The sequence below is a fragment of the Plantactinospora sp. WMMB334 genome, assembly GCF_049179095.1.
Taxonomy (GTDB): Bacteria; Actinomycetota; Actinomycetes; order Mycobacteriales; family Micromonosporaceae; genus Plantactinospora.
On sequence record NZ_JBMHME010000002.1, the window covers coordinates 57,496 to 171,685 of the forward strand.

The window sequence follows — 114,190 nt, forward strand, 5'->3', positions numbered from 1 at the left end:
GCCATCCGCGGATCGGGCTCGACGCCGAGTACCGTGCAGCCAGCGGCCAGAAACTGGCGGGCTTCGATGCCGGTGCCGCAGCCGACGTCGAGGACGTCGATGCCGGGACTGGCGGTCGTGATCCGCGTGATCATGGCGTCGGGGTACGGCGGCCGGTTCCGGTCGTACCGTTCCGGGTCGATCCCGAACGACTCCGCCATCCGACGGTGCAGGTGCGGTTCCGGCGTGGGTGATGGCGGTATAGTGACCACGTGCCCACTCTAGTGGGCGCTCGCCCACTCGGGCAATCAGTCGGGGAAGGGATGCCGTTGCCGACCGGTGTAGCGCTGCAAGACCCACGCCGACAACTCTTCGACGCCGCCGCGCGGGTGCTGGTCCGGGACGGCGTCACCGGCCTGACCAGTCGAGCGGTCACCGCGGAGGCGGAGGTCGCCAAGGGGGTCCTGCATCGCCATTTCGCTGACTTCGATGCCTTTCTCGCCGAACTGGTGCTGGACCGCATTGCTGGAATCGAGGCTCAGGCTGCCGCCCTGCAAGACGCGGCCGGGACCGGTAGCGTCGCCGACAACCTGACCCGTGCCCTGATGACGCTCTTCGAGCCGGTCATGGTGGCGATCGTGGTCCTCGTGATCGCCCGTGACGAGCTACGCGCGCGGCTGCGCACGGCCGGCACCGCCCGGTTTCCGCTCGTCGGCGAGGGAGCGGCCATGATCGCCGGCTACCTGAGGGCCGAGCGCGACCAGGGCCGGATCGCGCCCGACGCCGACGTCGACACGCTCGCGCCCACCCTGATCGGCGCCACGCACCTGCTGTTCACCGAACGGAACGACAGCCCGCCCCAGCCTGCCGCCGTCCACAATGTCGTGGCCACGGTGCTGGCCAGCGCCACGCGAGCACCGTGATCCCACAACCGAACCTGACGGCCGAGGATCAGCTCATCGGCATGTGCGCCAGCGGCAGTGACGAGCGCATCGCGGCAGATGAGGATGCCGGAGGCGATCGGAAATTACGCAGTCCCAGGCGAAGAGCACCCGCTCGCCGACCAGGGTGATGCGCGAGTTGGGTCACGGCCTTCGCGGGATGGTTGACGCTCTCGGTGACTCTGGATCCATGACTCAAGTGGTCCTCGCATTCCTTTCGGTGACTGGCGCGTTGGTCGGTGTGACGCTGGGTTCGCTGCTCAACGCGCGGGTGCAGCGCGCCTCCTGGGAGCATCAGGAGAGCACAATGTCGATACGGGATCGGCGCGCGACGTACGCCGCGTTCGTCGCCGCCTGCCGGGAGTGGCGGGCGACGGTACTGGACTCGGACGTACCAATCCTCCTGGCGTCTTCGGTCTCCCGCCAACCGCACGCCGACGGCGGCCAGGCGCGCACCCAGGTTGTCCGGTACCGAGCCGAAATCGGCCTGATCGCGCACACCACGGCCACGGTCCATGCCGCTGCCGCTCTCATGCTCGCGGTGGGACAACTTTCCGAGGTGAGGGCCGCTTACGGGGCCGGGCAGGTTCCCGAGCCCTTCATTCAGGCATGTCGAGACGCAGAACGCGAGTTCAACCGGGTCGCTCGTGCCGAGCTAGGCGGCCCGGAGATCGATCTGGAGACCCCCACCGGTCTCCCGCCGGCCGCTCTCCCCCCGGCCACCGCGCCCGGGGAGCACGAATAGGCGATGTGACCGCAGCGGTGTTCATGATGTGTCACACAACCGGCGGGACGGCGACAGCGACCCGATACATCCCTGTCGGCGGCATGTCAGTGTGTTTGAACCGCGGGTTTCGTCTGGGTCACGACAGGGAGCCTTCGATCCTGGTCTGGTCAGGGCCGGAAGCTGGCCCGGTACTCCGTCGGCGTGCGGCCCGTCAGCTCCCTGAATGCGGCGTTGAACGCCGACAGCGAGGTGTAGCCGACCATAAATGCAATCTTGGTTACCGGGGTGTCACCCGCAGCGAGTTCCTCGATCGCACCCAAGACCCGCATTCGGCGCAGGACCGCCCGCCAGGTCATGCCGGTCTCCTCCTCAAAGCGCCGCGCCAGCGACCGCGGCGCGAGGCCAACTTCGTCTGCCACGTCTTCGAAGCGGACCTCACCGCCGAGCCGCTGCTCGGTCAGCTCAAGGGCCCGGCGCAGTTCCGGTGATCGCCCCGCCGGCACGACGACCGGGCTCGGCTGCTGGGCGAGCCGCCAGGTCACCGCAGCGAGCGCGGCGAACAGCGTCTCCGCGTACGCCGTGAGGGGTTCGTCGCACTCGCCCCACGTGCCGCACTCGGTCAGCAGCGCGCGTGCCAGCGGGTTGAGGTCGAATACGGTCAAGGATGCTGGCGGGGCCGGAGTGAATCCGGTATCGAACAGGACCGACGCAGTCGTGACCGGCCGCGGGACGCTCACCCGGATCGGCCGGCCCGCCTCGATCAGGGCGGCCCGCGCCGGCGGCAGCAACCACACCTGCCCCTGCGCCTCCAGCCGGAGAGTCCCGGCGGAGGCGCAGAGCAGGTAGTGGCGGTCCACACACAGGTCGCGAGCGGACTCCGGCGCGAACGTACGGACAAAGCTGTACGCCCTGCGGGTCATCGACGGCCTCGCACAAGCCGGTCCTAGAAGTCCGTCGCGAAGCCGGTCAGGTCACCGTCTCCAGCAAGTCGGCGCGAAAGCGCCGGCTCACCGGCGCTCCGATCATAAGCGGCCGAATCACCTCGCCGAGTCGCGCGAAGGAGTCCGACCTCAGGTAGCCGGCGAACGAAGCCTCGTCGTCCCACTCATGAACCACGGCGACTGCAGTGTCGTCCTCACGCGCGGCGTAGACCCGGAAAGCGAGGTTGCCCGGCATGGCGCGTACCCGATTACGCTCCCCGTCGAGGTGGGCGAGGGCAGCGGGCCGATCGGCGGCAGCAGTCCTGAAGTCGAGGATCGCGATGAACACGAGGACCTCCCGAATAAGGCGGCGACGGCCGCAGATGGATGGCCCGATCCTCCGGCAGCACGCACCCAGCCCGCCTCTGCCAGCCGGACGCGTTCACGCTCCCAGCGGACACGCCCGCTCTTCACCTGAAGATCCAGACAACCGCCACAGCAGCCAAACGCCCTCACTTGGGCATGATCGGATGCGACTGGCCCGCCGTACGCCATCACCCTCTGTGACCCATGCATGGCCAAACGCCGCGCGTGCTCCGCGGCTACTTATCTAATTGGATCTACGACCCGTGCCCGGCCAGGCTGGGTCGAGGTAGCCGGTGGGATCGCTCTCTTCGCGGCTGTCCACCCGGATCCAGGGTGTGACTCTCATCTGGCATGCGCCCGCCGGCTAGGTGCTTGAGATGGCCACGAGGGGTACAGCCGTGTTGCAGCCCGGTGCAGGAGTTCAGCATTCGTCCCTTGCCAGGCGCGCGAACTCGTCGAGGGAGATGCTCTTCTGTACCTCTTCGTTGGTCTCGATGGTGGTGATCAGGATCGATCCGGGTTGCAGGCCGGACAGTTCAGGGAGCCGGAAGGTCACCGAGTGGGAGGTGAAGCTGTTGTTGCTGGTGACTCCGCGTATTTGGAAGACTGCGTGCGGGTCAGGGGTCGGTTCGGGTGGGAAGCCCGTCAGGTGCACGGTGGCTGGTGAGGTCGCGTTGCGCTGCACGTCGTACCGCCACTCCGGCCAGTTCGCGGACGGCGTCGGCCCGGACGGGGAGGGCGAGGCCGGGTCTTTTTCGGCACGGAGACGTACAACGTCCGGCGGCTGGTCCGCGCACCAGGCCAGAGCCGCGAGCGGCCGGCCGTCAGTGTCCACGGTTAGGCCGGTGATGGCTTTGATCTCGGGTGTGCAGGAGGTCAGTCCGGTCAGGAGCAGCAGGGCGGTGGTCAGCGAAGCGGTGGTCCGCTGCGCGGTCGTCGGCGCTTGAACGGCCATGCTCCGACGGTCGCAGGATTGTGTTGATCTACGACCACGGTCCGGTCTCGGGTCTATGACGGCTTCCGGCTGGGTGGCGCGCATTCCTTGGGGCTATGCCCGGATGCTCGGCCCGGCACGGTTGGTGTCCCAGGAGCGCCGGCCACCGGACATGATGGTCCCAGCCTGGGCAGCGCGCATCGAGAGCGGCATGAGGGTGCGTCAGACAACGTCTTCGAATGACACCTCTCCGGGGCGCCAGCACATCCAACGCCTGTCTTCGAAGCCGTCCAACAAGGCGATCTCCGGTCCGGGGAGAACATCTTCGATGTCGGGATGCAACACGATCGCCCCTTTGTCGAACTCGATCCTGAGGCCACGGCCTGTCTGTTCCAGGGTCGCAACAACATGGCCCGGAATGAACGCTCGCAGGGCGTCGGCGTAGCCCACCTGGCTGGGAGTGATCAGGCCCGTCTGCATCTCCACAACCGGCAACACATCGCAGTTGAGGACCGGCATGTCCTCCGTCGGACCATCGAAGCGCAGCTGAACATAGTCCATGACGAACTGGACCGAGAAGAGACGGAACCCGACGAGCCGACCCAACAACTCGTTCGGAACGTACGCACTATGTTCCGATGACATGCCGTCATAGTGCCCGAGCACTGTCCCGCACCGGGTTTGATGGAGACATCGAAACCTGGGAGGAACTCCAGCGATGCCCGCACCGAAGAAGTACAACGATGAGCTGCGTGAGCGTGCGACCCGGTTGGCGGTCGAGGCCCGTCGGGATCCCGCCAGTGCGGTAGGGGCGATCCGGCGGATCGCCGGCCAGCTCGGGGTGCATCCCGAGGCGTTGCGTGGGTGGGTGAAGAAGGCCGAGACCGACGCCGGTGACCGTCCGGGCGTCACCAGCAGCGACGCGGAACGCCTGGCCGCGTTGGAGCGGGAGAATCGTGAGCTGCGGCGGGCGAACCAGATCCTGCGCTCCGCGGCGTCTTTCTTCGCGGCCGAGTTGGACCGGCCGTCGCGATGAAGGTCGCGTTCGTCGACTCGCAGAAGGTCGAACACGGTGTCCAGCCGGTCCTGCGGGCGCTGCAAGGCACGCCAGCCGAGATCGCACCGTCGACCTACTACGCCGCCAGGACCCGCCCCGCCTCGGCCCGATCGAGGCGCGATGAGGAGTTGACCGCGCTGATCGAGCAGATTCACGCGGTCAACTACGGCGTCTACGGGGCTCGCAAGATCTGGCACGAGCTGCGCCGCCAAGGCGTCGAAGTGGCCCGGTGCACCGTCGAGCGGCTGATGCGCGAATCGGGACTGCGCGGGCTGTTGCGCGACAAGTCACCGCGTACGACCCGGCCCACCGCCGAGACCGGACGCCCTGCTGACCTGGTCAAACGTGACTTCACCGCCGTGCGGCCAAACCAGCTGTGGGTCGCCGACCTGACCTACGTGCGCACCAGCGTGGGCTGGGTGTACGCCGCGTTCGTCCTCGACGTGTACTCGCGCATGATCGTCGGCTGGCAGGTCTCCACCAGCCTCTACACGGATCTGGCGCTCGACGCGTTGAAGATGGCGATCTGGCGCCGCGAACACCAGGGCGCCGACCTGCGCAAACTGGTCCACCACTCGGACCGGGGAGTCCAGTATCGAGCGATTCGCTACAGCCAACGCCTCGCCGAGGCCGGCGCCGTCGCCTCGGTCGGGTCCAAGGGCGACTCCTACGACAACGCGATGGCCGAGGCGTTCAACTCCCTGTACAAGGCCGAACTCGTCCGCAACCGAGGTCCGTGGCGCGGACTCGACGACCTGGAGATGGCCACCGTCGAGTACATCGACTGGTACAACAACCGCCGGCTCCACGGCGAACTCGGACACGCCCCACCCGCCGAACACGAAACGCTACACGCAATGACCCAACCGGTCACCACACCCCTGAAAACCAGCTAACCAACTCTCCACCAAACCCGGGGCTTGACACACCGGCCGGCGAACATCCTCATTTCGGCATGGGCGCGTATCGGTACCTGCTCGCGCCGGGCGATCAGGTCACGGCGCCCGCGTAGGCTCGGGCGGACGGCTGCTCTTGACGGCGACGTCGAGTCCGACTGGCGTGCCGGACAGCATGCGCAGGACCTCGGTGGCGCGGGCCTCGTCGGTGCGGACGTCGTTGGGTCGCATTTCGGGAGTGTTCATCGGAACGATGCTAGGCGTACCCGCCGGTCCTGTCGGTGCTGCTGGGACCGGGGGGTCCTGGCCGCATGATTCGGCAGTACGGCGATCGACGGCTACGGCTAGTGATGAACCGCCAAGCAGACCGCGCATCGTCTGCGGCAGATCCGGACACCGAAAGGCTCACGAGGTCGTCTCTGAAGGACGATTCTGAGCAGTGCCGACGGGGGGATACCTGCTCGATCCAGGCGAGATGCGAGGCTGAGCATGTGATATACCCGCTCGCGCGCCGCATCTATGACACTTGCCATCTGACCGGACGGTTCCGCCTTCGATCGGGGCAGGTCAGCGAAGAGTACTTCGACAAGTACCTGTTCGAAGGGCAGCCGGATCTGTTGCGCGAGGTTGCCGAAGCGATGGTGGCCTTGCTGCCGGAGTGCGACGTGCTGGCCGGGATGGAGATGGGCGGTATCCCGCTTGCCACGGTGATGTCACAGCTGACGGGGCTACCCACAGTCTTCGTTCGTAAGCAAGAAAACCATGGCCCCTGGCGGGGCCACCCACAGGTGGGTGAAACTCGGTCGGCGGTGTCGCTCGCCGTCGCCGGTTGGGCTTGGTGCCCTCGCGGTGCCTGAAAGCAAGAATGGTGCGGGAGTCCGTCCCTGGTACCCCAGGTTGTTGCCCCCTGTGCACGTGTCTCAGTGTCATGAGTCTATGACGGGCTCTGCGAGCGACATCGCCCCTGGCTGGTGATCGGGACGGAGGCGTGTCGTTTGGACGTGTTGTACACGCATGTCGCGGGGATCGATGTGCATAAGAAGCAGGTCACAGTGACGGTGCGGACCCCGGATCCGCGGCGGCCGGCGCTGCGGCGGGAGAAGACCCGCACGTTCCGCACGTTTTACGCGGATTTGCTGGCGATGGGAGCGTGGCTGGCCGAGTGCGGGGTGACCCGGGCGGCGATGGAGTCGACTGGCGCGTACTGGTGGCCGGTGTACGCCGCGTTACGGGAAGCCGGCGGGCCGGACCTGACGATCGACGTGGTCAACGCGGCGCACGTCAAAGCGGTCCCGGGCCGCAAGACCGATGTCAAGGACGCGCAATGGCTGGCCCGGCTGTTGGAGGTCGGCCTGCTACGGGGCAGTTTCCTGCCGCCGGACGACATCCGCGAGATCCGGGACCTGACCCGGTATCAGACGAAGCTGACCGAGGAACGCTCCCGGGAGAAGCAGCGGCTGCTCAAGGTCCTGGAGGCGGCCGGGATCAAGCTGGACGTGGTCGCCTCCGATACGTTCGGCGTGTCCGGCCGGGCGATGCTGGACGCCCTCGTTGCCGGCGAGCGTGACCCGCAGGTCCTCGCCGGGTTGGCGCGTGGGGTGTTGCGGAACAAGACCGAGGACCTGCGGCTGGCGTTGGCCGGCCGGTTCACCGCCCATCACGGGCAGATGATCGGGTTCCACCTAGCCCGGCTCGACCACCTCGACCAGATGATCGACCAGGTCAAAGAGAAGATCGGCCACCCCGGGGCCCCGGGCACCAGCCGCCGGGCGGCGACCGAACCCGCCGGGCTGCTCGCCCCGTTCGCCGCGCAGATCCGGCTGCTGACCAGCATCCCCGGGATCAGCGACCGGGTCGCGGCGGTGATCGTCAGCGAGATCGGCGTGGACATGAGCCGGTTCCCGTCCGCGAAGCATCTGGCCGCGTGGGCCGGGCTCGCCCCGGGCAACAACGAGTCCGCCGGCCGGCGCCACCGGGCCCGGCACCGCAAAGGCAACACGCACGTCCAGTCGATCCTCATCGAGGCTGCCCTGTCCGCCTCCCGCACGCGGACCCGGCTCGGGGCCCGGTTTCACCGGCTGCACCGCCGCTTCGGTGGCAAGGCGAACAAGACCGCCGCCAAGAAGGCCGGATTCGCCGTCGCGCACACCCTCATCAAGGTCATCTGGACCGTGCTGGCCACTGGAAAGCCCTACACCGATCTCGGCCACGACTACTACACCCGCCGCGTCAACCCCGAGACCCACACCCGCCGACTGATCGCCCAACTCGAGGCCCTGTCCGGCAAGAAGATCGTCCTCGTCGACCACGACAACGGCCCGTACGACGACGACAGCCTCGGCAGCCACCACGACGGCGAGGCCGCCGCCTGAAACGGCCTACCAGCAGCACCCGCACACAAGCGGTGGGAAGAGCGCCGACAAGGCCGTTCTCCGGCAAAAGGTCAGACCACAAGGGCCGACAACGTGGTCGCTCTCCCCACCAACGACCCAGCTTGCCGCACCCCGGCCACCCACGGCAAGCACCTCACCATGCTCGGAAACCATCATGTCCCGGCTCCGCCGGGACGCTGCCGCGCACGTGCTCAAGGTTCGAGTTTCGTCTCAGCCAAGGAGTACGGCACCAACAAGGCCGCCGAGGGCGGCCCCGTGAACGGTCGGCGGGTCGTAGTGATCGAGGACGTCGTGACGACCGGAGGTGCCCTACTGAGGTCGTGCGGGCAGCTACGGTCCATCGGCGCCCAGGTGGAGACGGTGGTCTGTGCCATCGACCGTGAGCAGGGCGGTCGTGCGAGCTTGGCGGTCGAGGCGCTACAACTTCGCGCCGCTCTCACCCGCCGCGAACTAGAAGCTTCCCTGACGGCGTGACAGCTCTGGTGCCGCTCGACCAGCGGCAAATCAGTGCACCTGATCTTGGATAGGAATCGCTGGCGGGGATTTGGCGCGGCTGCCCTGTGCTTGTCGTGCAGGTGGGTCGTGGTGGGCGCTGCGGCGTCGTGGCGTATGACGAGAGCTTGGGTTTTGGCGGGCTGTGAGCAGGCCGTGACGACGGCGACGATGGCCTGTTTCGTCTTGCCGACGCCGTCACACGCGTTAGCTGGCTAGCTTTTCGCAGAGTGTCCAGATGGCGTCGCGGTTGCGTTGGTCGAGGACTGCGGTAGGCCATGGGGTGCGCTGGCATTTGCTGTTGACGTAGGTGCTGTGTAGGTCGGCGGCGTGAGGGCTCGATGCCAGGTAGATGCTGGAGCGGGAGGCTTTGACCAGGGCGCGTTGTCCGTAGAGGACCGGCATCAGCAGCCGTAGCAGCGGCACGATCGGGCGTGCTGCGGGTGGGTACGTGTCGACGGTGAGGCCCTGGTTCATCGACGTGTACGCGTGTCCGGGATACGCCACGTTGAGGTTTACTCCGCTGCCGCGCAGGCGCTCGGCGAATGTGTAGCTCATCGCCATCAGCGCCAGCTTCGTCTGGTTGTAGAACGACAGCCCGACGTACGATCGCTCGCCTTGCAGGTTGTCCAGGTCGATCCGGCCGCGTGGGACGCCGCCGGTGATGTTGATGACCCGGGCCGTTGTCACGCGGGACAACGCCGGCAGCAACCGGTGGATCAAGATATACGGCGCGAGCACGTTCGCGGCGAAGGTGGTCTCGACGCCGTCCTCGGTCAGTTCCCGCCTCGCCATGGTCACGCCCGCGTTGTTGATCAGTACGTCGAGGGTCCCAAGACGGTCCTCCACCTGGTCGGCCAAGTGGTGCAGGTCCCGTTGGCGCGTCATGTCCGCGGTCAGCGAGTCCACCTGGTCGTTGCCGGTGTCGCGGCGCAGTTCCTTGACGGCGTTCCGCGCCCGATCGGGGTCGCGTCCGACCACCAGGACTCGGGCGCCGAGGCGGGCCAGCCCTCGGGCGGTCTGCTTGCCGATTCCGCCGGTGCTGCCGGTCACCAGGACCGTCTTGCCACGCAGTGGTTCTGTCATGGCGGCCACTATACGACACCGAGTGACATATTCGTCATCTGATGTCGTGAAGTAGACTTCGGTGCGTGACTGGGTTGCGGGAGCGTACGCGGCGGGCGGTGCGGGCCGACCTCGCTGACGTAGCGCTGCGGCTGTTCGCCGAACAGGGCTTCGACCAGACCACCGTCGACGAGATTGCCCAAGCGGCTGGGCTCACCAAGCGGAGCTTCTTTCGCTACTTCCCGGCCAAGGAGGACGCGGTCTTCGGCGGTGTCGACGTCACCGGCGAGCAGGTCGTCGACGACATCCGCGCCCGTCCGGGCGACGAGGACCCGTGGCACTCGCTGCACCAGGTGCTGCGCCGGTGGCAGCAGCAAATCCACGCGTCCGAGCAGGCGCTGGCGAGCCTCCGCCTGATCGAGTCGACACCGTCACTGCGCGCACGCCTGCACGAGAAACGCGCGCACTGGCGGCAGCAGGTCAGCGACGCGCTGCGCGACCGGCCCGACGCGGGACTCGAAGCGTTCACCGCGGACCTGCTGACGAACGCCGCCACCGCTGCCCTGGACACTGTCTCGCATGAGTGGCTGCGCTCCGGCGGCACCGCCGACCGAGCAGCGTTGCTGGACCGCGCCTTCACCCTCATACGACCGGCGCTGCCGGCCCGTTGACGCGTGAGTCATCGAGACACACCTCGGCGATGAGATCGAGCAGGCACTGCGGCCGTGGACTGCCTCCGTTCGGCGCTGATCCAGCTGTGGTCATCTCCGCGGCCAGGCAGTTGCGCCTTGCACGATCGGATGTTCGTAGTTGGCCTGTGCTGCGGCCGGCAGGATTCTGGTCTGCGGGCGGGCGTTGCGGCAGGGAGAGTCAGGTAGCCGATGGGTTCCGTGGCCAGGCGTCGACGAACCGCTCCAAGAGTTCGGCGAGCGTGCGCGATTCCTCTGGGGTGAACTCGGCGAGGGCCTCGGCCACGCCTCGTCGACGCCGCTCATGGATGCCGGCGACGAGCTCTTTGCCAAGTGCGGTGAGGCGGATCAGGACGTACCGCGAGTCGCCCGGCGCCGGCTCCCGCTCGATGTACCCCTCAACGGTCAACTCTGTGGTCAGCCGGCTGGCGCGCGGCCGGTCCACCCCGATCGCATCGGCGACTTCCGAGATCGACAGGGCCGTACGGCAGCCGTCGAGGGCATCGAGGTAGCGATAGCGGGCGGCGTTCGTGGCAGATGCCGCTGCGGGATCGCCCTGCGCGGCCCGACGCTGGAGGCGGCGTGCCTGGTGATCCCGTCGGATCCGGACGAGGGCCATGGCGATGACCTCATCTGGTCCGCGCTCCTCCGCCGTCATGTCGACCAGGCTACAACAGTTGTAACTTGACAACTTAATTGCCGTTCCTGTTGCATCGGTTGCATGAATACAACTGATGGCGGGCGTCGCCAACCCCCGATCGGCTACGCCCTGCGCAAGCTCGACCGCCTGATCGAGGAACGGTTCGAACGCACTATCGGCAAGCGTGGCGTCACCCGCCGCCAATGGCAGCTGCTGAACGCCCTCGTCGACGGCGGCTACTCCTCGGCGGCACTCAACGATACGTTGGCGCCATTCCTCGACCGGGCGGCCGGTGAGTCCGTCCAGCAGCACATCGACCCGCTGATGCAGCAAGGACTCGTTCACCACGACGGCGACGCCTTCACCCTCACCGACGCCGGACGCGGCCTTCTCCGAAGCCTGGCGACCGATGTTCAGGCCCTACGCGAGCTCACCGCCGCCGGCCTCGACGAGCGGCAGTACGAACAAACGGTCGCCAACCTCCAGACCATGATCCACAATTTGGAGGGCGCGCGATGAGCGAGCCGGACCAGTCCTGAGCCGTCCACTCATCGGCCGTTCAGGGAGCCGGCCGGCGCCGAGGCCGCCAGGAAGCGTGACGGCTCCGGTCGGTGGCGGCGGGCGCGGACGAGGGCTGGGGCGAAAGGGGCGTCAGCCTGCCGCGCCAGCGGCGGCTGCCGCCGCTGCTGATCGCGCGACCGTCATCGATGATCCTCTGGATCGCGTTTGCCGCCCATACCGATCGGCGGAATTCGGCGAAGCGGTTGCGTACCTGCATGGGCGGTAGATCCGGCACGATGTGCTGTTCCCAGTTCAGTGCGCTGACCAGGCCGCACAGCGCGGCTGTCCGCGCATCAACGCGGTCCGGTCGGGTCGCAGCAGAGCGAATCTGTTGGCGGGCCTCGGTCTTGGCTGATGGTTCCGAGCCGTCCTGCGTGGGATAGCGGGTACGGGGCACCACCTTCAACACCCTGTCGGTCTCGCGCCGGAGTGTGGCTGCGTCGATGAGTTGGCTCAGCACGGCCGAGCGCACGTCCTTGGTGAGCCGAATGATCCATTCTCTGGGCGCGCGGGCCCGGCGGTCGTGTTGCAGGTGGTGGAGTGCGGAGTCTGTCAGCGGGACACCGGTGGGGGTCGGATTTGTGACCACGACGTCTTTTCCGACAACGTCGATGCGCTCCGCCAGGGCCAGGTCCGTGAGCAGCGCGCCGGCCAGGCCGTAGTCGAGGTTCGCGTCGGTGCCTCTGGCCACTCCGTCGTTGTCGTAGGCGAGCAACGCGATCAGCTCGGCAAGGGACATGCTGGCCATGATTGAACGGTAGCCGGCGAGTGCTGGGGGGCCGAGGATCCACTGCCTTCGGCAGCTCGGCGGGCGGGTGGGCCGGCTGCCGCCCGCCGAGCGGTTGCTCAACGGTGGCTTTCCATCATGGACCTGAGCGCGTCGAGCGTGGACTGGTGCGGCTGGTCGATGACGGCCTTCGACTCGTCCACGAGGCTGGTCAGGCGGGCCGTCTCGGCGTCGGTCAGGTGCTTGGCGACGTCGGTTGCGGCGATGTTGACGCGCAGGTGGTCGGGGTTGCTCGTGCCGGGGATGACGACCATGGCGGGGGAACGGCGCAGCAGCCAGGCCAGCGCGACCTGGGCTGGCGTGGCACCGAGGCGCTCCGCGGGGCCGACCAGCTCGTCGTAGCCGGTGAGTCGTCCGGATGCGAGGGGGTGGTAGGGGACGAAGATGATGCCCTGTGCCTCGCAGTCGGCGAGGACCTGGACGCCGCTGCGGTCGAGCAGGTTGAAGCGGTTCTGCACGGCGGCGATCGGTGTCATCTTCTGTGCGCGGGCCAGCATCTCCGGCGATGCGCCGGAGAGCCCGATGCGGCGGATGAGCCCCTGGTCACGTAGCTCGACGAGCACGCCGAGTGAGTCCTCCAGCGGCACCTCGCTGCGCGATGCCGCATAGTCGCCGGCGAGCCGCAGGTACGTCAGCTCGCTCACGTCCGTACCCAGGTCGGCCAGCGCCTCGTGGACCTGCTGGCGGACCGTGTCCGGATGGTCGGTGACGATCCACGACCCGTCCGGGCCGCGCCCGGCGCCGACCTTGTTGCCGACGATCACCCCCTCCGGGAACGGCCGCAGCGCCTCCGCGATCAGCCGGTTCACCGTACGCGGCCCGTACGCGTTCGCGGTGTCGAAGAACGTGACTCCCAACTCGACCGCCAGGCGCAGCGTCCGCCGCGCCGATTCCGGGTCGTCCGGCGGCCCCCATACGTTCGGCCCGGCGAGCTGCATGGCGCCATATCCGACACGATTCACTGCTACCCCCTTTGTATCACTGCTACGGCGTTTTGCGTAGCGGTGCGCGTCTCATTGATACGCCAAATGCCGTAGCATTGCAACCGTGGACGACGCGAAGACCCGTACTCGACGGCAGATCATCGAGGTGGCGGCGGGCATCCTGGAACGGGAGGGTGTGCAGGCCGTCTCCACCCGCTCGGTCGCCGCGGCGGCCGGCATCCGCGCCGCCTCCCTCTACCAACTCTTCGGCGACAAGGATGGTCTCCTCGCGGCCCTGGCCATCCATGCCTTCGACCTGTACCTCGCCGAAAAACACACTCTGGCGCGCTCCGGCGACCCGGTCGACGACATGCGCCGCGGCTGGGACATGCACGTCGACTTCGGTCTGCGCCACCCCGCCCTCTACCTGCTGATGTTCGGCCCCGACCGCCCCGGCCGCCGCCCTCCCGCCGCCGACCAGGCACACGACCTGCTGCTGACGTTTCTCGACCGCATCGCCTCGGCCGGCCGCCTCCGGGTCCCACCCGACCTCGCCGCCCAGCTCGCGGTGGCGGCCGTCACCGGTGTGACCCTGTCGCTGATCGGCGCGCCCGCGGAGAAGCGCGACCCGGAAATCTCAACGAAGATGCGCGATACCCTCATCGGCTCCCTGACCAGCGATCCGCCCTCGGCAACGGACTCCGGCCTCGCCTCCCGGGCCCTCGCCCTCGACGCCGCCCTCACCACCGCAGGCGAGGCCACTCTCCCGCTCCGCTCGACCGAGATCGCCCTCCTGCGCGACTGGCTCCGCCAGCTTGCCCGCTGACCCGGAAGCTTGTGCGGGCATGTCAGGTCTGTCGAGTTTCGGTAACCGAGCTGAGATGGCTACCTGCGTCCGGTACGGGGTCGGCCGTCGAAGGTGATCTCGAAGGCGTACGGGCCGCTCTCCAGCGGATGGCCCGGCGTCTGCGTCCGGTGCCCGTGGGGTCCGGGGCCATCACCGCCAGGTACACGCACGTGAGCGCGGCCCCTTCGTGGGGGAAGTGGCGACGGGCGCGGACCGCCTTGCGGATACGGGTGTTGACGCTCTCGATCGCGTCCGGTGGGGCCCCGCGATCGTGCGGATCTCACCGGCCCACAGCCCGAGGAAGTCCCGGTGGTCAGCGGTCTCGGTGCGGATGCCGTTGCGGGAGTTCCCGCTGCGTCGGCGGCCGGGTCGTGCCGGTCGTAGCCGAGGTGGTCGGTGATCCCGCCCTCCGGGCCCCGCCTCATGGGCGCATGATGCGTGGTGCGCCGAGGTCCCGATTGTCGATGTGGACATCGGCCCGATGCTGTGGATGGCACACGTCGAAGTAGATGCGTTGGGCATCTGTGTAGCGACGAACGCCGGGGTGCTCCGGGTCGGGCGGTGTCCCGTCGCGCGCCGCCATGCGCCGTGCTGTCTCAGCGAAGGGCACGTCCAGGAAGACCGTCAGGTCCCAGGCCGTGACCAGCTCGTCGCGGTGTAGGAAGAGCCCGTCGACGACGAGTACGGCGGCGGGCGGCGCCACGAGCGGTTCCGGGTCCAGCGGGGTGTCGGTGGCGAGGTCGAGCGCGGCCTTCCGGTAGAGCCGGGTTCCGCCGGGGCCGAGGGGATCGAGGACGTCGGCGCGGAATCTCGGATAGTCGAAGGCGTGCCGCCAGAATCCTTCCGGCGATTCCCGTCCCTGCTGATATCGGACCGCGCGAGGATTGTGGAAGCTGTCGAGGGAGATTCGGACGACGGAGCGGCCGGACGCGCGAAGTTCGGTGGCGAGTTCGTCTGCGAACGTGCTCTTCCCGGATCCGTCCGGCCCATCGATCCCCACACGTGTGCAGAGGTCGTCGCGGGGACCGGGTAGGAGGCCGGTTACCCGGCGGATGACCTCGCGCCGTTCGGCTGAAGTGATCATCCGACGAGCGTTTCATGCTGACGCATCGGCCGCTTCACGCCGTTTCGGGTGGTGTGGCGGCGAACAGCTGTGCGACCAGTTGGCGGCGGCTGCGCACGGAGGTCTTGGCGAAGATGGCCTTCAGGTGGTCCTGGACCCTCAGGTTGGTCAGCGAGAGGATGCGGGCGATGTCGCTGGTGCTCCTGCCGCGGACCACGTGCAGGGCCACCTCCATTTCCCGGGGCGTCAGGCCGTAACCGATGAGTGCGATGGGCACGACTTCCGCCGGCGACGCGACGGTGGCGACGACGCATATCTCGGCCGCCCGCATGAACGCCGCGCATCCCCAGCGCCCACCCTGGGCGTCGAAGTTCGCCCGCAGCTCGTCGCCGAACCCGGCGGGCAGGAGCTGTTCCCGGTAGCGGATGCTCTGGGCGACGTGCCCCTGGGTGGCGTGGCTCAGGGCGTCCGCCGACTGGCCGCTGCCTCGGATCTTGGCGAACGTCGCCACGTCGTCGCAGCCGAACTCGAGTTGCGCCGCCTGGGCGAACCCGCGTGGGTCCAGTCCGTCAGGACGGCCTGCCGGGCCGTCGACAGGATCCCATGTTGCGCGGTGCCCTGCCGAGCGGGCAGGGACCAGCCGGCTGCTGCGTCGGCAACCATCCCAGAACTATGGGTGTCCGGTCCGCCACGCGGGGCAGAGACAGCAGCACGTCGATCCGCTCCGCCGCCTCCGACCGGCCGACGATCTGGGCGCCGAGCAGCCGCCCGCGTCCGCCGTCAATCGCGTCGCGTGCTGATCGTGGCAGGGCTAGCCTGGCGCCGTGAGGTCAGGGGACGGCCCTCAGGGCAGAGGTGTCGAGCTGGTGGTCCGGCACGAACAGGCCGGAGATCACGAGGCCGTGCGGGACGTTCACACGCAGGCGTTCGGCGACGGCGGACGAGTCCCCGCACTCGTCGACGCGCTGCGCACCGCTCAGGCGTCCCCGGCGCCGTTGTCGCTGGTCGCTGTCGTCGGTGACCGGGTGGTCGGCCATGTGATGCTCAGTGCCTGCCGGTTGGACGCCCCGCCCCGGCTCGTGGACGTGCTGTCGCTGTCGCCCCTGGGGGTGCTGCCGGAGTTCCAGCGCCAGGGAATCGGCACTCGACTGGTGGCACACGCCCTCGCGGAAGCCGACAGTCGGGGCATTCCGCTGGTGTTCCTGGAGGGCTCACCGCACTACTACGGTAAGCGCGGCTTCACCGACGCCACCATGTCGGGCTTTCGTCCGCCCACACTGCGCTACCCGCCCGGCGCCTTCCAGGTCGCCAGGCTGTCCACCTACGAGGAATGGATGACGGGCACCTTCGTGTACTCCGACGTCTTCTGGGCCCTGGACTGCGTGGGCCTGCGAAGCGACGGTCTCGAAGCGGTCGCGACCTGACGCATGTTATGTCCCGGCGCCGCGTACGGCGGGGCGTAGCCGAGGTCGAGGCCGGCCATCTCGGCCACGGTCATCTTTGTTCCTGAGCGCCACGGCCAGCACGTCGATCCGCTTCGCCGCCTCCGACCGGCCGGCGATCCGGGCGCCGGGCAGCCGCCCGCTGCGCCGCTCGGCGATCAGCTTCACCGTCAGCGGTTTGGCGCCGGGGTGCCTTGTGAGCTGGGGAGATAGGCTTGCTGAAGGTCCGATGATCCCCTTGGTCGGCGGGCCGCAGCACGCGGCCGACCAGTTCACGCAGGCCGGCCTCGGGGTCGCCGACCGGCCGGCCACGCAGATGTTCCACGAGGTCGCTACGGACAGCGGCGATCAGCGCGTGGGCCAGGAACTCCGCCTGCGGCCCGGCGCCGGTCGCCGTGACACGGGCGGTGAGCGCCGCGTGCAGCTCGTCGTAGCTCTCGCTGCGGTACGGGCTGCCGTATCCGGCGCGCTCGAGCGCGAGGCTGAGCACCCGGTGGCGCTGTTTGAACCGCCAGACCCGGAGCAGGATGTCGAGCACCTGATCGGCCGGGTTTCCGTCGTGCGGCTCGTTGCCGAAGTCGGCCGACCACTGTCGGTCGTGCAGGGCCCGGATCAGCCCGATCCGGTCACCGAACCCCCGGAACAGGGTTCCCTTGCCCACACCGGCGGTTGCGGCGATGGCATCCATCGACACCTCCTCGGGGTCGCTGGCGCCGTCGAACAGCGCCTGCGCGGCGGCCAGCACGGCCTCGCGGTTGCGCGCCTTGTCGGAACGCATCCTCCAGACCTCCCTTCAAAACGGACCAGCGGTCCGCTAAGGTGAATCCGGACCGACAGTCAGCTTAGAGAGGTCGTATCTGTGCCCACACACCCGACGCCGGCGGAGGTCTTCGACCGCGCCGTGCGGCAACTGCTCGCCAAGGACATGAACGCCTTCACCGACCTGTACGCCGAGGACGCGGTCATGGAGTTCCCGTTCGCGCCGCCCGGCCGGCCAGGTCGTCTCGACGGCCGCGAGGCGGTGCGCGCCTACCTCGCCGACTATCCCGATCATCTCGACGTGCACCGGGTCCACGACGTCGAGTTGCACGAGACGACCGATCCTGCGGTACTGGTCGCCGAGTTCGTCGCCAGCGGCACGGTCGTCGCGACCGGCGCCGACTACTCGGCACGCTACATCGCGGTGCTCACCATCGCAGACGGCCTGATCCGGCACTACCGCGACTACTGGAATCCGCTCGCCCTGGCCGAGGTCCCGGTTGGACGGGGTACGACCGCATGACCGTGCTGATCATCGGCGCGAGCGGTAACACCGGTGGCCGGCTGGCCCGGCAGTTGGCCGAGCGCGGCATCCCGGTCCGCCGGGCCGGTCGCGCCGCCACCGACGTCCGCTTCGACTGGACCGAGACGAGCACATTCGAGCCGGCCGTACGCGGCGTACGCGCCGTCTATCTCGTCTCTCCGATCGGAGTGCTCGACCCGGAGCCCGTCGTACTGCCGTTCCTCGCTGCCGCGCAGCGGGCCGGAGTGGCCCGAATCGTGCTGCTGAGCTCGTCTGCCGTCCCGGTAGGCGGCCCCGGGCCGGGCCGGCTCGGAGCGTTGCTGCCGAGCTATGTGCCGGAGTGGACCGTTTTGCGACCGACCTGGTTTGCCAGCAACTTCACCGGCCGCCACATGCATGCCCGCTCGGCCCGCGAGACCGGCGAGATCGTGAGCGCCACCGGCGCCGGCCGGGTGCCGTTCATCGACCCCGAGGACATCGCGACGGTGGCCCGGCATGCGCTCACCGACGCGGAGGCGTCCGGTCGGGCGCCGGTGCTGACCGGCCCGGAGCCGCTGAGTTTCGACGAGGTCGCGGCCTCCCTCAGCGTCCATCTGTGCCGCACGGTCCGGCATCGGCAGGTCGACGCCGCGGAACTGGCTCGCCGCCACCGGACGGACGGTCTGCCAGCGGAGTTCGCCGACCTGCTGGCCGGGATGGACGCCGCGATCGCCGCCGGGGCCGAGGACCGCACGACGACCGCCGTACAGGACATCACCGGGCGACCGCCACGCCACTTCGCGGACTTCCTGGCCGACTCGACCCCGTGCGTCGTCCATTGAGGTGGTCTGAGCCGAAGGAGCCTGCATGGTCCGCTCAGCGGATCGCGTCGACCGCCTTGCGGGCCGCCACCAGCACCGGGTCCCAGACCGGGGCGTACGGCGGGGCGTAGCCGAGGTCGAGGCCGGCCATCTCGTCCACGGTCATCTTGTTCCACAGCGCCACGGCCAGCACGTCGATCCGCTTCGCCGCCTCCGACCGGCCGACGATCTGGGCGCCGAGCAGCCGCCCGCTGCGCCGCTCGGCGATCAGCTTCACCGTCATCGGCTTGGCGCCGGGGAAGTAGCCGGCCCGGTTCGTCGACTCCACCCGGACGCTGACGAACTCGAAACCGGCCGCCGTCGCCTCGACCTCGCGCAGGCCGGTCCGCCCCACCTCCAGGTCGCAGACCCGGGTCACGGCGGTGCCGACCACGCCGGCGAAGGTGGCGTACCCGCCGCCGATGTTGATCCCGGCGACCCGGCCCTGCTTGTTGGCGTGGGTGCCGAGCGGCACGTACACCGGCTGGCCGGAGATCCGCTGCACCGACTCGACGCAGTCGCCCGCCGCCCAGACCCCCGGCACGTCCACCACCCGCATCCGCAGGTCCACCCGGATCGCGCCGGTGGGGCCGAGCGGCAGCCCGGCCTCTTCGGCGAGCGCGGTGTTGGGGCGTACCCCGAGGCCCAGCACCACCACGTCGGCCGGAAGGGTCCCCTCCTCGGTGACCACGGCGGTGACCCGGCCGTCCCGGGTCTCCAGCCCGGTGACGGTGATCCCGCTCCGCACGTCCAGCCCGAGGCCGCGGAGCGCCTGCCGGACCAGCGCGCCCATGTCGGGGTCCACCGTGGACATCGGCTCCGGGCTCCGCTCCACCAGGGTCACCGAGAGCCCGCGCTGGATCAGCGCCTCGGCCATCTCGACGCCGATGTAGCCGCCGCCGATCACCACCGCCCGGCGCGGCGCCGGCCCGCGCTCCAGCCAGTCGAGCAGGGCGGCGCCGTCGTCCAGGGTCTGCACGCCGAAGACACCGGCGGCGTCCGTCCGGGCCCAGGCCGGGGTGATCGGCACCGCCCCGGCCGCGTAGACGAGTTGGTCGAAGCCCTCCCGGACCTCGCGCCCGCCGTGCGCATGGTCCCGGGCCAGCACCTCCCGTCGCTCCAGGTCGATCCCGACCACCTCGTGCCGGAGCCGGACGTCGATCTGGAACTCCTCCCGGAACGTGGCCGGGTTCCGGATCACCAGTTGGTCGACGTCGTCGACGAGCCCACCGACCCAGTACGGGATGCCGCAGGCCGAGTACGAGGTGAAGTTTCCCCGCTCGAACGCCACGATCTCCAGGTCGGCGGCGTCCCGGCGCTGTCGCGCCTGCGACGCGGCGGACATCCCCGCCGCGTCGCCGCCGATCACCACCAGCCGTTCAGCCATGGCCGGCGGTGCCCCGGGTACGCCGGACCAGGTCGTCCAGCACGTCGGAGATCTCGTGCCGCTTGGCGTACGCGGCCCGTTGCCGGGCGGCGCCGGTGCCGTGCGCCTGCAACCGGCTCAGCAGCGCGGTGACCAGCGGCAGGTCGCCGTGGCGTTCGAGAGAGGGGCGGAGCCGGGTGAAGAGCCGGCGCATCAGGTGCCAGGCGGGGCGGAGCCCGCCACCGGCCAGGTCCACGGCCATGCCCTCCAGCCCGTCGTGCGCGGCCCGCCAGTGCGCCGCCACCAGCATGTGGTGCGGCACCCGGGGTGCCGGCCGCCCGGCCGCGATGTCGGCAAGTGCGGTGTCGACCAGGGCCCGGACCAGTGCCGCGATCAGGATCGTGTCGTCCAGGCCGGGGCAGACGTCGCCGATCCGGATCTCCACCGTCGGATACTTCGAGGAGAGCCGGGCGTACCAGTAGAGCATGCCCTCGTCGAGCATCACGCCGGTGCCGATCAGCTCGTCGACCAGCCCCTCGTAGTGTGTGTGCGACTCCAGCCAGGGAGTCGGGGCCACCGAGGGCCAGCGCTCCCAGAGCACCGAGCGCCAGCTCGCGTACCCGGTGTCCCGGCCGGCGTAGAACGGCGAGTTCGCGGTGGCGGCGTGCAGGATCGGCAGCATCGGGCGGAGGTGGTTGAGCACCTGCACCGCGATCTCCGGGTCCGGCACCCCGACGTGCACGTGCATGCCGTTGACGCCCGGCGACGGGACCAGCAGCCCGAACCGCTCGATCATCCGGTGGAACCGGGGGTTGTCCACCACCGGCGGCACCGGGCCGTCGACCGGGCCGGTGCCGGCCGCCACCAGCCGTACGCCGGCCGCCTCGGCCGCGTCGGCCAGCCCGGTACGCAGCAGCCCGAGCGAGTGCCGGAGCGCCCTCAGCTCCAGGCCGGGCGGGGTACCGATCTCGATCTGGCTGGTCTGGAACTCGTGCTGCACCTGCCCGCGCAGCTCGTCCGGTACCTCGGCGAACACCGCCTCCACGGCAGGTGTCGCCGCACCGGTCACCGGGTCGACGAGCAGGAACTCCTCTTCCACACCGACCGTGAGCTGATCCAGCCCGGCATCCGGGACAACCGGTCTCGTCGGCGCGGCCAGTCCGCTGACCATCACCCTCACCGCCCGTTCTTCTCGAATCCACGCCACGCTCGGCGCCATGCTGGGCTGATTACCCATTGTTCGGATAGCCGGAAACGCCTGCCCCCCAATCGTGCCAGCGGTGCGGATTCCGGTCGGGCTGTTACCCGTTCGGGTGCACACGCTCCGTGCCGGTGAGCCGCTCCGTGCCGGTGAGCTCGCAGACGAGCCGGTGCATGCGCCCGGGGACAACCGGCCCGGGCGCCGGAGACGCGTCCTTGCCCGCGTCGGCTAGCCTGTGCCCGTGCCGGGGACACTGCGCGGGGCCACCTCCGGCCGGGCGCGTCCGCTCGGCCGGGAGGCCGTGCCGGGCTGGTCGGCGGCGCCACCGGGCTGGCTGGGGGTGCTGGGCCGGCTGGCGGTGCCGCTGGGTTGGCTGGCGTACGCGCTGATCCAGCTTGGCACGCCGACCGGCCCGCTCGTCGAGTCGCTGGCCGGCGCCGCGGTGCTCGCCGCCGCGTCCCTGATCGCGATCGCCCTCGCCGGCCGGTTGCCGGCCGGCCCGGACGCCGCCGTCGACCGGACACGCCGGAGCGCGACGTTCCGGCAGCGGTCCCGCCGGCTCCGCACGCCCCGCCAGCTCGACCCGGACGCCGCCGGCCGGCCCCGCCCGCGCGCACCGTCGGTGCACCCCTCGGCCGGTTAGCGGCGGCTCCACCCTCCGCCGCTGTCGCGGCCGATTCCGCTCGCACCACCACGCCCGTACGCCCGTTCCGCGCGCAGCGGCCGGTTGCGGCGTCGGGTCCTCCGCCCGGACGGGAGCCGATTCCCGTCCCGGCGTTCCGGAATCGAGCCGAGGGGTTCTCCATGCTTGCCTTCGCACCACTCGTCGGCGCCGTCGGCGCCGCCGCACACGTTGTCGCGCTGCTTGCCGGCGCGCTGCAACCGGTGGTCGGCGCCGGCGCCACCGCCGCCGCGATCATGTTGTTCACCGTCGTCGTCCGACTGGCGATCTCGCCGCTGAGCTGGCTCCAGATCCGGGGGGAGCGGCGCCGGGCCGCCCTCGCGCCCCGGATCCGGGAACTGCAGCGGCGCTACCGGGACCAGCCGGTCCGGCTCCGGACCGAGCTGGTCGCGGCGCACCGGGAGGCCGGAGTCTCGCCCTGGGCCAGCCTCCTGCCGGGGGTCGCCCAGGCGCCCTTCTTTCTCCTGATGTACCGGCTCTTCACCGTGCCGACGGACGCGGACGCGGGCGCCAACGCGGACGGGGATGCGAACGGGGGCCGGGACGCGAACGCGGACGCGGGCGGGGACGCGGGTGCAGTGGCGGACGGGGGCGGGGACGCGGGTGCGGGTGCAGTGGCGGACGCGGGCGGGGACGCGGGTGCAGTGGCGGACGGGGGCGGGGACGCGGGTGCGGGTGCAGTGGCGGACGGGGGCGCGGGCGCAGTGGCGGGCGGGGTGGCCGATGCCGGCGGGCTGCTCGCCGAGCGGCTGTTCGGGGTGCCGCTCGGCCACCACCTCGGCGACGGACTGGCCGGATCGGCCGGATTGGTCTTCGGCGTACTGCTCGGCCTGCTGGTGCTCCTGGCCTGGTGGTCCTCCCGGCGGATGCGTCGGGCGGCGGCGGGCGGGGCGGCGACGGACAGGGCGGCGGCGGGCGGGTCGGTCGGCGGGACGGCGGCGGGTGGCGCCGAGGTGCCCGGCGCGGCGGTGGTGGCCAGGCTGCTGCCGCTGCTGCCGTACGGGACCGTGCTGGTGGCGCTCTTCGTGCCGCTGGCCGCGGTGCTCTACCTGGTCACCACGACGGCCTGGACGGGGCTGGAGCAGGTGGTGCTGCGGCGGGGTCGGGCATCGACAGATGTTGACACCGAGAAGTCCGGCACGTAGAACTCGTCTTGAGAGCGCTCTCTCGGCTCCCCGTCCCCTGTGGAGAGGCCCAAACATGATCACCATCAGGATCGACCGGCCGGCCCTTGCCGGCCGGGTCACCAGGCGGCGGCTCGCGCTGCTGGTGGCCGCCTTCACCGCCTTCGCCACGGTCTTCGCCACCGTGACCGTGACCGCCCGCGCCGCCATCCCGCCGCCCGCGAGCGGCTGGAGCCTGGTCTGGGGCGACGACTTCACCGGTGCGGCCAACACCCTCCCCTCGTCGGCAAACTGGATCATCGACACCGGCACCAGCTATCCCGGCGGCCCGCCGAACTGGGGCACCGGGGAGATCCAGACCTACACCAACAGCACGGCCAACGTCAGTCACGACGGAAACGGCAACCTGCGGATCACCCCGCTGCGTACCTCCTCCGGCGGCTGGACGTCGGCCCGGATCGAGACCGTACGCACCAACTTCAAGCCGCCGGCGGGTGGCGTACTGGCGATCGAGGGCCGGATCCAGATGCCGAACGTGACCGGCGCGGCGGCGGCCGGCTACTGGCCGGCGTTCTGGGCCCTCGGCGCGCCCTACCGGGGGAACTACCAGAACTGGCCGGGGATCGGCGAGTTCGACGTGATGGAGAACGTCAACGGGATCAACTCGGTCTGGGGTGTGCTGCACTGCGGCGTCGCGCCCGGCGGCCCGTGCGACGAGTTCAACGGCATCGGCGCGCAGCGGGCCTGTCCCGGCTCGACCTGCCAGTCGGCGTTCCACACCTACCGGTTCGAGTGGGACGCCTCGGTCAGCCCGCAGCAACTGCGCTGGTACGTCGACGGCCAGCAGTACCACACCGTCAGCCAGACCCAGGTCGGCTCGTACTGGTCGCAGATGACCAGCCACGCCGGCTACTTCCTGCTGCTTAACGTGGCGATGGGCGGCTCGTTCCCGAACGGGGTGGCCGGCGGCACCACCCCGACCTCCGCCACCGTCTCCGGCCGGCCGATGGTGGTCGACTACGTGGCGGTGTGGAGCCGGGGCGGTGGCGGCAACCCGACCAACCCCCCGACGACCCCGCCGCCGCCGGGCGGCACGGTCAGTGCGTACTCGACGATCCAGGGCGAGGCGTTCAACGCGCAGCAGGGGGTCGGGGTCGAGGCGTGCAGCGAGGGCGGCCAGAACATCGCCTGGCTCGCCAACGGTGACTGGGCGCGCTACGACCGGGTGGACTTCGGGTCGACGCCGCCCCGGGACTTCGTCGCCCGGGTCGCCTCCGGTGCCGGCGGCGGGGTGAGCGGTCTGGTGCAGGTCCGGGTGGACAGCCCCACCGGCCCGGTGCTCGGCAGCTTCGCGGTGGGCAACACCGGCGGCTGGCAGAGCTGGCAGTCGATCCCCGGCAACGTCTCGTCGGTGACCGGCGTCCGCACCGTCTACCTCACCTTCAACAGCGGCCAGCCGGCGGACTTCGTCAACCTCAACTGGTTCACGTTCCGCCGCTGACGCGTGCTGGCACGTTAGGAAGGGCCCCCGCTACAACAGAAAACGATAAGCGGGGGCCCTTCCTTACACCCCTTGCGGAAATAGTTAAGCTTGTTAATAATTGCGGCGGGAGGACCACATGAGACGTCGCAGAAGCCTTGTCCTGTCCGTGGTCGCCGGCCTGGTGGCGGCCGTCGGCATTGCCTGGGGAGCGCTGCCCGCGTACGCCGCCGGGCCGACCGCCACCTTCGTGAAGACCTCCGACTGGGGCTCGGGCTGGGAGGGGAAGTACACCATCACCAACGGTGGGACCAGCACGATCAACGGCTGGTCCGTCGCCTTCGACCTGCCCGCCGGCACCACGGTCGGCAGCTACTGGGACGCCCTGCTGACCTCCTCGGGCCAGCGGCACACCTTCACGAACCGCTCCTGGAACGGCACTGTCGCGCCGGGTGCCTCGGTGTCGTTCGGCTTCATCGGCGTCGGCTCCGGCAGCCCCACCAACTGCACCCTGAACGGCGCGGCCTGCGGCGGCGGCAGCACCCCGACCACCCCGCCGACCACCCGCCCGCCGACCACCCCTCCCCCCACCACCCCGCCGCCGACCAACCCGCCCACCTCCGGGCTGCCGAAGCACTTCCTGACCGGCTACTGGCACAACTTCGACAACGCCGCCGTCGAGCTGCGGCTGCGGGACGTGCCCGCCGAGTACGACGTGGTCGCGGTCGCCTTCGCCGAGGCCACCGGCACGCCCGGCGCGGTCACCTTCGGCATCGACCCCGGGCTCTCGGCCTCGGTCGGCGGCTACACCAACGCCGACTTCGCCGCCGACGTGCGCACGCTGCACTCCCGGGGCAAGAAGGTGGTCATCTCGGTCGGCGGCGAGACCGGCCGGGTCGCCGTCAACGACGCCGCCTCCGCGACCAACTTCAGCAACAGCGTCCACAACCTGATCCAGCAGTACGGCTTCGACGGCGTCGACATCGACCTGGAGAACGGGCTCAACCCGACGTACATGGCCCAGGCGCTGCGCTCGCTGCGCAGCCGGGTCGGCTCAGGGCTGATCATCACGATGGCGCCGCAGACCATCGACATGCAGTCGCCGTCGGTCTCGTACTTCAAGCTGGCGCTCGACATCCGGGACATCCTCACCGTCGTGCACACCCAGTTCTACAACTCCGGCTCGATGCTCGGCTGCGACCAGGCGTTCGCGTACTCGCAGGGCACCGTCAACTTCATGACCGCGCTCGCCTGCCTGCAACTCGAAGCCGGGCTCCGGCCCGACCAGGTGGCGCTCGGGCTGCCCGCCGGACCGGGGGCGGCCGGTGGGGGCGTCGTCGCGCCGAGCCTGGTCAACCAGGCGCTGGACTGCCTGGCGAGGGGGACCAGCTGTGGCAGCTTCCGGCCGCCGCGCACCTACCCCGGCATCCGGGGCGCGATGACCTGGTCGATCAACTGGGACGTCAGCAACGGCAACACCTTTGCCCGCACCGTCCGGCCACACCTGAACACGCTGCCCTGAGGGCGGGACCTGCGCCGGCCGGTCAGCGGGTGCTGGCCGGCCGGCGCCGTGCCGAGCGGCGGCGCAGCTTCTTCACCATCCAGAGGACGACCATCGCCACGAATATCACGAGCAGGGCGTAGTCGAAGTAGCCGGCGTACCGGTCGACCTCCTGCCACGAGGAGCCGACCCCGTAGCCGAGGCCGACGAAGATCGCGTTCCAGACGCCGCTGCCCAGCGTGGTAAGCGCCAGGAACCGGCCCACCGGCATCCGGTCGGCGCCGGCCGGGATCGAGACGAGGCTGCGGACCACCGGGATCATCCGGCCGAAGAGCACCGCCCAGGAGCCGTACCGTTCGAACCAGCGATCGGCCCGCTCCAGGTCGTCGAGGTCCAGCAGGGGGATGCGGTCCAGCCAGCGTTTCAGCCGGTCCTCGCCGAGCGTCGCGCCGAGCCAGTAGAGCAGCAGCGCGCCGAGGACAGAGCCGGCGGTGGCGGAGAGCGCCACCAGGACGACGTTCATCCGTCCCTCGCCGGAGAGGTAGCCGGCCATCGCCAGCACCAACTCGCTCGGCATCGGCGGCACGATGTTCTCCAGCAGGACCAGCAGCCCCACCCCGGGGACACCCATCGCGTCGATCACGCCGGCTATCCAGCCGGTCAACCCACCGAGTTGCGTCGGGTCCACGTCCTCGGCGAGGGCCACGGCGCACCCACTCCTTCGTCGGGTCGGCTGTCGGCTCACCTGGAGCCGGGAACTGTCGGCTCACCTGAAGTCCGGGAAGCGATCTTCGTACCCGCGAACGGCTCCTGTTACACCCGCCGGCCGAGGATCCGGGACATCGACCGGTTTGCCGGGGAGGCTGGCCGGAAAAGAGTTTCCGGTATGACAGACCGGTGGTACGCGGAGGCGGTCGTCTACTGCCTCGACATCGACACGTACGCCGACTCGGACGGTGACGGGATCGGCGACATCAACGGCCTGATCGGGCGGCTCGACTATCTGGCCCGGCTCGGGGTGACCTGCCTCTGGCTGCACCCGATCCATCCGTCGCCGCACCGGGACGACGGATACGACGCGACCGACTTCTACGGCGTCGACCCACGGCTCGGCACCCTCGGCGACTTCGCCGAGCTGCTGCACCAGGCGGCCGACCGGGGAATCCGGGTCATCATCGACCTGGTCGTCAACCACACCTCCGACGAGCACCCGTGGTTCCAGTCCGCCCGTTCGTCGCCGGACTCGCCGTACCGGAACTGGTACGTCTGGTCGGAGCAGGAGCCGCCGGACCGGCGCCAGGGCATGGTCTTCCCGGGCGAGCAGAAGGAGACCTGGAGCTACGACCGGACGGCGAAGGGCTGGTACTACCACCGGTTCTACCGGTTCCAGCCGGACCTGAACTACGCCAACCCGGAGGTCCGGGCCGAGATCAAGAGGATCATGTCGTTCTGGCTCCGGCTCGGCGTCGCCGGGTTCCGGATCGACGCGGCGCCGTTCATCATCGAGATGACCGAGCCGGGGAACCCGAACTCGCCCAAGGACTTCGAGTTCCTGACCGAGCTGCGCCAGCACGCCCAGTGGCGCCGGTCGGACGCGCTGCTGCTGGCCGAGGCGAACGTGCCTCCGGAGCAGCTCCCGCAGTTCTTCGGCGACTCCGGCGGCTCCGCGAACCGGCTGCACATGCTCTTCGACTTCATGCTCAACGGCCGGCTGATGCTGGCGCTCGCCCGGCAGGACCCGGAGCCGATCATCGAGGCGCTGCGGGACACCCCGGCGCTGCCGCCCGGCGGGCAGTGGGCCACCTTCCTGCGCAACCACGACGAGATCGACCTCTCCCGGCTCACCGCCGACCAGCGCGCCGACGTGTACCGGCAGTTCGGTCCCGAGGAGCACATGCGGATCTACGACCGGGGCATCCGGCGGCGGCTGGCGCCGATGCTCGGCAACGACCGGCGCCGGATCGAGCTGGCGTACTCGCTCCAGTTCACGCTGCGCGGCACGCCGGTGCTGCGCTACGGCGAGGAGATCGGGATGGGCGAGGACCTGTCCCTGCCCGGCCGGACGGCGATCCGTACCCCGATGCAGTGGTCGCCGAAGCGGAATGCCGGCTTCTCCACGGCGGAGAGCGAGAAGCTGGTGCTGCCTGTCATCGACGGCGGCGAGTACGACTACCGCCGGGTCAACGTCAGCGCACAGCGCCACGACGGCAGGTCGTTGCTGGCCTGGTTCGAGCGGATGGTCCGTACGCTGCGCGAGGCGCCGGAGATCGGCTCCGGCTCCTGCACGCACATCGACCAGAAGCTGCCGCCGGGCGTGCTCGCGCACCGGGCGGACGGGGCGAGCGGCACGATGCTATTCCTGCACAACCTCGGCACCGAGCCGGCCACCGTCGACCTCGGGTCCCTCTACGCCGAGGCGGACATGCCGGACGACGTCCTGAGCGACCAGGAGTACGCCCCGGTCGGCAGGCTCGACGCGCTGGAGCTGGCCGGCTACGGCTACCGCTGGATCCGGCTCTGCCGGGACGAGGCGTTCGGCTGAGGCCGGGTTGCCCCCGGGCGGCGGGTGCGGCGGAGCCAGAGCAGGCCGAGCACCGGCAGCACCAGCGGGACGTAGCCGTAGCCGCCGCCGAAGTCCGACCAGACGGTGTCGTCGGGAAAGAGCGCCGGGTCCAGCAGGCTCAGCGCCCCGACGCTCAGCACCCCGGCGAGCTCGACGGTGCAGCAGACCAGTGCGGTACGCCGGCCGAACCGGTCGCCCCGGGCCAGCCCGACCGTGGCGACGATGTAGATCACGGCGGCGAGCGCGGAGAGCAGGTACGCCACCGGCGCCTCGTCGAACCTGGTGGCGATCTGGTAACCGGCCCGGGAGGTGGCCGCGATCGCGAAGAGGATGTAGACGGCGATCAGCGCCCGGCCGGGGCCGCTGTTGATCCGGCGGGTCCCGGTGCCGGCGTCCGCCTCCGCCCCGGGCATCGTGGGCGTCCCGGGCGCCCGGGACGTGGGCGTCGTGGGCGTGCCGGGCGTTGTGGGCGTGCCGGGGGTCGGCGTCGTCGGGTCAGGCACCGGGGAGCTGCCAGGTCTGTTGCAGGCGCAGCACGACGACGGGGATCACCAGGCAGACGACGGTGACGATCACCGAACCCCAGCGGGTCGGCTCCATCCGGGCCAGCACCCCGGCCAGTGGCGGCAGAAAGACCAGCGTGACCAGGTAACCGGCGAAGGTGCCGGCCTCGGCGGGCTGCTCGCCGCCGGTCCAGGCGACCACGGCGGTGGCGGCGAGCGCGAGCAGGACCAACTCCAGCACGGCCAGGCCGGCGAGGTGGGAGACGTCCGGCGGCCGGTTGCGCAGCGTCGCCACCAGGCCCCAGCCCGCGAGTACGAGCGACAGCACGATCGACGCCGCGACGAGAAGGTCGTTCATCGGCCGGCCCGGGTGCGGATGCCGGTGCGAGACGGCAGCACGGCGGCACGGGACCGGTATCGACTCACCCGCGCAGTCTACTAATCCCCGTAGTAGCGCAGTCGGCCGCCCCGCGGCCCGGTGCGCTGCAGATCTTGACGACTTGTTGCACCTGGAGAGGCTGTCGGGAAATCTGGGGGCCTTCGGTGAAGGGCATGGGGCGTGGCGGGGTCGGGGTCTGGTCTGGGCCGATGGTGGTTGCGGTCGTGTCTGTCCTGGCCTGCGTGGCGTCGGCCGGGTTGGGCTGGGTGCCTTCGTTGTGCTGGTCTGTCAGGTCGGTTCGTTGCGTTGGGCTGATCGGTCGGTGTTGGTCGCGGGCGGGCGGCCGCGGGCCGGGTCGCGGGTGTGGCGGTGCAGTGTGAGCAGGTTGCTGGTGGCGTTGATGAGCTTCCACTCGTTGTCGGCCGCGGGCTTGCCGCGGCGTTGGAATGCGGTGATCCCGCGGTTGTGTTTCGTGTCGCCGAAGACGGGTTCGATGGTGGGAGCGCGTTGGGCGTAGCTTTCCGCGCCGGTTTGGGTTCGTAGTCGGTGGCGCATCCGGTCGGCTGGGCTGGCGTCGGGTGGTGGCTCATCGGTGGCGTAGCCGTTGGCGCGTAGCTCGGTCAGCATCACGCGGTTCTTGCCGGGGGCGATGACGCGGTCGGGCCCGGGGGCGGTGAGGTTGTCGTCGGACCAGTAGCCGGCGTCGAGGGCGAACAGGTCGATCGTGCCCAGGCCGGCGCGGTCGGCGTTGACAACGGCGGTATCCATCATCGGGATGGCCAGGCGCACGTCGTTGGCGTCCTGGCTGACTGCGGCGGCGAGGACGAGACGTCGTCCGTGTTGCACCCGCACGGAGGCGGCCTGGCAGTTGTAGCCCTGGGTCCAGCCTCGCTGGGTCCTGAGCATCCGGCTGTCCGGGTCGGTGGCATTGCCGCGACGTGCGGCACTGGGCAGGTGTTCAACAGAGCACCCAGGCCGCACCGCGAGCGCGGTGCCGGGGGGTTCGGGTGTTGGCGTGGTGTCGGGGGGTTCGGGTGTTGGCGTGGTGTCGGGGGGTTCGGGTGTTGGCGTGGTGTCGGCTTGGCCCTGGGCAGCGGCGAGGTCGGCTTCGGCCTGGGCGATGAGGGCGTCGTAGTCGGGTCGGGAGCCGGGTAGGCGCCGGCCGGCGGCCTGTTCCTTGGCTACGCGCTGGTCCCGGCGCTGGGTGAGTTGGTCGAGCTTGCGTTGTGCGGTGGCGATCTTGTCTGCTCGGCGGGGCCGCCCGGTCGGGGTGGGGCCGTGCTCGTCGGCGTCGTGCTCGGCCCGGGCCTGGTCGATCTGGCGCAGGGTTTCTTTCAGCCGGGCCAACCGGTCCAGACGTCGACGCAGCTCGGCGGGCAGCTCGTCGCCGCGGTTGTCCGGACCGTACAGGCTGTCCTGGTGGGCGTCGGTGGCGGCGGCCTGCGCCAGCATCGACTCCACCTCCGCGGACAACCGCTCGTACTCGCGTTGCAGCGCCTCGCGTTCGCGGGTCTTGCCCAGCCCGGCCGACGCGGCGATCTTTGTCCCGTCCACCGCCACCACGCCGACCTGGCGCAGCCCGGCCTTGGCGCACAGCAGCAGCACCTCGGTGAACAACTTCTTGATCGCTTCCTCATGGTTGGCCCGGAACGCCGCGATCGTGCTGTGGTCGACCACCCGGTTACCGGTGACCACCCGAAAGCCCAGGTCCCGCACGCACAACGCCTCGATCCGGCGACTGGAGCGCTGACCCAGGCAGTACGCGTAGACCAGCAGTGTCAGCAGCATGTCCGGGTCGTACCCGGCCCGCCCGGCGCTGCCCAGACGGGACCGGGCGTGAAACGCTGTCGTATCCATCGCCGCGACCGCGTCGATCAGGAACCACGCGAGATCATCCTCGGGGATGAACTCCTGCACGCTCGGCGGCAGCAGAAACGGCTGGCTACGATCCACCGGCAGATAGCGCTTAGCCACACCCCATACTACAACAAACATCAATCACTATACATATTCTGGACATCAATTTCCCGACAGCCTCTGGAACGACGAAAAGTCGTCAAGATCTGGACGTGGACGGAGGTCGATCGAGGGGTGCGAGTGAGGGGGGCGGGGAATGGGGGGCGGTCGGGGGCTGTCTCGGAGCCCGCCATCCCCACCGGCCACTTTCATGATATCGGCGAGGCAACCCGGTCGCGTCGGCACGAATGATGATTTCTCAGCGCTGAACCGTACATATGCTCGCCCGAGTCGCGCTGCACGCACCGGGGGGAAGCACGTGTCCGACGCCAGAACTCAGGAGATCGCTGCCGAGCAGCGGCTCGTCGACCGGGTCTACGCACGGCTCGACGTGCTGCGGGAGCAGGCGAACGCGCTCGCCAGCGAGGGGCACCGGCGGGCGGCGGCCGGCCCGGTCGCCGGGTTGGTGGAGCGGGACGCGATGGCGCACCGGGCCGCCACGCGACTGCGGACGCTCGACGCCGAGGCGGAGGGGCTCGTCTTCGGCCGGCTCGACTTCGACGACGGCGAGACGTATCACATCGGGCGGCTGGGCGTCCGCAACGGACTGGAGCCGCTGCTCGTCGACTGGCGGGCGCCGGCCGCCGCGCCGTTCTACCGGGCCACCCCGGGAGAGCCGCTCGGTGTGGTGCGCCGCCGGGTCATCATCTGCCGGGGGCCGCGGGTCGTCGACCTCGACGACGACGTGCTCACCCCGGAGAACGCGGGCGACCTGCGGGTGCTCGGCGAGGGTGCGCTGCTGGCCGCGCTGCGACGCTCCCGTGGCGCGCACATGCGCGACATCGTCACCACCATCCAACGCGAGCAGGACGAGGCCATCCGGGCGCCCGCCCGGGGTGTCACCCTGATCACCGGCGGGCCGGGGACCGGCAAGACCCAGGTGGCGCTGCACCGGGCGGCGTACCTGCTCTACACCGACCGGGGCCGGTTCACCGACGGCCGCATCCTGGTGGTCGGCCCGTCGACGATCTTCACCAGCTACATCGGCCGGGTGCTGCCCTCCCTCGGCGAGGAGAGCGTGCACCTGCGCGCCCTCGGCGAGCTCGTGGACGGGGTGACCGCCACCCGTCGGGACCGGGCGGAGCTCGCCCGGATCAAGGGTGACGAGCGCATCCGGGAGGTGCTGGCCGAGCTGATCTGGCAGACCCCGCCGACGGCGCCGGACCGGCTGCGGCTCGTCTACGCGGGGCAGGTGCTCACCGTCGACGGCGCCGACCTGCCGGCGGCCCGCCGTGCCGTACGCGCCCGCTGCGAGGCGGCCGGCACGCCGCCGAACGCCGCCCGTCCGGACGCCGCCGCGATCCTGCTGGACGCCCTCTGGAGCCGGGTGGCGGGCGGGCATCTCGACCGGGAGCTCTTCGTCGAGGAGGTCGGGGACCGGAGCGAGTTCCGTCGCTTCCTCCGGGCGTGGTGGCCGGTGCTGACCCCGGCGGCCGTGCTCCGGTGGCTCGCCGACCCGGCCCGGGTGGTCGGGCTGGACGGCCGCGACGCCGAGCCGCTGGCCGCCTCGTACCGGGGCGGGACCGACTGGTCCGTGGACGACGTGCCGCTGCTGGACGAGCTGACCGGGCTGCTCGGCGAGCCACCGGTCGCGCCGAGGGCGCCGGAGCCCGAATGGCGGCTGCGCGAGCTGGGCGGCGGCACCCGTACCGTGCAGACCTTCGTGCTCAGCTGCGGACTGCGCGAGGGTTGGGAACTCTACGCCCCGGGACATCCCACGCCGATCGCCCTGGCCGGGCCGGGGATCGACAACGACGCGATCGGCGCCGCCCAGCGTTGGGCCGAGGCCGTCATCCTCCGGGAGGGGCACCACGTCGTCGGCTGGACCGACGGGTTCGACCCGCACGGAGAGGAGGGCTACGTGCCGCTGCTCGCCGAGCCGCTGCCGGAGCCGGAGCCGGAGGACGACTCGTCCATCGTGGAGCCCTACCTGCACGTGATCCTCGACGAGGCGCAGGACCTGTCGCCGATGGAGTGCCGGATGATCGCCCGCCGTGCCGAGTACGCCTCGATGACGGTCGTCGGCGACCTCGGACAGGCGACCCATCCGCTGGCCGCCGACTCCTGGCCCGGACTCCTCGCCCGGCTCGGCAAGCGCGAGGTCCGGACGCTGGAACTGCGTACCGGATACCGGGTGCCGCAGGCCGTCGCGGAGTACGCGGCGCGGGTCCTCGCCCCCGGCATCGCGCCGACCCGCTCCTACCGGCCGGGCGGGTCGCTGTCGGTGCGGCAGGTCGACGACCTGCACGCCGCTGTCCGGGAGGCGGCCCGGCAGGCTCCGCGCGACGCGACCGTCGCCGTCGTCGCCGCCGACGAGGCGGTCGGCGGACTCGCCGGGGTCGTCGACGTGCCCGGTGTCGCCGTGCTGCCGGCCGGCCTGGTCAAGGGCCTGGAGTACGACCACGTGATCGTGGTCGAGCCGGCCGACATCGTGGCAGCCGAACCTCGCGGGCCGGGCCGGCTCTACGTGGTGCTGACCCGGGCCGTCGCGGGTCTGGTCGTGCTGCACCGCAAGCCGCTGCCCGAGGCCCTGCGCGACTGATTCCCGGCTCGGGTCGACCGACTCCCGGCTCGGGTCGGCCGACGGATCATCCGTCGGCCGGACGCGCCGAGCCGACCAGGCGATCATGGCCGGATTATCAGTATCTTCTATGATTGGACGGCACCCGCACCCCCACCGCACCGGGAGCCAAGGGCGTGGATCTGTCCGGCATCGACGCGCTCTCCGCGCTGCTGATCGCCGGTGGTGTGGTGCTCTTCGCGCTGCTCGCCCTCGCCGTGCTGTTGGACCGGCCGGCCAGACCCCGACCCGATCCGGAACGGCTGCGCGCCGCCGCCGAGGAGCTCGAGGCGTACGCGGTGACGACCCAGACCGACGCCGGCCGGGCCGCCGCGATCGCCGACGCGGCCCGGGTGGCGCTCGCGGCGGCGGAGCGGGAGCGGCACGCGGCGTGGCAGGCTCAGGAGGCGGCCGAGCGGGAGTACGACCGGGCCTGGCAGGCGGTGATCGCCGGCCGGGAGGCGGCGGACCGGGCACCGGTGGCCAGCACCCGTCCCGATCCGGAGCGGGAGCGCACGGTCTCCCGGGCGGCGCTGGCGGCATACAAGCGCGGGGACCTCTCGCTGCCGCAACTGCGGGAGGTGTTCCGTCGTTCCGGGCACTGGGATCCGGCGCAGGAGGAGCGGGAGCGGCTGCTCGAACGCCAGCGGATGCTGCTGAGCGAGGCGCGCCGGGCGTACGACCGGGCAGCCGTCCTGGCCCGCCGGGCCGAGCAGGAGACCCGGGCCGCCGAGGAGGCCGCCTGGGAGCTGATGACCGAGGCACACCGGTCGGTGGCCGACGCGCGGGAGGCGTACCACACGGTCCAGCGGTTCGCCCAGCAACGCGGCGGATCCTCCCGCCGGTCCCGCCGCCGCGCCCGACCGGCCGGTTGAGCCGTTGAGCCCTGCCGGAGGCCGTCGAGCCCGCCGGTCGGCCGGACCGGCCCGGCCAGGTGTGCTAGGAAGGACCGGGTCAGCGGCTCGTGGAGAGGTCTTCCGTGCTCACGTTCGGACTGTTCGGCACCGGTCACTGGGCGGCGGAGGTGCACGCCGCCGCGCTCGCCGGGCATCCGGGTGCCCGCCTCGGCGGGGTCTGGGGGCGGGACCCGGCCAAGGCGGCGGCGCTGGCCGAGCGGTACGGCGTACCGGCCTTCTCCGACCCGGACGCGCTGATCGGGGCCGTGGACGCGGTGGCGGTGGCGCTGCCGCCGGACGTGCAGGCCGACCTGGCGGTCCGGGCCGCCACCGCCGGCCGGCACCTGCTGCTGGACAAGCCGCTGGCGCTGAGCCTGCCGGACGCCGACCGGGTGGTGGAGGCGGCCGGGCGGTCCGGGGTCGCCTCGGTGGTCTTCTTCACCAACCGCTTCCGGCCGGCCATCGCCAGCTTCCTGGCCAGCGCGGCGGCGACCGGCGGCTGGCACGGCGCCCGGGGCGTGACGTACGCGTCGATCTTCCAGCCCGGCAACCCGTACGGCGGTTCGGCCTGGCGGCGTGCGCACGGCGCGCTCTGGGACGTCGGCCCGCACGCGCTCTCGCTGGTCCTGCCGGTGCTCGGCCCGGTGACCCGGGTCGCCGCGATGGCCGGGCCGAGGCAGAGCGTCCACCTGACGCTGGCGCACGGCGACGCCGCGACCAGCACCCTGTCGCTGGCCCTGGACGCCCCGCCGGCCTCGACCACCGTCGAGTTGCTCTTTCACGGCGAGGAGGGCATAGACGTGCTGCCCCGGCGCGAGGGGACGCCGGTCGACGCGCTCCGGCTCGCCGTCGGGCAGCTCTGCACCGAGGTCGACACCGGCACCCGCGACCAGCAGTGCGACGTGCGTTTCGGCCGGGACGTGGTGGCCGTGCTCGCCGCCGCGCAGACCGCCCGGGAACAGGGCCGCACGGTCACCCTGCCCGCCGGCACCAGCGTCACCGGCTGACCGGAGGCCGGGTGGGTGGGTGTAGCCAACCCCACCCCGGCCGGGCGCCTGCCGTCAGTGCCGCCGCCGGCCGGCACCGGCCAGACTTGACCGCATGACGACCGGAGCGCTGCGCACCGCCGGGCTGGCCCTGCTGCACGGGGCGGTCCTGGCCGGGCTGGGCCTGGCCGGGGTGGTGGCGCTCCTGGTGCATCTGGTCTTCTTCGTGCCGGGCTTCGGGCTCGGGCTGATCTTCCTGCTGCCGTTGCCGGTCCTGGCCGGCCGGCCACTGACGAACCTGGTGCGGCGGGTGGCCGGCGCCGGCTCCGGCGTGCCGATCGGTTCGCCGTACCGGCCCCGGCCGGCCGCGCCGCAGCCGGAGGCGGACGGTCGCTACCCGCACGCCAACCGGCTCTACCGCCGGCCCTGGACGCCCGCGTTCCTGCGCCTGCTGGACTGGCTGCTCGGCGACCCGGCCAGCTACCGCGACCTCGGCTGGATGCTCACCGCCCCGGTGGTGGGGCCGCTGCTGGGCGGCCTGCCGGTGGCGCTGGTCGGTGCCGGCGGATGGTACGCGGCCGGCAACGCCGCGCGGCACTGGTGGGCGGTGCCGGCCGGGCTCGCCCTCGCCGCCGCCGGGCTCGCCGTGGCGCCCGCGCTGCTCGCCGCGCAGCGCGGCTGGACCCGCTGGTGGCTCGGCCCGACCGGGCGGCAGCCCGGCCGGCTCCGCGTCTGGTACGCCCGGCAGCTCTGGCTGCTGCTCAGGCTGCTCACGCTCCTCGGGCTGAGTCTCGCCGCGCTGCCGCTGGCCGCCGTCTCCGCCGTCGCGCTGGTCCTGGCGTACGGGCTCGGGATCGTGGTGCTGCTGCCACCGTTGATCCGCAACGTCCGTTGGCTGCCGGAGCTGCGCCGGCAGCTCGCCGGCCGGTGGAGCGGCGTCGAGATCGGCTCGCCCTACCTGCCCCGGTCGGATGCGCCGCAGCAGCGGCCGGACGGCCGGTACCAGGTCGGCAACCACCTCTACCAGACCGAGCGCTGGGCAGCGTACAACCTGCGGCTGCGCCGGCTCACCCGGGACCCGGCGACGTGGCGGGACTTCGGCTGGCTGCTGCTCGACCCGGTGGTCGGCGGGCTCTGCCTGGCCGCCCCGCTCGCCGCGATCGGCTACGGGATCGTCGGACTGGCCCTGCCGAGGCTCTGGATGCTGCTCGGGGTCAGGCCCGAGGGGGGCACCGACTGGTACGCCTCGGTCGCCGGCTCCGGCGCGGCGGCGATCCCGGCCGGGCTGGCCCTGGCCGCACTGGGCCTGCTGGCCGCACCGGCGGTGCTGCGGGTCGACGGTCGCTGGGCGGCGCTGCTGCTCGCCCCGACCGCCGGGGCCCGGCTCGCGCTGCGGGTGCGCCGGCTCACCGAGACCCGGGCCGACGCCACCGAGAACCAGGCCGCCGAGCTGCGCCGGATCGAGCGGGACCTGCACGACGGCGCCCAGGCCCGGCTCGTCGCGATGGGCATCAACCTCGGCACCATCGAGTACCTGCTGGACCGGGACCCGGAGGCCGCCCGCGCGCTGCTGGCCGAGGCGCGGCAGGCGTCGGCCCGGGCCCTGACCGAGCTGCGCGACCTGGTCCGGGGGATCCATCCGCCGGTCCTCGCCGAGCGCGGGCTCGTCGACGCGGTCCGGGCGCTGGCCCTGGACACCCCGGTCCGGACCGAGGTCACCGCCGAGCTGCCCGGCCGGCCGGACCCGCCGGTCGAGTCGGCGGCCTACTTCGCGGTGAGCGAACTCCTCACCAACGCGGTGAAGCACGCCCGCGCAGCCCGGATCGGCGTCGACCTCGGCTACGCCGACGGCCGGCTGCGGATCGTGGTCACCGACGACGGCCGGGGCGGCGCCGACGGGGCGCGGGGCAGCGGGCTGCGCGGCATCGGACGGCGGCTCGGTACATTCGACGGCGTCGTCGACCTGAGCAGCCCGCCGGGTGGCCCGACGACCGTGATTCTGGAGGTGCCGTGCGTGTTGTCCTCGCCGAGGACCTCTATCTGCTGAGGGACGGGCTGTCCCGGATGCTCACCGCGCACGGCTTCGAGGTGGTGGCGGCGGTGGAGACCGGCCCGGAGCTGCTGGCGGCCCTGCTGGAGCGCCGCCCCGACGTGGCCGTGGTGGACGTCCGGCTGCCGCCGACCCAGACCGACGAGGGGCTCCAGGCGGCGCTGGCGGCCCGCCGGCAGGTGCCCGGGTTGCCGGTGCTGGTCCTCTCCCAGCACGTCGAGCAGCTCTACGCGCGGGAACTGCTCGCCGACGGCACCGGCGGGATCGGCTACCTGCTCAAGGACCGGGTCTTCAACGCGGAGCAGTTCGTCGACGCGGTGCGCCGGGTGGCCGGCGGCGGGATGGCGATGGACCCGGACGTGATCGCCAAATTGGTCGCCCGGAGCAGCCGGGACACCCCGATGGCCCGACTGACACCCCGGGAGCGGGAGGTGCTGGAGCTGATGGCGGAGGGGCGTTCCAACAGCGCCATCGGGCAGCGGCTCTTTCTCAGCGAGAGCGCGGTCGGCAAGCACACCGCCAGCATCTTCGGCAAACTCGGCCTGGCGCCGTCGGACGACGACAACCGCCGGGTGCTGGCCGTCCTAGCCTACCTCGACGGCGCCGCCGGCCGATAGCCCGGCCCCGGCGTTGCCGGTGGGCAGACGGTCCGGCCCTGCCCGCTCAGGAGAGTTCGATGATGGCGTCGCCGATCTCGGCCGGGGTCTGGAACTGCTCGACCGGCAGCGACTGGAGCAGCCTGAGGGTCTGGGTGTCGACGCCGGTCTCCTGGGCCCAGCGCACCAGGTCCTCCTTTGACACCGGGTAGTCCAGTCCGGCGAGCGACTCCTGCAACTGGCCCGCGTTCACTGTCATACCTGGTCGGTTACCCACCCCCGCCCCACCCACACCACGGGTTTACCCCGAGGGTGCCGGGGTAGCCGCCGGCCATGCAGGTTCACCGGCTCGGGGGTCCGGCCGACTTCGACCCGTTGCTGGAGCGCGCCGGCTCGGCCCGGGTGGTGATGCTCGGCGAGGCGAGCCACGGGACGTACGACTACCACCGGCTGCGGGAGCAGGTGACCCGCCGGTTGATCAGTGAGGCCGGGTTCTCCTTCGTGGCCGTGGAGGGCGACTGGCCGGACTGCGACCTGGTGCACCGCGCGGTGGTCGCCGCGCCGGGCGCCGACGACGACCCGCAGCGCGCGCTGGAGCGGTTCGCCCGCTGGCCGACCTGGATGTGGGCCAACGCCGAGGTGGCGCGCTTCTGCCGGTGGCTGCGGGCCTGGAACGCCGACCGGCCGGAGGCGGGGCGGGCCGGCTTCCACGGGCTCGACGTCTACAGCCTGTGGGAGTCGATGCAGGCGATCCTCGACTACCTGGGCGAGGAGGATCCGGCGTCGCTGGAGGTCGCCCAGGAGGCGTACCGGTGCTTCGAGCCCTACGGCAGCCGGATCGAGGAGTACGGGGTGGCGAGCCGGTTCGTCTCGGCCCGCTGCGAGGCGGAGGTGGTGCGGCTCCTGACGCGTACCCGGGAACGGGCCGCCGCCGACGGCGCCGACGCCTTCTCGGCCTGGCAGAACGCGGCGGTGGTGGCCGGCGCGGAGCGCTACTACCGGGCGATGGTGGGGGGCGGGCCGCAGTCCTGGAACGTCCGGGACACCCACATGGTCGAGACCCTGGACCGGCTGCTGGACCGGTACGGCCCGGACGCCCGGGCCGTGGTCTGGGCGCACAACACGCACGTCGGCGACGCCCGGGCCACCGACATGGCCGGCGGCGGGATGGTCAACATCGGCCAGCTCGCCCGGGAGCGGTACGGCGCCGACGACGTGCTGCTGGTCGGCTTCGGCAGCTACCAGGGCAGCGTGGTCGCCGCCAACCGGTGGGGCGCGCCGGCCGAGGTGATGACCGTGCCGCCGGCCCGGGCCGGGTCGCTGGAGGAGCGGCTGCACCGGATGCTCCCCGAGCAGGCCCTGCTGGTCTTCGACCCCGGCGGCGACCGGCCGGAGTGGCTGGTCGAGGAGGCCGACCACCGGGCGATCGGGGTGGTCTACGACCCGTCCTTCGAGGCGTGGGGCAACTACGTGCCGACCCGGCTCGGCGACCGCTACGACGCCTTCGTCTGGTGCGACCACACGACCGCCCTGCACCCGCTGCCCGCGGTGCCCGCCCCCGGCGAACTGGAGACGTACCCGTCCGGGGTTTAGCGGCTGCCGCCGTCGACGGGTCCGATCTCCTCGACGGCGCTGGTGCCGGAGCCGTCGCGGGACTCCCACCGCCAGGTCTCGTCGAGCCGCAGCCGGCCGTCCGGCAGCCGGGAGAGCCGGCTGACGCAGTGCCCGCCGGAGGTCTCGCCCACGCCGTTGAGCTGCACGTAGCGGAAGTCGAGGGTGTCACCGTCGCGGGTGCCGAGCAGGTGGCCGGCGCGGATCGCGCCCCCGGCGTACGACGCGGAGATCTCGCCGTCGCGCTCCCGGTAGTCGAAGACGGTGGCGGCGTCGACCTCACCGCCGTCGACCGCGCCGACCGCCCGGAAGCGCCGCCCGTGCAGCGACGGCAGCCGCTTCCCGGGTACGCCGGGCACCCGCTCGAAGCAGAGCTGGTTGTACGGGCTGTCGCCGTAGACCGGGATCTCCCGGTAACCGGCCGAGCGGTAGAGCGCCGCCGCCTCGGGCAGCGAGCGGTGCGTGCCGAGCCGCACGGTGTGCAGGCCACGGCCGGCCGCCTGCCGTTCCAACTCGCCGAGGAGCCGGCGGCCGAGCCCCAGCCCTCGGGCGTCGGCGTGCACCCAGAGGTGGCAGAGCTCCGCGACGCCGGGTGCCAGGGTGCGGATGCCGCCGCAACCGATCGGCCGTTCCTGCTCGTACGCGACGCAGAACGCGCCACCGTCGCCGCCGACCTCGGCCGGGTCCACCAGCGCCCGGCGGTCGTAGCCCTCGGGGAACCTCGTGGACAGCTCGGCGGCGTACGCGTCCAGGCAGGACCGGGCGTCGGCGCTGCCGGCGGCGACGGTCTCGACCGTGACGGCGGCGAGCCGGAGCAGCCGGCGGGTGCGCTGCTGTGCCGCGATCAGGTCGGCCCGCTGGGCGGCGGTGAGCGGTTCCAGCAGCCCGGTGGCGGCGGCGTCGGAGAGCCGGTCGAGTTCGGCGAGTTCGGCGGCGCCGGCCCCGGTCGGCTCGGCGACCCGGACCCGGCCGTCGGTCTCGTGCGGCCGGAGCCGGACCAGGCCCTGGGTCTCCAGCGAGCGCAGTGACCGGCTCAGATAGCCGGAGTCCCAGCCGAGCCGGGCGCGCAGCTCCCGGACGGTGGCGCCGCCGGTGCCGATCTCGTAGAGCAGTCGGGACTCGCTCAACGGGCGGGCCCGGCCGAGGTAGTGGTCGGTGAGCAGGCCGATCCGCTGCGAGTAGTAGCGGTTGAAGTCGCGGACCAGCTGGGCCTGCTCGCGGAGAGCCGTCATTCCTCTGACTTTAGTCAGAGAAATGACGATGTTCGAGTCAGTTCTCCGGGAGGCCGGTCCGGAACGTGGGCGGGTCGTGCATCAGGAAGTCGCGGTGGCTGATGTTCCAGGCGTACGCGCCGGCCATGCCGAAGACGATGGTGTCGCCGGCCGCGATCCGGCCCGGCGCCGGCAGCCCGGCCGCGTCCGGCACCCGGGCCAGCACGTCCTTCGGAGTGCAGAGCTGCCCGACGATCGTCACCGGCCCGGCGCCGGTGACCGGCCGGGGAAACGGATGATCCCACTCCGGGCGGGGGAGCACGGTGAAGGGCTGGGAGTGCCCCTTGGCGGCCGGGGTGCGGAAGTGGTGGGTGCCGCCGGCCACCACCACGAACCACTCGCCGCCGGAGCGCTTCACGTCCAGCACCCCGGTCCGGTAGTACCCACAGTAGACGGTCAGTGCCCGGCCCGGCTCGATCCGCAGCGTCCGGCCCGGATGCTCGGCGAGCAGGCCGGCCAGCGCGGCACCGTACGCCGGCCAGTCGAAGCGGGCGGCCGGGTCGGTGTAGTCGACCGCCATCCCGCCGCCGACGTTCACCTCCCGGGCGTCCAGCTCTTTCGCCGCCCACTCCACGATGGTCCGGGCCACCGCCGCCGCGCCCGGTGCGGCGAGCCCGCTGCCCAGGTGGGCGTGCACGCCCCGGATCCGGATCCCGGGCAGGTCGAGCCGGGCACAGGCCAGGGCGTCGTCCGGGGACATCCCGAACGGGCTCGGCCGGCCACCCATCACCAGCACCGCCCCGTCGACCGGCACCGGCAGGTTGACCCGGAGCAGCACGTCGGCGACCACACCCGAGCCGGCGGCGAGCAGCGCGAGCCGGCGCAGCTCGGTCGGGGACTCGACGTGGAACCGGCGCACCCCGGCGGCCAGCCCGGCGGCGAGCTCGGCGTCGGTCTTGCCCGGCCCGCCGAAGGCCGCCGGGGCGGTGCCCGGGAAGAGCTCGGCGAGGTGCCGCAGCTCGCCGCCGCTGGCCGCCTCGAAACCGTCGACGTGCGCGGCGAGGGCGCGCAGGATCCCGGGGTCCGGATTGGCCTTCATCGCGTAGAGCAGCTCCACCCCGGGCGGCAGCGCGGCCCGGACCGCCGCCGCCGAGGTCTCCAGCCCGGCCAGGTCGTACCAGTAGCTCGGCCGGGGCGTCACCAGTGCCCGCCCAGCGGGTTGGGGAAGGGCAGGTAGCCGGCGTGCCGGTCGGCGGCCCGCTCCCAGCGCACCAGCAGGTTCGCCTTGACCGGCAGCGGTACGCCGGCCAGCATGGCGCGCAGCGGCGGCGGGTCGTCGAGCCGGGCCGAGGTCTCCCGCACCACCTCGCGCAGCGCCGCCCAGAGGTGCGTCTCGACCCCGGGGTGCGCGTCGGCCAGCGCGCCGGCCAGCTCCACCAGGTGGTTGACGAAGAGGCAGTAGCTGACCCGGTTGAACGCCTGCGCCGGGTCGTACCCGATCGGGGCCGGCAGGTGGGCGAGCCAGTCGGCCCGGCGCCCGGTGTCGAGCTTGACGCCCTCCAGGTCGCGCAGGAGCATCCGGACCGGCCACCGGTCGGCGCCGCCCAGCACCACCACCACGTTCTGCAGGTGGGCCTCGTGCACCACCCCGTGCCGCCACCAGAGCTCGAGCACGGCCGGGACCAGCAGCCGGACGTACGCGTCCCACCAGCCGACCGGGTCCGCCACCGCCAGCGGCGCGGCGGCGAGGGCGGCGGCGAGGACCGGGGTCTCGCCGCCGGCCAGGTGCGGGCGCAGCCCACCCCGGAGGATCACCCCGTACGTCTCGTCCAGCCCCGGCAACTCCACCGTCCGGTACGCCGGCTCGGGCAGCAGCGCCACCCCGGGCGGCAGCTCCAGCCCGGCGAGGAGGCGGGTCAGCTCCACCGCACCGGTGAGCTCGTAGCGGGCGTTCTTGCGTACGCAGTTGGTGATCCGGACGTGCAGGCTCGTCTTGACGAAGAGGTCGGCGCGGGGTGCGTAGAGGGTGCGCACACTGGCGGTGGGGCGCAGCACCGCCCCGCCGGTGCCGAGGTCCCGTAGCCGGCGGTCGAGCGGCCGGGAGAGCGCGAACTGCCAGGGGTGCACCGGCAGCACGGCGTGCCCGGCCGGTGCCGGCGGCGGGTCGAGCGCCCCGATCAGCTCGTCGAACGGCCCCGCCGAGCCGAGCAGCGCCTCCGGCACGCCGATCCAGCGCAGCCGCAGACTGGTCCGCAGCTCGGGCGCGTACGCGTTCCACGCCTCGACGTCGCCGCTGCGCCACTTGGGGGTCGGGTGCCGGGGATGTCCGTGCACAAGCGACTGTTCGGAGTCCACATAGGAGTCGATGACGGGGTCGCCGGTCGGGTCCGGGTCGGTTGGCGGGCGCAGCCGCAGCACCCGGTCCAGCGCGTCCCGGCTCGCCACCACCTGCCCGGCGAACTCGTCGTTGCGGACGCCGGTGCGCAGGGTCAGCTCGTCGGCGACCAGCTCGGCGAGCGCGGCCGCGTCGACCGGGGACCACTCGCCGGCCGAGAAGCGCTGCACCGGCCCCTCGTAGCGGTGCGCGCCCACCTCCGAGACCCGGGCCACCGCACAGCGCAGCAGGACGGCGCTGCGGGGCAGGCGTACCACGGCGTGCCCGTCGGTCAGGGTGGTCTGCCGTTCCGGGCCGGCGACCTCGCGGGCGACGCAGCCGAGCAGGGTGTGCGTACTGGCGATGTCGGCGGTGGACCGGGACACTGCGGCGGTCATCTACTGCTCCTTGCCGCGACGCGGCCGGGCCGGACCGCGGTCACCGGGTGGACCGCAGATAGTTGGGGCCGGTACGCAGGTAGTACTTGTTGATGTCGGTACAGCCGGTGCGCTGCTTCGGCAGCAGCGTGCCGGCGGTGAGCATCCCCTTGACCGGCAGGTGGTCGGCGGTCAGGAGGCGGTCGGTGAAGAGCCGGCCGGCGGCGGCCACGTCCCAGCCCGCCGTGCCGGAGCCTTCCGGCCCGGTGGCTCCCGTTCCGGAGCCGTCCGTGCCGGTGGCTGCCGTGCCGGGGCCGTCCGGGCCGGTGGCCTCCGGCCCGCTGGCTGCCGTGCCGGTGGCCCAGCGGTCCCGGGCGGCGAGCAGGCGGGGGCGGAGCGCGGTGCCGGGCGCCGGCACCGGGACGCCCCGCTCGGCGAGGGCACGCAGCGGCGCGGTCGCGGCGAGGTGCAGGGTGATCGTGGTGAAGACGTCGGCCAGCTCGCCGGGGTCCGTGATCCACATTCGGGCGTCCCGCAGGGCCGGCCCGGGTCGGCGGACCAGTCGGGCACCATCGTTGTCCTTGTAGAGCAGCCGGAGTCTACCCCCGTGCTCCGGCAGGGCCCCGGTGCCGCCGTCCACCGGATCGAGGATCAGGTAGATGTTCTGCTGGTGCGCCTCCAGCGCGATGCCGTGCCGCAGCCAGAGATAGCCGTGCCAGTCGAGCAGCAGATCCAGATAGGACCCCAGCAGGGCGCGCGGGTCCGCCCCGCCGACCCGCTGGGCGACCGTCCCGCCGGCCGGGTCCTCCGCCGCCAGCGCGGCGACCGGCACCACGGTCTGCCCGGCCAGCTCGGTCGGAAAGCGGCGGACCAGAAACGACCGGACGTCGTCACCGGCGTGCCCGTAGCAGCTCTCGTCGGCGTGCAGGATCCGGCCCGCGAACGCCGGCTCGGCGGCGGCGATCCCGGCCAGCAGCCGGTGCAGTTCGTCCCCGTCGACCAGGGTGCCGGGCGCGATGGTACGGACGTTGCGCGCGCCGAGCGTCGCCGTGGTCAGCGGTAGTTTCAGCTGGGTGCCGGGGTCGGCGGCGAGCGCCACCGTCCGGGTCGACAGGGTCGGCCGGACCAGCGTTTCCGGCACGTCGGCCCGGATCGGCATCCCCAGCCGGTCGGCGGTGACCGGGTGCACCGGCAGCAGCACGGTCCCCGGATCGCCGGAGGGCGGCCACCAGCCGGGCAGCGTACCGGCGAGGGTCAGCTCGGTGCGGGGGACCGGCAGCCAGCGCAGCGCGAAGGTGGGGGCGTGCTCCGGCGCGTACCGGAGCAGGGCGGCGGGGTCCAGCCCGATCCTGGCCCGGCTCGTCGGATAGACGGGATGGTCGGTCCGGGCGGCCAGTATCTCGTCGAGCAGCGCACCCGCCATCCCGGTCGGCGACCCGGCGCGGGCGGCGAGCAGGCCGGCGTGCACCCGGGAACGGGTCCGGTCGGCGAGCCGGCGGGCGGAGAGATCGTCCCGGCACTCGGCACGGAACGCCGCCCACCCCGCCTCGGCCTCCGGATCTCCCGACGGGGCGAGTGCGTCGAGCACCCCGTCGAGGGTCCGCACGACCCGCCACGCCCGGCCGGGCGGCGTGGTCGGCGTCCCGTCGGGCAGCACCAGCAGCTCCGGCCGGGCGGTGCGCAGGTCGTGCTGGAAGCCGTCCGGCCGGACCGGCAGCCGCAGCCGGGCGCCGGGGATCCGGGTCAGCCACCACCCGGGGCCGTCGCGCCGCCCGTTGCGTGCCAGACCGAGATGGTCCTCCCGGAGCAGCGTGTCGAGTACCCGTTGGCAGAGCTGCCGCTCGGCGCCGTCGGCGCCGGCCGGAGTGCTCACGAGATCTCCTCGACTGTCACGAGATCTCCTCGACGGTCGCCATGTCTTCCTCCCTGCCTCCGCCCGGCATCTCCGCGCCGCCTCCGCCCGGTTCCCCGATCGTCCACCGGTGCGCGGCGCGGAAGTCGCGGAGCGCGACGCGTACCGGCGCCGGCCCGGGGCCGATCGCGTGCAGTGCGGCGAGGTAGTCGCGGTTGGTGCCGGTCAGCGCGGCGGTCACCCCGACCGCCCGCAGGGGCCGGCAGCCGAGCCGGATCCCGTCCGGCCCGGTCGCGTCCACCCGGCCGGGCGCGGCCACCAGGGTGCCGGAGCGGTCGGCGCAGACGTACTCCACCCGGGCGTGCCGGGGCAGGCGTACCGGGTCGGGCAGGGGTGGCAGCGGATCGCCGGCGTGCAGCCGGATGACGTACTCGAAGAGCGGCACGTCGAGCAGGTCGGCCAGCACCAGGTCCACCCGGTCGCCGATCAGTCGATAGTTGACCTCGACGAGTCGGGCCAGGCCGTCGGCGACGACGAACTCGGTGTGGCAGGCGCCGAAGCCGACACCGAGCGCGTCGAGCTGGGCGAGCACCTGCGCCACCACCGCCCGCGGCAGCTCCGGCGCCCAGTCGAGGGCCTCCTCGGTGAAGGTCGGCGGCGGGCCGAGGCTGGTGCGCCAGGTGCCGAGCACGGCGGTGCCGCCGCCGTCACCGAGGGTCTCCAGGGTGTGCAGCTCGCCGGCCAGGTATTCCTCGACCAGCAGCGCCTGGCCGGGCCGCCGGGCCCGGATCTCGGCGATCCGGCGGCGCAACTCCGCCGGCCCGCCGACCAGGTAGACGTCCTCGCTGGCCACACCCTCCCGGGGCTTGACCACGGCCGGAAACGGCACGCCGTCGGCACAGCCGGCGTCGTCGTCCGGGCCGAGCGCCACCACCGCCACCCGGTCCAGTCCGGCTTCGGCGACGGTACGCCGGGTCAGCCGCTTGTCCTTGGCGCGCAGCGCCGCCCGCCAGTCCTTGCCGGGCAGCCCGAGATATCCGGCGGCGAGCGCGGTGGGCACTTGAAGATGGTCGCTGTTGGAGAGCAGCGCGACCGCTGGTTCGCCGCGGTGGACCGCGTCGAGCACCGCGCGTACGTCACGGACGTCCGCTCCGGACACCTCGGCCCCGGACCGTCCGGCCGGGTCCACCGGCCAGGCGGCGGGCTGATCGGTCAACACCGTCGCCGGCAGCCCGAGCCGGGCCGCCGCCGGCAGGAAGCCGTCGAGCACCGAGTCGGTGGGGTTGAGCGCGGTCAGGTAGAGCCGCACAGGCGTTTTCGTCTCCCGAACAACAAGGTAGGTAAGGCTGTCCTACATCGTGGTTAGGTTAACCTTGCTTGCTGCGTTAGGGAAACTTCCGGCCGATCGGAGCCGGCGTGTCGGGACCTGCGCACCGCGCGGACTGGCCGGGGTTGTCACAGCACAGCACGGCGGGCGGTGGGTGCGTAGGGTCGACGCACCCACCGCCCGCCGTGGAGCTGGGAATCAGGGCCGGAACGCGTCCCGGGTGTCGCGGGCGGCGTCACCCACGTGGTCGCCGGCCTGCTTGACGTTCGCCTCGGTCTGCTCGGTGGCACCCTCGGCCCGAAGCCGCTCGTTGTCGGTCGCCTCGCCGGCCTTCTCCTTGGCGGCTCCGGTGACCTCCTCGACCTTGTGACGGATCTTGTCTCCTATGCCCATGGTGTCCTCCAGTCCTGGCCGAAGTGCTGTGCACACCCCGCTGCCTCTCTAGTGCCCCGGAGCACGGCCACCGAAACGGCCACCGTCCGGCCGCGGCCGTCACGGTCGAGGTGGCACGGAGTCGGCCGGCGGCTCCGCGCCGGTCGCCGGCTACACCTGGCAGGGGCGGGCGTCGATGGTGCAGGCGGTCGGCTGCGAGTCGATGAGCGCCCCGTCGACCCGGAAGCGCACCTGCACCGACCCACGCGCCGGGACCCGACCCGTCCGCTGGTCGGGCACGAACGTCCAGGTGGCGCCCTCCCGGCTCGCCGTGGCGCCGTCGACGGCGGCGACGGACTGGGTCGTCCGGGGCAGCGTGATGGTCAGCCGCCAGCCCGTGGCGGTACCCGGACCGGGATTGCTGATCGTCACCGAGGCGGTGTAGTGCAGCAGCGTGACGTCCTCGGTCGCGTACCGGGCGGCCAGGGCCGGTGGCGGAGCCGGTGGCGGGGGCGCGGGACGCTGCGGCCGGTTGCGGGGCTCGGCGCGGGGCGGGGGTGCCGACGTGGGCAGCGGGGAGGAGGCGGGCGGCGTCGCGCTGCCGGTGGGGCCGCCGACCCCGTCGCCGGTCTCCACGTCGACCGCGCCACTCGGCGGCGGCGCCACCCCCAGCGGGGCGAGCCGGTCCGGGCTGCGCAGCACCGCGACGACGAAGATGCCGGTGCCGACGACGACGGCGAGCGCCGCCGCGACGATCCCGGCCGCCACGGCCCGGTCGCCCCGGGGCAGCGGCAGCAGCCGGGCCAGCCGGCGGAGCAGGACGCGTACCCTGGCCACCCCGGCGAGCAGCACGTCGAGGATGGCGACCGGCAGGGTACGCGCCGGACGCTGTCGGATCTTCTGCACGTGAACTTCCCTTCCGCTGCACGGTGGCAACGCCGCGCCACCCCGCCAGTCAGACCCCGACCAGGACGGAAGGCCGGGCCCGGCGGATCAGAGCGCCCTCAGCCCGGCCAGCACCGCCTCCAGCAGATCCTCCGAGGGTGCGTCGAGCACCGGTGGCTTGTGGGTGTGGATCAGTCCCGCGTCCAGCAGATCGCCGAGCAGCACCCGCACGGTGCCCACCGGCAGGTCCAGCGCGGCGGCGACCTCCGCCACCGAGAGCGGCCGGCGACAACCTTCGAGAATCTTGGACTGCTCCGGCGTCAGCTCCACGCGCTGCGGCACCGGCCAGCGGGAGACCACCAGCGAGATCAGGTCGAACCGCCCCCGGATCGGCTGCGTCCTGCCCCGCGTCATCGCGTACGGGCGGACCACCGGCCCGGCGTCCTGGTCGTACCAGGCGTCGTCGTGCCGACCTCCTGAACCGGTGCCCACCGCGCGTCACCCCCCGGTCAGGCCATCGGTCGGCACCGGAAAGGTGGGCAGGTGCGAGTCCGCCCGACCCGCGGCGAGCGCCACCTCGTACGCCATCTCGTCGACGTCGGCATCGCCGCTGAACCGGACGGCCAGGATCGCGCCGCCCCGGGTCGCGGCGACGAAGAGGAACGCCCGGTGCATCTGCACGATGATCTGTCTTACCCCACCGGGACCGGCGTAACGCGCGGCGGCCTGGGCCAGCGCCTGTAGCCCGGCGACCACGCTGGAAAGTTGGTCGGCGAGCTCGCCGCCGACCCCTCGGGAAACCCCGAGCAGCAGCCCGTCGGGGGAGAGCGCGACGGCGTGTTCGGCCGCCGAGACCCGGTCCACGAACTCGTCGAGTATCCGGACCAGGTTATCCGTCGTGACCACTGCGTGAGTCACCTGTCGTCCTCTCGCTGCTTCCCGGTCGGTCGTCGCTGGGCGCCGGCAGCGCTACCGGCAGCTCCAACGTCGCCGACCAGTCGGTTTCGGTGCGCCGGGCAGGCGCGCCGTTCTGAGCGGAGCCGGCAGCCCGGCCCTGGGTGTCGACCGGGGTGTCGTGATCCGGGCGACGGACCCGCACCGGCAGGGCGTCCGGGGCGGGACCCGGTCGGGGTGCGCCGCGTCGCTGTCCGGCGGTGCTGTCGTCCGGCCGCCCCGGTGCGGTGGTGGTGCCCGGCCGCCCCGGTGCGGTGGTGGTGCCCGGAGCGGGTGTCGGTTCGGGCGTGGATTCCTCGACCAGCAGCGTAGCCGGCACAAGCACGGTCGCGGCCGTCCCGCCCCGGGGACCGGCCGTCAGTTCGACGGTGATGCCGTGCCGGCGGGCCAGCCGGCCGACAACGTACATGCCCAGCGCGCCGTTGAGCGGCCCCGCGTGCGGAGTGTCCCGGATCAGCGCGTTGACGGCGTCCAGTTCCGCCGGGCTCCGGCCCGCACCGTCGTCGCTGACGATGATCGCGCGGTCGCCGCCGCGTACCTCGCCGGCGACCCGGACCGTGGTGGTCGGCGCCGATCCGGTCAGCGCGGCCTCGACGAGCTCGGCGAGCAGGTGGATCAGGTCGGGCAGGGCCCGTCCGGCGACCGAACCGGGCCAGTGCGGAGCCACCAGTACCCGCGGGTAGTCGGACACCTCGGCCACCGCGCCGCGTACGACGTCGACGAGCGGCACCGGGCGTCGCCAGCGCCGGCCGGGGGTGCCGCCGGAGAGGCTGATCAGCTGCTCGACGTTGCGCCGGATCCGGGTCGCCAGGTGGTCGAGCCGAAAGAGTTCGGCCAGATCCTCGGTGTCGGTCTCCCGGCGTTCCAGGGCGTCGAGGAGCCCGATCTGCCGGTGCAGGAGGTTCTGGTTCTCCCGGGTCAGCCAGACGGTGACCTCGCGGGCCCGCTGGTGCGCGGCGAGCCGGGCGGCGATCTGCGCGGCGCGTTCGGTCACCCGTTCGGTCTCGGCCTGTCGCCGCCCGGTCTGCGCCACCAACTGCTCGCGCTGGGTGGCGAGCCGTTTGCGCTGGGCGGAGAGCTCGGCCGTCCGGTCGGTCAGCTTGGCGGTCCGGTCCCGCTGGGCGGCCAGCTTCGCCGCCAGCCTGTCCCGTTCCGCGACCAGCTCGTCACGGGCGGTGCTCAGGGCGGCCTGCCCGCTGCTCAACTCGTCGAGCCGGGCGACGATCCGGCGGGTGCCGCGCAGCGTCAGCACGGCGGCGGCGACCAGCAGTACCAGGCCGAGTCCGCCGACCAGGCCGGCCCGGGCGGCCACCCCGGCCGCGCCCCGGGTGGCCCGGCCGACGCTGTCCCGGACGCCCGTGGTGACCAGGGTGCGCAGCTCGGCCAGGGCCGGTTCGGTCGCCGCCTGCCAGCGGGCGGGCTGGACCGGCGGGCCCGCGCCCGCCCAGTCGGCGGCCAGGAGCTCCGTCTCGACGGCGTTCAGGGCACCGAAGACCGGGCCGGAGACCAAGCGGTCGTAGCCGGCCCGCTCCGCGTCGGGCAGCCCGGCCGCCGCCTCGGTCCGGACGAAGCGGGCCACCGCGACGAGGTCGGCGAGCCGGCCGTGCTCGGCCTCGGTCAGCCGGGTCGAGGCGAGTGCCCCGGCCACCAGGGCGTCCTCCCGGGCGAGCAGCTCGGCGGCGCGGGAGAGGGCGAGCAGGGCCCGGGTCTCCTCCAGCAGGTCGCTGCGGCGGCTGGTCCACTGCGAGCCGTAGACGGCGAAGCCGGCGTCGATGATCTTCGCGTACGCCGCGGCGGTGGTGGCCCGGTTGATCCTGCCGGCGTCGACGTCGTCGCGGAGCGACCGGAGGTCGTCCAGCCGCCGGACCAGTTCCGCCGCCCGTTCCCGGACCGCCCCGGCGGTGGCCAGCCGGAGATCGCTCCGATCGGTGAAGCGCCGCAGCGTGACGGTCGCGGCGTCGGTCCGGGTGCGCTGGTCGCGCAGGGCGGCGCGGTGCCGGCCCGGCGCGGCCAGTTCGACCATGCTGAGCCGGCGTTCCGCCTGCAGGTCGAGGATCAGCGCGTCGGTCGGCTGGCCGAGCTCGGTGCCGAGGGTGCGGACCGCGAGCAGGTCCATGGCGTCCCTGCCGGTCAGGAACGTGGCGTAGCCCCAGAGCAGGGCGAGTACGACCAGCAGAGCCGCGCCCGCGGCCACGATCCGGGTCGGCGCCGGCCCGGCCGCCGGCCCCGGAGCCGACGACGCTCTCCCGCCGACCGGCCCGGCATCCCCGGAGGTGCGGGTCGCCGACCGCCGGAGCCCGGAGCGCAGCGCCGCCAGCCGGCGGGCCGCCGCCCTCATCGGGCCGTCCGCTCCGGCCAGGGCGCGGCCCCCGGCCGGCCGCCGGAGCGTTCCTCGACGATGCTCCGCAGCCGGGCCAGCAACTCGCTGCGGCTGGCGCAGTTGAGCCGTTGGCGCATCCGGGCCACGTGGTGCTCGACCGTCTTGGCCGAGATGAAGAGCCGGTCACCGATCTGCTTGTAGGTCAGGCCGCTGAGCACCAGCTCGGCGACCTCCCGCTCCCGTTCGCTGAGCCGCTCCTCCGCCGGTACGGCGATCGCGTCCGCCACCTGGGTCGCGCCCGGCCCCGCCGGCCGGCTGCCTCCCCTGCCGCCGGCCGGCCGGCCCTGGAGCATCCGGGCGCAGTCCAGCAGGGCGGTCATCGCCTTCCGGTCGGAGGTGCGGATCGCGGCCTGACCGGCGAGCCGGGCGGCGTCCCAGCAGAGCCCGATGCCGTGCAGCCCCCGTGCCGCGGCCTCCACCCGCACCGGGTCGACCGTGCCGCGCAGCACCTCGACCCAGCTCTGCCCGGCGGTGGCCACCACGGAGGCGTACCGGGTGTGTCCGGTGGCGGCGGCCAGCGCGGCGACGTGCTCGTCCGCCACCGCCGGCCGGTCGGCGAGGATCGCGGCGTGCAGGCAGCTCCAGTGCAGCGGAATCGTCCACAGTGGCGGATCGCCGAGCCCGGCCAGCAGGCTGCGCGCCTCGCCGAGATAGGGTGCGAGCCGGTCCAGCTCGCCGAGCCGGGCGGCGGCGATGGCGAACTCGCCGAGCGGCAGCAGGGTGAACAGGTCCACCGGATGGCGTACCACCGCCTCCCGGGCCCGTTCCCAGCCGCGTTGCAGGGCCGGCAGGTCGCTGTTGCGCCGGGCGATCCCCAGCTCCAGCGCGGCGGCGAAGACCAGGTCACGGGACTCCAGCGGGGCCGGGCCGGCGGTGACGGCGGCCACCTGCGCACCGGCCTCGGCGGCCCGCCCCCGGACCATCAACAGCCAGGCCTGGAGCAGTCGGTGCCGGCGGCTGGTCAGCGCCGCACCGAGCCCGGCCTGTGCGGCCCGGTCCAGGGCACGCTCCCCGATGTCCAGCTCACCGGAGTGCAGCGCCACCAACGCCGCCAGCGCCGCCGGGGTCTCCGGCAGCAGCACCGACCGCCCGGCCGGTTCGAGCAGTGCCGACGCCTGCACCAGGGTGGAGAGCGCGGCGGTCGGCGGGCCGGAGAGGGTCTCCCGCAGGCCCCGGGCCATCAGCAGCGCGGCGCTGGCGAGCAGCGTCGGCGGACCGTCGGCGGGCGGGTCGGCGAGGATCCGGTCGAGCTGGTCGACCCGGCCGGCGCCGGCCGCGCCGATCGCCGCGAAGGCCAGCGAGGCGGGCGTACCCGACCAGCGGTAGAGCTCGACGGCGCGGTCCGGGTGACCCCGGTGCACCAGCGCGGTCGCCGCGACCGCCGCCCCGTCGGCCCGGTCGGGCGAGTCGGCGGTGGCGATCAGCCGGTCGGCGAGGCGCAGCGCGGAGTCGAGGTCGGCGGAGAGCGCCGCCGCCATCGCCCGGCGGGCCGCCACCGGCCGGCCGGCGGCACCGGCGACCGCGAAGAGCCGGGCGGCGAGCGCCGGGTCGTCGCCGAGCGCCTCGTCACCGGCGGCCTCCGCGACCCCGGCCGGGCAACTGCCGCCGAAGCCGGCGTCGAGCATCGACCGGACCAGTGGGAGCACCCGGCCGCCGCGCTGGAGTTGCAGCTCCGCCAGGCGCTGCCAGACCGCTGCCCGCTGGCTCGCCGGGCTGAGCGCGCCGATGGCCCGGCGGACGATCGGGGGAAGCCGGTCGTCTGGCCCGAGCAGCCCGGCGGCGCGGGCGGCGGCGAGCAGCTCGTCGAGCTCCTCCGGGTGCCGGGAGAGCAGCGCGCCGAGCAGGTCGGTGGGGAGGGTCGGGCCGGCCGCCATCGCCAGCAGCAGCCGGCGTACCTCGATCTCCAGGCCCTCCAGCTCGGGCGCGAACTGGAGCAGGACCGACCGGGGAATCTCCAGGGTCGGTCCGGCCGGCGCCGGGCGGTCGGCCGGCGGCCGCTCCGCGCGGACGGCCCGGCGGTCGGCCGGGCGCAGCGTCCGCGCCAGCCACTCGACGAACCGGGGTACGCCGGCAGTCTGCTCCTGCACCAGCCGCGCGACCCCCGGCGGCGGTGCCGACCCGTACGCCGTGCCGAGATAGGCGGCGGTGCGCTGTTCGGTGAAGGGGCCGGGCAGCACGGGCGGCCCGCCCCGGTGCAGCACCTCGGCCAGCTCGACCAGCCCGGCCGGGCGGGGCCAGGGCCGGAACGCGACGGCGAGCCGGGCGCGACCGGTCTCGGCCAGCCGGCGCAGCTCGAGCAGGCTGCCGGCGTCGAGCAGGTGCGCGTCGTCCACCAGCACCACACAGTCGGTCTCACCGGGCGGCACACGGTCGGGTCCGCCCGGCTCGGCCAGGTCCCGCCAGGAGTCCAGGACCGGCACGCCCGCCTGCTGGTAGGCGCGGCGCAGTCGGGCCAGCACGGCCGTCTTGCCGTGCCCGCCCGGCGCCTGTACGGCGGCGCAGAGCGGCGCCTGCGGGTCGGACTCCACCCGGGTCAGGAAGGCGGTGGTCTGCTCGTCCAGCACGAGCCGGGGCTCGGCGTCGGTGCGCAGCGTCAAGGCGGTACTCACCGACCCCACCCTGCGGTCGCGACGGCCAGCGGTTCCGTCCCGGCGACGGCGGTGAGCAGCACGCCGAGCGCGGCCAGCAGCACCGCCAGGCCGATCACCGTGTTGTTGCGGCCGGACCCGAACCGGGACAGCGCACGCATCGGCAGCTCCAGTGGGGTGATCCGGACCGGTGGCCGGGGCGGCAGTTGGGAGCGGTCCTCGTCGTACCGGCCGGGCTCCGCACCCGGGCCGTCACCGGGCCGCTGTCGCTGCCGGCGCGGCGGCTCGCCGCGCCGCGCGCCCGGCCGGGGCGGGCGCATCACCGGCGGGCGCGGTGGTGGCCGGTTGCCCCGCTGCCGGTCGAGCAGGTGGCCGCCGACCACCGCGGCGCCGGCCGCGACCGCGAGCTGCGGGTCGGCCCCCACCTCGACCGGCACCGGGAACCGGGCTGCGAGCAGGTCGCGGACCAGCGGGATCCGCGCCGATCCGCCGGCCAGCAGGACGCCGTCGAGCTGGTGCGGCGCCAGTCCGCAGGAGCGGACGGAGCGGGTCAGCTCGTCCACGGTCAGCGTGACGGCGGGCCGGATCAGGTCCTCGAACTGCGACCGGGTCACCGGCACCCGGGTCTGCCCGCCGGGCAGCCGGACCAGCACGTCGGTGCGGTCGGCGACGGCCAGTTCGGCCTTGGCGCGCCGGCACTCCCGGCGGAGCCCGCGCAGCGCCTGCCCGACCCGCGGGTCGGCCGGGTCGGCGAGCTGCCCGGCCAGCTCCCTGGGCAGGCCGGCGCGGACGTGCTCGACAAGTGCCTCGTCGAAGTCGGCCCCGCCGAGCGGCTCGATGTGGATCGGCTCTCCGCGCAGGTCGAAGCCGAGCGGCGGCTGCGCCCGGTCGACGACCGCGGCGGTGAAGGTCTGCCCGCCGAGGGTGTGGACGGCGAGGGTACGGCCGGAGAAGCCCTGCACGGCGTGCCCGGCGGCGGCGAGGATCGGCGCCGGCAGCAGGGTCACGTCGGCCAGGCCGACGTCCCAGAGCGCCTCGCCGAGCAGGTGCCGGCGGTAGCCGCCCCAGCCCGCCGGGTGGCTGAGCACGATCCACTCGGGACGTTCGCGCTCCTGGTCGATCACCCGCTCGACGACCCACATCGCCAGCATGGCGGTGAGGGCCTGTGCCGAGCACGCCTCGCCGCCGACCAGCAGCGGTACGTCGTCACCGACCCGGTTGCCGAACCCCCGGGCGACCCAGCCGCTGTCGACCGGCCCGTCGTAGTCGTCGGGATCGGCGACTGTTATGGACCGGTTCGTCGCCATCAGCAGGACCGACGGCACCGGCGCGCCGTCCGGCCCGAGCCTGACGGGTTCGGGTGGATCCCAGTTGTTGCCCCGGAGTCGGGTGACAGCGGCAGCCGTGGCGGTGCTGCCGATGTCGATTCCGAGGACGTAGGACATCCGATCATTCCTTCACCGCGAGTCATGGACCCGGGACGGCGCGAAGCGGATCGCGGCTTCACCCGGGGACGCCCCGGGGCGGTTGGGCTCGCCCGGCGGGCCGTTAGGGGAGTCATCTTTTCGTACCAGAGATCTATCCGCCATCGGGACCCTAACTCTGGGACCGCGCATCCCCTATGCCCCTAACGCAGATCTAAGGCATCGCCCTAGCGCGCGGGCCGCCAGACCCCGGAGTCCTCCCCGATGTCGGACGTGCGCGATTCCGGCTACCGTCGCTACGACGTCCGGCGGCGGTGCTACGCAGCGCGCCGCCGCCGGATCGGCTCCACCGCGCAGCACCGCAGCACAAGGCTCCACACTCGTATCCCACGACGGGCTGACGAGAACCGCACCGAGGAGACCGGCACATGGGCTCGCCCCAGACACTGCACGACTTCGTGCTCAACCTGCTGACCAACCCGGACGCCCGGTCGGCCTTCGAGATCGACCCCGAGGGCGCGCTGCGTGAGGCCGGGCTGGCCGACCTCAGCGTCGCGGACGTCCAGGACGTGGTGCCGCTGGTGGTGGACTATGCGCCGGTGCAGGGGCTCACCTCGCTGGTGCCGCCGGTCGGCGACGACGGAGGGCTCGGTCAGTTCCAGCTCGACCCGACCGGCGTGATCGGCCAGCTGCAGGACGTGGCGCAGTTCGGTGCCGCCACGCACTCCACCGGCTCGGACATCAACGCGGCGACGCTGGGTGCGATAAGCGTCGCGCCGGAGGTCCTCGGCGGCGTCGGCGCCGCCGTGCCCGGGCTCGGCGGCGACCAGCTCGCCGATCCGCTGGGTCTGGTCGATCCGCTGGTGCCGACCGGTGTGGATGTCGCCGACAGCCTCGACTCCGAGGTGGTGGACCCGGCGCTGAGCAACCCCGGCGGCGTGGTGGGCACCGCCGACGGCGCGGTCGGCGACCCGGTGGGCGGCGGTCAACTCGGCCTGGTCGACTTCGCCGGTGACACCGTGCGGGGCACCCTGGACGGTGTCACCGGCCTGGTCGACTCGCTGGGCGTTGGCGGCACCGTCGGCGGGGTGACCGACACCGTGGGTGGCGTGACCGACACCGTCGGCGGCGTGACGAACGCGGTGACCGGAGTCGGCGAGAGCCTGGACATCGCACCCCTCAGCTCCACCGGAGCACCGGTCCTCGACGACCTCGACGCCGGTTCGACGGTGACCGGCCTGACGGACACCGTCGGCAACACTCTCAGGGACACCACCTCGAGTGTCCTCGGTGACAACGGCCATGCCGGAGAAGTAGACGCCTCCACCTCCGGCGGCCTTCTGGGGATCGCGGACGACCTCCTCTGAGCGCGGGAAGTCCGTGAGGCCCGCCGAAGGCCGGACCGTGGTCCCACGGTCCGGCCTTCGGTCCTCTTACCCTGGCTCCTCTTGATAATTCCGGCGCAACCGGCACACTTGGTGCGTGATGCCGCCCAGCTGGCTTGCCGTACTCGACGAGGTCGTTCGGGTCTCCGGTACGCATGGTCGAAGTGACCTGATCGCCTGGCTCCGGCAGCGGCGGACCCAGTTGCTGGATCCGAGACTGCGGGTGCTGGTGGTCGGCGAGCCCAAACAGGGCAAGAGCCAGCTCGTCAACGCACTGCTCAACGCATCGGTCTGTCCGGTCGGTGACGGGATCAGCACCACCATCCCGACCGTGGTCGGGCACGCCGAGGCGCCGACCGCCGCCCTCGTCTGGAGCCCGCCGCAGCCGCTCGACCGGCCGGCGCAGCCACGACCGGCGGACGGCCGGGGCCCGTCGGAGGGTCGGGGCCCGGAACGACCGGGTGGCCGGCGGCCCGTCCCGCAGGCACCTCCGGAGCGGTCCGGCCCGCCGGAGGATCTCCCGTCCCCGGTCGGCGCGCGACCCGGCACGGCGGTGCCCGGCCCGGCGCGCCGGATCGCCGTCCCGATCGAGCAGATCGCCGCCCGGATCAGCGGTCGCAGCGGCGGGATCGGGGAGGTACCCGCCACGGCGACCGGTGGTCCGGCCGGTGCCGGGCGTACGGTCGGGTCCGGCGGGCGGCGGCCGACCGGTGGCCTGGAGCACGCCGAGATCGGCATCCCCCGGGCGCTGCTCGCCTCAGGGCTGGTCCTGGTCGACACGCCGGGCGCGGGCGGCACCGACCCGGGCCGGGCGATCAGCCCGGCCGCCACCCCGAGCCAGGCCGACCTGGTGCTGCTGGTCTCGGACGTGACCCGGGAGCTCTCGGTCGCCGAGATGAACCTCCTGCTGCACATCGCGCGGTCGCACGCCAACCTGGCCGTGGTGCAGAGCAAGATCGACCTGGTGCCGCACTGGCGTACGGTGGTCGAGCGCAACCGCCAGCATCTCGCCGACGCCGGCGTGCCGGCAGCGCTGATCCCGGTCTCCGCGACGCTGCGGTTGCAGGCGGCCCGGAGCAACGACAAGCAGCTCAACGCCGAGTCGCACTTTCCGGAGCTGATCAACCGGCTCAGGCGCGACCAGGCGGGCAAGGCCGACGCGCTGGCCCGGGCGGCGGTGGCGCACAGCGCCCGCACCGCGCTCGAGCAGCTCGCGGCACCGCTCCGCGCCGAACTCGCCGTCTCGAAGGCCGTCACCCCGGAGCAGTCCGGCCCGATCGCGAAGCTGCACGCGGCGCAGCGCGAGGTGGACGAGCTGCGCCGGTGCTCACAGCGCTGGCAGAACACCCTCAACGACGAGATGGCGGACCTGATCTCCGACGTCGAGTACGACCTGCGGGACCGTACCCGGCAGATCCTGCGCAAGGTCGACGAGGCGTTCGACAAGGCCGACCCACTGACCGGCTGGGACACCTTCCAGGAGTGGCTGACCGAGAACCTCACCGACGCGGCCGAGGCCAACTACGCCTGGCTGGCCGAGCGCTGCGGCTGGATCGCCAACCGGGTCGCCAGCCAGTTCGACAGGTACGGCTTCGACGCGCTGCCGAGCTGGTCGGTGCGGGTGCCGGAGAACCTCGGCGACCGGATCCAGATCATGGAACAGCCCACTGTGGAACGGTTCACGCCCACCCAGAAGCTGGTCACCGGCCTGCGCGGCTCGTACGGTGGCGTGCTGATGTTCGGCCTGGCCACCACGCTGGCCGGCATGCCGCTGATCAACCCGATCTCGCTCGGCGCCGGCGCGCTCTTCGGCGGCAAGAGCGTGCGCGACGAGGGGAAGTCGCTACTCAAACGGCGGCAGGCGGCGGTCAAGACGGCCACCCAGCGGCACGTCGACGACTTCTTCCTCCGGCTCAGCAAGGACTGCAAGGACACCGCCCGGCAGGTGCAGCGGATGCTCCGGGACCACTTCACCGCGCTGAGCGAGGAGTTGCAGGAGGGGATCGTGCGGTCGTTCCGGACCGCCAAGCAGGCGGCCGAGACGGAGGCGGCAGAACGCGACCAGCGCCAGCGCCGGATCGCGCTGGAGATGAAGCGGCTGGCGGACATCTACGAGCGGGCCCAGGCGCTGGTCGGCACGGAGTCCCTCGGCGCCGGACATCCCGGCCTGGAGCCCGGCCCGGGTGGTCTCGGGTGAATCGGGTGGGCCGGTTGGACGAGGCGGCCTGGGGGCTGGTGCACGAGGCGCTGGAGGTCTACGGCAACGATCCCCGCGCGGTGGAGCAGTTGCACCGCCAGTTCGCCCGCTTCGAGGAGCCGCTGCGGATCGCGGTCGCCGGGCCCTGGCGGTCCGGCAAGTCGACCCTGGTGAACGCCGTCATGGGCGAGGCGGTCGCGCCGGTCGAGGTGGCCGACGGCCGCCAGGTCTTCACCTGGTACGAGGACGGGCCCGAACCGAGGGTGACGGCGTATCCGGCCGGGGGTGCGCCCCGGGACCTCGCGGTGACCCGTACCGCCAGCGGCATGCGGGTCGACCTCGGGGGCGGCCGGTGGGACCAGGTCGACGACATCGTGGTGCAGTGGCCGACCAGGGCACTGCGGCACGCGGTGCTGATCGACACCCCGGCAGCCAGCACCGGGGTCACCGGCGCCCGGCCGGCGGGCGAGGACTCTCCGGCAGGGCGGCGGGCGCTCGGTGCCGCGCCGGCCACCGGGGGAGACGCCGAACTCGTCGCCGGCCCCGGCGGTGCGTCCACGATGGAGCGGATCGTCCGCGAGACGGACGCGGTGCTCTGGCTGAGCCGGGACGGCAGCGGTGACGGGCTGGGGCCGTTGCACGCCGCACAGTCGGGGACGGTGGCCCGGGCCGCGCCGGTCAACGTACTCCTGGTGCTCTCCCGGGTGGACGAACTCGCCGGCGGCCGGGTCGACGCCCTGCTCACCGCCAGGCAGCTCGCCCGCCGGCACCGCCGCGACCCCCGGATCAACACCCGCTGCCTGAGCGTGGTCGCGCTCGGCGGCCTCGTCGCGCTCGCCGGCCGGATGCTGAGCGAGCCCGACTTCGCCGGGCTGGCCGCGCTGGGCCGGCTACCCCGGCCCGACACCGATCGGCTGCTCCTCTCCACCGACCGGTTCACCGCCGTCGACTTCCCGGTCGCGGTCGACGTCGAGACCCGGCAACGGCTGCTCGACCGGCTCGGCATCTTCGGGGTACGCCTGGCGACCACGCTGGTCCGGACGGGCTGCGACAGCCGCGCCACGCTCGCCGCCGAGCTGGTCCGGCGCAGCGGCCTGACCGAGCTGCGCGAGTCGATGAACCGCTACTTCGTGGACCGCGCCCCGGTGCTGAAGGCGCGGGCGGTGCTGATGGCCCTGGAGTCTCTGATCCGTGCCGAGCCCCGCCCGGGAGCGTCGGAGCTGCTCGCCCGGCTGGAGCAGGTGCTCGCCGGGGCGCACGAGTTCCGCGAGCTGCGGCTCTCGGCGGCGCTGCTCGGCGGCGAGCTCCGGTTCGACGCGGAGCTCGCGGCCGAGGCCAACCGGCTGGTCGGCGGCGACGGTGCCAGCCTGGCGGCCCGGCTCGGCGTCGAGCACGACGCCACCGGCGACGAGCTGTGGGCACGCGGCTCGGCGGCGGTACGCCGCTGGCAGGACCTGGCCGAGGACCCGCTGCGCGGCATCGACCAGCGCCGGGCGGCCCGGCTCGTGGTAAGAAGCTGCGAGGGAATGCTCGCCGAACTCTCCTGACACTCTCCTGAGCCGAAACCCGATAGTCCTCTTAGGCCACACAACAACCCCCTCCCCGCTTTCCCCGCCCTCCCCGCCCTCCCCGCCCTCCCCGCCCTCCGCCCGCCTGCTTCGCAAACTGCAAGATCGCAGATCTTGGGTCTGTCGTTAGAAGGGTGTAAGACCTGACAAAGGAGACACCCGATGGGGACGTTGAAGATCGCGGCGGCGGCTGGTGTGGTCGACGGGCCGGCAGTACCGGCGCGGCAGGGCGTGGCCGGCGTGGAGCCTGAGGTGACGGCGGAGGCCTTGGCCGAGGCTCTCGACCCGCGGTTGGTCGCCAGGCTTGCCGCGCAGGCCAGGTCGCAGGGCGTGTCGCTGCTGGGCCGTGATGGTCTGCTGCAGCAGCTGACCAAGCGGTTCCTGGAGGCGGCCCTGGAAGCGGAGATGGACGAGCACCTGGGTTACGACAAGCACGCCCCGGCCGGGCGAAACGGCGGCAACAGCCGTAACGGCAAGCGGTCCAAGACGTTGTTGACCGAGGTCGGTCCGGTGGGCATCGATGTGCCGCGTGATCGGGATGGTTCGTTCGCGCCGGAGATCGTCAAGAAGCGGCAGCGGCGTTTCGGTGGGATCGACGACCTGGTCATCAGCCTGACGGCGAAAGGCCTGACGACCGGTGAGGTGGCCGCGCATCTGGCCGAGGTGTACGGGGCGCAGGTGTCCAAGGACCACATCTCCACGATCACCGAGCGGGTGATGGAGTATCAGGCGGAGTGGCAGTCAAGGCCCCTGGACACGGTCTATCCGGTGATCTTCATCGACTGCATCCATGTGAAGATCCGTGACGGTCAGGTCGCGAACCGGCCGGTCTACGTCGCCCTGGCCGTGACCGCCGACGGTGGCAAGGACGTGCTCGGGCTGTGGGTCGGTGACAGCAACGGCGAGGGCGCGAAGTTCTGGACCCGGGTGCTGACCGAGCTTAGAAACCGTGGCGTGGCCGACGTGCTGATGGTCGTCTGCGACGGGCTCAGGGGCCTGCCCGACGCGATCGGCGTCGTCTGGCCGCAGGCCGTCGTGCAGACGTGTCTGATCCATCTGCTGCGCAACTCGTTCAAGTACGCGTCGAAAGCCGATTGGGGCCAGATCGCCAAGGACCTCAAGCCGGTCTACGGCGCACCGAGTGACTCGGCCGCTCTCGACGCGTTCGCGGAGTTCAGCGAGAAGTGGGAGCGCAAGTATCCGGCGATTGTCCGGCTCTGGGAGAACGCGTGGGCGGAGTTCACTCCGTTCCTGCAGTTCAGCCCCGAGATCCGGAAAATCGTGTGCAGTACGAACGCGATCGAGAGCCTCAACGCCCGGTTCCGGCGCGCGGTCAACGCCCGCGGGCACTTCCCGACCGAGAACGCCGCGCTGAAGGTGCTCTACCTGACCGTGTGCGGCCTCGACCCGACCGGTAAGGGCCGTACCCGCTGGTCGAACAAGTGGAAAGCCGCGATGAACGCGTTCGACATCGCCTTCGACGGGCGCCTGACCGCAGCACAACGTTGACAACCCAAAGATCATCAATCTAGAGAATCCTAATTACACCTTTTAGGTGACACACCCCAGATCTTGGAACCCGATGGTCGCCATAGCGACCCTGCGATTCCAAGATCTGCGATCTCTTTCGACTTTGGAGGTTGGTGCGGTGATCCGGGGGTGGGGGAGATCCGTAGTGGGGGGGTGGGGGCTGCGGTTCGGGGGTTCGGGGTGGGGGTTGTTCGTGCGGCGTGGGAGGTTGAGCGGTGGGGAGGAAGGCGAGCATGATGCGAGCGGGTAGGAGGGACCCCGACGAGGGGAGGCCGGGGGAAGGTTCCCTACCGGTCGGGGAGGCGGCGGGAGTGCGGCGGTCAGCGCCGGGCGGGGTACGCCGGCTGGTCGGGCCGGTCTCGATCGGTGCGGCGGTAGCCGGGCTCGTGGCAGCGGTCCTGGTGGCCGTACAGGTGACCCAGCCGCCCGCTCCGGACGCCACGGCGGCCGGCGGTACGCCGAGCGCCACCGCGACCGTGCCTGCCACCACACCTGCCACACCGACGCCGACGCTCACCGGGATCTCGCCGAGCCCGCACCCGGCCACACCGACGCCGCGGGCCCGGACGTCTTCGCGGCCGGCCGCAGCGGCGGGCCCGGCCCGCACCTCCGACAAGAAGGGTGTGGCGGTCTGGACGTTTCCCGGCGTCGGCCAGGCGCTGGCGAACTCGAAGGCGAGCTGGTACTACACCTGGGCCACCCACCACCAGGGGATCACCACGCCCCGAGGCGTCGGCTTCGTGCCGATGATCTGGGGCCGGGACAATGTGGACCCCGGCAGCCTGGCCCAGGCGAAGGCGGCCGGGCCGTACCTGCTGGGCTTCAACGAGCCGGACATGGCCGGCCAGGCGAACATGAGCGTGGAGGAGGCGCTGCGGCTCTGGCCGAAGGTGCAGGAGACCGGTGCCACGCTGGGTAGCCCTGCGGTCGCCTTCGGTGGGGCCGACCCCGGCGGCTGGCTCGACCGGTTCATCTCCGGCGCCAGGTCGCGCGGCTACCGGGTCGACTTCATCGCCCTGCACTGGTACGGCGGGGACTTCGTGACCGCCAACGCCGTCAACCAGCTCCGGCAGTATCTCCAGGCGGTTCACCAGCGTTACCGGATGCCGATCTGGCTCACCGAGTACGCGCTGATCGACTTTTCGAACGGCGGTGTCCGGTTCCCCAGCGAGCAGCAGCAGGCCGCCTTCGTCACCGCGTCCACGAAGATGCTGGCCGGCCTCCCCTACCTGCACCGTTACGCCTGGTTCGGCCTGCCCGCCACCGACCGCGACCGCACCGGACTCTTCCGCACCGGCAACCAGCCGACGGCGGTCGGTCGGGCCTTCCAGGCCGCCGGCTGATCAGCGGCGGCGCCGGATGCGCGGCGGCGCCGGATGCGCGGCGGCGCGGCCTGGGGCGCCTGACCGGGGCGCCTGACCGGGGCGCCTGACCGGGGCGCCTCACCGGGGCGCCTGACCGGGGCGCGGGGCCAGGGCGGAGCGTTAGGCTGCCGGCGTGGAGTCCGTGCCGTTCCTCCTCGCCGGCCGACCGGCCCGGGGCGCCGAGGCCCTCGTGGTCCGGCATCCCTACGACGGGCGCGACGTCGGCCGCACCAGCCACGCCGATCCGGAGCAGGTCGAGACGGCGGTCGCCGCCGCCGAGTCGGTGGCGGAGCGGGCCGCCGCACTGCCGGCGCACGTCCGGGCCGGTGCCCTGGAGCACGTGTCGCGCCGGCTCGCCGAACGGGCCGAGGAGGTCGCCCGGGGCATCATCGCCGAGAGCGGCAAGCCGGTGAAGTGGGCCCGGGTCGAGGTGACCCGCGCGGTCTCGACCTTCCGGTGGGCGGCCGAGGAGGCCAGGCGCTGGTCCGGCGAGGTGCAGCGGCTCGACACCGACCCGGCCGGTGAGGGACGGATCGCCCTGGTCCGCCGGGTGCCCCGGGGCCCGGTGCTCGGCATCACCCCCTTCAACTTTCCGCTGAACCTGGTGGCGCACAAGGTCGCCCCCGCGCTCGCGGTCGGTGCCCCGATCGTCGTCAAGCCGGCCCCGGCGACCCCGCTGACCGCGCTGCTCCTCGGCGAGTTGCTGGCCGAGGTGACCGAACCGGACGGGCCGGGCAGCGGCCTGCCGGCCGGGATGGTCTCGGTGCTGCCGCTGCCGAACGAACGGGCCGGTGACCTGGTCCGCGACCCCCGGCTGCCGGTGGTCTCCTTCACCGGCTCCGGGCCGGTCGGCGCGGCGATCCGGCAATCGGTGCCGGAGAAGCACGTCACGCTGGAACTCGGCGGCAACGCCGCCGCCGTGATCTGCGCGGACTGGGCCAGCACCGACGACTTCGGGTACGCGGCGCAGCGGATCGCCACCTTCGGCAACTACCAGGCCGGGCAGAGCTGCATCGCGGTGCAGCGGGTCTTCGTGCACGAGTGGCTGCTCGACGGATTCCTGCCCCGGCTGGTGGCGGCGGTCGCGGCGCTGCGTACCGGGGATCCGGCCGAGGACGCCACCGACGTCGGGCCGCTGATCGACGGGGCCGCCGCCCGGCGCGTCGAGAGCTGGGTCGACGAGGCGGTGGCGGCCGGGGCAACCGTCGAGCTGGGCGGTCGCCGCGAGGGCGCCTGCTACACCCCGACGGTGCTGACCGGGGTGCCGCCGGGCTGCCGGGTCGACACCGAGGAGGTCTTCGGACCCGTCCTGGTGGTGGCGCCGGTGCCGGACGACGCGGCCGCGTTCGCCGCCGTCAACGACTCGGCGTACGGGTTGCAGGCCGGGGTCTTCACGCACAGCGTGCAGACCGCCTTCGCCGCGTACCGGACGCTCCGGGTGGGCGGGGTGATCGTCGGGGACGTGCCGTCGTACCGGGCCGACCAGATGCCGTACGGCGGGGTGAAGGGCAGCGGCGTCGGCCGGGAGGGGGTGCGCAGCGCGATGGAGGACTACACCGAACCCCGGGTCATGGTGCTGAGCGGCATCGAGTGGTAGGCCGCCCGCCGCTGCCGCGCCGACTTGCAAGGAAGGGCCCCCTCTTATCGCTTTCTGTAGAAGAAGGGCCCCCGGCTAACCATCGGGCAGGATTCGGCGCAGCGCCGGGCGGGCATGAGAGAGGGCGGCCGCCGGCCCACCGGTAGCCTGTGCCCGGATCCGCACTGCGACGAGCGAGGTGATCATGTCGGTACGGCGTGCCGCGAGCCGGCTGGGAGCTGTCTGCCTGCTGGTCGCAACGACGGTGTTCCTGACCGCCGTCCCGGCCGGAGCCGCGGGTGAGTCCGTCCGGGTCCGGGCGCCCAACTCGATCAGCGCGGGTGGTTCGCCGGGCTCGGTGACGGTGAACGTCTCGATGCGCAGCGGTGACTGCGTCAGCGTCCGGACCTCGCTCGGCGTACACCTGCCGGGGCTGACCGCCGATCGGGTCGAGGTGCGGGTCGCGGCCGACGGTGGCTGGCGTCGCGTGCCGGTCTCGGTGGTCGGCGGGCTGGTCGTCACGGAACGCACCGCGCCGAACCGGCCCGAACTCTGCGCCCGGAAGAACGTCACCAGCCGCTACCGGGTGACCCTGCTGGCCGGTGCGCCGCCCGGCCGGGTGGGTCTGCTGGCCGAGGCGTACACGGCAAACGGTCGGCTGCTCGGTCGGGGCACCGACTCGGCCCGGGTGAGCGGCCGGACCGGCGCCGCCCCGGCACTGACGCCGAGTACGGCACTGACGCCGTCCCCGGCCGCGGAGCAGACCGAGGAGGCGGTGGCGGAGCCCACCCAGGAGGTGGCCGCCGCGGCGGCGCTGCCGGGGAGTACGCCGGCCGGCGTCGAGTCCGGCGGGTCGCTCGGGCTCGGTGGGCTGGTGATGCTGGTCGGTCTGGTGATGGTCGGGATCGGTGTCGCCCTGCTGGTGCTCCTGATCCGGCGTGGCCGGGCGGACCGGGCTCGCCGGGCGGCGGCCGCCGTGGCGTCGGATGACGATCCGACCGCCCGGATCGTCGTGCTCGGCGCGGAACCGACGCCCCGCGTTCCGCCGGCCGACGCCTCCCCGACGACCCGGATTCCGCCGGTCGGTGCGTCTCCGACGACCCGGATTCCGCCGGCCGGCGCCTCCGGGCCGGGGTCGGCTGGAAGGCCGGGGTCGGCTGGAAGGCTGGAGTCGGCTGGAAGGCCGGGGTCGGCTGGTGGCGCGCGACCACCGGGGGGCGCCGCGGTGCCGGGCTTCGGGGAACAGACGCTGATCCTGCCCACGGCCGGTGCCGTCCCGCCGCGTCCGGCCGGCGTGACACCGCCGCGCCAGGCGGAGCCGGTGCCACCCCATTCCGTTCCGTCGGTAGGGGCTGGTGGCGGAGCGCCCGGCGAGACGCCTGTCCGTGCCGATGGCGCGTCGTCCCGCCCGTTGGACGGGCCGGAGCGGCTCGACGGCCGGCCGCGGGGCCAGGACGGGCCGGTACCGCCGGAGCAGCCGCCGGCCGGCGGACCGGACGCCACGTTGATCCTGCCGCCCACCCGTCGCCGCCCCCCGCGGTAGTGGCCGGTGGCAGCGGGGCTGCGGGTCGGCCCTGTTCACCGCCGGTGGCTCGCCTTGGGGCGGGCTGCGCCCTCCGGCTCCGATACGCTCAGGCCGTTGACCGAGTGTCCGGCTGAGGGGCGAGATCTTGTCTGATTTGTCCGCTATCGTCAAGGCGTACGACGTCCGGGGCACCGTTCCCGAGCAGTGGGACGAACGGGTCGCCGAGGCGTTGGGTGCAGCCTTCGCGCAACTTCTCCGTACCTCCGGGGAGGCCGCGGAGACCGTCGCCGTCGCCCACGACATGCGGGAGTCGTCGCCCGGGCTCGCCGCAGCGTTCAGCGACGGCGTCCGCTCCGAGGGCCTCGGCGTGCTCCATCTCGGCCTGGGCAGCACGGACCTGCTCTACTACGCCTCCGGCAGCCTCGGGCTGCCCGGCGCGATGTTCACCGCCAGCCACAACCCGGCCGGCTACAACGGCATCAAGATGTGCCGGGCCGGCGCCCGGCCGATCGGCCAGGACACCGGGCTCGCCGAGCTGCGGGACCGCGCCCAGGCACTGCTGGACAAGGGCGAGGCGCGCCTCGTGGACGGCCCGCTGTCGCCGCTGGAGCACCGGGACCTGCTTTCCGGGTACGCCGCCCACCTGCGCACCCTGGTCGACCTCTCCGGGATCCGCCCGCTCAAGGTGGTGATCGACGCGGGCAACGGCATGGGCGGGCACACCGTGCCGGCGGTGCTCGGCGACACCGTGCTGCCGGCCCTGCCGTTGGAGATCGTGCCGCTCTACTTCGACCTCGACGGCTCGTTCCCGAACCACGAGGCCAACCCGCTCGACCCGGCGAACCTGGTCGACCTGCAGGCGGCGGTACGCCGGCACGGCGCCGATGTCGGGCTCGCCTTCGACGGCGACGCCGACCGGTGCTTCGTGGTCGACGAGCGGGGCGAGCCCGTCTCGCCGTCGGCGATCACCGCCCTGGTCGCCGTCCGCGAGCTGGCCAAGCACCCGGGTGCCACGATCATCCACAACCTGATCACGTCGAGCGCGGTGCCGGAGATCGTCCGGGAGCACGGCGGCGTGCCGGTCTGCAGCCGGGTCGGGCACTCGTTCATCAAGGCCGACATGGCCCGGACCGACGCGGTCTTCGGCGGTGAACACTCGGCGCACTACTACTTCCGGGAGTTCTGGTTCGCCGACACCGGCATGCTCGCCGCGATGCACCTGCTGGCGGCGCTCGGCGAGCAGTCCGCACCCCTCTCCGAGCTGTGTCGGGCCTACCAGCGGTACACCGCCTCCGGTGAGATCAACTCGACGGTGCCGGACCAGCGGGCGAAGGTGGCCGAGGTCAGGGCGGCGTACCCGGAGGCGGAGGCCGACGAGCTGGACGGGCTGACCCTGCGGTTCGCCGACGGCGCCTGGCTCAACCTGCGTCCCTCCAACACCGAGCCGCTGCTCCGGCTCAACGTCGAGGCGCCCACCCCGGACCGGATGGTGGCACTCCGCGACGAGGTGCTCGGAGTCGTTCGCCGTTAAGATCCATCGCGCCGGTCGGCGACCCGCCGTCAGCCGACCTACCGCACGAGGAGTGGAAGGAGCCGCACCGTGGCCCTCGACCCGCAGTTGCTGGAGATCCTGGCCTGTCCGGATACCCACCACGCACCGCTGGACTACGATCCGGCGGCGCAGACCCTGACCTGCACCGAGTGCGCGCGGATCTTCGACGTACGCGACGACGTGCCGGTGCTGCTGCTGGACGAGGCGCGCGGCGGCCCGGCGACCGGTGCTGGCGCGACCTCCGGCGAGGACGCGATCTCCGGTGGCGGCGTCACCTCCGGCGGGGGAGACGTCTCCGGCGAGAGCACGGACCCGCGATGATGGACGGCACGGCCGGTCTGCGCGGGCGCCCGGTCGCCGACGAGGCGCTGCTCGACGACGTGGCGGCGATGTCGGAGAACGATCCCGGCGGCATGCTCCGGCACACCGCCGCGGCCGGCGCGCAGGTGCGGGAGTCCGCCGCGCTGGCCGCCGAGGCCAATCTCGGGATGCTGGCCGACGAGGGGCGCCCCCGGGCGGTCGTCATCGCCGGCATCGGCACCGCCGCCCGCACGGGTGAGGTGCTGACCACCGTCGCCGGTCCGCGCTGCCCCGTACCCGTGATCCAGCACCGCAGTGCCGGGGTGCCCGGCTGGGTGGGCGCGGCGGACGTGGTCATCGCGGTCAGCGCCTCCGGGCGCGGCCCGGAGGCGCTCGGCGCGGCCGAGGCCGCCGCCCGGCGCGGCGCCCGGCTGGTCGCGGTCGGCGCGCCGGACTCGCAGCTCCAGTCGGTGGCCGAGGGCGTACGCGCGCCGTTCGTGCCGGTCCCGCGCCGGGCGCCGGCCCGGGCCAGCCTCTGGGCGCTCACCGTGCCGGTGCTGCTCGCCGGCCGCGCGCTCGGCCTGGTCAAGGTGAACGAGGCGGACCTGGCCGAGACGGCGGCCCGGCTGGACACCGACGCCGACCGGTGCCGCCCGTCCGCCGAATCCTTCGTCAACCCGGCCAAGTCGCTGGCGCTCGGCCTGGCCGGCTCGGTGCCGATCGTCTGGGGGTCGTCGCCGCTGGCCACGGCCGCGGCCCGGCGCTTCGGCGACACCCTCTCGGCGAACGCCCGCTATCCCGTGGTGGCCGGCGCCCTCGGCGAGGCGGGCCGGGGCCGGGTCGGGCTGCTCGACGGCGTCTTCGGCGGGCTCGGCGAGTCCAGCCGGGACATCTTCGCCGACCCGGAGGAGGAGGCGCCCGGCACCCGGCTGCGGCTGGTGCTGCTCCGCGACGGCGGCCTGAACGCCGACGAGGACACCGACGAGCCGCTGGTGGTGGAGGAGCGCCGGGCCGACGCGGTGCAGACCCTGGCCGAGCGGCGCGGGGTGCGCTGCGACGTGGTGACCGCCGAGGGCGGCTCCGCACTGGAGCGGCTCGCCTCGCTCACCGCCGTCCCGGACTTCGCCTCGATCTATCTGGCTCTGGCGCACGGGCTCGACCCGATGGCCGTGCCGGCGATCACCGAGATGAAGGAGCTGTCCAACCCGTGAGCGAGCAGACCACCGGGCCCGGCGTCGCCGCGGCTCACGCCCGCGCCGAGCCGGCCGGGGCCCGCTCGTGAGCGCGGGTGGCGGCACCCGGGCGATCGTCGCGGCACTGCTGGCCAACCTGGGCATCGCGGTCACCAAGTTCGTCGCGTTCGCGCTGAGCGGCTCCTCGTCGATGCTCGCCGAGTCGATCCACTCGGTGGCCGACTCCGGCAACCAGGCGCTGCTGCTGCTCGGCGGGCGCCTGTCGAAGCGCAGGGCCACCCCGGAACACCCCTTCGGGTACGGCCGGGAGCGCTACATCTACGCCTTCATCGTCTCCATCGTGCTGTTCAGCCTCGGTGGCCTCTTCGCGCTCTACGAGGCCTACCACAAGTGGCACGAGCAGCAGATCCACCCCGGTGGCATCGAGTCGTGGCGCTGGCTGCCGATCGTCGTGCTGGTGGTCGCGATCGTTCTGGAGTCCTTCTCGTTCCGGACCGCGATCGTCGAGTCCAACGCGATCCGCGGCAAGGCGGGCTGGTGGGAGTTCATCCGCCGGGCGAAGGCGCCGGAGCTGCCGGTGGTGCTGCTGGAGGACCTGGGCGCGCTGCTCGGTCTGGTCTTCGCCCTGATCGGCGTCTCGATGACCCTGGTCACCGACAACGGCTACTGGGACGCGGCGGGCACCGCGGCGATCGGTGTCCTGCTGGTCGCGATCGCGGTCGTGCTGGCGTTCGAGACCAAGAGCCTGCTGGTCGGCGAGGGAGCCTCCGCCGACGTCGTCCGCCGGATCGAGCAGGCGATCACCGGTGGTGCCGAGGTCGAGCGGATCATCCACATGAAGACCCTGCACCTCGGGCCGGAGGAGCTGCTGGTGGCGGCGAAGGTCGCGGTGCGGCCGTACGCCTCCGCGGCCGAGCTGGCCGAGGGGATCAACACGGTCGAGGCGCGGATCCGCAACTCCGTGCCGATCGCCCGGGTGATCTATCTGGAGCCGGACATCTACCGGAAGGCCGAGCAGCCCGCGGACGGCGTACCGGAGCTCAAGGAGGCATGACGGGTGGAGCCGCTGTACGGCCGGATCCGGGACTACGCGTGGGGGTCGCGGACCGTCCTCGCCCAGTTGCAGGGCCGCCCGGTGCCGAGCGAGGGCCCGGAGGCGGAGCTGTGGCTCGGCGCCCACCCCGGTGACCCGAGCACGCTGCACCGGGGCGGGGCGCCGCTGAGCCTGCTCGACGCGCTGGCCGAGGATCCGGGGCGCTGGCTCGGGACGGACGTCGTCGACCGGTTCGGGCAGCGGCTCCCCTTCCTGCTCAAGGTGCTGGCCCCGGAGGCGCCGCTGTCGTTGCAGGCGCATCCGGACACCGAGCAGGCCCGGGCCGGGTACGCGGCCGAGACGACCGACCCGGAGTTGACGCACCGCAACTACGTCGACCCGTACCACAAGCCGGAGATGCTGGTCGCGGTCTCGCCGTTCCGGGCGCTCTGCGGGTTCCGCGATCCGGTGGAGTCGGCGGAGCTGCTGGCGGCGTTCGGCGTACCGGCGCTGGCTCCGGTGGCCGGCGCGTTGCGGGCCGGCCCGGACGGGCTGCCGGAGGCGGTGCGTACGCTGCTCAGCTGGCCGGATCCGGAGCGCGCCGGACTGGTGGCGGCGGTGGCGGCGGCGGAGGTCGGCGAGCGGTTCGCCCCCGCCGCCGAGCTCGCCCGCGACCTGGCCCGGCGCTATCCGGCGGATCCGGGTGTGCTTGTCGCGTTGCTGCTCAACCACGTCAGCCTGGCGCCGGGGGAGGCGATCTGGATGCCGGCCGGCAACCTGCACGCCTACCTGCACGGTGCCGGGGTGGAGATCCTGGCCGCCAGCGACAACGTGCTGCGCGGCGGGCTGACCCCGAAGCACGTGGACGTGCGGGAACTGCTCCGGGTGCTCCGCTTCGAGGTGCTCGCCGACCCGGTGGTCAGCCCGGTGCCGGTGGCCCCGGGGGTGGTCACCTGGCCGGTGCCGGTGGACGACTTCGCGCTGCACGGCGTACGCCTGGACCGCCGGGTCGGGTCGGCCCGGCTCGCGCCGCGCGGTCCCCGGATCGCACTCTGCCTGGCCGGCGAGGTCAGTGTGGCGGACGGCGCCGGATCGACGCTGCTCCGGACCGGCGAGGCGGCGATCGGCCGGGCCGACGGCGGGCAGCTCACCGTCAGCGGCGACGGTGAGCTCTACGTCGCCTCCGTCGGCCCGGCCTGAGTCCTCCACCCCCGCGCCGCGCTGCTTCCCACCCCCGGGACGCGAGTCCCCACAAAAGGGAAATTTGCGGATCGGCTTGACAGCTATCTTGCTCAGTGTGACTCTATGAGTACGCCGTGTTATCGCGGAAGAGAAAGCAGGTCCGAAGACACGCGCGGGGGAACCAAACCGGGGGGATGCGCGGGGCGGCCGGAGACTGGGCGGAGAACGCTCGGGACCGGCCGCCCCGCGCGCTGTCGCCCGCGATGTCGACGAGTTGCTCCCGCCCTGCCGCCGCAGGGCGCCGTGACCTCTCCGTACGACCGGCGACCCGGTGCGGGCGGCCCGGCCGGAGGTCCGTACTGTCCGGATTGCGACCCATCCCGGGTCCCTCGGGTGACACCCACGGCGTAACGTGGAGGGTCGCGTCGCAGACCATACGACAGGAGCGTTCATGACCAGCACTCTCCCGGCACCGGCAGGTGGTCCGGCCGCCGCGCCCCGCCCCGGCAGCGTCGCCGAGGGCGACTACAAGGTGGCGGACCTCTCCCTTGCCGAGTTCGGGCGCAAGGAGATCCGACTCGCCGAGCACGAGATGCCCGGCCTGATGTCGATCCGTCGCGAGTACGCCGCGGAGCAGCCGCTGCGCGGCGCCCGGATCACCGGCTCGCTGCACATGACGATCCAGACCGCGGTGCTCATCGAGACGCTGGTGGCGCTCGGCGCGCAGGTCCGCTGGGCCTCCTGCAACATCTTCTCCACCCAGGACCACGCCGCCGCCGCGATCGTGGTCGGGCCGGACGGCACCGTCGACGCCCCGTCGGGCGTACCGGTCTACGCCTGGAAGGGCGAGACGCTCGAGGAGTACTGGTGGTGCACCGAGCAGGTGCTGCTCTGGCCGGACGGCCAGGGGCCGAACATGATCCTCGACGACGGCGGCGACGCCACCCTGCTGGTGCACCGGGGCGCCCAGTTCGAGGGTGCCGGGGCGGTGCCCCCGGTGGAGAGCGCCGACTCCGAGGAGTACGCGGTCATCCTCAACCTGCTGCACCGCTCGCTCCGCGAGGACGACCGGCGCTGGACCCGGGTCGCCGCCGGCATCAGGGGCGTGACCGAGGAGACCACCACCGGCGTGCACCGGCTCTACGAGATGCAGCAGAACGGCGCGCTGCTCTTCCCCGCCATCAACGTCAACGACTCGGTGACGAAGAGCAAGTTCGACAACAAGTACGGCTGCCGCCACTCGCTGATCGACGGCATCAACCGGGCCACCGACGTGCTGATCGGCGGCAAGACCGCCGTCGTGCTCGGCTACGGCGACGTCGGCAAGGGTTGCGCGGAGTCGCTGCGCGGCCAGGGCGCCCGGGTGATCGTGACCGAGGTGGACCCGATCTGCGCGCTCCAGGCCGCGATGGACGGCTACCAGGTGGCCACCCTGGACGACGTGGTCGCCACCGCCGACATCTTCATCACCGCCACCGGCTGCTTCGACGTGATCCGCAACGACCACATGGCGCGGATGAAGCACCAGGCGATCGTCGGCAACATCGGCCACTTCGACAACGAGATCGACATGGCCGGGCTGGCCAAGCGCTCCGACGTGCAGCGGATCAACATCAAGCCGCAGGTCGACGTCTGGCAGTTCGACGACGGCCACTCGATCATCGTGCTCTCCGAGGGGCGCCTGCTGAACCTCGGCAACGCCACCGGGCACCCGAGCTTCGTGATGTCGAACTCGTTCGCCAACCAGACGATCGCGCAGATCGAGCTCTTCACCAAGACCGACCAGTACCCGGTCGGCGTCTACACGCTGCCGAAGCACCTGGACGAGAAGGTGGCCCGGCTGCACCTGGACGCGCTGGGCGCCAGGCTCACCGAGCTGACCAAGGAGCAGGCCGCATACCTCGGCATACCGGTCGAGGGGCCGTACAAGTCGGAGCACTACCGCTACTGATCCCCGGATCGCGACCCGACGAGCCCTGGGCCGGTGCCATCCGGCCCGGGGCTCGCCGCGCTCCAGCGGCCGCACCGGTGCCGCCATCTCCGCCTATCCGGTCGATCCGCTCCGCGCCGCGGGCACGGCCACCACGGGCTGCGGCGTCGTCGGCACCGGCGCCGCCGGCCGCACCGGCACCGGCACCGGCACCGGCACCGGCACCGGCACCGGAGCATCCGCACCCCGCGCGCCGAGCTCCGGCCAGAGCGCCGAGGCCACCGACCGGTTCCCGACCAGCCGCCGCCGCGCCCGCGCGTGCCGCTCGGCCAGTACGGCGGCCAGGTAGGCCCACTCCGGCAGCCCCGGCGGCGGCGGTGGGGTGACCACCGCCGCGACCTCCGCCCAGAGTGACCGGGTCAGCCGGCGTCGGGCGTCCCGGGTCAGCGTCGAGGTCCGGCTCAGCAGTTGGCGTACGGCCAGCGCCAGGCCGTCGTCCAACCGGGTCAGGTCCAGGGTGGCCGCCCAGCTCGCCAGCGGCGGGACCATCATCGGGACGTAGCTGGTCCCGGCCGGGCTCCGCTCGTGGATGACCAGCGTGCCGGCGGCCAGGTCGCCGAGGCGTCGACCCCGGGGATCGCTGAGCATCACGGTCACCCCCGCCGCCCAGGTGAGCAGGGGCAGCACCAGGCCGGGCCACTCCACCGCGACGCCGACCAGGCTGCGGGTCAGCGCCTGCCGGAAACCCACCCGGCCGCCGTCGGCCCGGATCACCCGCAGCCCGACGGCGAGCTTGCCGACCGTACGCCCGGAGTTGACCGTCTCGCAGAGCACCGGATAGCCGACCAGCACCAGCACCACGCCGACGGTCTGCAACCCGGTCAGGAACGCCCGGTCCAGGCTGCCCGGGCCGACGGTCGAGGTGAGCAGGATGCTCGCGCCGCTCACCAGGATCACCGTGAGGGTGAACTGCACCAGGATGTCGACGAGCAGCGCCAGCACCCGGGAGCCGAGCCGGGCGGCCCGGACGTCCAGCTCGACCGCCTCGCCGCTGACCAGCCCGGCATCCGCGCCGTAGCCGGTGCGCGGCGGGGCCGTCGCCGACCTCGGTGGTTGCGCTGTCACACCGACAGTGAACACTATGAGCGCGAAACCTGGGGAGCTGAGTTGGATCTCGACGCGTACACGGCCGAGCACGAGCGGGAGTGGCGGCGGCTGGCCGAGCTGACCCGGCGGCACCGGCTCGACGCCGACGGGGTCGACGAGTTGATCGCGCTCTACCAGCGGGTCGCCACCCACCTGTCGGTGGTGCGCAGCCGCTCGCCCGATCCGGTGCTGGTCGCCCGCCTCTCCCAACTGGTGCTGGCCGCCCGGGGCAGGCTGGCCGGGCGATCCGGTTTCTCCTGGGCGGCCGTCGGCCGGTTCTTCACCACCGGTTTTCCGCTGGCCGTCTACCGGAGCTGGCCGTGGTGGAGCGCGGTCGGCGTCGGCTTCGTGCTGGTCGCGGGCTTCCTGATGGTCTGGACCGCCGAGCATCCGGAGGCCGCCGCCGCGCTGATCGGCGACGAGGCCGCGGCCGAGGCGTTCGCGGCCCGTTTCGTCGGCTACTACAGCGAATACTCCGCGCCCAGCTTCGCCTTCCAGCTGTGGACCCACAACGCCTGGATCGCCGCCCGTTGCCTGGCCGCCGGCATCCTGATCGTGCCGGTCTTCTACCTGCTCTGGCAGAACGCCCTCAACATCGGCGTGACCGGCGGGGTGCTCGCCGCCTACGACCGCACCGACGTCTTCTTCACCATGATCACGCCGCACGGCCTGCTGGAGCTGACCGGGATCTTCCTGGCGGCCGGCGTCGGCCTGCGGATCGGCTGGGCCTGGATCGCGCCGCCGCGCGATCTCACCCGCGGCCAGGCGGTGGCCCGGGCCGGCCGCTCCGGCATCCTGGTCGCCGTCGGGCTGGTCGGGCTCTTCGCGGTCGCCGGCCTCATCGAGGCCTTCGTCACCCCGGCGGCGGCCCCGACCGGGGTACGCGTCGGCATCGGCGTGCTGGCCTGGCTCGGCTTCCTCGGCTACGTGCTCCACTTCGGTCGCCGGGCAAGCCTGCGCGCGGCGGACGGGTGAGGGGACGGCGGGCGGGTCAGAGCTGGCCGAGGGCCTTGAGCCGCAGGTAGGTGTCGGTGACCATCGGGGCGAGCCGGCCGGCCGGGGCGTCGACAACGGTCACCCCGTGCCGGGCCAGCGCCGTGCGCACCCGGTCCCGGTCGGCCAGCGCCCGCCAGGCCGCCGCCGCGGCGTAGGCGTCGTGGACGTCCAGTGGCGACCGGGAGGTGAGGTCGGTCAGCACCGGATCGTGCGCGGAGGCCACGATCACCCGGTGCCGGGTCGCCAGCCGGGGCAGCACCGGCAGCAGCCCCTCGCCGATGGCGCCCGGTTCGAGGGCGGTGAAGAGCACCACCAGGGCGCGTCGGCGCTCCCGCCGGAGGACCTCCCCGGCGACCAGTTCGAAGTCGGTCTCGACCAGGGCCGGCTGGAGCGGCGCGAGCGCGTCGACCATCCGGGCCAGCAGCGTCGACTGGGCGCCCCCGGTCAGCGCCAACCGGACGGCACTGTCCACGGCCAGCAGGTCGACCCGGTCACCGGCCCGGGCGGCCAGCGCCGCCAGCAGCAGGGCGGCGTCGACGGCGGAGTCCAGTCGGGGCTCGTCGCCGACCCGTACCGCCGAGGTGCGTCCGGTGTCGAGCACGCAGACCACCCGCCGGTCCCGCTCCGGCCGCCAGGTCCGGACCAGTACGTCGGCCCGCCGGGCACTGGCCCGCCAGTCGACCGAGCGCACGTCGTCGCCGACGACGTACTCCCGAAGGGTGTCGAACTCGGTGCCGTGGCCACGGCCGCGCGTCACCTCGGTGCCGTCGATGATCCGGAGCCGGGCCAGCTTCTCCGGCAGGTGCCGGCGGGACTCGAAGCGGGGCAGCACCCGCAGTGTCCACGGCGGCGTCGACGGCTGCCCGGCCCGCTGGCGGAACGCCAGCCCCAGCGGCCCGTACGAGCGCAGGGTCAGCCGCAACGCCGGCCGGTCACCACGACGGGTCGGGGTCAGCCGGCTGGGCAGCTCGACCCGGGCGCCCGGGTCGAGCCGCACGATCGGGGCACCGGGAAGGTCGGGCCGGGCCCCGGCGGACGGCACCCAGGCGTCCCGGACCGTGGCGCGCAGCGGCCGGTGCGAGGTGTTGTGCAGCCACACCGAGACGGTGGCGGTGTCACCGAGCCGCACCACCCGGTCACCGTCCCGGCCCGCCTCGACCGCGCCGGGCGGGACGGCCAGTCGCCAGTCCAGCACGGTCAGCGCCAACACCAGCCCGGACATCACCGTCACGCCGAGCCAGGGCGCCGGCCAGAGCGGCAGGGTCAGCGCGCCCGCGCCGAGCAGGGCCGCCGCCCGTCCCGTCATCGGGGTGTCGGCACGGTGCCGAGCACCGCGTCCAGCACCGACCGGGTGGTGACCCCCTCGAGCTCGGCCTCGGGCCGCAGCCGCAGCCGGTGCCGCAGCGTCGGCCGGGCGACCGCCTTGACGTCGTCCGGGGTGACGTGGTCGCGGCCGGCCAGCCAGGCCCACGCCTTCGAGGTGACCAGCAGCGCGATCGCGCCCCGGGGCGAGGCGCCCAGCTCCAGCGCGGGCGCCGCCCGGGTGGCCCGGCAGAGGTCCACGACATAGCCGAGCACGCTCTCGGCGACGGCGGTCCGGCTCACCGCCGCCCGGGCCAGCGCCAGGTCGGCGGGGCTGGCCACCGGGCGTACCCCGGCGGCGGCCAGCTCGCGCGGGTCGAAGCCGGCGTGGTGCGCCCGGAGCACGCCCAGCTCCTCGTCCCGGCTCGGCAGCGGCATGGTCAGGTGCAGCAGGAAGCGGTCGAGCTGGGCCTCGGGCAGCGGGTAGGTGCCCTCGTACTCCACCGGGTTCTGCGTCGCGGCCACGATGAACGGGTCCGGCAGCGGCCGGCGGCTCCCCTCGACCGAGACCTGCCGCTCCTCCATCACCTCCAGCAGCGCGGCCTGGGTCTTCGGCGGCGTCCGGTTGATCTCGTCGGCGAGCAGCAGGTTGGTGAAGACCGGACCCTCCCGGAAGGTGAAGGCGGCGGTGCGCGGGTCGAAGATGAGCGAGCCGGTGACGTCGCCGGGCATCAGGTCGGGGGTGAACTGGAGCCGCTTGGACTCCAGGTCGAGAGCTGCCGCGACGGTACGGACCAGCAGGGTCTTGGCCACCCCCGGTACGCCCTCGAGCAGCACGTGCCCCCGGCATAGCAGCGCGATCACCATCCCGGTGACGACGGCGTCCTGCCCGACGACCGCCTTGGCGACCTCGGTGCGCAGCCGGTGCAGGGCGGCCCGGGCCTCGTCGGCGTCGCCCGGCCCGGCCTGCGCCGGAACCGGGTACGGCGCGGCGGCGTAGCGCGGGTCGGTGGTTCCGGCGGATGTGCTCACCGGGCTTCTCCTTCGCTGTGGCGGTCGGGCCGGGGCTGGTCGAAGAGGGACGCGGGGCGGTCGGCGGGGAACGCGGGCCGGTCGGTGGGGGACGTGGGGCGGTCGGCAGGGAACGCGGGGCGGTCGGCGGGGGTGTCGCCGGCCCGGCCGGTCAGCACGTCGAGGGCCCGGGCCAGGTCGAGCAGTTCGTGGTTGGTCTCCGGCGCCGGCCCGTGGAGCAGGTCGTGCACCTCGGCGGCATCCCGTCCGGTGCGCGCCGCGACGGTGGCGGCCAGCTCGTCCGGCCCGGCGTCGGCGGGCAGGTTGCCGGACTGCGCCAGCCGGTGCAGGGCCGCCGCCCGGAGGGTCTGTGCCGCCGGCCCGTACGCCCGGGCACGCTGGTAGAGCCGGGCCCGGCCGAGCACGGTCTCGGCGGCCGGCACCGACACCGGCAACGGCTCGGCGACCGGTGGCCCGAGCCGGCGGGCCCGCCAGAGTACGGCCAGCAGCAGCGCCAGGGCGAGTTGGACCAGCACGGCCCAGAACCAGGGCGGCAGGGCGTCCCAGAGCGGGTTGCGCGGCTTCGGCGGGGCGCCCTGCGGGTCGGGCTCTCGCGGCGGCGGCTCCGCCTGCTCCTCGTACTCGGGATAGCCGTCGCCCTCCTCGGGCTGCTCGCCCCGGTATGTCTCGGAGCCGTCCGGGGCCGACGTCCACGGGTCCAGCCCACCGCCCCGGTAGTACGGCGGCGGCGGCTCCGGCCCGGCCAGGTCGAGCCAGACGACCCGCTCGTGGCGGCCGAGCAGCGCGGTGGCGAGTGCGGCGTTGCCCCACTCGGCCAGCCTGTCGTTCCGGAACGGGTCGCTGGCGCCGATCACGACGACGTCGCCGTCCCGCTGGGCCGTCCTGGCCAGCCCGCCCGAATAACAGTGGTCGGTGCGACCGTCCACCTCGGACAGGCTGCGGTAGCGCTGCAGCAGTGCGGCGGCCCGCCCGGCCGTCACCGCCTCCGGCAGTGGGCAGGGCCGGCCGTCCGCGTCGGCCGGGACCGCCCGGGCGGCCCAGCGCCGGCCGGTGGCGGCCAGCGGCAGATCGGCGGCGTCCAGCACCCGCTGCGGCGGGTCGACCAGCACCACCCGGGCGCCGTCGGTGTGCCCGGCCGGCTCGGTGAGGTACGGCAGGTACAGCGGATGCACCAGCCCGGGCGCCGGGACGAAGAGGGTGGAGCCCTCGGCGTACGCGCGGGGCAGCGCCTCGCGGGTGCTGGTCGCCCGCTCGACGGTGATGCCTGCCGCGCGCAGCCGGTCGGCGAGCCGGCTCCCGCCGGCGTCGTCGGAACTGACCGGGGAGAGGAAGCCGGAGTCGGTCGGCTCGGGCTGGTCGACCGCATGGCTGATCACGGTGCCGGCGAGCAGCAGGACGGCGGCGCCGAGCGGGATCGCGATCCGGTGCCAGCGGCGTTGCCGGCGTACCCCCGCCGGGGCGGCCGGCGGCGTGGTGGAGCCGGCGTCGGACCGCCCCTCGCCGGTGGGGGCGGCCCCGGGTGCGGGCCTCATCGCCGCACCATCCCCTCGTCGCCGGTGCGTGCACCGTCGGCGGTGTGGGTGCCGGTGGCGGGCCCCGCGCCGAGGTTCCGGGTCAGCTCGGTGGCGAGCACGCGCATCCGGTCGTCGTGCTCGCGCCGGGCGGGCCGCTCGGCGTACCAGAGGTCGGAGAAGAGCCGGCCGGCCTCGGTGAACGGCGCCTGCACCTCCGGGCGGGCCGGTGCCGCCGCCGCGAGTTCGGTGACGGTCAGCCCGGGCCGGTGCTCCAGCGCCCCGGCGTCGACGAGTTCCCGGACCATGCCCCGGAACCGCTCGCGGGCCGCCTCGGCGTACCGGCCATCGGCGGCGAGCCGGTCCGCGAGGGCGGCCAGCGTCGCGGCCGGCACCTCCGGCAGCTCGGGATCGTCGGCCGTGCCTGCCGGTTCCGGCTCGGCGGGCGGGGCCGGCCGGGTCCGCCGCCGCCCGTGTCGCCAGCGGGACAGCCGCCAGCGGGGCGGCCGGCGGGGCACCCAGGCGGGGTAGTGGAACCAGGCGAGTGCGGCCAGCACGGCGGCGAGCAGTAGAAGCAGCGCGGCCAGGGGGAGGGGAAGTCGGTCGCCGAGGGCCGCCACCGTCTCGGTCCACCAGCGGCTGGGGCTCACCGTCGATCCGCCGTCGGGGTCAGCGCCGGCCGGCCGGTCTGCCGGGCGCGACCGACGGCGATGTCCAGGCCCTCGGTGCGGATCCGGGTCTCCAGATAGACCACCGCGTCGAGGCAGGCGAGGGCGGGATAGGCGACGCCGTTCACCGCGGTCCAGACGGCCAGGGCGACCGGCAGCTTCCACTCCGGCGCCAACAGCCCGGCCGACTCCAGCCCGGTCACGGCGCCGATCGCCAGCCCGATCCGCAGCAGCCACCAGACGAGGTAGTTGAGTAGCCGTACCGCCGCCGCCCGGCCGCTGTTGCGCAGGGCGAGCGTGGCGGAGCGCCACAGCGCCCGGACCGGGCCGACCCGGTCCAGCACGATCGCCGGCACGACCGAGCCGAGCAGCGCGAACCCGACCACCCAGAGCGGCAGGACCAGGGCCGACACGAACATGACGGCGCCGGCCAGCCCGGCGGCGAGGACCGTCACCGGAAACCGGGCACCGCCGGGGTGGAGCAGCCGGTGGACCCGGGGTGCCGGGTCGACCAGCACCGTACCGGCCGCCCGCGCGGTCAGGTTGCCGAGCAGCGCGACGACCACCCCTTCGCAGGCGGCGCCGACGGCCAGCAGGAACCAGTACGCGGGCAGCTCGTCCAGGCGCGGCAGATAGGCGGGCGGCATGACCTCGGCGACCAGGCGCAGCGGGTGCAGCAGGAGTTGTTCCACCCCCGCCAGGACCACGGCGACCGGCACCAGCGTCCGGGCGTGGTCGCGGAGCAGCAGCACCGCCGAGTCGACCAGCTCACCGACGGTGAGCGGCCGCAGCGGCAGTACGGCGGTCGGGCCGGCGTCGGGCAAACCTACTCCTGGGACCTCGGGGGTTGGCGGGGGAACGCGCCGCAGCAGTCATGGTGACACGCCGTCTCATCCCGGACGGAACCGCGCGGCCGGTTCCCACGTCACGGTTCGGTCCGCTCCGCCGTCGATCCGCTCCGCTCCGCCGCCCGGCGCAAGGCTCCATCGGCCGGCGCTGATCAATGTCCATCGGCCGGCGCTGATCAGCGGTGGTCCATCCCTGGTGCGGACCGGTCGGCCGGGGTAAGCTACTGCGCTTCGTGGCCACGGAGGGTCGCGGTGCGCCGCGCCGGGAGGCGCGGGACGGCGGCGTCGCACAGAGGGTGGAATATTAGTGTCATGAGAGCCCGGGTACTGGTGGTCGACGACGATCCCGCGCTGGCCGAGATGCTCGGCATCGTGCTGCGCAGCGAGGGGTTCCTGCCCTCGTTCGTCGCCGACGGAGAACGGGCATTGGCCGCGTTCCGGGAGAACCGGCCCGATATCGTCCTGCTCGATCTCATGTTGCCGGGGATGAGCGGCATCGACGTCGCCCGGGCCATCCGCTCCGAGTCGGGCATCCCGATCGTGATGCTGACCGCCAAGAGCGACACCGTCGACGTCGTGCTCGGGCTCGAGTCGGGCGCGGACGACTACGTGGTCAAGCCGTTCAAGCCCAAGGAGCTGGTCGCCCGGATGCGGGCCCGGCTGCGCCGGGGCGAGGACGCCGCGCCGGAGCTGCTGACCATCGGCCCGCCGGGCAACCAGATCAACATCGACGTGCCGGCGCACACCGTCAGCCGGGACGGCGATGAGGTCAAGTTGACTCCGCTGGAGTTCGACCTGCTGGTCGCGCTGGCCCGCAAGCCGCGCCAGGTCTTCACCCGCGAGGTCCTGCTGGAGCAGGTCTGGGGCTATCGGCACGCCGCCGACACCCGGCTGGTCAACGTGCACGTCCAGCGGCTCCGCGCCAAGATCGAGCCGGATCCGGAGCGACCCGAGGTCATCCTCACGGTGCGGGGAGTCGGTTACAAGGCGGGCACCGGATAGCCTGGGTCGCACTGTGGCCCGCACCATGACCTCCTCCGCCGACCTTCTCGCCCGCGTCGCCGCGACCGGGCGGCGGTTGCGGCGTGCCGGCTCGGTGCGGGCGGCGACCGCGGCCAACGCCCTGCACCGCACCTGGCGGCGGTCGCTCCAGGTGCGCGTCGTCACCATCACCCTGGTGGCGTCCAGCCTGCTGGTGGGCGGTTTCGCCTATCTGGTCGCCGACAACATCACCGACATCGTGCTGGACAACGCCACCAGCGACGTCAAGAGCCGGCTCGACGACGGTCAGCAGTACGCCGCCGAGCAGCTCAGCAACCACCTGACCGTCTCCGACCAGGGGCTGCGGGCGACCCTGGAGAACACGGTCAACTATCTGGCCGGTGGCGATCCGGCCCAGCTCGGCGGCGTGGTGGTGGCGCTGCGGGCCGGCAACTTTCCCGGCGTGCCCCCGGCGACCTCACCCCAGGTCGACGTCGGCGGGATCCTGACCGCCGGGATGCAGGACGCGGTCGAGGGCGGCGACATCGCGCACCAGTTCCGCACCGGCGACCTGTTCGACAAGGGGCGGACGAAGTACCTCGTCTACGGCTCGCCGGTGCCGACCCAGTTCGGTCAGGTCGAGCTCTACTATCTCGTCCCGTTGACCCGCTGGGACCAGATCGCCGACGCCTCCCGTTCCACCGTGCTGGCCACCGGGTTCGCCCTGGTCGTGCTGCTCGGGCTCCTCTCCGGGCTGGTCACCCGGCTGGTGGTCAATCCGGTACGCGCCGCCGCCCGGACCGCCCAGCGGCTCTCCGCCGGGCTGCTCGACCAGCGGATGGTGGTCAACGGCGAGGACGACCTGGCGATGCTCGCCGCGTCGTTCAACCAGATGGCGACGAACCTGCAGCGCCAGATCGTCCGACTGGAGGAGATGTCCCGGCTGCAACGTCGGTTCACCTCGGACGTCTCGCACGAGCTGCGTACCCCGCTCACCACCGTACGGATGGCGGCCGACCTGATCTACGCGGAGCGCGACGAGTTCGACCCGGCGGTCCGGCGTACCGCCGAGCTGTTGCACGCCGAGCTCGACCGCTTCGAGGATCTGCTGACCGACCTGCTGGAGATCAGCCGGTTCGACGCCGGGTTCGCGATGCTGGACGCCGAGCCCACCGACCTGGTGCCGGTGGTGCATCGGGTGGTCGACCGGCTGGAGGCGCTGGCCAGCCGCTGCGACGTGCCGCTGCGGGTGACGGTGCCGGACACTCCGGTGATCGCCGAGGTCGACCCGCGCCGGGTGGAGCGGGTGTTGCGCAACCTGATCGGCAACGCCGTGGAGCACGGCGCCGGCAAGCCGGTGGTGGTCGTGCTGGCCGCGGACGAGACCGCGGTGGCGATCACCGTCCGTGACCATGGTGTCGGGCTCAAGCCGGGCGAGGAGAAGCTGGTCTTCAACCGGTTCTGGCGGGCCGACCCGTCCCGGGCGAGGCAGACCGGCGGCACCGGACTCGGCCTCTCGATCAGCCTGGAGGATGCCAGGCTGCACGGCGGCTGGCTGGAGGCGTGGGGTGCACCCGGCGAGGGTGCCCAGTTCCGGCTGACCCTGCCGGCCCGGGCCGGTGACCGGTTGACGTCGTCGCCGTTGCGGCTGGTGCCGGCCGACGCCGGTACGGCGGCCGTGGACGGGCTCGGCTGGCCGGCCGCACCGGCGATCGTCGGCGGTCCGCTCTACCCGCCGGGCGACGGCGGCGGGTCGGCCCGGCCCGGCGGTGCGGAGCGCGCCGGGAGCGGCGACACGGGGATGCCCGGCCACGCGACCGGCTTGGACGGCGGCTCGACCGTCCCGGAGGAGACCACCGGTCCGGCACCTGGCGGGGTGGCCGGCCCCCGCACCCCGGCCGATGTCGAGCGGAGCGAGGTGCCGGGATGAGCAGCCGGTCCGGCCGGGCGGAGCGAGGTGGCGGTGGGCTGCGCAGGCGGTCCGGCCGCGCGGAGCGAGGTGGCGGGATGCGGCGGCGGTGGACGGTGTTCGGGTCGGTCGCGCTGCTCCTGGCGGTGCTGGCCGGGTGCGGCATCCCGGACGAGACCGCCGTGCGGATCGACGGCAGGGGACCGGTCGGCGACACCGCTCCGGGAGATCCGACCGGCGGTCAGCCGCCGAGCCGTACCGACAGCGGCAGCGACCAGCGGACGTTCGCGCTGAACTACCTGACCGCCGCGGCGGGTGAGGCGGCCGAGGCGTACAAGCGGGTCAACGAGTACATCGTCTCCACCGAGCGGTTCAGCCCGAAGCCGGACGACGAGGGCGACGTCAACGTCGTACGGGTCGATGCCGACGGGGGCGGAATCGTCATCACTCAGCGTAACGACGGTACGAGCCTGGTGAAGGTCGAGGTCCAGCAGGTCGGGGTGCTCCGGGGCAACGGATCCATCGGCGAGCCGGTCGAGACGGAGCGCGAGTACACCTTCACGATCGGCGGGGCGCCGACCGATCCCGGGATGGGCAGCGGGCTCTGGGTGCTCGATCCGCCGTCGGTGCTGTTGATGACCGACCGCGCCCTGAGCACCTACTACCAGGAGAAGACCGTCTACTTCTGGAACTCCGACCGGACGGCGCTCGTGCCCGACCTGCGCTACCTGCCGCGCTCGGTGCCGGTGCAGCGGCACGCGACCGCGGTGCTCGACTGGCTGATCGGCGGGCCGTCCGAGTGGCTCAGCCCGGTCGCCGTCCGGCTGCCCGAGGGCACCAGCCCGGTGGGGAACGTGCCGGCACCGAAGGACGGCGGCCGGCTGGAGGTGAACCTCTCGGTCAAGGCCGGTGCCCTGGAGACCGATGTCGAACTGCAGAAGCTCTTCACCCAGATCGTCTGGTCGCTGAAGAGCAACCAGCTGCTCGACAACGAGCTGGAACTCAAGATCCAGAATCAGTCCAGGATGATCGAGGTCGCCGAGGACTACCGGCGGCGGTATCCGCTGTACCAGCTCACCGGCGCCCCGGCCGGGTACGGCGTCTTCGAGGGACGCGTCTACCAGTTGGCGAACCCCGGTGATCCGGCGCCGCTGCCGATCCCGGCGGAGGAGAACCACGACGTCGTCACCGCGGGGGCGACCCGGGACGGCGACATCGTCTCGGTGGCGCTGGTCAGCCGGCAGGGCGAGTACTTCCGGCTGCGGACCGGCTCCGGTCCACGAGTGGTGAGCGCGCTTCTGACCAGCGAGAACCGCTACCGGAGCATGGGGCGGCCGGTGTGGTTGAAGGGGACGGGAGAGCGCCGGCCGGCGGGTCTGGTGGTCGCCGACGGCAGGCTCATGACCTTCACCGCCGGCGATCCCGATCTCACCCCGGTCGCCTTCTCCGGCCTCTCCGGGTCGGTGACCGCGGTCGGTGCCTCGGTGGACGGCAACCGGATCGCCTTCGTCGCCGACGGCCGGCTCTACGTCGCCGGGGTGCGGGTCGAGGACGGTGGTCTCAAGGTCGAGCCGGCTCGCCAGTTGCCCACCTCGCTGCACCAGTTGAGCGCGGTCGACTGGAGCGGCGAGAACCTGCTCGTACTGGCCGGGCTGGACGATGCCGGCGGCTCGGCGATCCACCGGCTCAACGTCGACGGCGCGCTGGAGTTGCGGCAGGTGACCAACGTCGGCGCCCCGGTCGAGGCGCTGGCCGCCTATCCCGAGGACGCCCAGCCCTTCCCGCTGATGTACGGGGCGAACCAGGTGGCCTTCATGGGCGAGACGGCGATCAACCGGAACCAGGTCGCGCCCGGCGGTGGCACCCAGCCGTCCAGCCCCAACCCGGCGACCGCGGCCTTCTATCTCTACTGACCACCTGTCTCTACTGACCATCTGTACTGAGACCGCTACGGCGTCTCGGCTGTCCGGCTCGGGAGGAGTGGCGGTGCTGGCGGGGGTCTGGGCCGAGCTGACCGACCTCGTGCTGCCGGCCGAGTGCGCGGGCTGTCGCGGCGAGCGGCTGCCGCTGCGCCAGGGCGCCTGCCCCGGCTGTGCCGCCGCGCTCCGGGCGCTGCGTCCGACCTCGGTCCGCCCCACCCCGGCACCGCCGGGCCTGCCGCGCTGCGTGGCGCTCGGCAGCTATCAGGGTGCGCTGCGGGAGTCGATCCTGTCCTACAAGGAGCGGGGGCGGCACGGCCTCGCCCGCCCGCTGGGCAGGCTGCTCGCCGAGGTGGTGGCGGAGGCCGCGGGTGGGCGCCGGCCGGTGCTGCTGGTGCCGGTGCCGGCGACCGCCCGGGCGGCACGGGCCCGGCACGGGGACCATCTGCGCCGGTTGACCCGGCACGCCGCCGCCCGGCTGCGGGCCGCCGGCTGGCCGGTCGCGGTGGCGCAGCCGCTGCGGGCGCTGCCCCGGCCCGACTCCGCGACGCTGGACAGCGCGGGTCGGGCGGCGGCGGCGAGGGACGCGTTCCGGCTCCGGGTCGGGCGGGCGGGCGGGGTCCGGCGCGGTGCGGCGGGTCGGGCGGTGGTGCTGCTGGACGACATCGTCACCACCGGGGTCACCCTGGCCGCCGTGGCCCGGCGGTTGGAGACCGCCGGCATCCCGGTGTACGCGGCGGCGGTGCTCGCCGCCACCGTACGCCGATCACGTGCCTGACCCGGCCGCTATTCACTCTCTGTGTCGCGGCATACACCCCATCGTGCACTTCCTGCAAACCTTCTCGAATTGGTCTTGGTGATCGGGGTGACTCGCGAGTCGATTGGGGTTAGCGTCTTATTCACCGGGGGTATGACGGGTGTTCCAAGCCCCGTGAGCGACACCTGGAGGGAGGCAGCGCCGTTGTTCCGGATCCGGTCCAGCCGATTCCCCGGGGCGGGCTGACCGGGGGTTTTCGTTTCCGCAGACTCTCCGATGGCGCAGGGAGGTCACGCATGGATCTCGTGGTCAAGGGCCGAAACGTCGAAGTGCCGGATCATTACCGGGTGCATGTAGCCGAGAAGCTCGCCAAGATCGAGCGCTACGACCACAAGCTTATTCGGATCGACGTGGAACTTTTTCACGAACGCAATCCGCGACAGTCCGATCACTGCCAGCGAATAGAGATTACCTGCGTCTCCCGAGGACCCGTGGTCCGCGCGGAGGCGTGCGCGAAGGACTTCTACAGCGCCCTCGACGCCGCGATCTCGAAGCTCGACACCAGACTGCGCAGAGCCGCCGACCGGCGCCGGGTGCACCGGGGCCGGCACGCTCCGCTCTCCGTCGCCGCCGCCACGGCCGGGCTGCCGGTGGTGGACGCCGCCGGGCCGGCGCTGGCCACCCTCACCGCCTCCGCCCCGGCGCAGTCGAACGGCCACGGCCGGTCGCACGACCACGGGCCGTCGGCCCCGGAGCCCGAGTTCGACGAGTACGACGACGCGCAGCCCTGGCACATCGCCCGAGAGAAGCTGCATCCGGCCGAGCCGATGACAGTCGACGACGCACTGTTCCAGATGGAGCTCGTCGGCCACGACTTCTATCTCTTCCTGGACAAGGAGTCCGGCCGCCCCAGCGTCGTCTACCGGCGCAAGGGCTACGACTACGGCATCATCGCCCTGGCCACCTGACCCGCTCCGGTGCCCGCCGGCCCGGTCAGCCCGGGTCGGCGGGTCCGCCCGTCCCCCGGATTCCTGCCGGCGACGGTCCGGGGTCGCTGTCCGCGGCGGCGGGTCCGGACCCGCCGTCTGTGGCGAGTCCGAGGTCACCGGGGAGCAGGGCGCCGATCCAGGCGTCCACCCGGGCGCCCCGGTGGTTGAGGGCGTGCCGGGCGGTCCCCTCGAAGGTGAAGCCCGCCTTCTCGACGGCCCGGCGTGAGGCGGTGTTGCCCACGTTGGCCCGCCACTCGATCCTGACCAGGTTCAGCGCGGTGAAGCCCCAGGCGGAGACGGCGACGACCGCCGCCGGGCAGTATCCGCGGCCACGCGCAGGCGGAGCGACCATGAAGCCGAGGTCGCCGACGAGGGGATCTGCCGCCGAGATGCGGAGCTCCACGATCCCGGCGTACCGGTCGGATCCGTCGGCGATCACGAACACCGCGCCGGTGCCCCGGCGCCAGACGCCCGGGGCGTACTCGTACCCGAAGAACTCCGCGTCCGACCGCTGGTACGGGTCCGGCACCGTGGTCCAGCGGACGCTCTCCGGGTCACGGCACGCCTGCACGATCGGGTCCAGGTCCGGCTCGTGCAGTTGCCGGAGCCGGAGCTCCGTACCGTCGGGGGCCCGGGCGAACAGCACGGGCTGCGGCGCGGCGAAGAGAGCGGCCCGGCGGGCCTGGAGCGAGCCGCTGCCGGCGGGACCGCCCTCCGGACGCCCGCCGTCGGACAGGTCCCCCTCGGCACTCAGGTCGGCCGCGAGCAGCGAGCCCACCCAGCCGTCCGGGACGCCGCCGTGCGGTGGATCGGCGAGCCGGAGCTCTCCGGCGACCTGGAAACCCACCCGCAGCGCGACCAGCCGGGACAGGTGGTTGCCGATCTCGGCCTGCCAGACGATCCGGTGCAGCCCCAGCTCCTCGAACCCCCACCGGCAGAGCGCCCGGCCGGCCCGGACGGCCACCCCCCGCCCCCGGGCCCACGGCGCGGTCCAGTAGCCGATCTCCGCAGACCGGAGCACCGGGTCCATGGTGACGAGGCCGCAGGAGCCGAGAAGTTCGCCGGTGGCCGCGTCACAGACCGCGAACGGCGCCCCGGACCCGGCCGTCCAGGCCCGGGGTGCCAGCCTGGTCACGAAGTCGACCGCGTCCTCCCGCCGGTACGGGCTTGGCGCCCTGGTCCAGCGCCGGATCTCCGGGTCCTGGCATGCCCGGTGTACGTCCTCGGCGTCCTCGGCCCGCCACTGCCGCAGCAGCAGCCCCGCCTCGACCATCTCGATCGTCGCCGCCGACGACCCGGCCACGACTCCGCCGAGCGGTCCGGCGCGGCCGGGCCCGGTGTTCCGATTCATCGGGCCATCGTCCCGGAAGGTTCGCGCTGGGCGTAACCGGATTTACCGGTCCACAAGCCTGGTATCGGACCGAATGTCCGATTCGACGAACGGGACGGGCGCCGCGACTGACGGTAGGGCCGATGATGCGCCTACGATGGTTCGGCAGACTGTCTAGGGGAGCGTTGATCCGTGTCGATTCTGGAAAAGGTCCTCCGCGCGGGCGAGGGGCGCATGCTGCGCCGGCTCAAGGCGATCGCCACTGCCGTCAACTCGATCGAGGACGACTACATCAACCTCACCGACGCCGAGCTCCGGGCGCTCACCGAGCAGTACCGGGAGCGGCTGGCCGACGGTGAGACCCTCGACGACCTGCTTCCCGAGGCCTTCGCCACGGTACGCGAGGCGGCGTCGCGGGTGCTCGGCCAGCGGCACTACGACGTGCAGGTCATGGGTGGCGCGGCGCTGCACTTCGGCAACATCGCCGAGATGAAGACCGGCGAGGGCAAGACCCTGACGTCGGTGCTGCCCGCCTACCTCAACGCGCTTTCCGGCAAGGGCGTGCACATCGTCACGGTGAACGACTACCTGGCCGAGCGGGACGCCGCCTGGATGGGGCGGGTGCACGAGTTCCTCGGCCTCACCGTCGGGGTGATCCTGCCCAACCGGCCGGCCGCCGAGCACCGGGCCGCCTACGAGGCGGACATCACGTACGGCACCAACAACGAGTTCGGCTTCGACTACCTGCGGGACAACATGTCCTGGAGCAAGGACGACCTGGTCCAGCGGGGGCACAACTTCGCGATCGTGGACGAGGTCGACTCGATCCTGATCGACGAGGCCCGGACGCCGCTGATCATCTCCGGTCCGGCCGAGCACTCGGCGCGCTGGTACGGCGAGTTCGCCGGGGTCGTGGCCCGCCTCCAGGCCGGCAAGGACGGCGAGGGCGACTACGAGGTCGACTACGCCAAGCGGACGATCGCGGTGACCGAGCGCGGTGTCGCCAAGGTCGAGGACCGGCTCGGCATCGACAACCTCTACGAGTCGGTGAACACCCCGCTGGTCGGCTACCTGAACAACGCGATCAAGGCGAAGGAGCTCTACAAGCGCGACAAGGACTACATCGTCAGCGAGGGCGAGGTCCTGATCGTCGACGAGTTCACCGGACGGATCCTGCACGGTCGCCGCTACAACGAGGGCATGCACCAGGCGATCGAGGCCAAGGAAGGCGTGGAGATCAAGCAGGAGAACCAGACCCTCGCCACGATCACCCTGCAGAACTACTTCCGGCTCTACAGCCGGCTCTCCGGCATGACCGGTACCGCCCAGACCGAGGCCGGCGAGTTCAACAAGGTCTACAAGGTCGGCGTCGTGACGATCCCGACGCACCGACCGATGGTCCGGGTCGACCGGCCCGACGTGATCTACAAGACCGAGCGGGCCAAGTTCAACGCGGTCGTCGAGGACATCGCCGAGCGGCACGCCCTCGGCCAGCCGGTACTGGTCGGCACCGTGTCGGTGGAGAACTCCGAGGTCCTCTCCCAGCTCCTGCGCCGCAGGGGCATCCCGCACGCCGTCCTCAACGCCAAGTTCCACGCCAAGGAGGCGGAGATCATCGCCCAGGCGGGGCGCAAGGGCGGGGTGACGGTGGCGACCAACATGGCGGGTCGAGGCACCGACATCCTGCTCGGCGGCAACCCGGAATACCTGGCCAACACCGAGTTGCGACAGCGCGGGTTGGATCCGGTGGAGCACGCCGACGACTACGCCAAGGCACTCGAGGAGATCCTTCCCCGCTGGAAGGATGCCTGTGACGCCGAGGCGGAGGAGGTCTCCTCCGTCGGTGGCCTCTACGTGCTCGGCACCGAACGGCACGAGTCCCGGCGGATCGACAACCAGTTGCGCGGCCGGTCCGGCCGGCAGGGTGACCCCGGTGAGTCCCGCTTCTACCTCTCCCTCCAGGACGAGCTGATGAAGCGGTTCCGGGCCGGCGCCGTCGAGGCCGTGATGGAGCGCTTCAACATTCCGGAGGACGTCCCCATCGAGTCCAAGATGGTGACCCGGCAGATCAAGAGCGCCCAGGCCCAGATCGAGGGCCAGAACGCCGAGATCCGCAAGAACGTCCTCAAGTACGACGAGGTGATGAACAGGCAGCGCCAGGTGGTCTACGCCGAGCGCAAGCGGGTGCTCGACGGCGAGGACCTGAACGACCAGGTCAGGCACATGATTGACGACGTGGTCACGGCGTACGTCACCGGGGCGACCGCCGACGGATACGCCGAGGACTGGGATCTCGACCAGCTCTGGTCCAGCCTCAAGCAGCTCTACCCGATCGGCGTCACCGTCGACGACATCGTGGAGGAGTCCGGTGGCGAGCGGAACACCCTCGACCCCGACTTCCTGCTGGAGCAGCTCAAGCAGGACGCCTTCGCCGCGTACCAGCGGCGTGAGGAGGAGCTCGGCAGCGAGGCGATGCGCCAGCTGGAGCGGATGGTGCTGCTCCAGGTCATCGACCGTAAGTGGCGCGAGCACCTCTACGAGATGGACTACCTGCAGGAGGGCATCAGCCTGCGCGCGTACGCCCAGCGCGACCCGGTGGTGGAGTACCAGCGGGAGGGCTTCGACATGTTCGCCACCATGATGGACGGGATCAAGGAGGAGACGGTCGGCTTCCTCTACAACCTGGAGGTCCAGGTCGAGGAGGCGAAGCCCGCGCCGGCCCAGTCCGGCCCGGTGCCGATGCCGGTGCCGACGGAGCCGCCGGTCGAGATCCGCGCCAAGGGACTGGGCCGGACGCCCCGGACCCAGGGCCTGCACTACTCGGCGCCGACCATCGACGGCGGTGCGCCGGCGACCGGTGGCGTGGCCGTGGAGCAGCCGCAGGCCCAGGCGCCGGCCCTCGGGGTCGGCGGCCCGCCGCCGCCCTCGGCCTCGCGGCGGCCCGCCGCGGGGCAGGCGGTCGGGAGCAACGCCCCGTCCCGGAACGCCCCGTGCCCCTGCGGCTCGGGCCGCAAGTACAAGCGCTGCCACGGGGCGCCCGGAGCCGCCTGACGTTTCCGGTCCCGCCGGGCCGAACCACCGGCAACGGCACGTCCCGCTCCGCGCGTCGCTCCGAACGCCGCGTCGCTCCGAACGTGCGTCGCTGCCGAATGCCGCCGCCTCCGGTCGCTGAACCTGGCGACCGGGGGCAGCGCAGCCTTTCCGGGCCGTCTGCGATGGCTCGGGATGCGTCAGAGCAACGCCACCGCGACTCCGACCCAGCTTCCCCGGCGCCGTTCGATGCGGAACGCCAGTGCCCAGGTGCGTCCGGCGGCGCCGACCGCTGCGGCCGCCTCGACGACCCCCGGCCGGGGTTCGCAGACACGGAGCCGGCGCAGCCGCAGCGTGCGGACGGGCTGGCCCGGCCGGCGGCGCCCGGAGACGCGGCTGGCTGCGGAGGAAAGCTGCGCGACCATGCCGGCGGCATCGGGCGGACTGGCCAGCGCCCGGACGTGCCCGGCCGGCCGGTAACCGTTGACGATCTCCAGGCAGGTGTCGAGGAACCGCTTCGCCGCCTGCTGCGCCTCGGGGGTCGCGCCGGCGAGGGCGCCTGCGGGCGTTGCCGCGAGGGCGCCCGGCGGCGTTGTCGCGAGGGCGTCCGGCGGCGTTGTGGTGGAAGCGCCTGCCGGTGTTGTGGCGACGGAGCTTGCCGGCGTTGTGGTGGGAGCGGTGCCGCCAGGCGGGACGCGGGCGGCCGGGGTGACGGCCGGGACTTCGGCGGCGGACGAGCGGAACCGCTCGCGAGAGCGTGGGGCGGCGCCGGAGCGGGGCGCCAGGTCGAACCAGGCGCCCGAGGCGTGCTCGTCGTCGAAGGGCGGATCAAGGGGCGGCGCGGGGCGCAGTCGCACGGTGGGCCGGACGGCTGGCCGGGTGCGGGCGAGGGGCATCCTCATTCCCTTTCATGATCTTGCGTTTACCTTCGTTTGCCTCCGACGAGGAAATTTCTAGCGGACTCAACGGCCGCCGTCAATGACGTCGATCCGACCGGACCAGGCACGGAAGGCGCGCCACACGGGCCGACGGGACTGCTACGGCGGGCTGCTACGGCGGGCTGCTGTGGCAGGCCGATGGGGCAGGTTCGGGCAGCCGACGGGGCAGGCGTCCGGGCCGGGCGCGACCGGGCGACTATTCGGGTAGGCGGTCCACCAGCGGGTTGCCGGCCACCCACTCGGCGGTCTCGGCGTACTTGCGCTGGATGTACTCCTCCAGGCGGCTGCGCTCGACCCGCCACTGCCCCCGGCCGCCGATCTTGATCGCCGGGAGTTCGCCACTGCGGACCATGTGGTAGACCTGCGAGTCCGAAACGTTCAGCTCGGCGGCGACGTCGGACAGCAGCAGGAACCTCGGCTCCACGGAAAGACTCCCGGTTGTCGGTGGCCGCTTCAGTTTGCCACCGACGGCGGCGCCGTCGCCTCCGCCATCAGGTCGCGACGGGGGCACCGAGCCGGGCCTGGTGACCGTGCCGGTCGACCCGCTGACGGCGCGGCTGCCGTCCTGACCTGTGGCGCCCGATCCGGGATCCCGGATCCGCTACCGGCCGGCGACCCGGATCCGCTACCGGCCGGAAGGCTGCCGATGTACTACCGTCGCGGGTGAATACAGCGACGCCGTGGCCCGGAGCGGGCGCCGGCGCGGGCCGGCGTCGAGCGGGAGAGACCTACCGTGACAGAGCAGCTCGTCCGGGTGTACGTCCCGGCAACCCTGCCGATGCTCGCCGAGTTGCGCCAGGAGGGCTGGATCATGGCGGCCCGGGGTCACGCGGTAACACCCGAACTGCGTGAGTGGTACGCCGAGGGCGACGAGGAGGAGTTGGAGTACGTCGCCTTCACCCGGGCGGCCCAGGAGGCGCTGCGGCTGCTCCGGGCCGATTCCGAAGCTCCCCGGCGCAGGGTCGTGGTCGCTGTGGACGTGCCGTCCGGCATGGTCCACCGTGGCGACCACGAGCTCGGCTCCAGCACCGTGCGGCTGCACGGGCGGATCGGGCTCGGCACCGTCGCCGCCATCCATGTGGACGGCGCCGACGCGACGGAGGATGTGACGGCCGCGGTCGACGTGGTCGACCATGCGCTGGACGGCGACCCGGACGCGCAGTTCACCGTGGATGGTGCCGAGGACCACGAGCTGGAGTGGTACGACCCCTCGGAGCTGGACACGCTCTCCGGCGCCGCCGGTTGACCCGGGCCGACCCGGCGGACCGGGTCGGTGTCACGGTGGTCGGTGTCACGGTGGGTGGCGTCAGGGCGTGTCGTCGGCCCTCCTGAGGCAGTTGAGCACTGCGGCGTCGACCGCAGCCTGGCTGTCCGGATCGGAGCCCGCCCCACCCGCCGCGCCCGGCGCGCCCCTCAGGAACGCCTCGCGCTGCTCGGCCGTCGCGTTCTCCATGTACCAGTCGGCCAGGCAGTCGACCGCCCGGTCGGAGCTACCTGCCATTCGCGCGTCGGAGCGGATCTTCGCCACCACGTCGTCCCGCTCGGTGCCGCCGTCGGCACAGGCGGCCAGGGCGAGCGCGAGCCCCAGCGCGGCGAGACCGGTGGCGCCTCTCCTGCAAAGTCTGAGCATGACGCCAGTCTATGTGTGCCCGTTCCGGTCCGACGCTCCGGCGCCGGTCGGGTCCTCCGGGCCGGAGCGGCCAGCAGTCTGCGGTCCGGCCCGCGTCCCGCACCGGCCGGCGTTGCCACCGAACCGGGTCGCTCAGCGGCCGGCGTTGCCGACCGGCTCGGGGCGGTCCGCCGGCCCGCGGTCGGCTCCGGTGTCGTTCTCCGGATCGGTGTCTCCGGGGCCGGTCGTGCCGCCGGCCTCCGTGCTCGGATCGCCGTTCCGAGCCGTGTCCGGAGCCGTGTCCGGAGCGTCGTCCTGACCGTCGTACCCGGCCCCGCCGGCCGGCCTGTCGCTCTCGGCGCCGTCCCGGTCGGGGCGCCGGAGTCCGGGCGGCGTCCCGGTCGACTCCTCGGCCGGCCGGAGCGTGCGGCCGAAGGCGATGGTCGCGGTGAGCGAGCCGAGGAAGAGCACCAGCAGTGCGTGGTTGATCCGGGAGCCGCCGAGCAGGCTCTGCGCGGCCCGGTCCGCCTCGCTGAGGGCCCCCGCCAGCCGGAGCACCTCCGCCCCGGCCGTCCGGGTGAGAACCTCGGCGGCGAGCAACAGCAGGCCCGGCCCGGCGCCCGCGACCAGGTACGCCGGCCAGCGCGGCGGCGACACCGTGCCGGCGGCCCGCCCGACGGCCCGGCGCCCGGCGATCCGCAGGTAGCCGAAGGCCACCAGCCCGGCGGCGAGCCCGCTGGCCACCGAGGCGGTCCGGGAGAACCAGCGGAACGCGGTGAGCTGCGACGCCTGGGTGTCGCCGGAGCCGTAGAGGTCGAGCACCGGGTCCTGGAAGTAGCTCAGCGCGAAGCCGACCGCGAAGACGGCCAGTCCGGCGGCGACGACGGCGGCCACCACCAGGGTGTTGCGCAGCCCGCCGGCGATGCCGCCGACCGTGGCCGCCGCCGCGGTGGTGCCGGCGAGCACCATGATCGCCGAACCCTCGCCGTAGCTGAGGGTCACCACCAGTGCGGCGAGGAACCCGGTGGCGAGGCCGGCGACCAGGGAGACCAGGAACCGGGGTGTGGTGCGCCGGATCCCGAGCCGGGTCATCAGGTTGCCCAGCACGAGGCTGACGGCGGCACCGCTCACGAGGCTCGCCGAGATCACCCCCGGCAGGGCGTACGCGGCCGAGGTGATGGCCATCGAGACGATGCCGGAGGAGGCGATCTCGGCCTTGGCCGACCAGAGCATCGCGGAGAGCCAGCCGAGGGCGAGCACGGCGAGGACGAACGCACCGGGTGCGGGCACCGGGGACGGTGTGGCCACTACCGGCGCCGCGGGCTCGACCGGTTGGTCGGGAGCCGAGGTCGCGGTCGTACCGGACTCTTCTGTCATCATCTCCCCTTCAGCGGGTGGCCGGTCGCGGTGGCGTAGCGGCGACGAGGGCTGGGGCGGTGCGATCCGGCCGCCGGTCCCTCAGCGTACGCGGACCGGTCGGGGCGTCGGCTCGCTGCCGCTGCCGCTGCCGGTGCCGGTGCCGGTGCCGTTGCGGCCGACGGTGGCCGTGCCCCGCCGAGCGGGGCGGTGGGGGCGACCATGTAAGGATTGGCGCAGGTCCCGCCCCCGTACTCCCGGCATCTCCCGAGGGCACGGGGCCGAGGCGCCCGGCCGACCGGCCGGGGCCGGCGGGGCCGGTTTCGCCGTCGTTGTCGAGATCGCCCAGGAGAATCCCATGGACGCCGTTCTCTCCGTTCCGGAGCCCCGCAACGAGCCGGTCCGCGACTACGCTCCCGGCAGTGCCGAGCGGGCCAGCCTGCAGCGCCGGCTCGGCGAGCTCGCCGCCGAGCGGCGCGACCTGCCGATGACCATCGGCGGTACGCAACGGATGGCCGCGGGTGCCGCGATCGACGTCGTACAGCCGCACCGGCACCAGCATGTGCTGGGGGTCACCCACAACGCAACCAACGCGGATGCGCAGGCGGCGGTGACGGCCGCGAAGCAAGCTGCCCCGATGTGGAGGAATTTGTCCTTTGCAGACCGGTCTGCCGTTTTTCTTCGTGCCGCCGACCTGCTCGCCGGACCCTGGCGGGACACGCTGAACGCCGCGACGATGCTCGGCCAGTCCAAGACGGCGATCCAGGCCGAGATCGACGCCGCCTGCGAGTTGATCGACTTCCTGCGGTTCAACGTCGCCTTCGCCCGCAAGCTTCTCGCCGAGCAGCCGCTGTCGTCGAGCGGCGTCTGGAACCGGTTCGACCACCGGCCTCTGGAGGGCTTCGTCTACGCCGTCACCCCGTTCAACTTCACCGCGATCGCCGCGAACCTGCCCGCCGCGCCGGCACTCGTCGGCAACACCGTGGTCTGGAAGCCGGCGCCGACCCAGCAGCTCGCGGCGCACTTCACGATGCGCCTCTTCGAGGCGGCCGGCCTGCCACCGGGTGTCATCAACATGGTCACCGGGGACGGCATCGCGGTCTCCGAGGTCACCCTTGCCGATCCCGACCTGGCCGGCATCCACTTCACCGGCTCGACCAAGGTCTTCCAGAAGCTCTGGCAGGGCGTCGGCGAGCACATCGCGAACTATCGCGGCTATCCCCGACTGGTCGGGGAGACCGGCGGCAAGGACTTCGTGGTCGCGCACCCGAGCGCCGACGTCGACGCGCTGCACACCGCGCTGATCCGGGGGGCGTACGAGTACCAGGGGCAGAAGTGCTCCGCCGCGTCCCGGGCGTACGTGCCCCGGTCGCTCTGGGCGGGTGGCCTGCGGGACCGGCTGGCCGGCACCGCCGACGGGCTGGCGTACGGCGACGTCACCGACCTCGGCAACTTCGGCGGCGCGGTCATCGATGCCAGGGCGTTCGCCCGGCACACCGCCGCACTCGACATGATCTCCGGCGACCAGGCGTGCCGGATCGTGGCGGGCGGCACCGCCGACGACTCGGTCGGCTGGTTCGTCCGGCCGACCCTCTTCGAGTGCGACGACCCCGGGCACAAGTCCTTCACCACCGAGTACTTCGGGCCGATCCTCGGCGTGCACGTCTACGAGGACGCGCGGTTCGAGGAGACCGTGCGGCAGGCCGAGTCGGTCGCGCCCTACGCCCTGACCGGCTCGATCTTCGCCACCGACCGCCGGGTGATCGATTGGACGACCGAGACCCTCCGGTACGCGGCCGGCAACTTCTACGTCAACGACAAGCCGACCGGTGCGGTGGTCGGGCAGCAGCCGTTCGGCGGTGCCCGGGCCAGCGGCACCAACGACAAGGCCGGCTCCTGGCACAACCTGGCTCGCTGGATGTCGCCGCGCACCATCAAGGAGACCTTCGTCCCGCCCACCGACCACCGCTACCCACACATGGACTGACCGTCCACTGCCCGGCGCCCACATCTGGCCGCCCGCTACCCGGCGTCACATCTGGCCGCCCGCTACCCGGCGTCACATCTGGCCGCCCGCTACCCGGCGTCACATCTGGCCGCCCGTGTGCCCGGCTGGTGACCGTCCGGGCGCCTTGGCCACCGGCCCGCCCGGTGGCGGGCACGCCGCCGCGGGTCCCGGGTTCGTGCCAGCCGGTCCCGCCCGGCGTCCCCGGTTCGTGCCAGCCCGGCCCCGGCCGGCCCACGGTCCCGCCCGACCTCCCTAGCGTCGCCTCCAGAGAGCGGAAGGTGACCGTCCGCCGGCCGGAGACGGTGCGGCGGGCGGCGACCGGGCCAGGGGAGGGACGCATGATCAACTGTGTGCTGGGCGGCCGCTACCGCCTGCTGCGGGAAATCGCGTACGGCGCGACCGGGACCGTCTGGCGGGCGGTCGACCTGCGTGGCGGTGAGTCGGTGGCGGTCAAGATGCTGCGTCCACAGGCCGCCGCCCGGCCGGACCTGGTGGCCGCGTTCGCCGTCGAGACGGAGATCGTCGCCGGTCTCGACCACCCCTGCCTGGTACGCGCCCGCGGCGTGCTCGGGAACGGGCGGGAGCGGGCGCTGGTGATGGAACTGGTCGAGGGGGAGGATCTCCGCCGTCGGCTGCACCGGAGCGGACCGGTCCCGCCGGGGATCGCGGCCGAGGTGGCGTCCCAGCTCGCCGCCGGGCTGGCCTATCTGCACCGGCGGGAGATCGTGCACGGCGACGTGAAGCCGGGCAACCTGGTCGTGCCGGCGGACGCCGGTCCGGTCCGGCTCGTCGACTTCGGCGCTGCCCGACGGGTGGGTACCGGACCCGCCTGGCCGGACACCCAGGCGACTCCGGAGTACGTCGCGCCGGAGGTGGTCGCCGGCGCGTCGCCCGGCCCGGCCAGCGACGTCTACGCGCTCGGCATCGTACTGTTCGAACTGGTCTCCGGGCGCAGCCCGTACCGGGGCGGATCGCCGGCCGAGGTGCTCGACCGGCACCGCAGTTGCCGGCCGGTGCCGCCGCCCGGGATGCCGCCGGTGGTCTGGCAGTTCCTCGAAGACTGCCTGGCGGCGGATCCGGCGGGCCGGCCCGGTGCGGAGCGGGCCGCCGCCCGGCTGCGTGGGATGGAGCCGGCCCTGGACGGACTGACCGCCCTCCCTCGGCCCGGCGCGGACCAGATCACCTGGTGGCCGCGGGCGGCCGGCGCGGTGACCGGGACGGCCCCGGTCGATCACGTCGCGACGGAGCCGCCCGCCGGGCCGCCCCGAGCCGTCCCGAGGGCGACGTCGCCGCCGCCGTACCGGTGGATAGCCGTGCGGCCGCCGCCGTCGTACCAGCGACTCCACCGCGCGCAGGCCCCGCGACGACCAGCGCCGCCGCGGGTCGGCTCCGGGATGCCCGGCCGACGCCCGTCCGGCCGTTGTCCGGGGAGCGGGTCCGGGCAGACCTTCGGGCAGCTACGGCAAAACGCCACATAACTACCGAAACTCGACTAACCTCCGCAATTGGCGATGTCGCAGCCTGGATATCTGCTCTGTTCCGCCGGGTCACGGCCAAAATGTCCGGAGCGGCGCTGGCAGGTCCGGCCCGCCGGATCGTCCGGGTCGCCGGGGCTCCGATCGCCCGGACGTACGGTACGGGGCCGGTTCGGTGCCCGCGGCTCCCGTCCCGGGTGCGGCGAGCCGCCCGCCCGCGCGAGACAGGCTCGGCGGAGCGATGTGTCCCGCCCAGGGGCGGTCGGCTCGGCCGTGCCTCCGGCGTGCCCGATCCATCGATCGTCCTCATCCGACTGTCGCGGTAAAACAGTGCACAATGGAGACGTTCACCAGCGGATAGTGCCAAATCCTGGACGCGGCGCCGGCAAAGTGGCAGCGTGGAGGCCATGGCGGATGTTGCTATCAATCCCACTGCCGCAGCCCTGCTCGGGCTGCTCCACGAAGGACCCATGACAGGCGGCCAGTTGATGGCCGCCGCCGAGCGCCGCCTGGCGCCGTACTGGTCGATGACCCGCAGCCAGGTCTACCGCGAGTTGCCGGCCCTGGCCGAGCAGGGACTGGTCCGGCTCGGCAAGCCCGGCCCCCGGTCGAGCCAGCCCTACGCGATCACGGCGGCCGGGAAGCGGACCTTCTCCCGCTGGCTCACCGAGACCCCGGGGCGGGACACGGTGCGCAACCCGACGGCCCTCCGGGTGGCCTTCGGTCCGCAGCACTCGGCCAACCAGTTGCGCAACCTCGTGAGCAGTGCCAACGAGTACCATGCCGAGGCGCTCGCGGCAGCCCGGGAGCAGGCCCGGGACGCCAAGAAGGCCGGTGACTCGTACGGTGCCGCCGCACTGGAATTCGCGGTCGCGTACCACAGGGCGGCCCTCTCCTGGCTGAAGAGCGCGCCCGTCTGACCCGACCGACCCGACCGACCCGATCCGGTGTCGCGCGGATCGCCGGGCGCGGCTGACCCGGTCCGAGCGACGCCCGGCGGACGCGCCGGGACGCACCGTCCCCGGCGCCGACCCGGTCCCGCGGACGACCAGTACTCTTGTCTGTCGTGACCGCTGCCGAATACGCCGACCAACTCAAGGATCTTGACGCTACGCTCCGTAACATCGAGGCTGTTCTCGATGTCGATCGACTGCGTCAGACCAAGGCAGATCTGGAGGAGGCGGCCTCCGCGCCGGACCTGTGGGACGACCAGGCCCGCGCGCAGGAGGTGACCTCCAAGCTCTCGTACGTCAACGGAGAGATCGCCAAGCTGGAGAGCCTGCGCGGTCGGCTCGACGACGCCCGGGTGCTGCTGGAACTCGCCGAGGCGGAGAGCGACGCGGGCGTGCTCGGCGAGGTCGGGGCGGAGATCGGCGGGCTCGGCAAGGCCATCCAGGAGATGGAGGTGCGCACCCTGCTCTCCGGGGAGTACGACTCCCGGGAGGCGCTGGTCGCGATCCGGGCCGGTGCCGGCGGGGTGGACGCGGCCGACTTCGCGGAGATGCTGCTCCGGATGTACCTGCGCTGGGCCGAGCGGCACGGCTACCCGACCGAGGTCTACGAGACGTCGTACGCCGAGGAGGCGGGCCTGAAGTCGGCCACCTTCGCCGTCAAGGTCCCGTACGCCTACGGCACGCTCAGTGTCGAGGCCGGTACGCACCGGCTGGTCCGGATCAGCCCCTTCGACAACCAGGGCCGCCGGCAGACCAGCTTCGCGGGGGTGGAGGTGCTGCCGGTGACCGAGCAGACCGACCACATCGACATCCCGGAGAACGAGCTCCGGGTCGACGTCTACCGGTCGTCGGGGCCGGGTGGACAGAGCGTGAACACCACCGACTCGGCGGTGCGGATCACGCACATCCCGACCGGGATCGTGGTCACCTGCCAGAACGAGAAGTCCCAACTCCAGAACAAGGCCTCCGCACTGCGGGTGCTCCAGGCCCGCCTGCTGGAACGCAAGCGGCAGGAGGAGCAGGCCAAACTGGAGGGGCTGAAGGCCGACGCCGCCGGCTCGTGGGGCGACCAGATGCGCTCCTACGTCCTGCACCCGTATCAGATGGTGAAGGATCTGCGTACCGAGCAGGAGACCGGCAACCCGTCCTCGGTGTTCGACGGTGATTTGGACGGATTTATCGAGGCCGGCATCCGCTGGCGCAAGCAGCGGCAGCTTGCCGGCGAGGTGGCGTGAACACGGCTCGCGTCCACGTCACTGCGGTGCGTCGACGGCGGTGATCGTTTTCATGTGCGGGGCGTGAGGGACGGGGGACGCAACGCAGCTTCGAGGGAAAAGCTGGTCGGACAGGCCGGGCACCGGACTTGGCGTTTCCGTTACGACGCGTAGACTCACCACCCGTGATTCAGCTTGAGCAAGTGACGAAGACGTACCCGAAGGCGTCCCGGCCATCGCTCGACAGCGTCTCGGTCGGGATCGAGAAGGGTGAGTTCGTCTTCTTCATCGGTCCCTCCGGTTCCGGCAAGTCGACGATCATCAAGCTGCTGCTGCACGAGGTGACGCCCAACAAGGGCCGCGTCATGGTCAACAACAAGGACGTGACCTCGATGCGCTCCTGGAAGATCCCGCACTTCCGGCGCTCGATCGGCTGCGTCTTCCAGGACTTCCGGCTGCTGCCCAACCGCACCGCATACGAGAACGTGGCGTTCGCTCTCGAGGTGATCGGCAAGACCAAGGCGGTCGCCCGCCGCGTCGTACCCGAGGTGCTGGAGCTGGTCGGGCTCGGTGGCAAGGAGCACCGCTACCCGCACGAGCTCTCCGGTGGTGAGCAGCAGCGCGTCGCGGTGGCGCGGGCCTTCGTCAACCGGCCGCTGATCCTGCTGGCCGACGAGCCGACCGGAAACCTCGACCCGGACACGTCGATCGAGATCATGCGCCTGCTGGACCGGATCAACCGCACCGGCACCACGGTCGTGATGGTCACCCACGACTCAAACATCGTCAACCAGATGCGCCGTCGCGTCATCGAGATCGAAAGTGGTCGCATCGTGCGTGACCAGGCCCGGGGCGTCTACGGCTGACCCGCCCCGCCGGCCGAGGCGGACCAGCCCCCGGTCCGACCGGCCTTGGCCCTGAATCGACGACGAACACGAACGACTCCTGCGGAGATCCGGAAGGAACCCCCCGATGCGCTTGAAATACGTCCTGTCCGAGGTGTTGGTCGGGCTGTGGCGCAACGTGACCATGACCATCGCGATGATCATCACGATGGCGGTCTCACTGACCATGCTCGGCGCGAGCGGCCTGATGTATCTCCAGGTCGACGCCATGAAAGACGCGTACTACAAGGACATCGAGGTGTCGATCTTCCTCGTCGCGGGCGTGACGGAGGAGCAGCGCACCCAGTTGCAGACCGAGCTGGAGGGCGACCCGCTCGTCCGGGAGGTCAAGTACGAATCCAAGCAGGAGGCGTACGAGCGGTTCAAGAAGCTCTTCGCCGACTCGCCGGACCTCGTCAACGCGGTTCAGGCGGACAAGCTCCCCGAGTCGTTCCGGATCAACCTCGTCAACCCGGAGCAGTACCAGCAGATCCTCGACACCTACAAGGATCGTGAGGGGATCGACGACATCATCGACCAGCGCCGCCTGCTGGAGCAGATCTTCAACATCCTCGGCGCCATCCAGAACATGGCCCTGGTGTCGGCCTCGGTGATGGCGATCGCCGCGTTGCTGCTGGTCGCGAACACGATCCAGGTGGCCGCCTACAGCAAGCGCCGCGAGGTCGCGGTGATGAAGCTGGTCGGTGCCTCCAACTGGTTCATCCAGGCGCCGTTCGTGCTGGAGGCGGTGGTGGCCGGCCTGCTCGGCGCGATCATCGGCTTCGGCGCGCTGATCCTCGGCAAGATCTTCCTGCTCGACGGGTCGCTGCGGGACCTGACCGACCTGCTCACCCCGATCGAGTGGAGCACCGTACTGCTGATGTTCCCGCTCATGGCCGGTGTCGGCGGTCTGGTCAGCGCGGTCACCGCCTGGGTGACGCTCCGGTTCTATCTGAGGGTCTAGCTTCCCGGTCTCCCCGATCCACCGCAGGGCCCCCGGCAGGCGCGAAAAGCGCGAGCCGGGGGCCCTGCGCCGCGAGGTAGCATTGCGCGGTTGTCCCCGGTACGAACGGTACGACGAGGAAGGGGTGTGGCGCCGATGCCACGGGAGAAGGGGCGGAAGGTCGTCGCCTCCAACCGCAGGGCGCGGCACGACTACGCCATCCTCGACACCTACGAGGCCGGCATGGCGCTGACCGGCACCGAGGTCAAGTCGCTGCGGGCCGGCCGGGCCTCGCTGGTCGACGCCTTCGCCCAGGAACGGGACGGCGAGATCTACCTGCACGGCATGCACATCCCCGAGTACGCCCAGGGCACCTGGACCAACCACGAGCCCCGGCGCACCCGCAAGCTGCTGCTGAACCGCCAGGAGATCAGCCGGCTGATTGGCAAGCTGAAGGAGAGCGGGCTGACCCTGGTGCCGCTCTCGGTCTACTTCTCCGACGGCTGGGCCAAGGTCGAGATCGGCCTGGCCAAGGGCAAGAAGTCGTACGACAAGCGGCAGGATCTGGCCAAGCGGGACGCGGACCGGGAGATCGCCCGGGTCGCCGGCCGGCGCGGCAAGGGGATGCTGTGACCGCTGTGACCAGAGTTACGGCCGTGACACGCGGGTCCGGCCCGGTGTGGCGGGCGCTATCCGGAATGAACTCGGCGGGCTGAGGCGTTAGGCTTGGGGTGGTCGCCGAGAGACGGTGGCCGAAGACTTCCGCGGTCCGGGCTCCGGACCGGGGAGCGTCCAGGGGGTGACTGGTTTCGACTTCGTACGTTACGGCAGGGGAAGCGAGCCGAGGAAGCCGACGTCGTCTCGAGAATCGTTCGTCGGAAACCAATAAGCGCCAAGCAGAATCGCGCTGACTTCGCTCTCGCCGCCTGAGGCGGGTAGCAAGTCTGTCGGCCTGGGAGTGCCTTCGACCCAGCTAGCCGGCATCAGCTAGGAGGCTGGCCAACCGGACCCGGTCGCGGGGTCCGTGCGGCGAGATCAATCAGCGACTGGGCCCGTCACACCGACTCGCTCGCGTGATCGGAGGGGCCGAGTAGAGGCACAGCGAGCTGCGCTCGGAGAAGCCCTGGCAAGGCGACGAAGGACCCGGGTTCGATTCCCGGCACCTCCACGACACCGACGGCTGCGCCCCGGTCCACCCGGACCGGGGCGCAGCCGCCTTCGGTCCGTCGCTGTCCACCCGCCCTGTGGCACCGCACGCCCTGCGGCACCCGGGAAGCTGGCGTGCCGCACGGTGCGGCTGAGCCTGCCGGGGCCGGCGGGGCTGACGGGGCAGATGAGGCGGCTACCGAGGGTCGACATCGGCGGGCGGCTGGCAGCACCATCGGTTACATCGGTGCCGCTCTCCGGGAGGTGTCATGCCGGCCGACCCGAACCAGCACCCGTCGTCGTCACCCCCGGCACCCTCGTCGTTGCTCCCGTCCCCGCCGTTGCCGGCGCGGTCGGGGTCGCGGCCTGCGTCGGAGGCGGGATCGGCCAGGCTGCCGACGGCCAGACGTCAGCGAGCCGTGCTGCTGCACGAAATCCATCTCCTGGAAGAGGCGATCGCGGCGCCGGCCCGCGACCCGGGCTGGCGACCTCGGGTCCGGTCGAGCCTCGGTGGGCTGCGTGGCGCCTTCGCCGAGCACATGGTGGTGACCGAGGGGCCGGGCGGACTCTACGCCGAACTGCTGGACCAGGCACCGAGGCTGGTCCGGGGCGTACATGTGCTGATCCGGGAACATGCGTCGGTGGTCGCCACGATGGCCGCACTGCAGCGCCGGGTCGACCTGCCGGAGCTCGACGTGACCGAGTTTCGGTACTCGGCCACCGACCTGCTCAGGGAACTGTCCCGGCACCGGCAGCGCGGGGCGGATCTGGTCTACGAGGCGTACCAGACGGACATCGGCGGCGAGACCTGACCGCGGGCCCCGGGCCGACCGCCGCGTGGTCAGGGCAGGTCGATCGGCAGCTTGATGCCGTCGAGACTGTGCGGGCACGGGCAGTCCCGGTCGGCGGAGAGCCGGCCGACCGCGTCGAGCAGCACCTCGCGCAGCCGCGCGGTGTTCTCGCCGAAGACCCGGAAGACCTCCTCCTGGGTCACCGCCTGCCCACCCTCCACACCGGCGTCGAGGTCGGTGACGAGCGCGACCGTGGTGTAGCAGAGCGCCAGCTCGCGGGCGAGCACCGCCTCCGGATGGCCGGTCATGTTGATGATCGAACCGCCGATCGCGGAGAACCACCGCGACTCGGCCCGGGTGGAGAACCTCGGCCCCTCCACGACGACCATCGTGCCGCCGTCGTGCGCCTCGATCCCGTGCGCGGCGGTGGAGGAGAGCACCGCGCCCCGGCCGCGCGGGCAGTACGGGTCGGCGAAGGAGACGTGTACCGCCCCCCTGTCGTAGTAGGTCTGCGCCCGACCGCTGGTCCGGTCGATGAGCTGGTCCGGAACCACGAACGTCCCGGGGCCGAGTTCCGGGCGCAGCCCGCCGACCGCACAGGGGGCGAGAATCTGGCGTACGCCGAGCGACCGGAGAGCCCACAGATTCGCCCGGTACGGGATAAGGTGCGGCGGAAACCGGTGGTCTCGGCCGTGTCGGGGCAGGAAGGCGACCGCACGCCCGGCCACCTGCGCAATCGTCACCGGGTCGGACGGTGGTCCGTACGGGGTCTCGATCCGATGCTCGGAGGCGTCCTCCAGCAGTGCGTAGAGCCCGGATCCACCGATGACCGCGAGTTCCGCCTGCGCCGCCATGCCCTGCCTCTCCAGTTCCGTTCCCCGGCCGTCTCGTCCGAGCTTCGTCCGGTTCGCCGGAACGTCGGTCGGCCTTGCCAGATTGTCGGCAAAGCGCTCTGTGGACTAGCCCTACAGACCTTAACCAGCGCCAGTGCCGCAAGCTATGGTGCGTGGCATGGCGTTTACTACGCGCAGGATCACCATCGATCCTGTCGATCCGGCCAGGCCGATGACGTGCCCGGACGCGACGACCGACGACGAGACACGGCAGCGCCCCGGGGAGCGGTCTCTGGTCCTCGGGCCGGCCGAGTAGTGGGTGCCGGCGTGTTCGGCGAAGGGCAGGCGATCGGGGGACGATCGATGGAGTCGATGACCGGGCAGTTGCTGGTCGCGACCCCTGCGCTCAAGGACCCGAACTTCGACCGGACCGTGGTGCTGCTCGTGGCCCACGAGGCGGGCGGTGCGCTCGGAGTGGTGCTCAACCGGGCCACCGAGGTGCCGGTCTCCGAGGTGCTCGGCGCCTGGGGTGGGCTGGCCCGGGACCCGGCCGTGCTCTTCGAGGGCGGCCCGGTGCAGCCCGAGTCGGCGATCTGCCTCGCCCGGATGCGCACCCCGACCCAGCGGGTGAAGGGCATCCACCAGGTCACCGGCGCGGTCGGCACGGTCGATCTCTCGGTCGACCCGGACCGGCTCCGCGACGCCGTCACCGGGATCCGGGTCTTCGCCGGCTACTCGGGCTGGTCCCCCGGCCAGGTCGAGGAGGAGGTCGCCCGGGGGTCCTGGTTCGTCCTGGACGCCCTGCCCGGCGACGCGTTCATGGAGCGCCCCGACGACCTCTGGCCGATGGTGCTGCGCCGGCAGGGCGGGATCATGGCGGCGGTCGCGCATTTTCCGCCGGACGTACTGCTCAACTGACCCGGTGCGGCACGGGGGCCCCTCGGATGATCGGGGTCGGGTGGGTGTGTACTATTGCGCGGGTGCCCGGGAGACCGGGCAGGCGGTAGATCAAGGGGCCGTGGCGCAGCTGGTAGCGCACCACACTGGCAGTGTGGGGGTCAGGGGTTCGAGTCCCCTCGGCTCCACCTTGTGTTTGTGCAGGTCAATCGGCATCAGTCATCGACTGATGCCGATTCGCTGTGATCTTGTGATCACAGCTTTGATCACCCGGCGCCCCACACTACGCCCCGGCGACCAGTGTTGAAACGCCCGAAGAAATTGCCCCTGACCAGGGATTATTACTGCCCCTCGGGCTGCCGGGGATACCTGGGCCGAAATGTGGGGCGCAAAATCGTGTAGTACGGCGGTGCCGGCCCGTGTCGCTACGTACGGATCGGTCGCTGAAGTACCCGCCCGACACCTGCTCCCTTGGGGAGGTTGCGGCAGGGCGACTGTCGGGAGCCGCCATGGGGTGCTCCGGCGGTGTTGAGGTCGGTGAGCAGGTCGAGGATCTCGATTTCATGGGCGAGATCGAGGAAGGTGGTCGGCTCGTCGAGCAGCGGCAGGTCGGTGTCCTGGGCGAGGGCCAGGGCGATCCAGACGCCGTTGCCGCTGGCCGTCGGAGAGCTCGTCGACGGGCCGGACGGCCAGCTCGGTGACACCGGTGGCGGCCAGGGTGGTGGTGACCGCCTGCTGGTCGGCGGCCGACCACTGCCGCAGCCACCTCTGGTGCGGAGTCGTTCCCGGGCGACCAGGTCACCGGCCGTGATGCCGTCCGGGGCGACGGGCTGCTGCGGCAGTACGCCGATTCGAGCGGCGACCTCGCGGGTCGGCAGCCGGTGAATGTCGCGGCCATCGAGCAGGATCGTCCCGGTGTCCGGGCGGAGCAGCCGGGCCAGACCGCGCAGCAGTGTCGATTTGCCGCAGGTGTTGGGCCCGATGACGGCGGTGATCCGGCCGGGCGAGATCCGCAGGTCGAGATCGGTGATCAAGGTGTGGCCGTAGCAGCCGAGGCCGAGCCGGCCGGCGCTTAGTTCGGTCGTCCGGTCCTCCCGATGCGGTTGGCTCTGGCCAGCAGCTAGACGAGCAGCGGGCGCCGAGGAACGTGGTGAGCACCCCGACGGCAGTTCGGTCGGGGCGAGGACCCGGCGGGCGGCCAAGTCCGCGCAGGCCAGCACTGCGGCACCGATCGCGGCCGAGGTGACCCGGGCGAGCAGGGAACTCAGTCCCTCCGTCGAGGTGAGGCCAGCCGCCCACAGGGAGGTGCCGGCCAGGCCGGTCAGGTGCCGGCCGTTTTGCCAGGCCGGGACGGTCCGCACAGCCAGGACCTGCACGGACGGGTCAGGACCGAGCTACCTTGCTGTCGTCGGTGCGGAGTGCGCAGTCGGCGGGTGTGGCTGGCGGGTCGGTGAAGGTCGCGACTCCGGGGACGAGCAGGGTGACGGCGCTGGCTGCCGCGACGACGGCTGCCGCGGTGAGCAGGGTGGGACGGGTGCCGAGGGTGGTGACGAGTGGGCCGACGAGGGCGTAGCCGATGGGGAGGAGGGCGAAGGCGCTGAGTTGGTCGAGGGCGAGGACTTTGCCGAGGACGGTGGTGGGGATGGCGCGTTGGAGGGCGGTGAGCCAGTAGATGAAGTACAGCTCGACGGTGAAGCCGCCAAGGGCGAACAGTGCGGCGGTGGCGGGTAGGGGTAGGGGGATGGCGAGGCTGGCGGGGAGGGCGGCGTAGGCGGTGAGGGCGAGCATGCTGATGGTGCCGGGTTGTTGGGGTCGCCAGCGGCTGGCCAGGGCGATGGCGGGCAGGGCTCCGGCGGCGAGGGCGGCGACGATGGCGCCGTAGGCGAGGTCGCCGCCGAGGTGTTGGTGGGCGATGAGGGGGAGTAGGGCGAGGGTGGGGGCGGTGCCGGCGAAGATCTGGATCGCGACGGCGGTCATGACCGCGATGACCCACGGGCGTTGCCGGACGGCGTTCACACCGGCGACCGCGTCGGCGAGTACGCCGGTGGAGGGTTTGCGGTCCGGGTTGTCGCGGACGCCGAGGACGGCGACGGCGCCGGCGGTGAACATGACGGCGGCGAGGCCGAGGGCGGCGTGGATGCCGATGGTGGCGATGAGGGCGGCGCCGGTGAGGGCGCCGATGAGGGTGGCGCTGCGGTGGACGGCGGAGACGAGGGCGTTTCCGCGTTCGAGCAGGTTGCTGGGTAGCAGGGTGGGGACGAGGGAGCGCATGGCGGGCCGGGAGAGGGCTTCGGCGGCGCCGCATAGTCCGGTGACGACGGCGAGGGCGGTCAGCGGGAGCCGGTCGAGGGTGAGCAGGGCGGTGGCGACGACGGCGGCGCGGAGGATGTCGGCGGTGAGCAGGATCCGGGGTCGGGAGACGCGGTCGGCGAGAATGCCCCCGGCGAGGAGGCAGACGACGAGGGCGACCGCGCGGCCGGCGAGGATCGCCGCGACCGTGCCTGCGCCGCCGCCTTGGCTGACGGCGTAGAGGCTGAGGGCGACGGGAAGGATCTGGTCGGCGACGGCGCCGGCGGACTGGCTGCCCCAGACACGCAGAAATCCGGGGTGGTGGCGCAGCGGGGTGGCCGGTTGAGGGGTGGTGGTCATCGGGCGAGTTTCCGGTAGGTGGAGACGTGGCCGGTGCTGCTGGAGGTGAAGGGGTGCCGTTCCCAGCCGGACCAGCGGTGGGTGGGGGTGAGGCCGGCGAGGCGGGCCATGAGGTCGAGTTCGGCGGGCCAGATGTAGCGTTCGCGGACGGTCAGGATCCGTTGTTCGGCGCCGGTGAAGACGACGGTGTCGGTGTGCAGGGTCTGGCCGGCGGGGTCGGCGCGGACGGTGCTGACCGCGGGCTGGTCGCCGTTCATGACCCGCATGCTGGTGGTCCGGCCGGCGGCGAGGAGGGTCAGGTCGGGTATGGAGGCCTCGACGACGATCAGCCCGCCGGGGGCGAGGTCGCGTGCGAGGCGGGTCAGGCAGTCGAGTTGGGCTTGCTGGTCGGGTAGCTGGTAGAGGGTGTTGCAGCTCAAGTAGGCCAGGGCGACGCCAGGTGGGGCCAGGTGGGGGCGCCAGTCGGCGTGCAGGACGTCGCCTTCGACGAGGTGGATCGGCAGGCCGCCGATCTTGGCGCGTAGCCGGTCGGCCATCCGTGGCGACGCTTCGACGGCGATGACGGTGGTGCCGGTTTCGGCGAGCGGGACGGTGAGGCGGCCGGTGCCTGCGCCGACCTCCAGCGCCAGGCGCCCCTCGGCGAGTTCGGCGAGGACGGCCACCGCCGGCTTGGTGTCGGCGAGGTTGGCGAACCAGTCGTCGTAGACGTCGGCCCAGGAGTCCCCGTAGGCTCCCGGGTCGCTTCCGGTCACGCGTTGTCCCCCTCGACATCGTGGGTAGCGGCGGTGACGATGTCCAGGTCGACGAGCAGATCGACGAGTTTACGGGCATCGGCGTCGCCGAACGTGCCCGCCAACGCGGTCAGGCTGACCCAGCCGTCACTGGCCAGGGCGGCGAACAGCGCCGAGGTCGAGGCCGGCAGGGTCACCTGCTTGCCGGGTACGTGCAGCCGCAGACCCTCGCCGCCGGTCGGGTTGACCGCGTACTGAGCGCCGGCCCGTACCTGGTAGACGTCGCTGGCGGCGGGAGGGCGAGGGAGAACCGGGACGGGGTCGGGCGGCAGGTCGCGGAACGCCTCGCGGCGCAGCCCCCACACCAGATCGCCGACGTTGACGCGGTCGAGGATCTGCGGCAGTCGGCGGGCGATCCGGTCGAGAAGGTTCCGGGCGCTGTCGGGGTCGTCGGCCAGGTCCTGGGGGTTGACCGCGGCGCGTAGCCATTCGTCGTCGGCGGCGGCCTCGACGAGCCGGTTGAGCAGGTCGTGGCGGGTGGGCCGGCTCAGGGCGATGGTGAGGTGGATGGACAGGTCGTTCTGCGTGCGGGGGGCGTGCATCGTGCCGCGCGGCAGGTAGAGACTGTCTCCGGTGCGCAGGACGACGTCGTCGAGGTGTTTGCTGGCGGTGCGGAGCCGTTCGCGTCGGGCGGCGGGCTGGTCGAACCAGGCCTGGCTGGGCAGCGGGGACGGGATCGGCGGGGTGCGCAGGTGCCAGAGTTTCGTGCCGGCGATCTGGAGGACGAAGACGTCCTGGACGTCGTAGTGCAGGTCGACGCCGGTGGACTCGGGCGGGGTGATGAACGCGTTGACCCGTACGGGGCAGCCGAGTTCGGCGGCGAGTTGGTGGGCGAGGCGCCGTACCGGAGGGTGGTAGCGGTGTAGGGAGCGCAGGATCAGGGTGGAGCCGGCGGCGATGGCGCGGCGGATTCGGTCGGTGTCGACGTACGCCGGTTCGGCGGGGGTGTCGCCGCGTTCGACGACGCCTGGCGCGGGGACCTCCTTGCCGTCGCGGACCAGCCGTACCGAGGTGGTTCGTAGACCGGCGCCGATGAGCAGGTCCTCGACGGATTGGGCGGTGAACAGGTCGGTGAAGCCGGCGGGTAGGTCGGCGGCGGGGGTGTGCAGGTGTCGGGTGCCGAAGTGGTCGGCGAGGAACTTCTCGGCGGGCAGGCCGACGCAGCGGTTCAGGATCATCGGCTACTCCTCCTGTGCTGCCGGCACGTTCGTGGGGGCGGTGTGGTCGGCGGTGGCCAACTGCGTCGGCGGCGGGTGCGGGTGGTCGACCGGCAGCCCGTCACCGCTCACGGGCGGGTGACCGGCGGCGAGGAGGTAGACGGCGAATTCCTCGTCGGGGTCGACGCCGAGGAGCTGCTCGACGTGGCTGTCGTGGAACGCGACGGTCTGGAACGGGGCCAAACCCAGGGCGGTGCAGGTGAGGGCGAACGTCTGCCCGTAGTGGCCGGCGTCGTACATCCACAGCCGGTACGCGCGAGGGTGGCGGTACTTCCAGGACAGGCGGCCGGCGACGGCAGTGGTGAGGCAGGTGAACGCGCCCTGGTAGGACGGCTCCTGCTCGTAGACGAGGGCGGCGATCCGGGTCCGGTCGACGGTCGGGTCGAGTAGTTCGAGGCAGTGCCGGTCGGGGGCGTAGTGGTAGAGGCCGGGCGGGATGTCGTTGACGGCGAACACGGCGACGTAGCACTCGACCTCGTGCCGTCCGCCGGCAGATGCGCTGACCCGGGCCTGCTGGACGCCGAACATTCCGCCGTCGAGGAACCGTTGCGGGGCGAAGCTGTGGAACAGCACCGTGGCGAGGGCGTCGATGCTGACGGGCTGGTCAGTGAAGCGGCGGTGGGTGCGCCGGCCGGCGAACACGTCCTCGACCGGGGCGCGTAGCGGCAGCGGGCGGCGGGGCAGGAAGACGGCGGGCGTGTCCAGGTAGCGTTTGAACGGTGCCGGCGCGCCGCCTTCGGTGGTGATGGTGGTCGCGACCTCGTCGCGGCGGGGCGAGTCGACGAGGTAGTTCGCGTCGCGGGCGTCGATGTGGAACCGGTGCGCGACCGGCCCCCAGTGCTGCCATACCGGGGCGGGGGTGTCGGCGGTGTCGTCGCTGACGAGGACGCCGATGTCGAGCAGGGTCTTGATCGCCTCCTGGGCGCGGTCGGACTGTTCGCCGCCGACGCGCTGGGCCAGGTCGTCGGCGTCAGTCCACTCGGTGGCGGCCTGCAGGAGGTTGGTCAGGTCGGGGCTGGCGCGCAGCCATCTGCGTTGGCCGGGTAGGGCGACGAACAGCCCGTCGGTGTCCCACCGGCAGACCAGCTGCGCGCGGCGGCGTACCCGCATGTGCCCTCCCTGTCGCGGGGTCGGTTCCGGGTGTCGCGCAGCGGTGCCGGACGTGGCAACCCACGTCCGGCACCGCCGGCTTGTTAGAGCGTCGGGTGGTGCAGCAGCTCCTCGTCGATCTCGACGATCTCGATGTCGAACGCCATGGCGCCTACCTCCTCCCTCGAATTCGGCACATCGCCCCGATGCCGTCTCTGCCGGCGTGGAGGCGGCTTCGGGCGTCAGAGTCCGCAGGCGTGGGGAGCGGAAGAAACGGTGGCGGCGGCCCGCGCGGACAGTGGTGTGCGTCCGGGATTGTGTGGGGCGGCGCGGCCGGTGGATGGGTCACGGCCAGGGTCACACATGTTCACGACGACTCCCCGTGGTCATCTTCACCTGTGGCCACGACGACGTTACCGAGCGCATCATCTGTTGCCAAGGAGATGCAACAACTATGAACAGGCAGATAGTGGGAAGTCGATGTTGGAGTATTCCGTGGTGATCGGGAACTATCCGGGCCTGGTAGGGGTGAGCTGGGCGGCG

98 protein-coding genes, 1 tRNA gene, 1 other RNA gene and 8 pseudogenes (2 of these 108 running past the window's edge) are annotated in these 114,190 nt (G+C 72.5%); 56 read left to right on the forward strand and 52 right to left on the reverse strand.

Annotation, left to right across the window (positions count from 1 at the left end):
- Positions 1-251, reverse strand: the beginning of a protein-coding gene (locus tag ACN27G_RS00325; RefSeq protein ID WP_421490764.1) for a class I SAM-dependent methyltransferase. 574 nt of this gene lie to the left of the window's left edge; the window shows 251 of its 825 coding nt (coding positions 1-251); its start codon is at positions 249-251; its stop codon lies beyond the left edge, outside the window.
- Between the two features lie 51 nt (positions 252-302).
- Between ACN27G_RS00325 and ACN27G_RS00330 the strand changes: the two genes are divergently transcribed.
- The gene (locus ACN27G_RS00330) at positions 303-902 is read left to right on the forward strand and encodes a TetR/AcrR family transcriptional regulator (protein ID WP_421490765.1); all 600 of its coding nucleotides are present in this window, start codon (positions 303-305) and stop codon (positions 900-902) included.
- A gap of 208 nt (positions 903-1,110) precedes the next feature.
- Positions 1,111-1,665 (forward strand): hypothetical protein, encoded by a 555-nt coding sequence (locus ACN27G_RS00335; protein WP_421490766.1) that lies wholly within the window; start codon positions 1,111-1,113, stop codon positions 1,663-1,665.
- 149 nt (positions 1,666-1,814) lie between these two features.
- Here the strand turns inward: ACN27G_RS00335 and ACN27G_RS00340 are convergent, their stop codons facing one another.
- The 4 genes from ACN27G_RS00340 to ACN27G_RS00355 form a co-directional block, all read right to left on the reverse strand.
- Complete coding sequence (locus ACN27G_RS00340; RefSeq protein WP_421490767.1) at positions 1,815-2,567, reverse strand: AraC family transcriptional regulator; 753 nt, start codon at positions 2,565-2,567, stop codon at positions 1,815-1,817.
- Positions 2,568-2,613: 46 nt separating this feature from the next.
- Positions 2,614-2,916 (reverse strand): putative quinol monooxygenase, encoded by a 303-nt coding sequence (locus tag ACN27G_RS00345; RefSeq protein WP_421490768.1) that lies wholly within the window; start codon positions 2,914-2,916, stop codon positions 2,614-2,616.
- 438 nt (positions 2,917-3,354) lie between these two features.
- Entirely contained in the window at positions 3,355-3,888 is a 534-nt protein-coding gene (locus ACN27G_RS00350) for a hypothetical protein (RefSeq protein WP_421490769.1), read from the reverse strand.
- Between the two features lie 201 nt (positions 3,889-4,089).
- Positions 4,090-4,512, reverse strand: a complete 423-nt coding sequence (locus ACN27G_RS00355; protein ID WP_421490770.1) for a hypothetical protein — start codon at positions 4,510-4,512, stop codon at positions 4,090-4,092.
- A gap of 73 nt (positions 4,513-4,585) precedes the next feature.
- Between ACN27G_RS00355 and ACN27G_RS00360 the strand changes: the two are divergent.
- Positions 4,586-5,820: pseudogene (locus ACN27G_RS00360) on the forward strand (IS3 family transposase).
- 99 nt (positions 5,821-5,919) lie between these two features.
- Here the strand turns inward: ACN27G_RS00360 and ACN27G_RS00365 are convergent.
- Positions 5,920-6,066, reverse strand: a complete 147-nt coding sequence (locus tag ACN27G_RS00365) for a hypothetical protein (protein WP_421490771.1) — start codon at positions 6,064-6,066, stop codon at positions 5,920-5,922.
- A gap of 245 nt (positions 6,067-6,311) precedes the next feature.
- On the opposite strand from ACN27G_RS00365, the gene ACN27G_RS00370 reads away from it, so the two are divergent.
- The 3 genes from ACN27G_RS00370 to ACN27G_RS00380 all read left to right on the forward strand — a co-directional run bounded on the left by ACN27G_RS00370 (position 6,312) and on the right by ACN27G_RS00380 (position 8,687).
- Entirely contained in the window at positions 6,312-6,677 is a 366-nt protein-coding gene (locus tag ACN27G_RS00370; protein ID WP_421490772.1) for an orotate phosphoribosyltransferase, read from the forward strand.
- Positions 6,678-6,821: 144 nt separating this feature from the next.
- Complete coding sequence (locus tag ACN27G_RS00375; RefSeq protein WP_421490773.1) at positions 6,822-8,192, forward strand: IS110 family transposase; 1,371 nt, start codon at positions 6,822-6,824, stop codon at positions 8,190-8,192.
- A 159-nt stretch (positions 8,193-8,351) separates the two neighbouring features.
- Positions 8,352-8,687: an orotate phosphoribosyltransferase gene (locus ACN27G_RS00380; RefSeq protein WP_421497188.1), complete on the forward strand. Its 336-nt coding sequence runs from the start codon at positions 8,352-8,354 to the stop codon at positions 8,685-8,687.
- 225 nt (positions 8,688-8,912) lie between these two features.
- Here ACN27G_RS00380 and ACN27G_RS00385 read toward each other — a convergent pair whose 3' ends face one another.
- Complete coding sequence (locus tag ACN27G_RS00385; RefSeq protein WP_421490774.1) at positions 8,913-9,791, reverse strand: SDR family NAD(P)-dependent oxidoreductase; 879 nt, start codon at positions 9,789-9,791, stop codon at positions 8,913-8,915.
- 65 nt (positions 9,792-9,856) lie between these two features.
- Between ACN27G_RS00385 and ACN27G_RS00390 the strand changes: the two genes are divergently transcribed.
- Positions 9,857-10,441: a TetR family transcriptional regulator gene (locus tag ACN27G_RS00390; RefSeq protein ID WP_421490775.1), complete on the forward strand. Its 585-nt coding sequence runs from the start codon at positions 9,857-9,859 to the stop codon at positions 10,439-10,441.
- Between the two features lie 199 nt (positions 10,442-10,640).
- Here ACN27G_RS00390 and ACN27G_RS00395 read toward each other — a convergent pair whose 3' ends face one another.
- On the reverse strand, positions 10,641-11,117 hold the full coding sequence (locus ACN27G_RS00395) for a MarR family winged helix-turn-helix transcriptional regulator (RefSeq protein ID WP_421490776.1): 477 nt from the start codon (positions 11,115-11,117) through the stop codon (positions 10,641-10,643).
- 63 nt (positions 11,118-11,180) lie between these two features.
- Between ACN27G_RS00395 and ACN27G_RS00400 the strand changes: the two genes are divergently transcribed.
- A complete protein-coding gene (locus tag ACN27G_RS00400) occupies positions 11,181-11,618 on the forward strand; it encodes a MarR family winged helix-turn-helix transcriptional regulator (RefSeq protein WP_421490777.1) in 438 nt (145 codons plus the stop codon).
- Positions 11,619-11,658: 40 nt separating this feature from the next.
- Here ACN27G_RS00400 and ACN27G_RS00405 read toward each other — a convergent pair whose 3' ends face one another.
- A complete protein-coding gene (locus ACN27G_RS00405) occupies positions 11,659-12,408 on the reverse strand; it encodes a GOLPH3/VPS74 family protein (protein ID WP_421490778.1) in 750 nt (249 codons plus the stop codon).
- 98 nt (positions 12,409-12,506) lie between these two features.
- Positions 12,507-13,409, reverse strand: a complete 903-nt coding sequence (locus tag ACN27G_RS00410; protein ID WP_421490779.1) for an aldo/keto reductase — start codon at positions 13,407-13,409, stop codon at positions 12,507-12,509.
- An 85-nt stretch (positions 13,410-13,494) separates the two neighbouring features.
- Between ACN27G_RS00410 and ACN27G_RS00415 the strand changes: the two genes are divergently transcribed.
- Positions 13,495-14,196 (forward strand): TetR/AcrR family transcriptional regulator, encoded by a 702-nt coding sequence (locus ACN27G_RS00415; RefSeq protein WP_421490780.1) that lies wholly within the window; start codon positions 13,495-13,497, stop codon positions 14,194-14,196.
- Between the two features lie 59 nt (positions 14,197-14,255).
- Here ACN27G_RS00415 and ACN27G_RS00420 read toward each other — a convergent pair.
- The 3 genes and pseudogenes from ACN27G_RS00420 to ACN27G_RS00430 form a co-directional block, all read right to left on the reverse strand.
- Positions 14,256-14,470, reverse strand: a pseudogene (locus ACN27G_RS00420) (transposase); the annotation flags it as partial.
- A gap of 168 nt (positions 14,471-14,638) precedes the next feature.
- Complete coding sequence (locus ACN27G_RS00425) at positions 14,639-15,301, reverse strand: uridine kinase (RefSeq protein WP_421490781.1); 663 nt, start codon at positions 15,299-15,301, stop codon at positions 14,639-14,641.
- A gap of 34 nt (positions 15,302-15,335) precedes the next feature.
- Positions 15,336-15,791 (reverse strand): response regulator transcription factor, encoded by a 456-nt coding sequence (locus ACN27G_RS00430; RefSeq protein WP_421490782.1) that lies wholly within the window; start codon positions 15,789-15,791, stop codon positions 15,336-15,338.
- Between the two features lie 355 nt (positions 15,792-16,146).
- Between ACN27G_RS00430 and ACN27G_RS00435 the strand changes: the two genes are divergently transcribed.
- On the forward strand, positions 16,147-16,704 hold the full coding sequence (locus ACN27G_RS00435) for a GNAT family N-acetyltransferase (RefSeq protein ID WP_421490783.1): 558 nt from the start codon (positions 16,147-16,149) through the stop codon (positions 16,702-16,704).
- Here ACN27G_RS00435 and ACN27G_RS00440 read toward each other — a convergent pair.
- Together ACN27G_RS00440 and ACN27G_RS00445 are read right to left on the reverse strand one after the other, a co-directional pair.
- A pseudogene (locus tag ACN27G_RS00440) lies at positions 16,602-16,911 on the reverse strand (hypothetical protein); the annotation flags it as partial. The gene ACN27G_RS00435 and the pseudogene ACN27G_RS00440 overlap by 103 nt on opposite strands.
- A gap of 424 nt (positions 16,912-17,335) precedes the next feature.
- A pseudogene (locus ACN27G_RS00445) lies at positions 17,336-17,500 on the reverse strand (TetR/AcrR family transcriptional regulator); the annotation flags it as partial.
- Positions 17,501-17,581: 81 nt separating this feature from the next.
- Between ACN27G_RS00445 and ACN27G_RS00450 the strand changes: the two are divergent.
- Entirely contained in the window at positions 17,582-18,004 is a 423-nt protein-coding gene (locus ACN27G_RS00450) for a nuclear transport factor 2 family protein (protein ID WP_421490784.1), read from the forward strand.
- Positions 18,001-18,825, forward strand: coding sequence for an NAD(P)H-binding protein (locus ACN27G_RS00455; protein WP_421490785.1), 825 nt, complete (start codon positions 18,001-18,003; stop codon positions 18,823-18,825). The genes ACN27G_RS00450 and ACN27G_RS00455 overlap by 4 nt, the downstream gene beginning before the upstream one ends.
- A 34-nt stretch (positions 18,826-18,859) precedes the next feature.
- Here ACN27G_RS00455 and ACN27G_RS00460 read toward each other — a convergent pair whose 3' ends face one another.
- Both ACN27G_RS00460 and ACN27G_RS00465 read right to left on the reverse strand, forming a co-directional pair.
- Positions 18,860-20,230, reverse strand: coding sequence for an FAD-dependent oxidoreductase (locus ACN27G_RS00460; protein ID WP_421490786.1), 1,371 nt, complete (start codon positions 20,228-20,230; stop codon positions 18,860-18,862).
- On the reverse strand, positions 20,223-21,380 hold the full coding sequence (locus ACN27G_RS00465; RefSeq protein ID WP_421490787.1) for a carboxylate-amine ligase: 1,158 nt from the start codon (positions 21,378-21,380) through the stop codon (positions 20,223-20,225). The genes ACN27G_RS00460 and ACN27G_RS00465 overlap by 8 nt, the downstream gene beginning before the upstream one ends.
- 271 nt (positions 21,381-21,651) lie before the next feature.
- On the opposite strand from ACN27G_RS00465, the gene ACN27G_RS00470 reads away from it, so the two are divergent.
- The 4 genes from ACN27G_RS00470 (at position 21,652) to ACN27G_RS00485 (ending at position 26,218) form a co-directional block, all read left to right on the forward strand.
- Positions 21,652-22,053: a DUF6412 domain-containing protein gene (locus tag ACN27G_RS00470; RefSeq protein WP_421490788.1), complete on the forward strand. Its 402-nt coding sequence runs from the start codon at positions 21,652-21,654 to the stop codon at positions 22,051-22,053.
- A gap of 161 nt (positions 22,054-22,214) precedes the next feature.
- The gene (yidC, locus tag ACN27G_RS00475; RefSeq protein ID WP_421490789.1) at positions 22,215-23,237 is read left to right on the forward strand and encodes a membrane protein insertase YidC; all 1,023 of its coding nucleotides are present in this window, start codon (positions 22,215-22,217) and stop codon (positions 23,235-23,237) included.
- Positions 23,238-23,292: 55 nt separating this feature from the next.
- A complete protein-coding gene (locus tag ACN27G_RS00480) occupies positions 23,293-24,717 on the forward strand; it encodes a carbohydrate-binding protein (protein ID WP_421490790.1) in 1,425 nt (474 codons plus the stop codon).
- 118 nt (positions 24,718-24,835) lie between these two features.
- Positions 24,836-26,218, forward strand: a complete 1,383-nt coding sequence (locus tag ACN27G_RS00485; protein WP_421490791.1) for a chitinase — start codon at positions 24,836-24,838, stop codon at positions 26,216-26,218.
- A 22-nt stretch (positions 26,219-26,240) separates the two neighbouring features.
- On the opposite strand, the gene ACN27G_RS00490 is transcribed toward ACN27G_RS00485, so the two are convergent.
- Positions 26,241-26,903 carry a DedA family protein gene (locus tag ACN27G_RS00490; protein WP_421490792.1) on the reverse strand — a complete coding sequence of 221 codons (663 nt, stop codon included), beginning with the start codon at positions 26,901-26,903 and terminating at the stop codon, positions 26,241-26,243.
- Between the two features lie 180 nt (positions 26,904-27,083).
- On the opposite strand from ACN27G_RS00490, the gene ACN27G_RS00495 reads away from it, so the two are divergent.
- A complete protein-coding gene (locus ACN27G_RS00495) occupies positions 27,084-28,739 on the forward strand; it encodes an alpha-amylase family protein (protein WP_421490793.1) in 1,656 nt (551 codons plus the stop codon).
- Here the strand turns inward: ACN27G_RS00495 and ACN27G_RS00500 are convergent.
- The 3 genes from ACN27G_RS00500 to ACN27G_RS00510 form a co-directional block, all read right to left on the reverse strand.
- Positions 28,697-29,173 carry a hypothetical protein gene (locus tag ACN27G_RS00500; protein ID WP_421490794.1) on the reverse strand — a complete coding sequence of 159 codons (477 nt, stop codon included), beginning with the start codon at positions 29,171-29,173 and terminating at the stop codon, positions 28,697-28,699. The two genes, ACN27G_RS00495 and ACN27G_RS00500, sit on opposite strands and share 43 nt — an antisense overlap.
- A gap of 82 nt (positions 29,174-29,255) precedes the next feature.
- Positions 29,256-29,621, reverse strand: a complete 366-nt coding sequence (locus tag ACN27G_RS00505; protein ID WP_421490795.1) for a hypothetical protein — start codon at positions 29,619-29,621, stop codon at positions 29,256-29,258.
- 309 nt (positions 29,622-29,930) lie between these two features.
- Complete coding sequence (locus tag ACN27G_RS00510; RefSeq protein WP_421490796.1) at positions 29,931-31,595, reverse strand: transposase; 1,665 nt, start codon at positions 31,593-31,595, stop codon at positions 29,931-29,933.
- A gap of 322 nt (positions 31,596-31,917) precedes the next feature.
- Here ACN27G_RS00510 and ACN27G_RS00515 point away from each other — a divergent pair, with 322 nt between their 5' ends.
- From ACN27G_RS00515 to ACN27G_RS00535, 5 genes are all read left to right on the forward strand, one after another.
- Positions 31,918-34,200, forward strand: coding sequence for a HelD family protein (locus ACN27G_RS00515; RefSeq protein WP_421490797.1), 2,283 nt, complete (start codon positions 31,918-31,920; stop codon positions 34,198-34,200).
- Between the two features lie 113 nt (positions 34,201-34,313).
- Positions 34,314-35,093, forward strand: a complete 780-nt coding sequence (locus ACN27G_RS00520; RefSeq protein WP_421490798.1) for a hypothetical protein — start codon at positions 34,314-34,316, stop codon at positions 35,091-35,093.
- A 104-nt stretch (positions 35,094-35,197) separates the two neighbouring features.
- Positions 35,198-36,121 (forward strand): Gfo/Idh/MocA family protein, encoded by a 924-nt coding sequence (locus ACN27G_RS00525; protein ID WP_421490799.1) that lies wholly within the window; start codon positions 35,198-35,200, stop codon positions 36,119-36,121.
- A gap of 94 nt (positions 36,122-36,215) precedes the next feature.
- A complete protein-coding gene (locus tag ACN27G_RS00530; protein ID WP_421490800.1) occupies positions 36,216-38,147 on the forward strand; it encodes a histidine kinase in 1,932 nt (643 codons plus the stop codon).
- Entirely contained in the window at positions 38,111-38,767 is a 657-nt protein-coding gene (locus tag ACN27G_RS00535) for a response regulator (protein ID WP_421490801.1), read from the forward strand. The genes ACN27G_RS00530 and ACN27G_RS00535 overlap by 37 nt, the downstream gene beginning before the upstream one ends.
- A 46-nt stretch (positions 38,768-38,813) precedes the next feature.
- Here ACN27G_RS00535 and ACN27G_RS00540 read toward each other — a convergent pair whose 3' ends face one another.
- Positions 38,814-39,005, reverse strand: a complete 192-nt coding sequence (locus ACN27G_RS00540; protein ID WP_421490802.1) for a DUF2795 domain-containing protein — start codon at positions 39,003-39,005, stop codon at positions 38,814-38,816.
- 74 nt (positions 39,006-39,079) lie between these two features.
- Here ACN27G_RS00540 and ACN27G_RS00545 point away from each other — a divergent pair, with 74 nt between their 5' ends.
- The gene (locus ACN27G_RS00545) at positions 39,080-40,339 is read left to right on the forward strand and encodes an erythromycin esterase family protein (protein ID WP_421490803.1); all 1,260 of its coding nucleotides are present in this window, start codon (positions 39,080-39,082) and stop codon (positions 40,337-40,339) included.
- Here the strand turns inward: ACN27G_RS00545 and ACN27G_RS00550 are convergent.
- The 12 genes from ACN27G_RS00550 to ACN27G_RS00605 form a co-directional block, all read right to left on the reverse strand.
- The gene (locus ACN27G_RS00550; RefSeq protein WP_421490804.1) at positions 40,336-41,589 is read right to left on the reverse strand and encodes a GNAT family N-acetyltransferase; all 1,254 of its coding nucleotides are present in this window, start codon (positions 41,587-41,589) and stop codon (positions 40,336-40,338) included. The two genes, ACN27G_RS00545 and ACN27G_RS00550, sit on opposite strands and share 4 nt — an antisense overlap.
- Before the next feature lie 37 nt (positions 41,590-41,626).
- Entirely contained in the window at positions 41,627-42,769 is a 1,143-nt protein-coding gene (locus ACN27G_RS00555; protein WP_421490805.1) for a type III PLP-dependent enzyme, read from the reverse strand.
- Positions 42,766-44,340: an IucA/IucC family protein gene (locus ACN27G_RS00560; protein WP_421490806.1), complete on the reverse strand. Its 1,575-nt coding sequence runs from the start codon at positions 44,338-44,340 to the stop codon at positions 42,766-42,768. The genes ACN27G_RS00555 and ACN27G_RS00560 overlap by 4 nt, the downstream gene beginning before the upstream one ends.
- 40 nt (positions 44,341-44,380) lie before the next feature.
- Positions 44,381-46,192 carry an IucA/IucC family protein gene (locus ACN27G_RS00565; RefSeq protein WP_421490807.1) on the reverse strand — a complete coding sequence of 604 codons (1,812 nt, stop codon included), beginning with the start codon at positions 46,190-46,192 and terminating at the stop codon, positions 44,381-44,383.
- A 16-nt stretch (positions 46,193-46,208) separates the two neighbouring features.
- Positions 46,209-47,480: an ATP-grasp domain-containing protein gene (locus tag ACN27G_RS00570; RefSeq protein ID WP_421490808.1), complete on the reverse strand. Its 1,272-nt coding sequence runs from the start codon at positions 47,478-47,480 to the stop codon at positions 46,209-46,211.
- Between the two features lie 216 nt (positions 47,481-47,696).
- On the reverse strand, positions 47,697-47,891 hold the full coding sequence (locus ACN27G_RS00575; protein ID WP_421490809.1) for a CsbD family protein: 195 nt from the start codon (positions 47,889-47,891) through the stop codon (positions 47,697-47,699).
- A 150-nt stretch (positions 47,892-48,041) separates the two neighbouring features.
- Positions 48,042-48,776: a cellulose binding domain-containing protein gene (locus ACN27G_RS00580; protein ID WP_421490810.1), complete on the reverse strand. Its 735-nt coding sequence runs from the start codon at positions 48,774-48,776 to the stop codon at positions 48,042-48,044.
- Positions 48,777-48,863: 87 nt separating this feature from the next.
- Entirely contained in the window at positions 48,864-49,247 is a 384-nt protein-coding gene (locus tag ACN27G_RS00585; protein WP_421490811.1) for a DUF742 domain-containing protein, read from the reverse strand.
- Positions 49,248-49,253: 6 nt separating this feature from the next.
- On the reverse strand, positions 49,254-49,661 hold the full coding sequence (locus ACN27G_RS00590) for a roadblock/LC7 domain-containing protein (protein WP_421490812.1): 408 nt from the start codon (positions 49,659-49,661) through the stop codon (positions 49,254-49,256).
- Entirely contained in the window at positions 49,645-52,047 is a 2,403-nt protein-coding gene (locus ACN27G_RS00595; RefSeq protein ID WP_421490813.1) for a nitrate- and nitrite sensing domain-containing protein, read from the reverse strand. Before ACN27G_RS00595 ends, ACN27G_RS00590 begins: the two co-directional genes overlap by 17 nt.
- A complete protein-coding gene (locus ACN27G_RS00600; RefSeq protein ID WP_421490814.1) occupies positions 52,044-54,698 on the reverse strand; it encodes a LuxR C-terminal-related transcriptional regulator in 2,655 nt (884 codons plus the stop codon). Before ACN27G_RS00600 ends, ACN27G_RS00595 begins: the two co-directional genes overlap by 4 nt.
- The gene (locus tag ACN27G_RS00605) at positions 54,695-56,122 is read right to left on the reverse strand and encodes an Hsp70 family protein (RefSeq protein WP_421490815.1); all 1,428 of its coding nucleotides are present in this window, start codon (positions 56,120-56,122) and stop codon (positions 54,695-54,697) included. The genes ACN27G_RS00600 and ACN27G_RS00605 overlap by 4 nt, the downstream gene beginning before the upstream one ends.
- A 407-nt stretch (positions 56,123-56,529) precedes the next feature.
- On the opposite strand from ACN27G_RS00605, the gene ACN27G_RS00610 reads away from it, so the two are divergent.
- The 13 genes and pseudogenes from ACN27G_RS00610 to ahcY all read left to right on the forward strand — a co-directional run bounded on the left by ACN27G_RS00610 (position 56,530) and on the right by ahcY (position 74,457).
- Positions 56,530-57,468: an IniB N-terminal domain-containing protein gene (locus ACN27G_RS00610; protein WP_421490816.1), complete on the forward strand. Its 939-nt coding sequence runs from the start codon at positions 56,530-56,532 to the stop codon at positions 57,466-57,468.
- A 118-nt stretch (positions 57,469-57,586) separates the two neighbouring features.
- Positions 57,587-59,683: a GTP-binding protein gene (locus ACN27G_RS00615; protein WP_421497189.1), complete on the forward strand. Its 2,097-nt coding sequence runs from the start codon at positions 57,587-57,589 to the stop codon at positions 59,681-59,683.
- Positions 59,680-61,230, forward strand: coding sequence for a hypothetical protein (locus ACN27G_RS00620; protein WP_421490817.1), 1,551 nt, complete (start codon positions 59,680-59,682; stop codon positions 61,228-61,230). Before ACN27G_RS00615 ends, ACN27G_RS00620 begins: the two co-directional genes overlap by 4 nt.
- 261 nt (positions 61,231-61,491) lie before the next feature.
- Complete coding sequence (locus ACN27G_RS00625) at positions 61,492-62,760, forward strand: IS256 family transposase (RefSeq protein ID WP_421497190.1); 1,269 nt, start codon at positions 61,492-61,494, stop codon at positions 62,758-62,760.
- A 332-nt stretch (positions 62,761-63,092) separates the two neighbouring features.
- Positions 63,093-64,124 carry a glycoside hydrolase family protein gene (locus tag ACN27G_RS00630; RefSeq protein WP_421490818.1) on the forward strand — a complete coding sequence of 344 codons (1,032 nt, stop codon included), beginning with the start codon at positions 63,093-63,095 and terminating at the stop codon, positions 64,122-64,124.
- A 154-nt stretch (positions 64,125-64,278) separates the two neighbouring features.
- A complete protein-coding gene (locus tag ACN27G_RS00635; protein WP_421490819.1) occupies positions 64,279-65,742 on the forward strand; it encodes an aldehyde dehydrogenase family protein in 1,464 nt (487 codons plus the stop codon).
- 184 nt (positions 65,743-65,926) lie between these two features.
- Positions 65,927-67,264: a hypothetical protein gene (locus ACN27G_RS00640; protein ID WP_421490820.1), complete on the forward strand. Its 1,338-nt coding sequence runs from the start codon at positions 65,927-65,929 to the stop codon at positions 67,262-67,264.
- 127 nt (positions 67,265-67,391) lie between these two features.
- Complete coding sequence (locus ACN27G_RS00645) at positions 67,392-68,777, forward strand: phosphomannomutase/phosphoglucomutase (protein WP_421490821.1); 1,386 nt, start codon at positions 67,392-67,394, stop codon at positions 68,775-68,777.
- A 69-nt stretch (positions 68,778-68,846) separates the two neighbouring features.
- Positions 68,847-69,020: pseudogene (locus ACN27G_RS00650) on the forward strand (Trm112 family protein); the annotation flags it as partial.
- Between the two features lie 95 nt (positions 69,021-69,115).
- The gene (locus ACN27G_RS00655; RefSeq protein WP_421490822.1) at positions 69,116-70,309 is read left to right on the forward strand and encodes an SIS domain-containing protein; all 1,194 of its coding nucleotides are present in this window, start codon (positions 69,116-69,118) and stop codon (positions 70,307-70,309) included.
- 67 nt (positions 70,310-70,376) lie between these two features.
- Entirely contained in the window at positions 70,377-71,345 is a 969-nt protein-coding gene (locus ACN27G_RS00660; protein WP_421490823.1) for a cation diffusion facilitator family transporter, read from the forward strand.
- A 3-nt stretch (positions 71,346-71,348) separates the two neighbouring features.
- Positions 71,349-72,524, forward strand: coding sequence for a mannose-6-phosphate isomerase, class I (manA, locus tag ACN27G_RS00665; RefSeq protein WP_421490824.1), 1,176 nt, complete (start codon positions 71,349-71,351; stop codon positions 72,522-72,524).
- A gap of 433 nt (positions 72,525-72,957) precedes the next feature.
- Positions 72,958-74,457: an adenosylhomocysteinase gene (ahcY, locus tag ACN27G_RS00670; protein WP_421490825.1), complete on the forward strand. Its 1,500-nt coding sequence runs from the start codon at positions 72,958-72,960 to the stop codon at positions 74,455-74,457.
- Positions 74,458-74,550: 93 nt separating this feature from the next.
- Here the strand turns inward: ahcY and ACN27G_RS00675 are convergent, their stop codons facing one another.
- On the reverse strand, positions 74,551-75,561 hold the full coding sequence (locus tag ACN27G_RS00675) for an RDD family protein (RefSeq protein ID WP_421490826.1): 1,011 nt from the start codon (positions 75,559-75,561) through the stop codon (positions 74,551-74,553).
- Between the two features lie 42 nt (positions 75,562-75,603).
- Here ACN27G_RS00675 and ACN27G_RS00680 point away from each other — a divergent pair, with 42 nt between their 5' ends.
- On the forward strand, positions 75,604-76,557 hold the full coding sequence (locus ACN27G_RS00680) for a stage II sporulation protein M (protein WP_421490827.1): 954 nt from the start codon (positions 75,604-75,606) through the stop codon (positions 76,555-76,557).
- Between the two features lie 16 nt (positions 76,558-76,573).
- On the opposite strand, the gene ACN27G_RS00685 is transcribed toward ACN27G_RS00680, so the two are convergent.
- The 5 genes from ACN27G_RS00685 to ACN27G_RS00705 form a co-directional block, all read right to left on the reverse strand.
- Positions 76,574-77,884, reverse strand: a complete 1,311-nt coding sequence (locus ACN27G_RS00685) for a DUF58 domain-containing protein (RefSeq protein WP_421490828.1) — start codon at positions 77,882-77,884, stop codon at positions 76,574-76,576.
- Positions 77,881-78,810 carry an AAA family ATPase gene (locus tag ACN27G_RS00690; protein ID WP_421497191.1) on the reverse strand — a complete coding sequence of 310 codons (930 nt, stop codon included), beginning with the start codon at positions 78,808-78,810 and terminating at the stop codon, positions 77,881-77,883. Before ACN27G_RS00690 ends, ACN27G_RS00685 begins: the two co-directional genes overlap by 4 nt.
- A gap of 98 nt (positions 78,811-78,908) precedes the next feature.
- Positions 78,909-80,444: a DUF4350 domain-containing protein gene (locus tag ACN27G_RS00695; protein ID WP_421490829.1), complete on the reverse strand. Its 1,536-nt coding sequence runs from the start codon at positions 80,442-80,444 to the stop codon at positions 78,909-78,911.
- Positions 80,441-81,073 carry a DUF4129 domain-containing protein gene (locus ACN27G_RS00700; protein ID WP_421490830.1) on the reverse strand — a complete coding sequence of 211 codons (633 nt, stop codon included), beginning with the start codon at positions 81,071-81,073 and terminating at the stop codon, positions 80,441-80,443. The genes ACN27G_RS00695 and ACN27G_RS00700 overlap by 4 nt, the downstream gene beginning before the upstream one ends.
- Positions 81,070-81,915 (reverse strand): hypothetical protein, encoded by an 846-nt coding sequence (locus ACN27G_RS00705; protein ID WP_421490831.1) that lies wholly within the window; start codon positions 81,913-81,915, stop codon positions 81,070-81,072. Before ACN27G_RS00705 ends, ACN27G_RS00700 begins: the two co-directional genes overlap by 4 nt.
- Before the next feature lie 336 nt (positions 81,916-82,251).
- On the opposite strand from ACN27G_RS00705, the gene mtrA reads away from it, so the two are divergent.
- The 6 genes and pseudogenes from mtrA to ACN27G_RS00735 all read left to right on the forward strand — a co-directional run.
- On the forward strand, positions 82,252-82,941 hold the full coding sequence (mtrA, locus tag ACN27G_RS00710) for an MtrAB system response regulator MtrA (RefSeq protein ID WP_421490832.1): 690 nt from the start codon (positions 82,252-82,254) through the stop codon (positions 82,939-82,941).
- A gap of 25 nt (positions 82,942-82,966) precedes the next feature.
- Positions 82,967-84,850, forward strand: coding sequence for an MtrAB system histidine kinase MtrB (gene mtrB, locus ACN27G_RS00715; RefSeq protein WP_421497192.1), 1,884 nt, complete (start codon positions 82,967-82,969; stop codon positions 84,848-84,850).
- On the forward strand, positions 84,847-86,742 hold the full coding sequence (locus ACN27G_RS00720; protein WP_421490833.1) for an LpqB family beta-propeller domain-containing protein: 1,896 nt from the start codon (positions 84,847-84,849) through the stop codon (positions 86,740-86,742). Before mtrB ends, ACN27G_RS00720 begins: the two co-directional genes overlap by 4 nt.
- A 67-nt stretch (positions 86,743-86,809) precedes the next feature.
- Complete coding sequence (locus ACN27G_RS00725; protein WP_421490834.1) at positions 86,810-87,526, forward strand: ComF family protein; 717 nt, start codon at positions 86,810-86,812, stop codon at positions 87,524-87,526.
- Positions 87,527-87,801: 275 nt separating this feature from the next.
- Positions 87,802-88,191: pseudogene (gene hpf, locus ACN27G_RS00730) on the forward strand (ribosome hibernation-promoting factor, HPF/YfiA family); the annotation flags it as partial.
- A gap of 87 nt (positions 88,192-88,278) precedes the next feature.
- Positions 88,279-88,473 (forward strand): annotated as a pseudogene (locus ACN27G_RS00735) (sigma 54 modulation/S30EA ribosomal C-terminal domain-containing protein); the annotation flags it as partial.
- Between the two features lie 25 nt (positions 88,474-88,498).
- Here the strand turns inward: ACN27G_RS00735 and ACN27G_RS00740 are convergent.
- Positions 88,499-89,845 carry a GNAT family N-acetyltransferase gene (locus ACN27G_RS00740; protein WP_421490835.1) on the reverse strand — a complete coding sequence of 449 codons (1,347 nt, stop codon included), beginning with the start codon at positions 89,843-89,845 and terminating at the stop codon, positions 88,499-88,501.
- Between the two features lie 171 nt (positions 89,846-90,016).
- Between ACN27G_RS00740 and secA the strand changes: the two genes are divergently transcribed.
- Complete coding sequence (gene secA, locus ACN27G_RS00745; protein WP_421490836.1) at positions 90,017-92,875, forward strand: preprotein translocase subunit SecA; 2,859 nt, start codon at positions 90,017-90,019, stop codon at positions 92,873-92,875.
- A gap of 179 nt (positions 92,876-93,054) precedes the next feature.
- Here the strand turns inward: secA and ACN27G_RS00750 are convergent, their stop codons facing one another.
- Positions 93,055-93,756 carry an Rv3235 family protein gene (locus ACN27G_RS00750; RefSeq protein ID WP_421490837.1) on the reverse strand — a complete coding sequence of 234 codons (702 nt, stop codon included), beginning with the start codon at positions 93,754-93,756 and terminating at the stop codon, positions 93,055-93,057.
- A 232-nt stretch (positions 93,757-93,988) separates the two neighbouring features.
- Complete coding sequence (locus ACN27G_RS00755; RefSeq protein WP_421490838.1) at positions 93,989-94,216, reverse strand: helix-turn-helix transcriptional regulator; 228 nt, start codon at positions 94,214-94,216, stop codon at positions 93,989-93,991.
- A gap of 309 nt (positions 94,217-94,525) precedes the next feature.
- Between ACN27G_RS00755 and ACN27G_RS00760 the strand changes: the two genes are divergently transcribed.
- Positions 94,526-95,038, forward strand: coding sequence for a DUF6912 family protein (locus ACN27G_RS00760; RefSeq protein ID WP_421490839.1), 513 nt, complete (start codon positions 94,526-94,528; stop codon positions 95,036-95,038).
- Positions 95,039-95,098: 60 nt separating this feature from the next.
- Here ACN27G_RS00760 and ACN27G_RS00765 read toward each other — a convergent pair whose 3' ends face one another.
- The gene (locus ACN27G_RS00765; RefSeq protein ID WP_421490840.1) at positions 95,099-95,422 is read right to left on the reverse strand and encodes a hypothetical protein; all 324 of its coding nucleotides are present in this window, start codon (positions 95,420-95,422) and stop codon (positions 95,099-95,101) included.
- 132 nt (positions 95,423-95,554) lie between these two features.
- Positions 95,555-96,778: a hypothetical protein gene (locus tag ACN27G_RS00770; protein WP_421490841.1), complete on the reverse strand. Its 1,224-nt coding sequence runs from the start codon at positions 96,776-96,778 to the stop codon at positions 95,555-95,557.
- Between the two features lie 337 nt (positions 96,779-97,115).
- On the opposite strand from ACN27G_RS00770, the gene pruA reads away from it, so the two are divergent.
- The 9 genes from pruA to ACN27G_RS00815 all read left to right on the forward strand — a co-directional run bounded on the left by pruA (position 97,116) and on the right by ACN27G_RS00815 (position 106,192).
- Positions 97,116-98,744 carry an L-glutamate gamma-semialdehyde dehydrogenase gene (pruA, locus tag ACN27G_RS00775; protein WP_421490842.1) on the forward strand — a complete coding sequence of 543 codons (1,629 nt, stop codon included), beginning with the start codon at positions 97,116-97,118 and terminating at the stop codon, positions 98,742-98,744.
- Between the two features lie 359 nt (positions 98,745-99,103).
- Positions 99,104-100,243 carry a serine/threonine-protein kinase gene (locus ACN27G_RS00780; RefSeq protein WP_421490843.1) on the forward strand — a complete coding sequence of 380 codons (1,140 nt, stop codon included), beginning with the start codon at positions 99,104-99,106 and terminating at the stop codon, positions 100,241-100,243.
- A gap of 404 nt (positions 100,244-100,647) precedes the next feature.
- Positions 100,648-101,160, forward strand: coding sequence for a helix-turn-helix transcriptional regulator (locus ACN27G_RS00785; RefSeq protein ID WP_421490844.1), 513 nt, complete (start codon positions 100,648-100,650; stop codon positions 101,158-101,160).
- A gap of 146 nt (positions 101,161-101,306) precedes the next feature.
- The gene (gene prfB, locus ACN27G_RS00790; protein WP_421490845.1) at positions 101,307-102,428 is read left to right on the forward strand and encodes a peptide chain release factor 2; all 1,122 of its coding nucleotides are present in this window, start codon (positions 101,307-101,309) and stop codon (positions 102,426-102,428) included.
- 164 nt (positions 102,429-102,592) lie between these two features.
- Positions 102,593-103,273 carry a cell division ATP-binding protein FtsE gene (gene ftsE, locus ACN27G_RS00795; RefSeq protein WP_421490846.1) on the forward strand — a complete coding sequence of 227 codons (681 nt, stop codon included), beginning with the start codon at positions 102,593-102,595 and terminating at the stop codon, positions 103,271-103,273.
- A 106-nt stretch (positions 103,274-103,379) separates the two neighbouring features.
- Entirely contained in the window at positions 103,380-104,255 is an 876-nt protein-coding gene (ftsX, locus tag ACN27G_RS00800) for a permease-like cell division protein FtsX (protein WP_421490847.1), read from the forward strand.
- Positions 104,256-104,390: 135 nt separating this feature from the next.
- Positions 104,391-104,867 (forward strand): SsrA-binding protein SmpB, encoded by a 477-nt coding sequence (gene smpB / locus ACN27G_RS00805; RefSeq protein WP_421490848.1) that lies wholly within the window; start codon positions 104,391-104,393, stop codon positions 104,865-104,867.
- 162 nt (positions 104,868-105,029) lie between these two features.
- Positions 105,030-105,405, forward strand: a transfer-messenger RNA (tmRNA) gene (gene ssrA / locus ACN27G_RS00810).
- Positions 105,406-105,799: 394 nt separating this feature from the next.
- Complete coding sequence (locus ACN27G_RS00815; protein ID WP_421490849.1) at positions 105,800-106,192, forward strand: hypothetical protein; 393 nt, start codon at positions 105,800-105,802, stop codon at positions 106,190-106,192.
- Positions 106,193-106,221: 29 nt separating this feature from the next.
- Here the strand turns inward: ACN27G_RS00815 and ACN27G_RS00820 are convergent, their stop codons facing one another.
- Positions 106,222-107,025, reverse strand: a complete 804-nt coding sequence (locus tag ACN27G_RS00820) for an S-methyl-5'-thioadenosine phosphorylase (protein ID WP_421490850.1) — start codon at positions 107,023-107,025, stop codon at positions 106,222-106,224.
- A 342-nt stretch (positions 107,026-107,367) separates the two neighbouring features.
- Here ACN27G_RS00820 and ACN27G_RS00825 point away from each other — a divergent pair, with 342 nt between their 5' ends.
- Positions 107,368-107,922 (forward strand): YqgE/AlgH family protein, encoded by a 555-nt coding sequence (locus ACN27G_RS00825; RefSeq protein ID WP_107258059.1) that lies wholly within the window; start codon positions 107,368-107,370, stop codon positions 107,920-107,922.
- 94 nt (positions 107,923-108,016) lie between these two features.
- Positions 108,017-108,089, forward strand: a tRNA-Ala gene (locus ACN27G_RS00830).
- A 339-nt stretch (positions 108,090-108,428) separates the two neighbouring features.
- On the opposite strand, the pseudogene ACN27G_RS00835 reads toward ACN27G_RS00830, so the two are convergent.
- The 6 genes and pseudogenes from ACN27G_RS00835 to cydC form a co-directional block, all read right to left on the reverse strand.
- A pseudogene (locus tag ACN27G_RS00835) lies at positions 108,429-108,977 on the reverse strand (ABC transporter ATP-binding protein); the annotation flags it as partial.
- Positions 108,978-109,284: 307 nt separating this feature from the next.
- Positions 109,285-110,550, reverse strand: coding sequence for an MFS transporter (locus ACN27G_RS00840; RefSeq protein WP_421490851.1), 1,266 nt, complete (start codon positions 110,548-110,550; stop codon positions 109,285-109,287).
- A complete protein-coding gene (locus ACN27G_RS00845; RefSeq protein ID WP_421490852.1) occupies positions 110,547-111,302 on the reverse strand; it encodes a class I SAM-dependent methyltransferase in 756 nt (251 codons plus the stop codon). Before ACN27G_RS00845 ends, ACN27G_RS00840 begins: the two co-directional genes overlap by 4 nt.
- Positions 111,299-112,519, reverse strand: a complete 1,221-nt coding sequence (locus tag ACN27G_RS00850; RefSeq protein ID WP_421490853.1) for a cupin domain-containing protein — start codon at positions 112,517-112,519, stop codon at positions 111,299-111,301. Before ACN27G_RS00850 ends, ACN27G_RS00845 begins: the two co-directional genes overlap by 4 nt.
- 3 nt (positions 112,520-112,522) lie before the next feature.
- Entirely contained in the window at positions 112,523-113,668 is a 1,146-nt protein-coding gene (locus ACN27G_RS00855; protein ID WP_421490854.1) for a SagB/ThcOx family dehydrogenase, read from the reverse strand.
- 488 nt (positions 113,669-114,156) lie between these two features.
- On the reverse strand, positions 114,157-114,190 hold the 3' portion of the coding sequence (gene cydC / locus ACN27G_RS00860; protein ID WP_421490855.1) for a thiol reductant ABC exporter subunit CydC. 1,730 nt of this gene lie beyond the right edge of the window; only the last 34 of its 1,764 coding nucleotides appear in the window; its start codon lies off the right edge, out of view; its stop codon occupies positions 114,157-114,159.

Excerpts from the sequence above, each read along its gene's own strand:
- ACN27G_RS00330 (WP_421490765.1), top strand. The coding sequence starts at position 303 with ATGCCGTTGCCGACCGGTGTAGCGCTGCAAGACCCACGCCGACAACTC.
- ACN27G_RS00335 (WP_421490766.1), top strand. The coding sequence starts at position 1,111 with ATGACTCAAGTGGTCCTCGCATTCCTTTCGGTGACTGGCGCGTTGGTC.
- ACN27G_RS00340 (WP_421490767.1), bottom strand. The coding sequence starts at position 2,567 with ATGACCCGCAGGGCGTACAGCTTTGTCCGTACGTTCGCGCCGGAGTCC.
- ACN27G_RS00350 (WP_421490769.1), bottom strand. The coding sequence starts at position 3,888 with ATGGCCGTTCAAGCGCCGACGACCGCGCAGCGGACCACCGCTTCGCTG.
- ACN27G_RS00355 (WP_421490770.1), bottom strand. The coding sequence starts at position 4,512 with ATGTCATCGGAACATAGTGCGTACGTTCCGAACGAGTTGTTGGGTCGG.
- ACN27G_RS00365 (WP_421490771.1), bottom strand. The coding sequence starts at position 6,066 with ATGAACACTCCCGAAATGCGACCCAACGACGTCCGCACCGACGAGGCC.
- ACN27G_RS00380 (WP_421497188.1), top strand. The coding sequence starts at position 8,352 with ATGCTCGGAAACCATCATGTCCCGGCTCCGCCGGGACGCTGCCGCGCA.
- ACN27G_RS00385 (WP_421490774.1), bottom strand. The coding sequence starts at position 9,791 with ATGACAGAACCACTGCGTGGCAAGACGGTCCTGGTGACCGGCAGCACC.
- ACN27G_RS00395 (WP_421490776.1), bottom strand. The coding sequence starts at position 11,117 with ATGACGGCGGAGGAGCGCGGACCAGATGAGGTCATCGCCATGGCCCTC.
- ACN27G_RS00400 (WP_421490777.1), top strand. The coding sequence starts at position 11,181 with ATGAATACAACTGATGGCGGGCGTCGCCAACCCCCGATCGGCTACGCC.
- ACN27G_RS00405 (WP_421490778.1), bottom strand. The coding sequence starts at position 12,408 with ATGGCCAGCATGTCCCTTGCCGAGCTGATCGCGTTGCTCGCCTACGAC.
- ACN27G_RS00425 (WP_421490781.1), bottom strand. The coding sequence starts at position 15,301 with ATGATCACTTCAGCCGAACGGCGCGAGGTCATCCGCCGGGTAACCGGC.
- ACN27G_RS00455 (WP_421490785.1), top strand. The coding sequence starts at position 18,001 with ATGACCGTGCTGATCATCGGCGCGAGCGGTAACACCGGTGGCCGGCTG.
- ACN27G_RS00460 (WP_421490786.1), bottom strand. The coding sequence starts at position 20,230 with ATGGCTGAACGGCTGGTGGTGATCGGCGGCGACGCGGCGGGGATGTCC.
- ACN27G_RS00465 (WP_421490787.1), bottom strand. The coding sequence starts at position 21,380 with ATGGTCAGCGGACTGGCCGCGCCGACGAGACCGGTTGTCCCGGATGCC.
- yidC (WP_421490789.1), top strand. The coding sequence starts at position 22,215 with ATGCTTGCCTTCGCACCACTCGTCGGCGCCGTCGGCGCCGCCGCACAC.
- ACN27G_RS00480 (WP_421490790.1), top strand. The coding sequence starts at position 23,293 with ATGATCACCATCAGGATCGACCGGCCGGCCCTTGCCGGCCGGGTCACC.
- ACN27G_RS00485 (WP_421490791.1), top strand. The coding sequence starts at position 24,836 with ATGAGACGTCGCAGAAGCCTTGTCCTGTCCGTGGTCGCCGGCCTGGTG.
- ACN27G_RS00495 (WP_421490793.1), top strand. The coding sequence starts at position 27,084 with ATGACAGACCGGTGGTACGCGGAGGCGGTCGTCTACTGCCTCGACATC.
- ACN27G_RS00500 (WP_421490794.1), bottom strand. The coding sequence starts at position 29,173 with ATGCCCGGGGCGGAGGCGGACGCCGGCACCGGGACCCGCCGGATCAAC.
- ACN27G_RS00505 (WP_421490795.1), bottom strand. The coding sequence starts at position 29,621 with ATGAACGACCTTCTCGTCGCGGCGTCGATCGTGCTGTCGCTCGTACTC.
- ACN27G_RS00530 (WP_421490800.1), top strand. The coding sequence starts at position 36,216 with ATGACGACCGGAGCGCTGCGCACCGCCGGGCTGGCCCTGCTGCACGGG.
- ACN27G_RS00540 (WP_421490802.1), bottom strand. The coding sequence starts at position 39,005 with ATGACAGTGAACGCGGGCCAGTTGCAGGAGTCGCTCGCCGGACTGGAC.
- ACN27G_RS00545 (WP_421490803.1), top strand. The coding sequence starts at position 39,080 with ATGCAGGTTCACCGGCTCGGGGGTCCGGCCGACTTCGACCCGTTGCTG.
- ACN27G_RS00550 (WP_421490804.1), bottom strand. The coding sequence starts at position 41,589 with ATGACGGCTCTCCGCGAGCAGGCCCAGCTGGTCCGCGACTTCAACCGC.
- ACN27G_RS00560 (WP_421490806.1), bottom strand. The coding sequence starts at position 44,340 with ATGACCGCCGCAGTGTCCCGGTCCACCGCCGACATCGCCAGTACGCAC.
- ACN27G_RS00575 (WP_421490809.1), bottom strand. The coding sequence starts at position 47,891 with ATGGGCATAGGAGACAAGATCCGTCACAAGGTCGAGGAGGTCACCGGA.
- ACN27G_RS00595 (WP_421490813.1), bottom strand. The coding sequence starts at position 52,047 with ATGAGGGCGGCGGCCCGCCGGCTGGCGGCGCTGCGCTCCGGGCTCCGG.
- ACN27G_RS00605 (WP_421490815.1), bottom strand. The coding sequence starts at position 56,122 with ATGTCCTACGTCCTCGGAATCGACATCGGCAGCACCGCCACGGCTGCC.
- ACN27G_RS00610 (WP_421490816.1), top strand. The coding sequence starts at position 56,530 with ATGGGCTCGCCCCAGACACTGCACGACTTCGTGCTCAACCTGCTGACC.
- ACN27G_RS00615 (WP_421497189.1), top strand. The coding sequence starts at position 57,587 with ATGCCGCCCAGCTGGCTTGCCGTACTCGACGAGGTCGTTCGGGTCTCC.
- ACN27G_RS00640 (WP_421490820.1), top strand. The coding sequence starts at position 65,927 with ATGTCGGTACGGCGTGCCGCGAGCCGGCTGGGAGCTGTCTGCCTGCTG.
- ACN27G_RS00655 (WP_421490822.1), top strand. The coding sequence starts at position 69,116 with ATGATGGACGGCACGGCCGGTCTGCGCGGGCGCCCGGTCGCCGACGAG.
- ahcY (WP_421490825.1), top strand. The coding sequence starts at position 72,958 with ATGACCAGCACTCTCCCGGCACCGGCAGGTGGTCCGGCCGCCGCGCCC.
- ACN27G_RS00685 (WP_421490828.1), bottom strand. The coding sequence starts at position 77,884 with ATGACGGGACGGGCGGCGGCCCTGCTCGGCGCGGGCGCGCTGACCCTG.
- ACN27G_RS00695 (WP_421490829.1), bottom strand. The coding sequence starts at position 80,444 with ATGAGGCCCGCACCCGGGGCCGCCCCCACCGGCGAGGGGCGGTCCGAC.
- mtrA (WP_421490832.1), top strand. The coding sequence starts at position 82,252 with ATGAGAGCCCGGGTACTGGTGGTCGACGACGATCCCGCGCTGGCCGAG.
- mtrB (WP_421497192.1), top strand. The coding sequence starts at position 82,967 with ATGACCTCCTCCGCCGACCTTCTCGCCCGCGTCGCCGCGACCGGGCGG.
- ACN27G_RS00720 (WP_421490833.1), top strand. The coding sequence starts at position 84,847 with ATGAGCAGCCGGTCCGGCCGGGCGGAGCGAGGTGGCGGTGGGCTGCGC.
- ACN27G_RS00740 (WP_421490835.1), bottom strand. The coding sequence starts at position 89,845 with ATGAATCGGAACACCGGGCCCGGCCGCGCCGGACCGCTCGGCGGAGTC.
- ACN27G_RS00750 (WP_421490837.1), bottom strand. The coding sequence starts at position 93,756 with ATGAGGATGCCCCTCGCCCGCACCCGGCCAGCCGTCCGGCCCACCGTG.
- ACN27G_RS00765 (WP_421490840.1), bottom strand. The coding sequence starts at position 95,422 with ATGCTCAGACTTTGCAGGAGAGGCGCCACCGGTCTCGCCGCGCTGGGG.
- ACN27G_RS00770 (WP_421490841.1), bottom strand. The coding sequence starts at position 96,778 with ATGACAGAAGAGTCCGGTACGACCGCGACCTCGGCTCCCGACCAACCG.
- pruA (WP_421490842.1), top strand. The coding sequence starts at position 97,116 with ATGGACGCCGTTCTCTCCGTTCCGGAGCCCCGCAACGAGCCGGTCCGC.
- ACN27G_RS00780 (WP_421490843.1), top strand. The coding sequence starts at position 99,104 with ATGATCAACTGTGTGCTGGGCGGCCGCTACCGCCTGCTGCGGGAAATC.
- ACN27G_RS00785 (WP_421490844.1), top strand. The coding sequence starts at position 100,648 with ATGGCGGATGTTGCTATCAATCCCACTGCCGCAGCCCTGCTCGGGCTG.
- ftsX (WP_421490847.1), top strand. The coding sequence starts at position 103,380 with ATGCGCTTGAAATACGTCCTGTCCGAGGTGTTGGTCGGGCTGTGGCGC.
- smpB (WP_421490848.1), top strand. The coding sequence starts at position 104,391 with ATGCCACGGGAGAAGGGGCGGAAGGTCGTCGCCTCCAACCGCAGGGCG.
- ACN27G_RS00820 (WP_421490850.1), bottom strand. The coding sequence starts at position 107,025 with ATGGCGGCGCAGGCGGAACTCGCGGTCATCGGTGGATCCGGGCTCTAC.
- ACN27G_RS00825 (WP_107258059.1), top strand. The coding sequence starts at position 107,368 with ATGGAGTCGATGACCGGGCAGTTGCTGGTCGCGACCCCTGCGCTCAAG.
- ACN27G_RS00840 (WP_421490851.1), bottom strand. The coding sequence starts at position 110,550 with ATGACCACCACCCCTCAACCGGCCACCCCGCTGCGCCACCACCCCGGA.
- ACN27G_RS00850 (WP_421490853.1), bottom strand. The coding sequence starts at position 112,519 with ATGATCCTGAACCGCTGCGTCGGCCTGCCCGCCGAGAAGTTCCTCGCC.
- ACN27G_RS00855 (WP_421490854.1), bottom strand. The coding sequence starts at position 113,668 with ATGCGGGTACGCCGCCGCGCGCAGCTGGTCTGCCGGTGGGACACCGAC.